The following is a 109,515-nucleotide window of genomic DNA, read 5'->3' on the forward strand; positions in this document are numbered from 1 at the left end:
GCGCGGCTCGATCGAGATCATGGTGCGTGCCGACCGGGCGATCGCCGAGGACATGGTGTTCATCCCCTTCGCCTATGTCGAGGCGGCGGCGAACATCCTGACCAACTCGGCCATCGACCCCTATGGCAAGATCCCCGAGTTCAAGTTCTCGGCCATCCGCGTGGACAAGATCGAGGACGCCATCGCGGCCGAGTAACGACTGCCACCACTCACCAAAACCCTGAAAAGGCGGGCCTGCGTGCCCGCCTTTTTCTTGGCTTGACAGATGCTTGCAGCCAGCCAACCCTTGGGCCGCGCAATCCCGGAGGAGTTCATGGCCCGCCGTTTCGTCGATCTGTCCGTCCCGCTGGAAACCGGCATCGTGTCGGACCCGCCGATCATTCTGCCTCAGATCGAATACATGAGCCACGACCAGACGGCCGAGCAGGTGATGGCCTTTTTCCCCGGTCTGAAGAAAGAGGACCTGCCCGGCGGCGAGGGCTGGGCCATCGAACGTTTGCAGATCGCCACCCACAACGGCACCCACCTGGACGCGCCGTACCATCACCACTCGACCATGAACCGGGGCGAGCGGGCGATCACCATCGACGAGGTGCCGCTGGAATGGTGCATGAACCCGGGCGTGAAACTGGATTTCCGGCATTTCGAGGATGGTTACGTCGTCACCGCCGCCGATGTCGCGGCCGAGCTGAAGCGGATCGGGCATGACCTGCGACCGCTGGATATCGTCGTGGTCAACACCTCGGCCGGCACCTGTTATGGCCAGCCGGATTACCTGATGAAAGGCTGCGGGATGGGGCGCGAGGCCACGCTGTACCTGACCGAGCGCGGCGTGCGCGTGACTGGCACCGACGCCTGGAGCTGGGACGCGCCCTTTCCGCTGACCGCGCAGGAATACGCGGAAACACATGACCCCTCGATCATCTGGGAGGGGCATCGCGCGTCGATGGAGATCGGCTATTGCCACATGGAGAAGCTGACCAATCTGGAAAGCCTGCCGCCCACGGGGTTCGAGATCTCGTGCTTTCCGTTCAAGATCAAGGGCGCCTCGGCCGGGTTCATCCGCGCGGTGGCGATCTTCGAGGAGGAAGACGACGAATGACCCGGCAAACCGAGCCTTTGGGAGGCCATGACGGCCCGTACCCCGCACCGGTCGAAATCACCGGTTTCACGGTCCGGCCCGACTGGATCGACTATAACGGTCACATGAATGTGGGGTATTATGGCGTGGTGTTCGATCTGGCCTTTGAACGGCTGCTGGTCGATCACCTGGGCCTAGGCGAACCGCAGGTCGCGGCGCTGGAGCAGGGGCCGTACATCCTGCAGTCGCACCTGCATTTCCTGCGCGAGGTTCGCGAGGGCGAGGCGCTGGTGTTCCGGTTTCGGATGCTGGACGCCGATCACAAGCGTGGTCACTATTTTGCGCAGATGGTGTCGGCCGAGGATGGCGTGGTCTGTGCCACCCAAGAGGCCCTGTTCATGAATGTCAGCCACACAACAGGCCGGTCGATACCCTATCCGGACTGGGCCGCGGCGCGGCTGGCGCGAATGGTGTCCGACCATGCCACATTGCCCCCCGATCCGCAGATCGGCAGACCAATCGGCATTCGGCGCAAATAGCCCGGGGATGGCCTTAGTTGCCAGAATTCCAGGAGCGGGCTACGCTGACCACCCGGTTCGGGCTTGGTCACGGGAGGGCAACCAAATGTGGATCTTGAGGAAATGCGCACAGGCGCCAGCCTGTATATTGGCGGCATCGCTGATCGTCTTGCCTGCGTCAGCCGCTTTGGCGGACAAGAAAAAGGAAGAAGATGCGCTGAAGGGAGCCCTGATCGGCGCCGGCGTCGGAGCGTTGATCGGAGATGGCAAAGGCGCGGCCGCAGGTGCGGTTGTCGGTGCAATCATTGGGGCAAACCGCAAGTGACGGGGGTGTCCATGATTGACCGCCTTCAGAAAGGAGCTCTGATGCGACTGCTTGATTTCAAACCTGTTCTGGCTGGCTTGATCCTTCTCCCGTCCATTGGCATGGCGGACGAGGCCGCCGACCAGATGGCGCAAGACGCACTTCCGCTGATGTACCATACCTGCGCTTCGGTCATCGAAGAGGCTGATGGGAATGATGAATACGTTTTCGACGTCGTCAGAAAGATGACGGCTCTTTCACTCTACAACCGTCAGGTTGATATCGAAGAGTTTGCATCCTCGGACGAAGAAAAGGCCAAGCTGCGTGAGGCTTTTCTTTCAGCGTTGACCGAAGGTTGCGCAGGCGATGAGGATGCCCTGTTGGGGGGTGTCGTCGACGATGCCGTTAGATCAACGCTGGGGCTGTAGGGGCTGGGCTCAATAGTGCGGTGGGCGCTCGTCGCCCAGAATGACCCCGCCGGATCCTTCCTGCGCACGTTCGGCTTCGCGCTGCATCAACATCGCCACGCGGCGGGTCAGGCGGTCGATTTCGTCCTGCTGCTTGGCGACCACCATGCTCAGGTCATCCACGGTGCGGGTCAGATGGGCAATTTTTTCTTCCAGATGCTGCATCGCTGGGGCTCCTGTGATCTGGTGCGGTCATACCGCTGTGGCGCGCGCAATGCCAGCGCTGGCTTGCCCCGACCCAGACCATGGGATAGACCGCGCGCGCAAGTGATGAAATCCCAAGGACGCCCCACATGGCCAAGCCCAAGAAACAGCCCCGCCCCAAGGCCGTCACGCCGAAAGGGTTCCGCGACTATTTCGGCCAGGAAGTCACGCAGCGCACCGAGATGCTGCGGACGATTGCGGACGTCTATCATCGCTATGGGTTTGACGCGCTGGAAAGCAGCGCCGTGGAAACGGTCGAGGCGCTGGGCAAGTTCTTGCCCGATGTCGACCGCCCCAACGAAGGCGTGTTCGCCTGGCAGGAGTTTGACGAGGGCGGCAACGGCGACTGGATGGCGCTGCGCTATGACCTGACCGCGCCGCTGGCCCGGGTCTATGCCCAGCATCGCAATGACCTGCCCACGCCCTATCGCCGCTATGCGATGGGGCCGGTCTGGCGCAACGAAAAGCCGGGGCCGGGGCGGTATCGCCAGTTCTATCAATGCGATGCGGATACTGTGGGTACGGCCAGCATGGCCGCCGATGCCGAAATCTGCGCCATGCTGTCGGATACGCTGGAGACCGTGGGCATCCCGCGCGGCGACTATCTGGTGCGGGTCAACAACCGCAAGGTTTTGAACGGCGTGCTCGAGGCCATGGGGCTGGGCGCGGACGCGGCGGCGCGCGACGACGTTCTGCGCACCATCGACAAGTTCGACAAAGTGGGCGAGCAGGGCGTGCGCGAGTTGCTGACCAAGGGCCGGCTGGACGCCTCGGGCGCGTTCATCGATGGCGTGGGTCTGTCCGACGATCAGGCCGAGCCGGTGATCGCCTTCCTGACGTCCAAGGCTGATGACACCGCCGGAACGCTGGCCAACCTGCGCGCGGCCGTGGGCGACAGCAAGATCGGCGCCGAAGGCATCTCCGAGCTGGAACAGATCGGCGAGTTGCTGGCCGCGGGCGGCTATGGCGCCGATCGCATCCAGATCGACCCCTCGGTCGTGCGAGGGCTGGGATACTACACCGGTCCGGTCTACGAGGCCGAGCTGACCTTCGAGATCTTCGACGAAAAGGGCCGCAAGCGGCAGTTCGGGTCGGTCTCGGGCGGCGGGCGCTATGATGATCTGGTGAAGCGTTTCACCGGACAGGAAGTGCCCGCGACTGGCATCTCGATCGGGGTCGACCGGTTGTTGGCCGCGCTGCGCGAAAAAGGTCGGATCAAGTCGCATGACACCGGGCCGGTCGTCGTGACCGTGATGGACCGGGACCGTATGGCCGACTATCAGGCGATGGTGGCCGAGCTGCGCAATGCCGGCATCCGCGCCGAGGTCTATCTGGGCAACCCCAAGAATTTCGGTAATCAGCTAAAATACGCGGACAAGCGCAACTCGCCCGTCGCGGTGATCGCGGGCGGGGACGAGAAGGACCGCGGCGTGGTTCAGATCAAGGACCTGATCCTGGGCGCCAAGATCGCCGAAAGCGCCACGCTCGAGGAATGGAAGGAACGCCCTAGCCAGTTTGAGGTGCCGCGCGGCGATCTGGTCGCCAAGGTGCGCGAGATTCTGGACAGTCAGGACTGAGCCATGCCCAATCGATCCCAGATCCAGGCCCGGGCCGCGATGATGCGCGTGCGCTTCGAAGCCGCCGGGGCGCAAGTCGTCGACCCGCCGCTGCTGCAATCGGCCGAAACGCTGCTGGACCTTTATGGCGAGGACATCCGCGCGCGCGCCTATGTCACCTCGGACGCGCTGCGCGGCGAACAGATGCTGCGCCCGGATTTCACCCTGCCGGTGGTGCAGATGCACATGCGCGACGGGGCCGAACCGGCGCGCTATACCTATTCGGGCGAGGTGTTCCGCCGTCAGGAACACGACCCCGACCGCCCCAATGAATACATCCAGGTGGGCTATGAGGTCTTTGACCGCGACGATCCGGCAGGGGCCGATGCCGAGGTGTTCTCGCTGTTTGCCCTGCAATTGCGGGGCCTGCCGCTGCGCGCGGCGACCGGCGACATCGGGATTCTGACCGCAGCTGTACAAGGCCTGCGCACCTCCGACCAACGCAAGGCCGCGCTGATGCGCCACCTGTGGCGTCCGCGTCGGTTTCGGGCTCTGCTCGACCGGTTCGCGGGCCGCAAGCCCGAGCCGGACCACCGCGCCGCGTTGCTCGCGGCGGCCGACCCGATGGCCTGCGACGCGCCGATGATCGGCAAGCGCCGGCCGGCTGAGATCACCGCCCGCATCGACGCCCTGCGCGCCGACCGCGACACACCGCCGATTTCCGATACGGAGATGGCCGGGCTGGATTCGTTGCTGGGCGTGCGCGAGACCATGCCCTATGCGCTGGAGCATCTGCGCGACATCGCCGTCGATCTGCCCCAGATCACCCCCGCGCTGGACCGGCTCGAGGCGCGTATCGCCGCCCTGCAGGCGCGTGGCGTTGATGTCAGCAAGCTGGATTTCGAGGCCTCGTATGGGCGCACCTCGATGGAATATTACGACGGGTTCGTTTTCGGTTTCTACGCCGAGCGCCGCCCCGACCTGCCGCCCATCGCCACCGGCGGGCGCTATGACGCGCTGACGCGGCGGCTGGGCAACGGGGCCGAGATCCCGGCGGTGGGTGGCGTGCTGCGCCCCGACCTGATGCTGGAAATCGAGGAGGCGGGCCAATGACCCTGAAGCTGGGCGTGCCGTCCAAGGGGCGGCTGATGGAGAAAACCTTTGCCTGGTTCGCCCGCCACGGGATCGAGCTGTCGCGCGCCGGATCCGACCGGGAATACGCAGGCAAGGTGGACGGGATCGAGGATGTCTCGCTGATCCTGCTGTCGGCCGGAGAGATCCCGCGCGAGCTGGCTGCCGGCCGTATTCACCTGGGCGTGACAGGCACCGATCTGGTGCACGAGAAGCTGCCGCGCTGGGAACAGCAGGTTGAAGAAATCGCACCGCTGGGCTTTGGCCAGGCCGATCTGGTGATCGCGGTTCCGGCCTGCTGGGTCGATGTCGAGACGCTGGATGACCTGGACGCCGCCGCCGCCGCCTTTCGGGCCACGCACGGGCACCGCCTGCGGATCGCCACCAAGTACCACCGTCTGGTGCGCGAGTTCCTGACCGATTCCGGGGTCGCAGACTATACGCTGGTCGACAGCCAGGGGGCAACCGAGGGCACGGTGATGAACGAAACCGCCGAGGCGATTGCCGACATCACCTCGACCGGCGAGACCCTGCGCGCCAACCACCTCAAGATTCTGTCAGATGGATTGATCCTGCAATCGCAGGCCACTTTGTGGCGCAGCCGTGTTGCGGAGTACGGCTCCGCGGAAAAGGCCGCCCTGGCAGAAGTGATGCGCCGTCTGGGCTGAGGTCAGAGCACGCCGATTTCAGCCAACGCGCGGTTCAGATCCTCGGGCAGGGCGTCGTCCTGCGCGCGGCTTTCGGGCAGGTCTGCGGGGCTGTCTTCGGGTTTCAGATAGCGCCAGCCCTGAAACGGCCGTTTCTGCGCGCCCTGGGTGCGGTGGACCTGCGGGTCCAATACGATGGCACAGCGGCGGATGCCATCCTCACCCGTCACTTCGTCCAGCCTCAAAATGCGCTGGCGGCACTGGATGACACCCTTGATGACCCAGAAGATCGACCCACCGTTCAGAATCTCGGCGTCGCGCTTGGGCCACATGCGGGTGATGTGGCGGGGCAGGCCGTCCGCGAACCGCCGGCGATAGCTGTCCTGCCAGGCGATCAGGCTGTCCACGCTCTCGGACCCGACCGAGAGTTTCACGAGGTTGATGTACTTATCCACAGCTTTCCCACAGAGTCGTCCCACGGACCATCTTTATATTGTAGCTTACCTTTGCGCGCTATCAAGCTGTTGTGGTTCGGCGCGGGTTTGGGCTAATCTGGATGCCTCTTTCAAGACAGGGAATCACCAATGAGCCGCTTTGCCGCCCCCATCGCCGAGCAGATCTGGGACATGAAATACCGCTTCAAACAGGCGGATGGCACGCCGATCGACAAGTCGGTCGAGGATACGTGGCGGCGGATCGCGCGCGATCTGGCACGGGTGGAAAAGGACCCCGCGCATTGGGAACAGAAATTCTACGAGGCGCTTGAGGACTTCAAATACCTGCCCGCCGGGCGGATCACGGCCGGAGCAGGCACCGCGCGGCAGGTGACCCTGTTCAACTGTTTCGTCATGGGCACGATCCCCGACAGCATGGGCGGCATTTTCGACATGCTGAAAGAGGCCGCGCTGACCATGCAGCAGGGCGGGGGGATCGGCTATGATTTCTCGACCATCCGGCCGCGCGGTGCGGATGTACATGGGGTGGCCGCCGATGCTTCGGGGCCGCTGTCGTTCATGGATGTGTGGGATGCCATGTGCCGCACGATCATGTCGGCGGGCTCGCGCCGCGGCGCGATGATGGCGACCATGCGTTGCGACCATCCGGATATTGAACAGTTCATCACCGCCAAATCCGACCCGGCCCGCCTGCGGATGTTCAACATGTCGGTGCTGGTGACCGATGCTTTCATGGAAGCGGTCAAAGCCGATGCTTCGTGGGATCTGGTCTTTGACGGCAAGGTCTATCACACGGTGCAGGCCCGCGATCTATGGAACAAGATCATGCAGGCCACCTATGACTATGCCGAGCCGGGCGTGATCTTCATCGACCGAATCAACCAGGCCAACAACCTGAGCTATGCCGAGACCATCGCCGCCACCAACCCCTGCGGCGAACAGCCCCTGCCACCCTATGGCGCCTGCCTGCTGGGTTCGATCAATCTGGCCCGGCTGGTGTCGGAACCGTTCGAAGACGCGGCCCATCTGGACGAGGCGGCACTGCAGGAGCTTGTCGCCACGGCCGTTCGCATGATGGACAACGTGGTGGATGCCTCGAAATTCCCGCTGCCGCAGCAGGCTGCCGAGGCGCAGGCCAAGCGCCGTATCGGTCTGGGCGTGACCGGGCTGGCGGATGCGCTGTTGATGCTGGGCCTGCGCTATGGCTCGGACGAGGCGGCGCGTCAGACCGAGCGCTGGTTGCACGCGATCGCCCGCGCCGCGTATCTGGCGTCGGTGGACTTGGCCAAGGAAAAAGGGGCGTTTCCCCTGTTCGATGCCGAGAAATACCTGGCCAGCGGCACCATGCAGCAGATGGATGACGATGTGCGCGAGGCCATTTGCGAGCATGGGATCCGCAATGCTCTGCTGACCTCGATCGCACCAACGGGGACGATCTCGCTGTATGCGGGGAACGTGTCTTCGGGGATCGAGCCGGTCTTTGCCTATGCCTACACCCGCAAGGTGCTGCAGAAGGACGGATCGCGCACCGAGGAAGAGGTGGTGGACTATGCCGTTCAGATGTGGCGGGACAAGTTCGGAGACGTCGAACTGCCCGACTATTTCGTGAACGCCCAGACCCTGACCCCGGCCGAGCATGTCAAGATGCAGGCGGCCGCCCAGAAATGGATCGACAGCTCGATCTCGAAGACGATCAACTGCCCCGAGAACATCTCGTTCGATGCTTTCAAGGACGTGTACATGCAGGCCTGGGATATGGGCTGCAAGGGCTGCACCACCTATCGCCCGAATGATGTGACAGGTTCGGTTCTGACCGTTTCGGAAAGCGACGACAAGGTGCCGGGCGAAAGCGCGGATGCCCCGCACGAGGTGGATGGCGGCGACGTCATCTACATGTCCGAGCCTTTGGACCGTCCGCAGTCGCTGGAGGGTTCGACCTACAAGCTGAAATGGCCCGATAGCGAGCACGCGATCTATCTGACGATCAACGACATCGTGATCGGTGGCCGCCGTCGCCCGTTCGAGGTGTTCATCAACTCAAAGAACATGGAGCACTACGCCTGGACGCTGGCGCTGACCCGGATGATCTCGGCCGTGTTCCGGCGCGGTGGTGACGTGTCCTTTGTTGTCGAAGAGCTGAAGGCCGTATTCGACCCGCGCGGCGGGGCCTGGGTGCAGGGCAAGTATATCCCTTCGATCCTGGCGGCGATCGGCGGCGTGATCGAGCAGCACATGATCGCGATCGGGTTTCTTGAGGGGGAAGGGATGGGGCTGAAGTCCGACCCGCAAGCGCAGGTGGTTAACATGGATGCCCCACGCGGCAAGGCCTGCCCGTCTTGCGGCCAGTATGACATGGTGATGATCGAGGGCTGCATGACCTGCCGCAGCTGCGGACATTCGAAATGCGGTTGACGAGTGCCACATAACTGTCGTTAAAGTTGTATTGTGTTTCGCCGGAGTCTCAATTTGATTTGACTCTCCGGCAACATTCTCGTGAAAGCTGCAATTCCGTCTCTTTTCCGCCGGATTCATCGTTGATACACCGCTAGTGTACGGGGTGATGAGTTTGAAAGGTCGGGCGGGCAGATGACAGCCGGGTATAACGGTCGCGTAGCAGTATTTTGGTCCCAGACGGAAATTGACGGGCTTGAAGCAGCGCCTGTGGCAGACTTGGCCATTGGAGCGTCTTGGTCGTGGCATGGGTGCATGACGCGCTTGCCGGACTGTAACGCGGAGTATTCCGTTCAGACTGGACATGATCAGGTGTTGATGGCGCTGGCCGGGCATGGCCCCGAAGCCGCAACGCTGAAGCCGATCGCCATGCTTGCAGTTATCTCATTGACGAATGGGGCGCAGACCTACGAGGCCGAGTTGACGTTGGTCGAGGGTCAGAAAGACGCGGTTTTTCTGTTCCAAAAAGGCTGCCCCGCGCGGGGCCAGGACTTCTGGGTGTGCGCCGCCGAAGAATATGCCGACGCAAGCCAGTCGGATGCAGGCAATGTTGTTTCCTTCCCCACGCATCGCAGTTCAACGGAGCAAACGTTGGTTCTTGCGCCGCATATGGCTGCGACCGCCGCTGAATAGACGGCCCATTCCTTGGGAAATTTTTTTTCGTCCACGCATCGCCGCGTGTTGACTCTGGTCTGTCCGCAGATATAAGCGCGGCGTCATTGGTGTTGGTGGCCCCCGCAAGGGGATGCCTGTCATGGGGGAAACCTCAAGAGGACAACGCCCTTCATAGTGGCCTGTCAGGGCCTCGACCTTAAGAAGGAGATCAGTCGTGACCAAACGCACGTCTGCCAAGCACAAAATCGACCGCCGGATGGGCGAAAACATCTGGGGTCGCCCGAAATCCCCGGTCAACCGTCGTGAATACGGCCCCGGCCAGCATGGTCAGCGCCGCAAAGGCAAACTTTCGGACTTCGGTCTGCAGCTTCGCGCCAAGCAGAAGCTGAAAGGCTACTACGGCGACCTGACCGAGAAGCAGTTCCGCCGCATCTATGCCGAAGCCGTACGTGTGAACGGCGATACTGGTGAAAACCTGATCGGTCTGCTGGAGCGCCGTCTGGACGCTGTTGTTTACCGCGCCAAATTCGTGCCGACAGTGTTCGCCGCACGTCAGTTCGTGAACCACGGCCACGTCAAAGTGAACGGCAAGCGGGTGAACATCCCCAGCTACCGCGTCAAGGAAGGCGACGTGATCGAGGTCCGCGACAAGTCTAAGCAACTGGCCGTCGTTCTGGAAGCCGTTGGTCTGGCCGAGCGTGATGTTCCGGATTACCTGGAAGTTGACCACTCGAAGATGACCGCGACCTTCGTGCGCACCCCGTCGCTGGGCGACGTGCCGTACCCGGTCATGATGGAACCGAACCTGGTCGTCGAATTCTACGCGAAGAACTGATCTCCGCGGACAGTTTCAGAAAACGGGCCGTACCTGCGAAGGTGCGGCCCTTTTTCATGGCAAACACTCAGATCGGCAGAGGGCGGTCTTCGGCGATCGCCTCCATCGCGAAATACGAGGTCACGCTGTCCAGTTCGACCTTCTCGATCAGGCGCTGATAGACTTTGTCATAGGTCGCCATATCCTGCGTCACGACCCGTAGCTGATAGTCGTAGTCGCCGCCGATCCGGTGGAAATCCACGACTTCCGGAATGGTCAGGACATGGCTGCGAAAGGCCTGCAGCCATTCGGCCGAGTGGTGACGCGTGCGCAGCATAACGAATACGACCAGATTCAGCCCCAGTTTTTCGCGCGCGATCCGGGCCGTCGACCCTGTCAGGACGCCTGCATCGTTCAGCGCCTTCAATCGCCGCCAGCAGGCGTTTTGCGACAGGCCGACTCGCTCGGCCAGTTCGCGCTGGGAAAGGGTAGCGTCTTTTTGCAGTTCGCGCAAAAGGCGCTTGTCAATTTGATCTATATTTTCACTCATTACAGATCATATGACCCAAAACATTAATAATTCAAGCAAAGATAGGTGAAGTTTACTCAGCTGAAGTAGATCATATTGGAAGTGCAATATGGAGCCAATGACATGACCCTGTCCCATTTTCGTGCAGAAATCCAAGCCGCCACTCACAATTCGACCCTGCGCGACGGGCTGATCGGAGAGAACGTTCTGATCCCGGGTCTGCATGGGGACGTGCCGCTTGTGTACGCGGACTACGTTGCCTCGGGCCGCGCCTTGCGGCAGGTCGAGGATTTTGTGGCCCAGCATGTGTTGCCTTTCTATGCGAACAGCCACACCGAGGCCTCCTATTGCGGTTCCTACATGACGCGACTGCGCCGCGAGGCGCGCGCGGAAATAGCCCGCATCGTTGGCGCGAGGGGAGATGACGCGGTGATCTTCACCGGGTCCGGTGCCACTGCGGGGCTCAACCGGCTGGTCAGTTTGATGGGAGTGCAAGAGGCTGACCGGCCGGTTGTCTTGATTGGTCCGTACGAGCACCATTCGAACATCCTGCCCTGGCGCGAGAGCAAGGCGCAGGTCATCGAGATCCCCGAAGGCCCCGAGGGCGGGCCGGACATGGCGGTGCTGGAACAGACGCTGATCGAGCATTCGGATTCGGATCTGGTGATCGGGTCATTCTCGGCGGCGTCGAATGTCACGGGCGTGATCACCGACCCTGATCCGGTGACGCGGCTGCTGAAACGGCACGGGGCGCGCGCGGTCTGGGATTATGCCGGGGGCGGGCCCTACCTGCCGATGGATATGGGGCCGGACGATGCGCGCAAGGATGCCATCGTCGTGTCTCTGCACAAGTTTCCGGGCGGGCCGGGGGCTTCGGGCGTTCTGATCGTGAACCGGGGCGCCGTGCGCCGCACCTGTCCTAGTTGGCCGGGCGGGGGCACGGTCAGCTTCGTTTCGCCCTGGCGCCACGACTACAGCACCGATCTGGCCACCCGCGAAGAGGCCGGAACCCCGAACGTGATCGGAGATATCCGCGCGGCGCTGGCCTTTATCGTCAAGGATGCCGTGGGTACCGACGAGATCGCCCGGCGCGAGGCGCTGTACAACCGCATGGCGCTGGATGGGTGGCGTGACAACCCGAACCTGACCCTGCTGGGGGTGGACCATCCTCACCGCCTGCCGATCTTTTCCTTCCTGGTGCGCGACAACACCGGGCAGCCGGTACACCAACAGCTGTTCACACGGATGCTCAGCGACATCTACGGCATTCAGGCGCGCGGCGGGTGTGCCTGCGCGGGCCCCTATGCGCATCGGCTGCTGGGCATCGACAAGGCGGCCTCCGAGGCGCTGCACGCGGCGTTGTCGGCCGGAGAAGAGATGAAGAAACCGGGTTGGGTGCGGCTGAACTTCTCGTACATGATGACCGAGGACACGGTTCAGTTCATCATCGACAGCGTCAACGACCTGTCGCGCCGTACGCAGGAATACGCCCCGTTCTACGCCGCCGATCCGGCAACCGCCCGCTTCAAGGCGGCGTGACGGAATTGCCGCTTTTCCCAAGGCTTTGAGACCTGTATGAGGGGCGCAACCAACGGAGCCCCTCATGAACAAGATCACCCCGCAACCCGGCATCATGGATATCGCGCTGTATCAGGGCGGCCAGTCGCATGTCGAGGGCGTGGAAAACGTCATCAAGCTGAGTTCCAACGAAAACCCTTTTGGCCCCAGCCCCAAGGCGATCGAAGCCGTGCGCGATAGCGCCACGTTGCTGCATCGCTATCCGGTGACCGATCACTACAACCTGCGCGCCGCGATCGGCGAGCGGCACGGGCTGGACCCCGACCGGATCATTTGTGGGGTGGGCAGCGACGAGGTGCTGCAATTCGTGGCCCAGGCCTATGCCGGGCCGGGGGACGAGGTGATCCATACCGAGCACGGCTTCTCGATGTACCCGATCATCGCCCGCATGGCCGGCGCGACCCCGGTCGAGGTGCCCGAGCGTGACCGCAAGGTCGATGTCGATGCGATCCTGGCCGCGGTGACCGACCGCACCCGGATCGTGTTCGTGACCAACCCGGGCAATCCGACCTCGACCATGATCTCGGACGCCGAACTGACGCGCCTGGCCGAGGGTCTGCCGCAGACCTGCCTGATGGTGCTGGATGGCGCCTATGCGGAATTCGTGCCGGGCTTTGACGGCGGCGCCGGTCTGGTGGATCGGTTCGACAACGTGATCATGACCCGGACCTTCTCGAAGATTTATGGGCTGGGCGGGATGCGGGTCGGCTGGGGTTATGCGCATCGCGAAATCATCGACGTGCTGAACCGCGTGCGCCAGCCCTTCAACCTGTCGCTGACGGCCATCGCCGCGGCCGAGGCCGCCGTGGCCGATGTGGAATATGTCGAGTTCTGCCGGGCCGAAAACGCCCGCCTGCGCGAATGGCTGTCGGCCGAGCTGGCCAGGATCGGCGTTCCGTCCGATCCGTCCTGCACCAATTTTATCCTCGCGCGGTTCGCGGATCAGGCCGAGGCCGAGGCCTGCGACGCCTATCTGCAATCGAAAGGTTTGATCGTGCGCCGGGTTGCGGGCTACAAGCTGCCCAACGCTCTGCGGATCACCGTGGGCGACGAAAAGGCCTGTCGCCGCGTGGTTGCGGCCATCACCGCGTTCAAAGGGGGCGCCGCATGAGCCAGATCTATGACCGCGTGGCGCTGATCGGGTTGGGTCTGATCGCCTCTTCGATGTACTGGGCGATCAAGCGCGCCGGCTTGGCGGGCGAGGTGACCGGCTATGCCCGGTCCGAGGCCACCCGCGACACTGCGCGGCGCATCGGTCTGTGCGACCGGGTCTGCGACACCGCGCAAGAGGCGGTCGAAGGTGCTGACCTGGTCGTGCTCTGCGTGCCGGTGGGCGCGATGGGCGCCGTCGCCAAGGACATCGCGCCGGTGCTCAAGCCCGGCGCAACCGTGTCGGATGTCGGTTCGGTCAAACGGCACGTCATTGAGGAGGTCGGCCCGCATATTCCTGAAGGCGTGCATTTCGTGCCCGCCCACCCGCTGGCCGGGACCGAGCATTCCGGCCCCGAATCCGGCTTTGCCGAGTTGTTCGACAACCGCTGGTGCCTGCTGGTTTCGGTCGAAGGCTCTGACCCCGAGGCCATCGCCCGCCTGCGCGCCTTGTGGGAGGGGATGGGGTCGAATGTCGACGAGATGGATGCCGATCACCACGATCTGGTTCTGGCCGTCACCAGCCACGCGCCGCACCTGATCGCCTATACGATGGTGGGCGTCGCCGACGACCTGCGGCGCGTCACCGACTCCGAGGTCATCAAGTACTCGGCCGCCGGTTTCCGTGATTTCACCCGGATCGCGGCCTCGGACCCGACCATGTGGCGCGACGTGTTCCTGACCAACAAGGATGCGACGCTGGAAATCCTCGGCCGTTTCACCGAAGAGCTGTTTGCCCTTCAGCGCGCGATCCGCAGGGGTGACGGCGAACAGTTGTTCGACTATTTCACCCGTACCCGCGCGATCCGACGCGGGATCATCGACGCGGGGCAGGATACAGATGCACCGGACTTCGGTCGTGTAAAGGCCAAGTCATGAAACTGATCAAACGCAAAGCCCTATCGATGGTTGCCGTGGTTTGGGCTGGCGCAGCCCTTGCTGCCGCCCCCGACACATCATTGGTTCCGGTTGCGCGGCCATCCCCGGCGGCAGAGCTGATGCAGGCCGCTTATGTCCCGGCAAGTCCGGAGACGCCGATCGCTGTGCCAGCGACGATGCGACCCGCGGTGCGGCCTGTATCCCCTCAGGTCTTGGCCGTGGCGGCACGCCCGGCCGACCTTCCGCTGCTTGGACCGGATACGTCGCTCAAACCCTATCTGCGGCCCGAGGCGTTGGAACAGCAAGTCCTGTTCAAAAAGCGAAAACTGCGCAAAGGATCGGTGTGCGGTGACATCGCCATTCAGGGCAAGGCCGTGGGCTCGGTTCCCGGCAAGATCAAAGCCTGCGGGATCAAGGATGCCGTCCAGATCACATCGGTGTCAGGCGTGGTTCTCAGCCGCCCATCGACGATGGATTGCGGCACGGCGATCGCATTGAACAAATGGGTCGACAAGGCCGTCAAACCGACGTTCAAACGGCGCGGTCCAGTTGTCGAATTGCAGGTTGCTGCGCACTACGCTTGCCGTACCCGGAACAACCGGAAAGGTGCCAGGATCTCGGAACACGGCAAGGGTCGGGCCATTGATATCTCGGGGTTCAAAATGGCCGATGGCGAGGTGGTGACGGTTCTGGACGGTTGGCGCAAGAACCCCTCGAAGAAGCAGCTGACCAAGATCTGGCGCGGGGCGTGCGGGCCCTTCGGCACGGTTCTTGGCCCGAATTCAGACCGCTATCATCAGAACCATTTTCACCTTGATACCGCCCGTTACCGCAGCGGACCCTACTGCCGCTAACGCAGGATCAGACGCGGGGCCGGGCCCAACGGCAACGGTCCCAAAGCCACGAACCCGTCGCGGAAATTCAGCTGCAGGTCCAGCGCGTTGGGGTTGCCCCCCAGACCGGCCAGCAGGTTCAACGCCCGCGTGACCGGATCAACGGCCTGATCGGGCAGGGCACCCGCAGCATTGGCCATGGCAATCATGTCGCGCCAGTTCTCGGCTTTTACCGCAATCTCGCCAACCGGAATGCCCTGTTCATCAACCTCCAGTTCGCCGGTTGCAAACAGACGCAATTCGCCCCATTGCACCTCGGCCAGATGCAGGTCGATCAACCGAGGTTGAGGGCGACGTTCTTCCAGCGCGGATCGGTCCCAGGTTTTGTCGAAGGTGACATTCATATCCAGTTCGAGTGTCTCGAAGGCTTGGGGCAGCGAAGCAGCCGTTCGCATCAGCGCGCGCAGGTCTTCACCGGGCGTGAAGGCATCCGAACTGACCCCGATCGCATAGCTCTCGGGCTGGGTGCCTTGTTCCATGACCAGGGCAAGTGACTGACCGGCAGCCATGTCGGTTCCGTCCTGAGTCACCGACCAGTTGCCCGATGTCAGGGCCATCTTCTCCAACTCCAGCGCGACGCCCGGACGCAGATTCAGTTCCGCCTGAAGGCTGTCGGCCAGGATGATTGCGGTCTGGTCGAAATAGGACAGCCGCTGCGGCGTATCCGCAAAGCGCAAGATCTGTCGTCCGGGCCAGATGGCGGGGCTTTCGAATTCGATCCAATCCGCGCTCCAGGCTGTGCCATTCACCGGATCGGCCAGCGCGACACTGTTCAAGCGGGTCACGTGGTGCAGCGGAAATCCGGCGATTTCCACGTCGGAATAGTCGGCCTGCCATCCAAGATCCTGCTGATGCGCGAACCAACCGGTGATGGCGCTGCGCAGCCCATACCCGGCTATGGCCCAATACCCGCCCCAGAGGATGGCCAGAAATATGAACACTCGTACCAATCGGCGCATCGCAAATGGCCCTTTTTCCTGCCTTGGAATTGATGTTTATAGGCCTAAACGGGCAAGGACCAGAACTATGACGATGTGGGTATTCGGATACGGGTCGCTGTTGTGGAATCCGGGCTTTCCGGTGGCCGGGCGAGAGCAGGCTACCCTTCACGGCTATGCGCGGTCATTTTGCATGCGGTCGATCCATCACCGCGGAACCGAAGAGAACCCCGGCCTTGTCCTGGCCTTGGACGAACACCCGGATGCCCATTGCAAGGGCTTGGCGCTGGCTGTCGAACCGGGCCATGAGGAACGCACCCTTGAGGAACTGCGCGAGCGCGAATTGATCTCGTCAGCCTATGTGGAGAAGATGCTGGATGTGCATCTGGACAGCGGCCAGACGGTGACGGCAGTGACATATGTGATCGATCCCGACCACGTGCAGTATTGCGGGGGCCTGCCGCTGGAGGAGCAGGCGCAAATCATCGCGCGGGCCGTGGGCGGCCGCGGCCCCAACCCCGAGTATCTTTACAATACCGCTGAACACCTGTTCGAGATCGGGTTGCGCGACCCGGATCTTGAGTGGTTGGCGCAACGGGTGCGCAGCCTGACCGCATAAACCCTTGGCCTTGCCACCAGATTTTCGATAGATTCGCCTCAGAGCAGGCAAAACCGGGAAAGACGCGCATGGCGCATGTACAGCAGGGCGCGAGACCGCATTTCTCGCAACCGATCCGTCAAATCGTGATGATGCTGATCGCCATCGGGCTGTCGGGCCTGGGCGTGTTCATGGCTCTGCCCTACGTGCTGCCGGTTTTTTATGCCAACCCCTATCTGAACGGATTCATCCTGCTGGTCTTCGTCATCGGCGTGGTGGCCTGTTTCTATCAGGTGACCCAGTTGATCGGTTCGGTTCGCTGGATCGAAGCGTTCGTGGGCGGCGTCGTGCGCGAAGATGCTCGTACACCGCAGCTGTTGGCGCCTTTGGCGTCGCTGCTTCGCGCACGCGGGGCGAAATCGCAGATCAGCTCGACATCGACCCGGTCGATCCTGGATTCGGTCGCGGAACGGGTCGAGGAAGAGCGGGAATTCACCCGTTACATCACCAACGTACTGATCTATCTGGGTCTTCTGGGCACATTCTTCGGCTTGGCAACAACGGTTCCTGCAATTGTCGACACCATTCGCAGCCTGAACCCGCAAGAGGGCGAAGAAGGCCTGGCCGTATTCAATCGTCTGATGAGTGGCCTCGAATCCCAGCTGCAAGGCATGGGCGTGGCGTTCGGGTCCTCCCTGTTGGGGCTTGCCGGATCGCTGATCGTGGGTTTGCTCGAACTATTCGCCGGCCACGGGCAGAACCGGTTCTACCGTGAGCTTGAGGAATGGCTGTCGTCGATCACGCGCGTCGGATTTGCCGCCGGAGATGAAGGCGGTGCGGAACTTGCGGTGCTGACCCCGGTCCTTGATTCCATGTCCGAGCAGATGGACGCGCTGCAGGACCTGTTCGCGGCCCAGGAGGCGGATCGCGCCGAGGTATCGGCCAAGCTGGGTGCATTGGTCGATGTCATCGCGGACATGAACCAGCGACAGGCGGAAAGCGAAGGGGTCACCGCCGCGCTTGAGCGGATCGCGTTGGGGCAGGACGCGCTGCTGGATCACATGCGTGAACATGGTGCGGGCGAGGGGATCGACGCCGAAAGCCGGATGCGGCTGCGGTCGATGGACGTGCAGCTTTTGCGCATTCTCGAAGAAATCTCGGCCGGTCGCCAGGACAGCATGAACGAACTGCGCAAGGATTTTGAGCTGCTGGTCAAGGCGCTGACGCTTCCGCGCGGGGCGGCGCGCCACACACCGGGCGGAGAATAACACATGGCCCTGTCTCGTCGAACCGGTCAGCGTTTCCAGGGCTCGGTCTGGCCCGGCTTCGTTGATGCGATCACGGGGCTGCTGATGGTCATGACCTTTGTGCTGACCATTTTCATGGTCGTGCAGTTCGTGCTGCGCGAAACCATCTCCGGGCAGGAAGATGAGCTGACGGCCCTGTCGGACGAGGTGGCCGCCCTTGCGGATGCCTTGGGCCTGGAAGAGCGCGAGAACAGCCGCCTGCAGGCCCGGTTGGGGGCACTGAACACGACGCTGTCGCAGGCCGAAGAGGATCTGAGCCAGGCGCAGGCCTTGATCTCGTCACTCACCTCGGAGCGTGACCAGCGCGCGGCCGATTTGGAAGAGGCGCAGACCCGTATTACAGGGTTCGAAGCGCAAGTTGCCGCGCTTTTGGCTGATCAGGCGCGCGCGCAGGGCGATATTGCCGAATTGGAATCCCAACGCGAGCAACTGCTGTCCGAGCAGGAGGCATTGAACCTTGCCTTGGCTCAAAGCCGGGCGGAGGTGGATGCCCAGGCCGAGGCAGCACGGCTGGCGGCTGCACGCCGCGAAGCGCTTGAGGCCTTGGTGGCCGACCTTGAGCAAGCGGACAGCGCGCGCGCGGCCCAGATCGCGGAATTGCAAAGCCAATTGTCCGAGGAGGAAGCCGCACGCGTCGCCGAGGCTGCTGCCGCTGAGGCGCTGCGCAACAGACTGCAGAATGCGGATGCCGAATTGACGGCCATGACCCTGGCACTAGAAGAGCAGCGCAAACAGGCCGAGGAAACACTGACACTGTTGGCCGCCGCTCAGACGGCCAAAGCCGAGCTTGAGCGGCAATTCGGTGAGTTGAATGACGAGGAGCTCAAGGCTCAGCTTGAAGCAGCCCTTGCGGCGCGAACCGAAGCCGAGGCCGAGGCCGAAAGCCAGCGGACGCTGGCCGAGCAACGTGACGCCTTGCTTGTCGTTGCCCGGGAAACGATCGCCACCGAAAAGGCTCTCTCTGCCAAGGCGCAACGCCAGACGGCCTTGTTGAACCAGCAGATCGCCGCATTGCGCGGCCAATTGGGGTCGTTGCAGGCGCTGCTGGATGACTACAAGGACAGGAATGCCGAGGCCGAGGTGCAAATTCAGACCCTTGGTCAAGACTTGAACGCGGCCCTTGCCCGGGCCGCTTCCGAAGAACGACGCCGCCGCCTGCTGGAAGAGGCCGAACGTGTCCGCCTGGAGGCCGAGGCCGAGAAACTGGCCGGCCAGAATCAGGAACTTACGGCACAGGCCGAAGATCTGCAGCGGTACCGCTCCGAGTTCTTTGGTCGCCTGCGCGACGTGTTGGGCAACCAGGAAGGCGTTCGGATCGAGGGCGACCGCTTCGTATTCTCGTCCGAGGTGCTGTTCCCACCCGGTTCGGCGGTTCTGTCCGAGGATGGCCGGCGCGAGGTCGCGAAAGTGGCGGGCATTCTGAGTGGGATTGCGGCGGACATTCCGCCCGAATTGAACTGGGTCATCCGGGTCGACGGTCACACGGACAATATCCCGCTGAACGGAACAGGACGGTATCGAGACAATTGGGAGCTCAGCCAAGGGCGGGCGCTGTCGGTCGTGCGCTACATGGTCGAACAGTTGGGCATTCCGCCGGAACGTCTGTCAGCAAACGGATTTGGAGAGTTTCAACCTGTCGATACGGCGGACACTCCGGAAGCGCGGGCAAAGAACCGTCGCATCGAATTGAAGCTGACCGAACGCTAAGCCAGTGTCAGCGCGGCCCGAAGCGGAAGCTGGGATCGGGTGTGCCCGCAAAACAGCGTGGAACAACCGGGTAGTCATCGGTCAGAAAATACGCGTAGGTGCCCGAAGGAAACTCGGTCGAAACGGTCATGGCGCCATTGCATTCATCGAGCGTTCCAACCCCCGCCACGAACTCGTAGTCTTCGTTGAACGTTCCATCATGTCGTCCGTCAGGAGCGGCGCCGCCCGGGCGCTGTCCGGCCTTCAGCCGGTAGGAAGAGGTCATTTGCGTGACCTTGCCGCCCACCAAACCGGTTCGGGCGTAAACCGGAAACCCGTCCGCCGCATAGCCGATCAACGGAGAGTGTTCTTTCGGTGACCAGCCCAGCATTTCGATCAGGCCGGTCGGAACCCCGTGGTAGTGATATTTTCCGTTTGGTTGGACATGTGCGAAATTGGCATCGAGTCCAAGGGCGATCGCGCCGCCCAAGGCATTGTAGGACCAGCCCGACCGGGGATCGCCGTGCCAGAATTCAGCGGCCAATGGGTCAAAGACGACCCCAGTCAGGGACACGCCAAAATTCCACCCCATGCGCAGAGGCGTCGAGGTTGCATTCGCCCTCGGAACGGCCGGCACGTTCAACTTGACCGACTGCTCGGCGATTTGATGGGGGTTGCCTTTGTTCGGAAAGCGACCGACCAGATGATTGGGGATGCCATTGCCGGTAATCGACAAGGCGCGGCCTTGTTCGGTGATCTCTGACCTGTTGACGCCTGGGTCGACGGTCGCCGGTTCTAGGTTCAACGGTTCCGCACGGGTTTCGTCATGAAAGCGAAACCGATGCTGGGCAGAGGCGATTACGCCGACGACCGAGGCCGCGAAGGCGATGCTCCAAATGACGGCGATTTTTCTGGACACTGCGCTGCTCCACTCCAAAGGCTTTGGTCTGAAACGTGGCGCGCAGCGGTTTCCGTCGCTGGGAACTTTCTTTTTGGCGAATACTGGCGGGAGAGGGGGGCGGTCTCTCAAGAAATCGCCCGGCAGAACTGACTGCCGGGCGACGAGACTTTTTTGATTGAACCGAGGTCTAGTCCGCGGTCAGCAGCGGCGGCTTGTCGCCCGAGATCCGCGGATTGTCGGGGCCGATAATCTCGAGATCCAGATCGCCTTTCTTGACCGAAACCCGCACAACACCGCCCTTGGCCAGCTTTCCGAACAGCAGTTCTTCGGCCAACGGTTTCTTGATGTGCTCCTGGATGACCCGGCCCAGAGGCCGTGCGCCCATCTTGTCGTCATAACCCTTGTCGGCCAGCCACTCGGCAGCTTTCGGGGTCAGATCGATGGTGACGCCACGATCCAGCAGTTGCGCCTCAAGCTGCAGGACGAATTTTTCGACCACCTGCAGGATGACCTCTTTGGGCAGCGGCGCGAACGAGATTACCGCGTCCAGACGGTTGCGGAATTCAGGGGTGAACATCCGTTCGATTGCGGCGGTATCTTCACCCTCACGCCGGTCGCGGGCAAAGCCGATAGCGGCCTTGGCCTGTTCCTGCGCGCCCGCGTTCGAGGTCATGATCAACACCACGTTGCGGAAGTTCACCGTCCGGCCGTTGTGATCGGTCAGCTCGCCGTGGTCCATCACCTGCAGCAGGATGTTGAACACATCCGGGTGCGCCTTCTCGATCTCGTCCAGCAGCAGCACGCAATGCGGGTGCTGGTCAACGCCGTCAGTCAGCAGTCCGCCCTGATCGAAGCCGACATAGCCCGGAGGCGCACCGATCAGACGGCTGACCGCGTGTTTCTCCATGTATTCCGACATGTCGAAGCGCAGCAGTTCCACGCCGAGTGTATCGGCCAGTTGCTTGGCGACCTCGGTTTTGCCCACACCGGTCGGGCCGGCGAACAGGTAGTTTCCGATCGGTTTTTCCGGCTCGCGCAGACCGGCCCGTGCCAGCTTGATTGCGCTGGACAGAGCCTCGATTGCCTGGTCCTGCCCGAACACCACCCGTTTCAACGAGTTCTCAAGGTCCTTCAGAACCTCGGCATCGTCCTTGGTGACATTCTTCGGCGGAATGCGCGCGATCTTGGCCACCACGGCCTCGATCTCCTTGACGCCGATGGTCTTGCGCCGCTTGCTTTCGGCCACAAGATGCTGGGCCGCACCGGCCTCGTCGATCACGTCGATCGCCTTATCAGGCAGTTTGCGGTCGTTGATGTAACGCGCAGACAGCTCGACCGCGGTCTTGATCGCGTCGGCGGTGTATTTGATGTCGTGATGCTCTTCGAAATAGGGCTTGAGACCGCGCAGGATCTTCACGCTGTCCTCGACCGAAGGCTCGTTCACGTCGATCTTCTGGAACCGACGCGACAGCGCACGGTCCTTCTCGAAGTGCTGGCGGAACTCCTTGTAGGTGGTCGAACCCATGGTGCGCAGCTTGCCGCCCTGCAACGCAGGCTTCAGCAGGTTCGAGGCATCCATGGCGCCGCCCGAAGTTGCACCCGCACCGATCACGGTGTGAATCTCATCAATGAACAGCACGGCGTCTGGGTGATCCTCAAGCTCGGTCACCACGGCCTTGAGCCGCTCTTCGAAGTCGCCGCGATAGCGCGTGCCGGCCAGCAATGCGCCCATGTCCAGCGAATAGATGGTGGTGTTGGCCAGAACGTCTGGCGCGTCGCCTTGGACGATCTTATAGGCCAAACCTTCGGCAATCGCCGTCTTGCCCACGCCCGGATCACCCACCAGCAGCGGGTTGTTCTTACGGCGGCGGCACAGAACCTGGATGCAGCGCTCGACCTCGTCGGCGCGACCGATCAGCGGATCGACGTCGCCGGCGCGGGATTTGGCGTTCAGGTCCACGCAATACTTGCCCAGCGCGCTTTCCTTCTGGTCGGCGTCACCGGAGGCGTTCTGCGCTTCCTCTTCACCCTGATCAGCGCCGGTTACCGGACGATTTTCACCAAATGCCGGGTCTTTGGCGACGCCGTGGGCGATGAAATTCACCGCGTCATACCGCGTCATGTCCTGCTCTTGCAGGAAATATGCCGCGTTGCTTTCCCGTTCGGCAAAGATGGCCACCAGAACATTTGCCCCGGTCACCTCGGTCCGGCCCGAGCTTTGCACATGGATCGCGGCGCGCTGGATAACACGCTGGAACGCAGCTGTCGGTACGGCTTCGGACCCGTCGATGTCTGTTACCAGATTGGACAGATCCTCGTCGATGAACTCGACCAGAGAGCTGCGCAATTCGTCCAGATCCACGCTGCACGCCTTCATGACGCGCACCGCATCGGGTTCTTCCAGCAGCGCCAGCAGCAGATGCTCCAGCGTTGCGAATTCATGACGCCGTTCGTTTGCAGCCGCCAGGGCCGCGTGAATGGCTTGTTCCAGTGTGCTCGAGAATGAAGGCACGCGGGTGCTCCTCTGTATTGGGCCGGAAGGGGTTCGAGTATTGGCCGGATCCCCATCCCAACCATGACCTCATACTATTAGAGTTTGGTTGATCATGGCGCGGCTTCAAGGGTTTTCTTTCACTTGACAGTCACATTTAACGTGACCGTGGCCGTGAAGAAGACCAATTAGGCATCAGAAGCGGTCTTTTCTACCCCGGATTTCGGCAAAAACGGCGACCGGGTCAGCCCCCACCATTCCAAGCTGTGCCTGAATCTTGGGATCAGTCGCGCGCAGGAACGGATTGGTCGCCTTTTCCACGCCCAGATTTGACGGCACGGTCGCGCGACCCTTTGCCCGTGCCTGATCGATCTCATGCACCCGTTGCTGCAGCGCTGTGTTGTCAGGATCGATGGTTACCGCAAATCGTGCGTTTGACTGGGTGTATTCGTGACCCGAGCAGACCGACGTCTCGTCGGGCAAAGCAGCGAGTTTCGAAAGCGAGGTCCACATTTGCGCTGCGTCTCCTTCGAACAAGCGGCCGCATCCCAGCGCCATCAGGCTGTCGGCCGTGAACACCACCGCGCTTTTGGGCATGTAATATGCCACATGTCCCACCGTATGCCCCGAGACATCCAGAACCTCGACGGGTTCGCCCCCAATCTCGAACCGGTCACCGTCAGTCACCTGTTTGTCGAGGGGAGGAAGTCGGTGAGCGTCGGCCGCCGCACCAATCACCTGTGCTGGGTGCTGCTCGAGGATGCCCGGCAAGCCGTCGACGTGATCCCAGTGGTGATGGGTCAGAAGGACATGGCTCAGGCGCCAGCCGCGTGCGGTCAATTCGGCCAGAATGGGTCCGGCCTCCGGAGCGTCGACCAGGGCTGTCTGTCCGCTTGCATGGTCATGCGCCAGAAAAGCATAGTTGTCGCTGAGACAGGGGATGGTGACGATCTCAAGAGGCATGGCCTTTTGCCCTTTCGTTGCTAGACTGCGCTTAGCTAAGCCGATCGACCGGGTATCTGCAATGCATCTTGATGTGCAGGATCTTAGGAACTTCTACTACCGCAGCACGCTGGGGCGTGCGGCGCAGGCTGCCATTCGTGGCCGGCTGATCGAGCTGTGGCCCGAGGCCAAGGGCCAGACGGTGGCCGGTTTCGGCTTTGCGGTGCCTCTGTTGCGCCCCTATCTTGCGGATGCGCGGCGTGTCATCGGCCTGATGCCCGGACCGCAAGGGGTGATGCCTTGGCCCGCTGGTATGCAGAACGTATCGGTGCTGACCGAGGAAACCCGGTGGCCGATCGAAACCGGTCATGTGGACAAGCTGGTGGTCATGCACGGGCTCGAGACCTCGGAACGACCCAGTCAATTGCTTGAAGAATGCTGGCGTGTTCTGGGGCCGGGTGGCCGGGCGGTGTTTGTCGTTCCCAATCGGGCCGGGCTTTGGTCCCGAACCGACCGAACGCCCTTCGGCTACGGACATCCGTATTCGGCAACCCAGCTTGAGAACCAGCTGCGAGCACATCATTTCGTGCCCGAGATGCACTGTTCCGCGCTTTACCTGCCGCCCTCGTTCCGGCGGTTCTGGCTGCGCTCGGGTGGGTTGATCGAAAAGACGGGGCAACGGATCCCGACCATCATGGCCGGTGGTGTTCTGATGGTCGAAGCCAGCAAGCTCGTGCGGCCACCAAGCGGCAGCGTGACCAAGGATGCCGAAAAGCGCCCCATCAAAGCGCTGGACGGATTGCTGAAGCCGGCGTGAACCGGCGCGCATCCACCAGCGCGGGATTCCCGGAAACATGAGGGAAAAAGGCCACAGGAATCGCAAAAACAGGCAACTTGGTAACATTTTTCACGCCGGCGAATGGGTTCAAACCGTCGCAGTTTCCGTAACCGATTGAAAAGAAAGATTTTGTGGATAAAGCTGAGCCCGGCATAACATATTGCTAGGTGGCTTAGGCTCTGCTACATCCCCGGTGATTTTGATCCCCGCCCTTTCAGGACGGGGTTTCCTCACGCCCCCGGTTCAGCTGCCGCACGCGAAATCGGGGCCCAAAATATCGGAAGGGTGGACGTGTCCGAACCAGCTTCGATTTCGACGGGCATAGCCAAACGCTATGCAACGGCGATCTTCGAGATCGCAAAAGAGAACAAGGACCTTGCAGGTCTGGAAACCGGCATCAATGACCTTTCGGCTGCATTGAGTGAAAGCGCGGACCTGCGCGAGGTGATCTCTTCGCCGCTGATCTCCCGGGCCGACCAGCAGGCGGCCATCACCGCCGTGGCCGACAAGATGGGCCTGCACCCGATCATGCGCAACACGCTGGCTCTGATGGCGCAGAAGCGCCGTCTGTTCGTGCTGCCGCAGCTGATCAAGGTTCTGCGCGAAATGCTGGCTGACGAGCGCGGCGAAGTGACTGCCGAAGTTGCCTCGGCCAAGGCGCTGACCAAGACCCAGCTGGAGAAACTGTCCAAGACACTGTCCGAGCGCGTAGGCAAGGACGTGACCATCAATGCGACCGTCGATGAAAGCCTCATCGGTGGTCTTGTCGTCAAAGTGGGCTCGCAGATGATCGACAGTTCGATCCGCTCCAAGCTCAACTCCCTACAGAATGCAATGAAAGAGGTCGGATAAATGGGTATCCAAGCCGCAGAGATTTCTGCAATCCTGAAAGACCAGATCAAGAATTTTGGTCAAGAAGCAGAGGTGGCCGAAATCGGCCGCGTGCTGAGCGTCGGTGACGGTATTGCCCGTGTTTACGGCCTGGACAATGTGCAGGCGGGTGAGATGGTCGAGTTCCCCGGCGGCATCATGGGCATGGCGCTGAACCTCGAAGCCGACAACGTCGGTGTCGTGATCTTCGGCTCGGACCGTGACATCAAGGAAGGTGACACTGTCAAGCGCACCAACTCGATCGTGGACGTTCCGGTTGGTGACGAACTGTTGGGCCGCGTTGTTGACGGTCTGGGCAACCCGCTGGACGGCAAGGGTCCGATCAATGCCAAGCAGCGCGGCGTCGCAGACGTCAAGGCGCCGGGCATCATCCCGCGTAAGTCGGTGCATGAGCCGATGGCGACCGGCCTGAAGTCGGTTGACGCGATGATCCCGATCGGCCGTGGCCAGCGTGAGCTGATCATCGGCGACCGTCAGACCGGCAAGACCGCTGTGGCTCTGGACACCATCCTGAACCAGAAGGTCTACAACGAAGCCGCTGGCGACGATGAATCGAAGAAGCTGTACTGCGTCTACGTGGCCATCGGCCAGAAGCGTTCGACCGTTGCTCAGCTGGTGAAGAAACTGGAAGAATCCGGCGCCATCGAATACTCGATCGTCGTGGCCGCAACCGCGTCCGACCCGGCGCCGATGCAGTTCCTGGCACCTTATGCCGCAACCGCGATGGCTGAATACTTCCGTGACAACGGCCGCCACGCTCTGATCATCTATGATGACCTGTCCAAGCAGGCCGTCGCCTATCGTCAGATGTCGCTGCTGCTGCGCCGTCCGCCGGGCCGCGAAGCCTATCCGGGTGACGTTTTCTACCTGCACTCGCGCCTGCTGGAGCGTTCGGCCAAGCTGAACGAAGACTTCGGCGCCGGTTCGCTGACCGCTCTGCCGGTCATTGAAACCCAGGGCGGCGACGTGTCGGCCTTTATTCCGACCAACGTGATCTCGATCACCGACGGCCAGATCTTCCTGGAAACCGAGCTGTTCTATCAGGGCATCCGCCCCGCCGTGAACACCGGTCTGTCGGTTTCGCGCGTGGGTTCGTCGGCTCAGACCAACGCGATGAAGTCGGTTGCTGGTCCGGTGAAACTGGAACTGGCCCAGTACCGCGAAATGGCTGCATTTGCGCAGTTCGGTTCGGACCTCGACGCCGCAACCCAGCAGTTGCTGAACCGCGGTGCGCGTCTGACCGAGCTGATGAAGCAGCCGCAGTACTCGCCGCTGACCAACGCGGAAATCGTCTGCGTGATCTTCGCCGGCACCAACGGCTATCTCGACAAGATCGACGTTTCGGACGTTGGCCGCTACGAAGCTGGTCTGCTGGCGCATCTGCGCGGCAAGCATGCCGATCTGCTGCAGTGGATCACCGACGAAGATCCCAAGATCAAGGGCGAGGCTGCCGACAAGATCAAGGCTGCGCTGGACGAATACGCCGCAACCTTCGCTTAAGGAGACGCGGCGATGCCAAGTCTAAAGGACCTTAAAAACAGGATCGAGTCGGTCAAATCGACCCGCAAGATCACCAAGGCCATGCAGATGGTCGCGGCTGCAAAACTGCGCCGCGCCCAAGAATCTGCCGAAGCCTCGCGCCCCTATGCCGAGCGGTTCAATGCCGTGATGGCGGGGCTGGCAGCATCGGTCGGGGGCAGCGACAGCGCCCCCAAGCTGCTGCGCGGCACCGGCAGCGACGATGTCCACCTTCTGGTCGTCATGACGGCCGAGCGTGGGCTCTGCGGCGGCTTCAACTCGAACATTTCCAAGCTGGCTCGCGCCAAGGCGGATGAGCTTCGCGGCAAGGGCAAAACGGTCAAGATCCTGACCGTCGGCAAGAAAGGTCGCGACGCACTCAAGCGTGAATATGGCGATCTGTTCGTCGGTCACATCGACCTGAGCGAGGTCAAGCGCATCGGCTATGCCAATGCGCAGGACATCGCAAAGGACATCCTGTCGCGTTTCGACGCGGGCGAGTTCGACGTTGCAACGATCTTCTACGCGAAGTTCCAGAACGTCGTGACCCAGATCCCGACGGCCCAGCAGATCATCCCCGCCTCGTTCGAGGAGACCGAAGGGGACGACAGCGGCGCCGTGTTCGATTACGAGCCCAGCGAAGAGGCCATTCTGGCCGAATTGCTGCCCAAAGGGGTCGCCACGGCGATCTTCTCGGCTCTGCTTGAAAACGGGGCCTCGGAACAGGGTGCACGGATGTCCGCGATGGACAACGCGACGCGCAACGCGGGCGAGATGATCGACAAGCTGACGATCCAGTTCAACCGCTCACGTCAGGCCGTGATCACCAACGAGCTGATTGAAATCATTTCCGGCGCCGAAGCGCTGTAGAGACAAACCGGAGACGAAACATGGCGAATGCAAAAGGCAAAGTCACACAGATCATCGGGGCCGTCGTCGACGTGCACTTCGAAGATCAGTTGCCTGAAATTCTGAACGCACTTGAAACTGAAAACAATGGCAAGCGCCTGGTGCTGGAAGTTGCCCAGCACTTGGGTGAAAACACCGTCCGGACCATCGCGATGGACGCGACCGAAGGTCTGGTCCGTGGCGCGGACGTTGTCGACACCGGCGCACCGATCTCGGTTCCGGTTGGCAACGCCACCCTGGGCCGCATCCTGAACGTTGTCGGCGAGCCGATCGACGAAAAGGGCCCGGTCGAAGCGACTGAAACCCGTGCCATCCACCAGCCCGCGCCCGAGTTCGACGAACAGTCGACCGAGTCGGAAATTCTGGTCACCGGCATTAAGGTGGTTGACCTGCTGGCGCCCTACGCCAAAGGCGGCAAGATCGGCCTGTTCGGCGGCGCCGGCGTGGGCAAGACCGTTCTGATCATGGAACTGATCAACAACATCGCGAAAGTGCACTCGGGCTTCTCGGTGTTCGCCGGTGTTGGTGAACGGACCCGTGAAGGCAACGACCTGTACCACGAGATGATCGAATCGAACGTCATCAAGCCCGACAACCTGTCGGAAAGCCAGGTGGCCCTGGTCTACGGTCAGATGAACGAACCTCCGGGAGCGCGTGCCCGTGTTGCTCTGACCGGTCTGACCCTGGCCGAGCAGTTCCGCGACCAGTCCGGTACCGACGTTCTGTTCTTCGTCGACAACATCTTCCGCTTCACGCAGGCGGGCTCCGAGGTGTCGGCTCTGCTGGGTCGTATTCCTTCGGCGGTGGGCTACCAGCCGACGCTGGCCACCGACATGGGCGCCCTGCAGGAACGCATCACCTCGACCAAGAAGGGCTCGATCACCTCGGTGCAGGCGATCTACGTGCCTGCGGACGACCTGACCGACCCCGCGCCGGCAACTTCGTTCGCGCACCTCGACGCAACCACCGTTCTGAACCGTGCGATCTCGGAAAAGGGTATCTACCCGGCCGTGGACCCGCTCGACTCTACCTCGCGCCTGCTTGATCCCGCCATCGTCGGCGAGCGTCACTACAAGGTTGCGACCGACGTTCAGCAGATCCTCCAGCGCTACAAGTCGCTGCAGGACATCATCGCCATCCTCGGCATGGACGAACTGTCGGAAGAGGACAAGTTGACCGTGGCCCGCGCCCGCAAGATCGAGCGCTTCCTGTCGCAGCCGTTCGACGTGGCCGAAGTCTTCACCGGTTCGCCGGGTGTGCAGGTTCCGCTGGAAGTCACCATCGACTCGTTCGAGCGTGTCGTGGCCGGCGAATTCGACCACCTGCCCGAAGCGGCCTTCCTGATGGTTGGTGGCATCGACGAAGTGATCGCCAAAGCCGAGAAGATGGCCGCAGCTGCTGCCTAAGGAGTATCCCCGATGGCAAACACGATGCAATTCGACCTCGTCAGCCCGGAGCGGAGCCTTGCTTCGCTTCAGGCCAGCGCGGTCCAGATTCCCGGTGCGGACGGGGACATGACGGCAATGCCCGATCATGCCCCCACCATCACCACGCTGCGTCCGGGCATCCTGAAGGTCGAAGCGCCCGAAGGGTCCAGCGAATACCTGGTCACCGGCGGGTTTGCCCAGATCAACGGAGATGCCCTGTCGGTATTGGCCGAAAAGGCTATCCCGGTTGACGAAGTGACCCGCACCCATCTGGACGAGCTGATTGCCGAGGCGCGTGCCTCGCACGAGGCGGCGAAGGAAAACGGCGAACAGACCATTGTCGACGAGGCAGCCAAGCTGCTGGCCGACATGGAAGCGCTGGGAACCCACATGAGCCTGTAACGGCTGATGCACTGTCAGAATTGAAAACGGCCCTGCTGCTGCGGGGCCGTTTTTTTGTCGTGATTTCGCCGAAAGGTCAGGATAACCTGCGGAAATTCATAGGAAATGATGCGCAATGAAGAAATTCTTGACCCACCCCATCGGAATTGACCGAGGTGAAGAGGTTCTGTTCTCGGAATTCGCAGATGGCGGAGACATGTGGACGGGCGAGGGGCCGCGGGAACGACGCCGGCCCGTCACCTTCAGCCAACCCTTCCGCACCCCGCCCGTCGTGCAGATTGGAGTGTCCTTGTGGGATGTCGATACCTCATCGGCCTTACGCGCCGAGCTGCTGTCCGAGAATGTTACAACCACGGGCTTTGATGCGGTGTTTCGGACCTGGTCGGACACCCGTATCGCCCGGATCCGTGTGGCATGGACCGCGATCGGGGAAGTTGCCCACGAGGACGACTGGGACATCTCCTGACCCGCCGTTCCCAGCGGCCCCCCCCGTAATGATTTAGGGTTCGATCATTGCCACGCGTTTCGCGTGCCGACCGCCTTCGAATTCGGTGCTCAGAAAGGCATCGACAATATCCAGCGCCAATCCAGTGCCAACAACACGCGCGCCGATAGACAGCATGTTGGCGTCATTGTGCTGGCGGATCATGCGGGCGGAGAACGTATCCGAACAGACGCCGCAGCGGATGCCGGGAACCTTGTTTGCAGCCATCATGATACCTTGCCCCGTGCCGCACAGGATAATGCCCAATTGGCACTCGCCCGAGACGACGGCCTCGGCGGCGGCCTTGCCGTGCTTGGGGTAATCCGTGCTTTCGGGGCTGTCAGGGCCGAGATCCAGAACGTCCCAGCCTTGTGCCGCTGCAAAAGCGGCAACTTCCTTGCGCAGGTCGATGGCAGCGTGATCGCTGGAAAGAACCAGACGTTTATTGGCGGTCATGGGAATGGCTTTCCGGTTTCTTCAGTCTGTGTGGTACAGGGATTCGTAGATCGGGATCAGGGTCTTGTCTTCGAACAGCGACGACACTGATGTGCCCTGCCAGATGTTCAGAATGGCCTGTGTGAAGATCGGGGCCGTCGGCACCGTGCGGATATTCTTGGCCTTCTTGATGTCTTCGGTCGGCATGATCGTGTCGGTCAAAACAAGCGATTTCATCACCGAGTTCGAGACGCGTTCAACGGCCGGACCGCTCATGACGCCATGAGTGATATATGAGTGAACCTCGCGTGCGCCGTTGTCTATCAGCACCTGCGCCGCCTTGCACAGCGTACCGGCCGTGTCGCAAATGTCGTCGACGATCAGGCAGATCTTGTCCTTCACGTCGCCGATCACGGTCATCTCGGCCACTTCCCCGGCTTTTTCACGCCGTTTGTCGACGATCGACAGAGGAGCGCTGATCCGCTTGGCCAGCTCGCGGGCACGAGCCACACCGCCGACGTCCGGCGAAACCACCATCAGGTCGTCCATCTGGTCGCGGAACTGGTCCTTCACGTCCAGCGCAAAGATCGGAGAGGCATACAGGTTGTCGACCGGCATGTCGAAAAACCCTTGGATCTGTGCCGCATGCAGATCCATCGTCAGGATGCGTTCGATCCCGGCGCCGGTCAGCATGTTGGCCACCAGCTTGGCGCTGATCGGGGTGCGCGCCTTGGTGCGGCGATCCTGGCGGGCATATCCGAAATAGGGGATAACCGCGGTGATCCGCGCCGCCGACGATCGGCGCAGCGCATCGGCGATGATCAGTAGCTCCATCAGGTTGTCATTGGCCGGGTTCGAGGTGGGCTGGATGATGAACATGTCCTCGCCCCGGACGTTCTCGAAAACCTCGACAAAGATCTCGCCATCGTTGAACCGTTCGACCCGCGCATCGACCAGACGCTGGTTGACGCCGCGGTGCAGGCTCATGCGGCGCGCGATGGTTTCGGCAAGCGGAAGGTTTGCGTTCCCAGCAATAAGCTTGGGTTCGTGATGTGTCGGCATCGGCTGAGGTCCCCGGGCAGCAGTGGCAATGTGACAGATTCGTGATGTTGACACCGCTTAGCATGGCCTTACGGTTCCGCAAAGGTAACTGGGTGGAGAAAGTGCACATGGCCGACATTGACTACTATTTTGCGACACTGTCGCCCTATTCCTACCTAGCCGGACTGCGGTTGGAGGAGATCGCGGCCAAGCACGGCGCCACCATCGCCTACAAGCCGGTCGACATCATTGCGCTGTTCGGGCGCACCGGCGGCGTGCCCCCCAAGGACCGCCACCCGTCGCGCATCGAATACCGGGCGCAGGAACTGGTGCGTCAGGCCAAGAAGGCGGGCCTGCCGTTCAACCTGCAACCTGCACATTGGCCGACCAACGCAGCGCCGTCTTCATACGCCATCATCGCGGCCATTCAGGATGGGTCGGGTGATGTGGGAAAACTGTGCCATTCCTTTCTGCGCGCCTGCTGGGCCGAGGACAAGGACATCGCGCAGGACGACGTGATCCGCGACTGTCTGGCCGGGGCGGGTTTTGATCCGGCGCTGGCCGACAGCGGACTGCTGGTCGGGGCCGAGACCTATGCGGCCAACCTCGAAGAGGCGGTGGACCGCGGCGTGTTCGGCGCGCCTTTCTACATCACGCAGGACGATCAGCGGTTCTGGGGGCAGGACCGGCTTGACGATCTGGAGGAGCATCTGGCGACGCTCAAAGCATGACCGTGGCCAAGGCCGTGCTGCCGCCCGTCCACGTTCGCACTCTTGGGGCGGGTGCCCGCAAGGTGCTGGCGCTGCATTGCACGATTGCGCATTCTGGTGCGTGGTCCGGTCTGGCGGCCGCTTTGGGCGACCAGGCGACACTGACTGCACCCGACATGCTGTCGCACGGACGCAGCCCGGATTGGAACGGGCAGGGAGATTTCTTCGACCTGACCACAGCCCTGTCGCGGGCGCAGTTGAGCGAACCGATGGACGTGATCGGGCATAGTTTCGGTGCGATGGTCGCCCTCCGGCTGGCCATCGAATACCCGGACCTTGTGCGCAGCGCCGTTCTGATAGAACCGGTGTTCTTTGCGGTCGCCCACCAGGACGCCCCAGCGCTTGCGGCGCGGCACGCGGCCGAATCCCAGCCCTACAAGGCTGCCCTTGCCGAAGGCGACGCGCCCCGGGCCGCCCGTCTATTCAACCGCATGTGGGGCACGACCGACCGCAGCCCGCGCTGGCCGGACCTGCCGGAGCGGACCCGAAATGCGATGATCCGGGGCGTCGGCGTGGTCGGCGCGGTCGAAGGGCCGCTGTTCCGCGACACCTCCGACCTGCTGGCCCCGACGGCCATGGCACGGGCCGAAATGCCGATCCTGCTGCTGCATGGATCGGCCTCGCACCCGATCATGGCCGTGGTCAATGCCGGGCTCTGCGCCCGCTTGCCCAATGCGCGGCAGAGCGTTGTCGAGGGGGCAGGGCACATGCTGCCCATCTCGCACCCGGGCGAGACGGCAGCGCAGATCGACGCATTCTGGAGAGCTTAAAGCAGCGTGAGGAACCGGTCGATTTCCTCGGTCGGAGTCGACCAGTCGCAGACGAACCGGCAGGCCAGCATCTCGTCCTCGTCCGGGCCGTCCAGCGGGTCGCCCCACAGGTGATAGACGGCACCGGCCGCGTGTAGGCGCCTATGCAGGCTGCGGGGAAAGCTGGCAAAGATGATGTTGGCTTGGGGTTCATGCAGGAACTGCGCACCCGCAGCCCGCAGCCCATCGGCCAGACGCGCGCAATTGGCGTTGGCCTTACGGGCCGAGCGCAGCCACAGATCATCGCGCAGATAGGCCGCCATCTGGGCCGACAGATACCGGTGCTTGGAAAACAGATGCGCCCCGCGCTTGCGGCGCAACTCGAACTCCCAGGCCTTGCTTTCGTCGAAGAAGATCACCGCCTCGACCCCCATCAGCCCATTCTTGGTGCCGCCAAAGCTGACCGCATCCACGCCCGCCTTCCACGTCATCTCGGCCGGGGAACAATTCAGCGCCACCAGCGCATTGGTGAACCGCGCGCCATCCATGTGGACGGGCAGGCCGAACTCCTTGGCGACCCCGCACAGGGCTCGCAGTTCGGTCAGCGAATAGACCGAGCCCCGCTCGGTCACCTGCGTGATCGACACCGGACCGCGTTGGGGCCCATGCACGCCGCGTGTCTCTTCGGCGGCGATGGTGCGGCGCAGTGCATCCGGCTGCATCTTGTCGCCGCCCGGAACCAGCGTCAGCTTGGCGCCGGTGTAGAATTCGGGCGCGTTGCACTCGTCCTCATGAATATGCGCGACGGGCGAGCAGAATACGGTCTCCCACGGCTGCGACAGGGTCGCCAGAGCCAGCGAGTTTGCCGCCGTTCCGGTCGCCACCAGATAGACCGCCGCCCCGGGCGCCTCGAAGATGCCCCGGATCCGGTCGCGCACTTCGTTCATCAGGTCATCGGCGCCATAGGCCATCTGATAGCCCTGATTGGCCTCGGCCAGCGCGGTCAGAACCTCGGGGTGGACGGGCCCGGAATTGTCAGAGGCGAAATGCATCAGGTTGGCTCCTCGATAATATAGTCTTCCCACTCTTCCTCGGGCGTCTCGAATTCGGACACGGTAAGCCCTTGAACCGAAACGCCGGCGGCGTGGACGCTGTCGGGCGACCCTGACAGCAACGGGTGCCAATCGTAAAGGGGCTTGCCCTCCCACAACAGGCGGTAGGCGCAGGTCTGAGGCAACCAGTAGGCGTGTTCGTGAATGTTGTCCGGGCGCATGACGATGCATTCCGGTACGAACTGGTGGCGGATGTCATACTGGGTGCAGCGGCAGGTCGCGTCATCCAGCAGCCGGCAGGCGACACGGGTCAGGGCAACCTCGCCGCTGTCCTCATCCTCAAGCTTGTTCAGACAGCATTTGCCGCAGCCGTCGCACAGGGCTTCCCATTCGCGCGGGTTCATTTTCTGCAAGGGCTTGCGTTCCCAGAAACGCGGGGTCAGCCCGGCGCGGTCGATCGGATCCTTGCTCATGTCGCGGCCAGGATCTTGCGCGCGCGATCGCAGTCTTCGGTCATCTGGGCGATCAGAGCATCGAGGCCGTCAAAGGTCATCTCGGGGCGCAGGAATTCGACCAGGCCCACCGAGAGGGTCGCACCATAGAGATCGCCGGAGAAGTCGAACAGGAAGGTTTCGATATTCGGCACCTCGCCATGGAACATCGGCCGCACCCCGACCGAGGCCGCACCGTGATAGCTGCCGGCATGTGGGCCATCCAGCACGTCGACCAGAACCGCGTAGACGCCGAATTTTGGGGGGTGGATTCCTTCGATCGACATATTGGCCGTGGGAAAGCCCAATTCGCGGCCGCGCTGTTCGCCGCCGATAACCTCGCCTTCGATCCGGTGCCAGTGGCCCAGCATGGCCGCCGCGTCCCGCGGGCGGCCGTCGCTCAGGGCTTGCCGGATCGCGGTGGACGAGACCACGTGATCGGACTGCTGCATCAATGGGGCGATGGTGACACCGAACCCCATCTGCTGGCCGAACTGCACCATGTCCTGTGCGGTGCCGCTGCGGCCTTTGCCGAAACAGAAATCGGCCCCGATCACCACATGGGCCAGACCCAAGCCTTGGCAGATCACGTTGCGGGCGAATTCCTCGGGCGTCAGCCCGGCAAGCGCGGCGTTGAACGGCAGTTCGTACAGTTTTTGCACACCCAGCTTCTCCAGCCGGTGCGCACGCGCATTGCCCCGCATCAGACGAAACGGCGGCGCGTCCGGGGCAAAATATTCGCGCGGGTGCGGCTCGAAGGTCAGAACGCCCAAGGGTGCTTCGGGGCATGCTTTTCGGGCCAGATCGATCACCGACTGGTGGCCAATATGAACGCCATCGAAATTCCCGATCGCGGCGCTGGCGCCGCGGTCCTCTGGATCGACATACTTGTAGTCCCGGATGATCTGCATGTGGCTTGCCTAGCGGGACTGCCCACCGGGTTCAAGCGGCAGTTCCCAGCCAGTGCTTGGTTGGCCGATAAAACCTGCCGTCAGTCGAACTTGCGCGAGGGGGCCAGAACCATGGCCTCGCCGACCAGAACCTTCTTGCCATCGACCGCGCAATGGCAATCCAGCTTGACCCGGCGCTTGGCAAAGTCGATGTCGATGACCTTGACCTCGGCATAAACCGTGTCGCCGGGGCGGACCGGCGCAAGGAATTTAAGCGACTGACCCATGTAGACGGTCCCATGGCCCGGAAGCTGTTCACCAATCACGGCCGAGATCAGACCGGCGGTCAGCATCCCGTGGGCGATGCGCCCTTCGAAGATCGTATCGCGGGCATAGTCGTCATCCAGATGCACCGGGTTCCGGTCGGTCGAGACCTGGGCAAACATCTCGATGTCTTCGTCCGTCACCACTTTGCGCAGGTAGCGGGTCATGCCCATTTCGATGTCTTCGATACAGATCGTTCCGCGCGGAAGATTGTCCAACATGTTACCCTCACTGTGCATCGGTCCGGCAACAAAAAATTACCAACGACCCAAGGTTGGCAACTTTATTACTTCGCAACTGCAGAAAATCAAGCGTTTTCTACCTAGCGCAGACGGCCGATCGTATAGGTTGGGTTGATGTTTTCCTTGGAAATATAATCGCTTAAAGCATCCGGATCCGGCTGGTGCGACGTTTTTGTTTCCGATGCGGCCAGACCGCCGCTGATGAACAGGGAATCAATTCCCTCTCCCATGCCGCCGGCGATGTCGGTATGCGGACCGTCGCCGATGGCGAGAATCTCGTCATCCGGAACGTCCGTTCCCAGCGCATGCAGGCGACGCCGGGCCAGATCATAAATTGGCGGGTGTGGTTTGCCGAAATACAGGCTCTCGCCGCCCATTTCGGTATAAAGCTTGGCTAGCGCACCGGCGCACCATTCCCGAACCTCGCCCCGATCGACGACGATATCGGGATTGGCGCACAGCAACTTCAGGCCTTTCTGCTTGGCATACAGGAAGTCCGGGCGGTTCACGGCCGGGTCGGCCATCGGGTCGAACGGGCCACAGCAGACGATCCCCTCGGCCTGGTCCAGCGGCACGCGCTCGATGTGGATCGGGTGTTCCAGGATTTTCAGCGGTTCGAAGAACCCAGCGTCGCGCTCCCACTCACCCATGAAATAGACTTTCTCGCCTACGGCCCCGCGGAACATGGCGGACCGGGCCGAGTCACCACTGGTCGCGATGGTGTCGTAGCAGTCCGCGGGGACGTTGAACTGTTTCAACTGCTCGGCAACCCCGGCACGCGGCTTCGGAGAGTTGGTCACCAACACCACCTTGCCGCCCCGGTCGCGATAGGCCTTCAACGCGGCAACAGCTTCGGGGTAGGCTGTGATGCCGTTGTGGACGCAGCCCCACAGATCCACGAACAGCGCCTTATAACGGTCGGAAATCTGGTCAAGCGCGGAGATGATCTGGGTCATGCGGGCCTCGGGCTGTTGAAACGGCGTTGCGCCACCTATGGCAAAGCTGGCCCCGCTTGACCAGAGGCAGCCGGGCGCAGACCGTCATTCCTCGTCGCTCAGCTTTTCGACATCCGGGGCCTGTTGCACGGTTTCGGTGCCAAGAATGACCTGCGCGCCGATGCGGGTCTGGTACCGGATGACGGCGAGATAGCCGGGGCCAAGTTCATCCTGCAGAACGTCCACCAGCGACGTTTCCCGCAGGCTCTCGGGCAACAGCCCGGCAACGGACGAGACCTTGAATTGCGCCTCGGGCGGCAGATCGACGATCACCCAGACCTCGGCCCGTTTGCGCTTGGCATTCACGTCGATGCGGATGATCTCGACCGATACCGGGTCCGCCCAGTCGCGGATCGCTTGCGCAACCTCGGCCTCGGTACGGGTTTCCAGGTAACGGTTGTAAGTCGATTTGCCTAACTGGACCACGACGAGGGCCAGGAACGCCATGGTTATCACGACACCGGCAGTAAAGTTGAGCTTGCGCCGGCCCTTGCCGAATGCAACCGACCTTGCGGCATAGACGATATAGACCGCGCAGGCCGACAAAACGATCGCACCAAGGTTGGTCGCGAACAAAAGACCCGCCTCGTAGGCGTCGGCGGATTCCCCGAAATACAGCAGGATCCCGGACGCGGACAATGGCGGAACCAGAGACACGCCGATGGCGGCGCCGGGCAGCAGGCTCAGTTCGGCCTTGTTGATCTGGACGTATGCGCCGGCCACGCCGGCCGCGAGCGCCACGATCAGGTCTTCGGTGCCAGGGTCGGTGCGGGCCAAGACCTGATCGGGGATCAGGATGCCGCGCGGGACATCGGCCAGATAGACCAGGATCCAGGCCATCAGAACGCACAGAACCGCCGCAATGCAGACCGTCAGGGTCAGAACGAAAGCGCGTTTCAGCCAGCCCATGACCATCGCAGCCGCAATGCCCAGAATTGGTGTCATCAGCGGCGCGACCAACATCGCGGCAATGACCACGGCGCCAGAGTTCCGCAGCAGCCCCATGGTAGCGATGATCACCGAAAGGGTCAGCAGCATGGCAAAGCGCCGCCAATAGGCAAGCCTGTCGCCGCCTTCGAACAGCAGAATGCTGCGTGTCGTGCTGTACTTCCGTGTGACCACCGTGTCCCGATCCACCCTGTCCCTGCGTCCAGCCTAGCAACGATTTGCCATCCGGCAAACCTTTCGACGCGCAAACAAAAAAAGGCGCCCGGTGGGGGCGCCTTTCGCTGAACTGTGAACGGGATCAGACCTTGAGGTTCGGAATGATCTGCTTCTTGCGGCTCATGATGCCCGGCAGAACAACCGTGTCGCCGGACACCGAAGCGTCAAAGCTTTTCTCGGCAACCGATTTGACCAGGTCGTTCGGCACCAACAGGGTGGCCTCTTCGTTCAGGATGTCGACGACGAACAGCAGCACCTGGTCCACACCGTCTTCCTTCGCCACCTCGACCATCGACTGGGCCAGGCTGTCCTTGCGGTCAAGCACCACGCCCGGCGCGGTGGTTTCCAGAACGGACACGCGGAACTTGGTGCCGTCGACCTCGTATTCCTTGCTGTCCATGCGGATCAGTTCGGCGTCCGAGAAAGACGATACGTCCGATTTCGCGGCGAACATGTCGGAAGCATAGGCCGAAACATCCAGACCCAGCTCGGCGGCCAGCTTCTCGGCCACTTCGCGGTCATGCGCAGTGGTGGTAGGCGAGCGGAACTCCAGCGTGTCCGACAGGATGCAGGTCAGGGCCGCGCCTTTGACGGCCTCGGGCATCTTGGCGGCGTCGTCGCCCATCAGGTCGATCATGATGGTTGCCGTGCAGGCCAGCGGACGAACGGTAATGTCGATCGGGCCTTTGGTTTCCAGCCCACCAACCAGCTTGTGGTGGTCGATGATGGCGCGGATATCGGTATTGTTGACATTGGCAGGCAGCTCGGCCGGGTTGTTGGTGTCAACGATGACGACGGGCGCATCGGTCTCGACATCCTCGATGATGCGCGGCTTGGGCAGGTCCCAGCGCTGCAGCATGAAGGCGGCTTCGGTGTTCGGCTCGCCCAGCAGGACGGCCTCGGCCTTTTCGCCTTTGACTTCGTTCAGATACCAAGCCCACAGGATCGGCGATCCGGTCGAGTCGGTGTCGGGAGATTTGTGGCCAAATACTTGGGTGGTCATGTCTGTTTCCTGCACATAAGGAGTTTGCGCGCCTTATAGGGTGGTCCATTGGCGTTGTCACCCGGCAGAAACACGGCTGCGACGGTTGGTCTGACAGAAGCGCTGACCGCTCAGAACTGTGCGCGGCTCAGTTGATATCCGGCGCGTTCCAGCTGTTGCAAGAGTCCATGGTCTCCACCCAGATGGCCGGCACCAACCGCGATCACCGCCGTCTGGTTTTCGATGGTCAGGATCGTTTCCATCCAGTTGTCGTTGCGTTGAACCAGAAGCTGGTCCTCGAATGCGGCCCATTCCTGTGCAAACACGTCAGGCGCCAGGCCCGAAGCCTCGCGCCCATATATCTTTGCGAATTGCAGGATTTCTGCGTGCTTCTCCTCGAAATATGCGCTGGCCATCGTCACCATGTGGTCATCGCCGGCGTCAAAGGCATCGACCATGCGCACCAAAGACTGCACCTGCTCTTCAAGCGTGTGGCTGTCGAAGATCGCAATCAGGTCGTCGATCTGTTCCAGAGAATATTGCGGTTTGCCCTTAGCTGCGGCCAGTTCGGTCAGGCGCGCATCCATTCCCCGGTCTGCATCTGGCACCTGGAGCATGCAGGGTGGCATACCCAGCATCATCGACAGGAACCAAGGGCGCAGTTTCGCGGTCATCCAACCGGGAATGCCGCGTGCCGAAAGCGCCTTGGAAATCACGGCCCAGTCCTCTTCGCTCATCAGATCGATCAGAGTTGGTCCCGAGTTGATCAGGACCGGGCTGAAATCCTTGGCCAGGTCTTGTTCGAAAGCGGACATGTCGGATTGGGTGATCTCGAAATAAAACGCGTCCGCCTCGCTCAACGTAGGCGCCAACCGCTCCACCACCGGGCCCATTCGCGGATCGTTGACGTGCAATGTGCCGATCAGATGCAAAACAGTGCTGTCCTTCTGCGCAATCCAGTGATTTCCTTCGGGATATGCCATCTGACTGGTCGCCGCGTTCAACTCGGCCCGGGCCTCAGGCGTCATGTCTTGCCGCAAATCGCGCCCGTCACAGGCGGCAATGGCCACAATTGGATGCAGAGCAGCAAGCAGGGCAAAAAGAAACACGCGCATCGAGACCATTCCGATTGTGGCTGAAAGAACTTGGGAACAGATAGCCACGCCCGCCTACCGCGCGCAAGCCGTGTATCCGTATGGCGTTTTTCGGAAAAAACCATAGCATGGCGTCATGAACCGCGAACAGGATCTCTATCCTCCGATCAAGGCGCTATTGCAGCGGCAAGGGTACTCCGTGAAAGGAGAGGTCGGCGCCGCCGACATCGTGGCCGTCAAGCCCGGTTGTAATCCAGTGATCGTTGAATTGAAGCTGAGATTTTCGCTGGCCTTGTTCCATCAGGCCGTGACCCGGTTGAAGGTATCGGATCAGGTCTATGTGGCCGTCTGCAAGCCCACCGGTCGGTCGGCGCGCCGGGCGTTGCGGGACAACCTGTCCCTGTGTCGTCGGTTGGGGCTGGGTTTGATCACCGTTCGTGCGGATGGGCGGGTCGAAGTCCATTGTGACCCTGGCCCCTATGCGCCGCGAAAGAACAAGGCCAAAGCTGCGCGACTGTTGCGCGAGTTCGAGCGGCTGGAAGGGGACCCGAACTCAGGTGGGGCAACCCGGCACGGAATCGTAACTGCCTATCGGCAGGATGCCCTGAAATGTGCCGCGCATCTGGCCGAACACGGGGCGACCAAAGGTGCTGAGGTCGCCAGTGCCACCGGCGTTGCGGCCGCGACGCGCCTCATGCGCGAAAACCATTATGGCTGGTTCGAAAAGGTGGCAAAGGGCGTCTATGAACTGTCGCCTTCCGGGTCCGAAGGTCTGAAGCATTGGGCTTACAGCTGGGAAGACCCGACCTGACCAGGCCGGCCTCAGGCTGCGCGCGAAAAAAATTCATCACCGATTGTTGACTCGCCGGAAATCACCCCCTAGCTATGCGTCGTTAGCACTCGACCAAGCTGAGTGCTAACGCCCCGCAAGACCGCGGGGGGAGGAAAACAACCTTTGAGCCCAAGGAGCTGCAAAGATGGCATTGAAACCGCTTCATGACCGCGTGCTGGTTCGCCGTACCGAAAGCGAAGAGAAAACCGCAGGCGGCCTGATCATTCCCGACAGCGCAAAAGAAAAGCCCAGCGAAGGCGAAGTCGTTGCAACCGGCGAAGGCGCGCGGAAAGACAGCGGCGAACTGATCGCGATGGCTGTGAAGCCCGGCGACAAGATCCTGTTCGGCAAATGGTCCGGCACCGAGGTCCACGTCGACGGCGAAGAGCTGCTGATGATGAAAGAAAGCGACATCATGGGGATCATCGAGTAACGCGCACGCGCTTGCTCTGATCTTCATTTCAAACACATTTCTCGAGGAGAAAAAGACATGTCTGCAAAGGACGTCAAGTTCGACACCGATGCCCGCAACCGCATGCTGAAGGGTGTGAACATCCTGGCGGATGCTGTGAAGGTGACCCTCGGCCCCAAAGGCCGCAACGTGGTTCTGGACAAATCCTTCGGCGCGCCGCGCATCACCAAAGACGGTGTTTCGGTCGCCAAGGAAATCGAACTGGAAGACAAGTTCGAGAACATGGGCGCGCAAATGGTGAAAGAAGTCGCCAGCCGCACCAATGACGAAGCCGGTGACGGCACCACCACCGCGACCGTTCTGGCTCAGGCCATCGTCAAGGAAGGCCTCAAGCAGGTTGCTGCCGGCCTGAACCCGATGGACCTGAAGCGCGGCATCGACATGGCAACCGCCAAAGTCGTCGAAGAAATCAAGAACGCTGCCCGCGAAGTCAAAGACAGCGACGAAGTCGCGCAGGTTGGTACCATCTCGGCTAACGGCGAAGCTGAAATCGGCCGCCAGATCGCAGACGCGATGCAGAAGGTTGGCAACGAAGGCGTCATCACCGTCGAAGAGAACAAAGGTCTGGAAACCGAGACCGACGTCGTCGAAGGTATGCAGTTCGACCGTGGCTACCTGTCGCCCTACTTCGTCACCAACGCTGACAAGATGGTCGCCGAGCTGGAAGACTGCATGATCCTGCTGCACGAGAAGAAACTCTCGTCGCTGCAGCCGATGGTTCCGCTGCTCGAGCAGGTGATCCAGTCGCAGAAGCCGCTGCTGATCATCGCCGAGGACGTTGAAGGCGAAGCGCTGGCAACTCTGGTTGTCAACAAGCTGCGCGGTGGTCTGAAGATCGCTGCCGTCAAGGCTCCGGGCTTCGGCGATCGCCGCAAGGCAATGCTGCAGGACATCGCAATCCTGACCGGCGGTCAGGTCATCAGCGAAGACCTGGGCATGAAGCTGGAAAACGTCACCATGGACATGCTTGGCACCGCCAAGAAAGTGTCGATCACCAAGGACGAAACCACCATCGTCGACGGTGCTGGCGAGAAGGCCGAGATCGAAGCACGCGTTGCCCAGATCCGTACCCAGATCGAAGAAACCACCAGCGACTACGACCGTGAGAAGCTGCAAGAGCGCGTTGCCAAACTGGCAGGCGGTGTTGCTGTTATCCGCGTCGGTGGCATGACCGAAGTTGAAGTGAAAGAGCGCAAGGACCGTGTGGACGACGCTCTGAACGCAACGCGCGCCGCCGTTCAGGAAGGTGTCGTCGTGGGTGGCGGTGTTGCCCTGGTTCAGGCTGGCAAGGCTCTGGCCGATCTGAAAGGTGTCAACGCCGATCAGGACGCCGGTATCAACATCGTTCGCAAGGCCATCGAAGCGCCGCTGCGTCAGATTGCTGAAAACGCAGGTGTCGACGGTGCCGTCGTTGCCGGCAAGGTGCGCGAGTCCTCGGACACCGCCTTCGGCTTCAACGCTCAGACCGAAGAATATGGCGACATGTTCAAGTTCGGCGTGATCGACCCGGCCAAAGTGGTGCGTACCGCTCTGGAAGACGCAGCCTCGGTTGCAGGTCTGCTGATCACCACCGAAGCCATGGTTGCCGACAAGCCCGCCAAAGAAGGTGCAGGCGCCGGTGCTGGCATGCCCGACATGGGCGGCATGGGCGGCATGATGTAAGACTGTCCGGGTTCGCGTCAGCGAATTCAGACAACCCGCAAGGGAAAGTCTTACCGAAAATTTCAGCGGGGTCGCCTTCGGGCGGCCCCGCTTTGATTTTTTCAGTGATCCGCCGTGTTTCGGCCGGCGCTGCTTGCAATTCTGGGGATCGCCGCAGCCGGTCACGCGGAAGCGCAGGAAAGCGGGTGTCCATTGCGTGCGGACACGGTATTGGTGAGGCATGCAGCTGTTTCTTCTGACCGCCCTGACCATGTGTGCCTTTGCGGCCAATTCCATCCTGAACCGGTTGGCCGTGGAGAGCGGAGCCAGCGACCCGGCGAGTTTTGCCGTTGTTCGTGTACTCTGTGGTGCGCTGGTCCTTTGCGCCTTGGTCGTGTCGCGGGGTGGCACCCTGCGGGTGTTCGACAGGCGCCGAGTGATCGGTGCAGGGTCCTTGTCGCTGTACATGGTCGGGTTCTCGGTGGCCTATCTCTCACTTGATGCGGGATTGGGCGCCTTGATCCTGTTTGCGGTGGTCCAGATCTCGATGTTTCTGGCCAGCGCCCTGACTGGGGCGATCCCGACTATTCGACAGGTGGCGGGGGCAGCAATTGCAACGGCCGGATTGGCCTGGGTGCTGTGGCCAGGCGCTGAGGCACGTGTGGACCCGACAGGAGCAGCCTTGATGGCCGCCGCAGGGGTCGGGTGGGCTGCGTATTCGATTGCCGGTCGGTCCGAGCCCGATGCGCTGGCGGGAACGGCCTCGAACTTTGTGGTGGCCCTGCCGGTAACCGCTGGCATTTTGATCGTGGGCGCTCCGGCGTGGAACTTGACCTGGGTGGGTTTGGGGCTGGCGGCCGTATCTGGCGGCGTAACCTCCGGGTTGGGGTACGCCCTGTGGTATCGCCTGCTGCCCCAGCTGGCGCCTGCGGTTGCAGCCGTAGTTCAGCTGAGCGTCCCGGTGATTGCTATCATTGCAGGTGTGGCGCTGCTCGGCGAGCAACTGAGCCTGCGGCTGATGGCAGGGGCAGGGTTGGTTTTGGGCGGTATTGCATTGGCAGTTATGCGCGTGAGGCGGCGCTAGGTCTTTCCTCTCTGAAGAATAGCGATTATCTGGCGGCCATGCGGATCCTCTTTTTCATATTGCTTTTCCTGATGCCGACCGCCGCGCAAGCAAAATGCGTTGTCCTGCTGCATGGGCTTGCCCGGACCGAAGCATCGTTTTCGGTCATGGAGCAGTTGTTCAAGGTGCACGGGTACATCGTTGTGCGGCCGGGTTATCGCTCGACGGATCTTCCGATTCCGGAACTGGCCGACCGGACCATACCCGAGGCGTTTGCGGCGTGCGGAGATGACACCGTCAACGTTGTCGCGCATTCGATGGGGGGTATCCTGTTGCGCTACTGGCTGCAGGATCACCATCCGCAGAATCTGGGCCGCGTCGTCATGCTTGGCCCGCCCAACCAGGGCAGCCAATTGGTCGATGAACTGGGCGATTGGGAAGTGTTCGGTCTGTTGAACGGCCCCGCCGGTCTGCAGCTGGGTACAGGTCCCGAAGGCATTCCGCGTCGCCTGCCGCCGGTCGACTTTGAGCTGGGGGTGATTGCAGGCGAGAACTCCTTGAATCCGGTCTTTTCGTCGCTGGTTGATGGACCGGATGACGGCAAGGTCGCTGTCGAAGAAACCAAAGTCCAGGGCATGACCGACCACATCGTGCTGCCGGTGACGCATACGTTCATGATGAACAACCCGCAGGTCATGGCGCAGGCTTTGCACTTCATCGAGTTCGGTGAGTTCGATCCCAACATAACCTGGCTGGACGGTGTGATGGACATCATTGATGAGATCTGCATCGGAGAGGACTGCGCCGAACCCGCCTCGGAACCCACGCGATGACCGCATTGGAACTGACCTTTTCCGGGGCGCAGGTTCTGCACCCTGATCGCGGACTTGTCGGTAACGATCTCTCAATCGCGGACGGCTTGATCCAGGAGGGCAGCGGTGCGCCGGTCGTTGATCTGAGCGGCTATCTGATCCTGCCGGGCATCATCGACCTGCACGGGGACGGGTTCGAGCGTCACATCGCCCCGCGCCGGGGGGCCATGAAGCAGATGGACGAGGGCATCCGCGCCGCCGAGGCCGAACTGGCAGCCAATGGCATCACCACCGCCGTGCTGGCGCAGTTCTACAGCTGGGAGGGCGGCGTACGCGGCCCAGAGTTCGCCGCCGACGTGTTCCGCGCGATCGCGGCGGTGAAGGGCAGCGTGGTCACCGACCTGATCCCGCAGTTGCGGTTCGAAACCCACCTGCTGGATGACTATGCCGACCTGCCGGGGCGCATCGCCGACTGGCAGGTGCCCTATGTCGTGTTCAACGATCATCTGCCCCATGACCGTCTGGCGCAGGGGCGTACCCCGCCGCGTTTGACCGGGCAGGCGCTCAAGGCTGGTCGCAGCCCCGAGGCGCATCTGAAGATGCTGCAGGACATGCACGCCCGCACCTCCGAGGTGCCAACTGCGCTTGATGCGCTGTGCGCGGCGTTGGCCCAACAAGGCGTGCGTCTGGGCAGCCATGATGACGCCACGGCAGAGGCCCGTTGCCACTGCCGCGCGCGCGGCGTGCATATCGCCGAATTTCCCGAAACGCTCGAAGCGGCCGAGGCCGCCAAGGCTGCGGGCGATCACGTCATTCTGGGCTCCCCCAACGTGGTGCGGGGCGGATCGCACAAGGGCAATGTCAGCGCGCTGGACCTGATCGCCATGGGGCTGTGCGATGCGCTGGCGTCGGATTACCACTATCCCAGCCCGCGCAGGGCGGCGCTGATGCTGATGAAATCGGGGCTGATGGATCTGGCGAGCGCTTGGGCGCTGGTGTCGTCGGGTCCCGCGCGGGTGCTTGGCCTCGGGGACCGCGGGTCGCTGCACCCCGGCAAACGCGCCGATCTGGTCATTCTGGACGCTGAAACGCAGCGCGTGGCGGCCACCATCGCCGGCGGCCGGGTCAGTTTCCTGTCGGGGGATGTTGCCGGGCGGTTCGTCGCCGCGGCGCGCTAGCGTTTGATCCGGTTGAAATGGCCCATCTTGCGGCCCGGCTTGACCTCGGCCTTGCCATACAGGTGCAGGGCCACGTCACGCTGTTGCGCAAGCTCGGGCACGCGGTCCATGTCGTCGCCGATCAGGTTCTCCATCACCACATCCGCGTGACGCTGCCCGTCGCCCAGCGGCCAGCCGGCAACGGCGCGGATATGCTGTTCGAACTGATCGACTGCACAGCCGTTCTGCGTCCAGTGGCCCGAGTTGTGGACGCGCGGCGCGATCTCGTTCACGATCAGGCCCTGCGGCGTCACGAACAGTTCGACCCCCATGACGCCGACATAGTCCAGCGCGTTCAGGATATTCGCGGCCAGCAGCACCGCGTCGGTCCGCAGGGCGGGGGACAGGCGCGCGGGCACCGTGGTCGTGTGCAGGATTCCGTCGCGATGCACGTTCTCGCCGAGGTCGAAACAGGCCACCTGGCCGTCCAGCCCGCGGGCGGCGATGATGGACACCTCGTGGCTGAAATTGACGAAGCCTTCCAGGATCGCGGGTGCACCTTGCATGTCGGCCAGCGCGGCCTGTGCGTCCTCGGGCGATTTCAGCCGCGCCTGCCCCTTGCCGTCATAACCGAAGCGGCGGGTCTTGAGGATGGCCGGCGTGCCGATCCGTTCGATGGCGGCCTGCAGGCTGTCCAGGTCGGTCACATCGGCAAAGGGTGCGGTGTTCAGGTCCAGGCCTTGCAGGAATGTCTTTTCGGTCAGCCGGTCTTGACTGACCCGCAGGGCCTCGCGTCCGGGGCGGATGGGACGGTGCGATTCCAGAACGTCCAGCGCCTCGGTCGGGATGTTTTCGAACTCGTAGGTGATGACATCGACCGATTGCGCAAAAGCGGCCAGCGCCTCGGCATCCTCATAAGGAGCGGTGGTCACGCGATGCGCCACCTGGTCCGCCGGCGGGTTGGCGCCCGGCTCGAAGATATGGGTCACGAAGCCCAGCCGCGCCGCGGCCATCGACAGCATCCGCCCCAGCTGGCCGCCGCCCAGAATTCCGATCACCGCGCCCGGCTGCAAGGGGTTACTCATCGCGGGGCTCCTCGGGGATCGAGTCCGACAGCGCCGCGCGCCAGGCGTCCAGCCGGTCGGCCAGAGCCGCATCTTGCAGGGCCAGAATACCAGCGGCCATCAGACCGGCATTGGCGCCGCCGGCCGAACCGATGGCCATGGTCGCAACCGGGAAACCCTTGGGCATCTGCACGATGGAATAGAGCGAGTCGACACCGGACAGCGCCCGCGTCTGCACCGGTACACCGATCACCGGTACCCGCGTCTTGGACGCCATCATCCCCGGCAGATGTGCGGCCCCGCCGGCGCCGGCGATGATCACCTGTAGACCGCGCTGCACGGCGGTCTTGCCGTACTCCCACAGACGGTCCGGCGTGCGGTGGGCCGAGACGATCTTGGTCTCGTAGGCCACGCCCAGTTCGTCCAGTATCTCTGCAGCGCCCTTCATGGTGGGCCAGTCCGACTGGCTGCCCATGATGATTCCGACCTTGATATCGCTCATCCGCCCTGTTCCCCGCCTGCTTTAGGAAGCGCGCACTATAGTGAAATCCGCTTGCGTGGCAATGCGGTTGACCGCTCCGGATCAGGCGATGATGTCAGGGGTCAGGCGATCCTCGATCAGCCGGATGATATCCTTCAGGCGCAGCTTCTGTTTCTTCAGCCGCTTCACCGTCAGCTGATCGGCAGTGCCAGTCGCCTCGAGCGCCTTGATCGCCTCATCCAGGTCGCGGTGTTGTTGGCGGAACACCTCCAGTTCGACGCGCAGAACCTCGTCGGTTTTCATCGAAATGTCGGTGGGCGCGTTCATGGGCGACTCATGTGTGGCTGGTGGTGCGTGTTACACAAGATAGTGCGTTCAAGTGAATCCGCCTAGACCTTGTGGAGACACACGTTTCATCCCATATTGTCTTGTGCGCAGCTGCCGTTACGGGGCCGCGCATCACGTCGCTTTGACAAAGAAGGACGAGAAAACGTGTCAAAACTTACACTTGGCTCATACCCGCATCTTCTGGGGTTCGAGCAGCTGGAACGCCTTCTGGAACGGTCTGCAAAGGCCGGAAACGAGGGGTATCCGCCCTACAACATCGAACAGACGTCGGATCATTCCTACCGCATTACCTTGGCCGTAGCCGGGTTTGCCGAGGACGACCTGTCGATCACCATCGAAGATAGGCAACTGGTGATCCGCGGCCGTCAGCACGACGACAGCGAGGGGCGCGTGTTCCTGCACCGCGGCATCGCGGCCCGTCAGTTCCAGCGCATGTTCGTGCTGGCCGACGGTGTCGAGGTCGGCGAAGCCATTATGGAAAATGGCCTTCTGCATATCGACCTGACCCGCGCCGTGCCCGAAACTGTTGTGCAGACGATCAACATTAGGAAGGGGTAAGCCATGAATACACCGTATGAAATCAACACCGAAGGCAATCGGATCGTCTACGTGAAGGCCGTGAACGTGGCCAACCTGCCGCACGAGGTGCGCACGCAGGTGGGTGATCTGGATCATCTATATGCCGTTCACGATTCAGATGGGCAGCAACTGGCGCTTGTCGCCGATCGAAAGCTGGCCTTCGTTCTGGCGCGGCAGCATGACCTGTCTCCGGTGGCCGTGCACTGACACGGCCATAGACCGATTCAACGTGACAAGCGGCGCGTGAGGCGTCAAACATGCCACCCGCGGGTTTGCATTCCCGGCACTTTCTGACTGCAGGCACGAGAGGGCGCATGAGCTGGTTCGATTTCGATTGGGTGGATGCTTTCAGCGACACGGCATTCGGCGGAAATGGCTGTGCAGTCGTGCATGGTGGCGCGCATTTGCCGGAAACAGTCTGCACGGCGTTTGTCCGCGAGACGTCTTTGGTCGAATGCACGTTTACCGGCCCATCGGATGTGGCGGATATCCGAGTGCGGTATTTCCTGGCCAGCCGTGAAATTCCCTTTGCCGGACACCCGACCATTGCGACCGTGGCTGCCATGCGCTCCCGAGGAATGATATCTGCTGACGCACTGACGCTGGAAACCGGAGCAGGGATCTTGTCGGTCGAGCTGCATGGCGACCAGATCGAGATGACCCAGATCGCGCCCGAATTCGGCACGCGGGTGCCGGAAGACCTTGTTGCCGCTGCGATCGGCCTACCTGCAAGCGCGATCATATCGCCGCCGCAGATGGTTTCGACCGGGCTTCCGTTCTGCATTACAGTTCTGCGGGATCACGCAGCCTTGCGCGCGGCACAACTGAATGTGGATGCGCTGCAACGGGTGGCGGAAACTGCCGGATATGCCGGGTCCGACATGGCCGAACCCTTTCTGGTGACCCTGCAGGGGGCCACGGCTCAAGGGGATACGTTCTCGCGTCTGTTGCTGGCACCGCCCAGCCCGCCCGAAGATCCGTTCACCGGCTCCGCCACCGGCGCAATGGCGGCTTACCTGTGGAAATACGGGCTGATGCCGAAAGACAGCTTTATCGCCGAACAGGGCCACGACATGGGCCGCCCCGGCCAGGCGACCGTAACGCGGGTCGGGCCAGCGGATGCGATGACGGGCATCAAGGTTGCCGGGCGCGGGTTTGTGCTGATGCGCGGACAGGCTGATCTGCCGGATGTGCTGCCATGACAGAACCCGCCATCGCGATCCTGCCCTATGGGCACCGCTTGGGGCCAAAGCTCGCCTCGGTTCCGCTGGCAGATCTGAATTGGCCGCTGGGTTGCCCCGAGCGCCTGTCAGGAAAGACCGTTGGTGACCTCGCGCCCTCCGACCACCTGATCATGTATCCCAATTCGACCGTGCATCTGCGCCTGCGACGCGGCACGCGGGCTCGGATATCGCTGATGATGGGCGAGCCATCGGCCATACATGGCAAGCACGATCGGATGCTGCGCTGGACCTGGCGCCGGTTTTTCCGGGTTTTCACCTTTCACGACGTATTGCTGAACAGCCTGCCCAACGCGGTTTTCCTGCCCTACGGCGTGACCCAAGTTCCCGAGTGGCAGGATCTGAGCGTCGTCAAGACGCGGTCATGTTCGCTGATCGCGTCGGCGAAGCGCGATTTGGAGGGGCACCAGCTGAGGCACAGGCTGATCGATTGGGCCCGCGACACAGGCGCTGACATCGACATCATGGGCCGCGGCTATCAGCCGTTCGAGAACAAGTCAGACGGGTTGGCACCTTATCGTTATTCGGTCGTCATCGAAAACGTGCGCGAGAGGAACTACTTCTCGGAGAAGCTGATCGACGCCGTTCTGTGTTCGACAGTCCCGATCTATTGGGGGTGCCCTAATATCGGCGACTTCCTCGATACTGAGGGGATGATCCTGTGCGAAACCGAGGCGGACATCCAGCAGGCCGTGCAAATGCTGTCGGGGGAAGACTATGAAAAACGCCTGCCGTATCTACGGGCGATGCAGCCGCAGGCCGCCATCTATGGAGAGTTCGAACTGAGGGCTGCCGAGGCCCTGCGGGATCAGCTTTCAGCAGGCTGACTGTGCCGAACGCGCGCTTTGGCTGTGCCGCAGTGGGTCAGTGCCGCGAGACACGTTCCAGGTAATCGATCGCGTCCTGCAATTCCTCCAGAATGTCATACCAGCCATCCACGTCGTTCAGCCGGCGGAACTCGGCTTTGACCGAGTCGTGGTGCATCATGTCCTTGGCCTCTTTGAGACTGTCGCGCGCCGAGTCTGGCTCCATGTTGCCGGCAGCGGTCTTGGCCGCATCGATGACCTCAAGTATCTGGCGAAGACGGGTCGTGCCGGGCGTCGGCGGAACCGGTGGTACTACAAGCCCCAAAGGGTGATCCTGGGGCGGCGGCTGCAGTGTATCCAGCGCCTTTTGAATCTTGGCTTTGATCTTGTCGCATTCCTTCACCCAATCCGCGTAGGTGCGGATCGATTTCAGAAGGTCCAGCAGCCAGTCTATGGGGATAAATGGTGTCAGGCCCCCTGCCATAGCCGGCGAAGCCATCAACGCCGGAAGTTGCAACCGGGAAAACTGGGCGATCTTGTAGTCGGCAATTACCGCTGCGCGGTTGTCTCCCGCAAACATGGCTCCGCCATCGTCGGTATTTTTCTGAGTTGCCATATGTTCACCCTCCCAAAGGATGCAGACAAATTATGTCTGCTCAAAATATGCGAAATAATAGCATTTTTTGGATGAAACGTCGAACGACCGCCAATCTTCGCGGATGGAAGGGGGGTGTTCAAAGCAGTGTTCTGGAAATGAAAGACCCCCGGAGATGTCTCCGGGGGTCAGTGTTGACAGCAACTAGCTGTGGCTCAGGATCCGGCAATCAATCCCATGCTTTCCAGCTTCAGCAGAACCTGATGGGCACAGTTGTCCACGTCCACATTCTCGGTCTCGACGCGCAGTTCCGGGTTTTCCGGCACGTCGTAAGGGTCCGAAATACCAGTGAACTCTTTGATCTTGCCTTCACGCGCCAGCTTGTACAGGCCCTTGCGGTCGCGGCGCTCGCATTCCTCGATGCTGGTGGCCACGTGAACTTCGCAGAACGCGCCGAACTGCTCGATCTCCTCGCGCACGGCGCGGCGGGTGGTGGCGTAGGGCGCGATCGGGGCACAGATGGCGATGCCGCCGTTCTTGGTGATCTCGGAGGCCACATATCCGATGCGGCGGATGTTCAGGTCCCGGTGTTCCTTCGAGAAGCCCAGTTCCGAGCTGAGGTTCTTGCGGACAATGTCACCGTCCAGCAACGTGACGGGACGGCCGCCCATCTCCATCAGCTTGACCATTAGAGCGTTGGCGATGGTCGATTTGCCCGAGCCCGAGAATCCGGTGAAGAAGACGGTAAAGCCCTGCTGGCTGCGTGGCGGATAGCGGCGGCGCAGCTGCTCGACCACCTCGGGGAACGAGAACCACTCGGGGATCTCCAGCCCCTCGCGGAGGCGGCGGCGCAGTTCGGTGCCCGAGATGTTCAGGATCGTGACGTTGTCTCGGTCCTCGATCTCGTCCGCGGGTTCGTACTGGGCGCGTTCCTGCACATAGACCATGTGTTTGAAATCGACCATCTCGATGCCGATCTCGTCCTGGAATTTGCGGAACAGGTCCTGGGCGTCATAGGGGCCGTAGAAATCCTCGCCCTGGCTGTTCTTGCCGGGGCCGGCATGGTCGCGGCCGACGATGAAGTGGGTGCAGCCGTGGTTTTTGCGGATCAGGCCGTGCCAGACCGCTTCGCGCGGCCCAGCCATGCGCATCGCCAGGTTCAGCAGGCTCATCGTGGTGGTCGAAGCCGGGTATTTGTCCAGCACCGCCTCATAGCAGCGCACGCGGGTGAAGTGATCGACATCACCGGGCTTGGTCATGCCCACAACCGGGTGGATCAGCAGGTTGGCCTGCGCCTCACGCGCGGCGCGGAAGGTCAGTTCCTGGTGTGCGCGGTGCAGCGGGTTGCGGGTCTGGAAAGCCACGATGCGGCGCCACCCCACCTTGCGGAAATAAGCGCGCAATTCGTTCGGGGTGTCGCGGCGCGCCTTGAAATCATAATGCACCGGCGGCTGGATGCCGGTCACGGGGCCGCCGAGGTAAACCTTGCCTGCCACGTTGTGCAGGTAGTTCACGGCCGGATGCGCGTCATCATCGGCACCGAACACCTTCTCGGCCTCACGCGATTTGTCCGGGGTCCAGCGGTCGGTAACGGTCATGGTCGCCAGGATCACGCCTTCCTGGTCGCGCAGCGCGATGTCCTGACCCAGTTCGATCTGATCGGCGAAATCTTCGTTCACATCTAGTGTGATCGGCATCGGCCAAAGGCTTCCGTCGGCCAGGCGCATGTTTTCGACGACGCTGTTATAGTCTTCCTGACTCAGAAAGCCCTTGAGCGGGTTGAACCCGCCATTCATCAGCAATTCCAGATCACAGATCTGGCGCGGGGTCAGGTCCCAGCTGGTCAGGTCGGCGGCTTCGACTTTCAGCTTTTGGGCGGATTCATAGGAAACATACAGTTCTGGGATCGGAGCCAGGTTACTCAACATCGTCATCGCAATACTCTTGAGGCAGTGTGGTCAGTCAGTGATTCAGGTGCATTTCCGGGCCATGTGCCCCGGTCGTCAGTCGAAGTCCATATACATTGATGAAACAAAGGAGGATATGCGCGGTTTTTCCCCGGAATGGAAGGTTTTTCCGGGCCCGAACCGAAAAAGCGGCGAAAATCCCACCGGATGGGGACAATATCGTTAACCGGCGGCGATCTGTTCTGGTGAGGTCAGAAGTTGGTCCAGATCCAGAGCGCGCTCGACGGGCAGGGCAGGGACGGGCTCGGTTACGCCCCGCAGCTGGAACAGACGCAGGTCAAGGCCATTGGTCTCAAACCCGGCCGCGCGCAGCACGGCTTCCGAGACCAACAGCTCGGCCCCGAGCGCCTTGGTTTCTCCTTCCAGCCGACTGGCGACGTTCACGGCGTCTCCGATGATGGTCCGCGCGGCGTGGCCGGCAGCACCGATCTCTCCCAACACAAGGTCGCCGAGGTGTAGGCCCATGCCGATGCGGATCGCGGGGCTGTTTTCCTGGGACAGCTGCTGGTTGAACTGCGCAAGCGCGTGACTGATGTCGATCGCAGCTTTCAGGGCAGAACGGGCCGAGCTGGACGTGTCGGATGTTTCGAACACGGCCAAAAGGCCATCGCCCATGTATTTATCGACGACCCCTCCGTCTGCGGTAATGGCTGGAACAATGGCGTCAAAGAACCGGTTCAGCAGAAACACGATGTCATAGGGCAGTTGCCCCGTTGTGCGCGCGGTAAACCCGCGCATGTCCAGAAAAAGCACGGCCAGTTTACGCTCTTGCCCCTGGCTGGCATGCGCCCGCTGGCGTCCACCATCCGGCCGGAAAACACGGAACACCGTCAAGGGGCTGGAAGGGCGGACCTGGCAGGCCAGGCGCGTGCGCTGTGTGGCCCCCACGGCCTTCAGGCTGCGAGCTTCGACCTCGCTGGGCGGTGGCAGTGACTCGGCGCCATCCTCGACGATGACGCGGCAGGTGGTGCAGCGCCCCCGGCCGCCGCACAGTGCAGTATGCGGAATACCGTTGGCTTGTGACATCTCAAGCAGCGTCATGCCTTTCTCTGAGGTCACTTCCGGCCCATCGACATATCTGACGCGCACCGAGTGTCGCCTGCGCCAAAGCTTGCCTCCGAAATGGAACGCAAGAGCTGCACCAAGCGCGATCCAGAAGGCCATCAAGGCGTTGTCCTTGACGCTGAACAAAACCTGGAACTCTTCGGGGCCGGGCCAGTTGTAATGCTCGATATACTGTTCGCGTAGATCCGGATCCGCAAAATCCATCCAGATGCGCCGCCCTTCGGTCAGCAAACCGGCCAGGGCAAAGCTTGGGATGAAGACGGCAACTCCGATCAGATAGGGTACGGTTTGACGCCACCACGAGGTCAGTCGCAGCCAGATATGCAGTCCGATGCACCCGTGTATCCAGACGATCAGCATCAGCAGGCTTTGCATCCAGATGGCCGAATTTGGCCACATCAGAATGATGATGTAGCCCATCTCGTCATTCACGTCGAAAACCTGATGCGCATAGCGTGTCTGTACGATGTGCGAAATCAGTTGCAGCGGAATGAGAAGGCCAAGAACGATCTGCAGGCCCGTATGAAAGGGCATTCGCAGGGTTCGGCGCTGGGCGATCGACACCAATGCCAGACCTGCATGTACGATCAGGGCAAGATACAGGACAGCGCTGCCAATGGAATGGCGCGTGACCGTTTTCCGAGAGTTCTGCATGTCATGCAGGTAGTCGGTGTGAAACAGCCCCAGCCCGATATTGATGAAGTGGAAGAAAGCAAAGGCAAACAGCACAAGACCACTGATGATCCTGAGACGGGTCGCCCAACTGCCCTGCCAAAGGGGGGTGTTCAAAAGATCACCTGAAATCTGCCGCGCTCGGGGCAAGTCTGCGTTGCCGCGCGGTGCGGGTCAAGGTGCCAGAGGAGGGCGGTACGCAGCGCCGAAACGCTGCGCGTCGCGGTCATTCCTGTTCGGCAAGGAACCGTTCGGCATCCAGCGCAGCCATGCAGCCCATTCCGGCCGAGGTCACGGCCTGCCGGTACACATGGTCGGTCAAGTCGCCGGCCGCGAACACGCCGGGGATCGAGGTCTGCGTGGTGCCGGGTTTGGTTTTGACATAGCCGCCCATATGGGTTTCCAGCACGTCCTTTACCAGTTCGTTGGCCGGCGCGTGGCCGATAGCGACGAACACGCCTTTGCAAGGGATCTCGGTGATTTCGCCCGTCTTGACGTTCTTCACCCGCACGCTTTCGACGCCCAGCGGGTTATCGGTGCCGATCACTTCCTCCAGCTGGTGGAACCACAGCGGCTCGATCTTGTCGTTCTTGAACAGGCGGTCCTGCAGGATCTTCTCGGCCCGCAGCTCGTCCCGGCGGTGGATCAGGGTGACCTTGCTGGCGAAATTGGTCAAGAACAGCGCCTCTTCCACGGCTGTGTTGCCGCCGCCGATCACCACGATCTCCTGTCCGCGATAGAAGAACCCGTCACAGGTGGCGCAGGCCGACACGCCAAAGCCCTTGAATTTCTCCTCCGATGGCAGCCCCAGCCATTTGGCGCGTGCGCCGGTTGCCAGGATGACGGCGTCCGCAGTGTAGACGGTGCCGCTGTCGCCCTTTGCGGTGAAAGGCCGTTTGCACAGGTCCAGGTCGTTGATGATGTCACCGATCACCTCGCAGCCCATGGCCTTGGCGTGATCCTGCATGCGCACCATCAGGTCGGGGCCTTGAACTTCGGTGTCGCCCGGCCAGTTCTCGACCTCGGTGGTGGTGGTCAGCTGGCCGCCCGGTTCGATGCCCTGCACCAGAATCGGGTTCAACATCGCGCGGCTGGCATAGACGCCCGCAGTGTATCCGGCAGGCCCCGATCCGATGATCAGAACCTTGGTGTGTCGTGTCTCGGCCATGGAACCCCCACTCGATTATTGCCTGAGCGCCGTCGTGGGCGCCGGGCTTCGATATAGCGACAGCATCGGTCAGCTTAAAGCCCCTTCGTCTCACGCGTCCGTCATGTTGTACTAAGGTGCCGGCTTGCCTGATCGACAGACAAAGATTATTGCGCTGTTGCGAAAGAATATTGCGCATGGCACCTGCGCTGATATAAGAACCGAAAATTTCAGGAGCACCGCATGGTCACGACACGGCTGGACGAGATCGACCGAAAGATCCTTGCAGAACTGCAGGCAGACGGGCGAATGACCAATGTCGAGCTCGCCAAACGTGTCGGAATCTCGGCCCCACCCTGCCTGCGGCGCGTACGCACGCTGGAGGAGGCCGGCTTTATCCGAGGATACCACGCCGAGGTCAACGCCCGGGAATTGGGGTTCGAAGTTCAGGTCTTTGCGATGGTTGGCCTTGAAAGCCAGGCCGAGGCGGAATTGCGGGCGTTCGAAGACCGCTGCAGAGACTGGCCGCTGGTCCGGGAATGCCACATGCTGAACGGCGAGGTCGACTTCATCCTGAAATGCGTCGCCCCCGATCTCAGCAGTTTTCAACAGTTCCTGACGGGTGAGTTGCTGACCACGCCGAACGTGGCCAGCGTCAAGACTTCGCTTGTCATCCGCGGTGCAAAAGACGAACCCGGCGTGCCGTTCGACGTATTGGAAGAGCGGATGAACCGGACGGCGTAAAGCCGGCGCGTCTGGTTTGCGATGCGCATGGCGGCAGCACCGCCACGATGGCCAGAGAAATGGCCCAACTCAGTAAAATCTGCATGTTGCCCCCCAAAATGCAGTGGTGATGGTTAAAGCTGTCACGCCGTGATGGCGTCGATCTCGCCCTCCCCGGCGCGTGCCATAAGCAACGGACCGAAATCGTGCAAGGAATGGATATGCGCGAACAGGTTCAGGTAGATCGAGCGCAGCGAGTGGCTCATCATCCGGACCGCGTTCACGCCGGGATGATAGGTTTCGAACTGCAGCCCATCGACATTGATGACCGCGTGGCGCTCCAGGCAGATGTGGAACAGCTCGACCGGAGTGGGCGGCTGCGTTTCGATAACGGACATGCCGTCCTGAAATTCGGCGACGGGTGTCAGCATCGGCTGTCCACCTCCAAGATGCCTCAGATGCGCCGGCGTCGCCAGCAAGCGGGCCGCGGGGCCGGCAATGACGCCGGACAATGGTTTTTGCATGCCGAACGTGTCTGCCATGATGCGGGTCAAAGGGCGTGTCCGCCCGCGCGAGTCTTCGCGGCCAGGTACCAGAGTGACCGAGCCTTTCCACAACACCTTTTCGGATGCGCCGGTCTGGGTCAGGACCGTGTCGCCCGGCATCAAGTCCTCGATGGCGACCGGGCCGTGTTCCGTCTCGACCAGAGACCCACGTGTAAAGGCGCAGAACGCGTCTTCGAAAACGGGCAGCGCCGGTGCGATGTGGCGTGTCTGCGAAACTTCCCCGTTTTTCAGCAGCGCACTCACCTCGTATCGACGCAGTTGCGCCTTCTGTTTGGTGCCTGGACGCGGTGCTTCGCGCAGCAATGCCGAAGTGTCGAGGGCATTCTGCGCGGCACGTGCCAGTGAATTTGGAATAGTCATATTATTCCGTTCCTTCCAATACGCCGAACAGGCGGGAAACATCCCCGTGGAGGCCCGCCTGACAGCTTGATTCTTTGTCTTGAAAAAAGTGCGCCACCTCCATGCGGGTACCGACATGGCCGCGCATGGCGAATGGATTTCGCATTCGTTTGGTCAACACAATGACCCCCCAGACAAACTCGTACACTGCGAACGTAATTGTCCGCACACAAACGCCCTGAAAAACGTCGGCTGCGAATACCAGCCTCGGTTCACGCACCGGCCCAGAGCAGCTTCCGGTGCGCGTCTTGCCCTGTTGAGGCCGGCAGCTGGCCCCAGAGGGATTTCGTATCAGCGTCGCGCGGCCAACCGGCGCACGACCCTTGCAGAGTGACTGGAAACCCGCTTCCAGGGCATTTCCGGTTGTTGGTCCCTGGTGGCCGCGACAACGGCGCGAAGAAAGCGAGATTTCAACTTCATATTCATGTCCTGCTCGAAGTTCGGGCCTAAGCCCTTTTCCCTTTGTAAAGCCAATGTGACGCGTCTTTGCGGCAGCGATGTGGCTGTTCCGGGATCAATTGAGGACAAAGATGAAGTCTTGCGGCACCCCCTGAGTTCGGATGCCAGAAATCAGACGTTCGGAGAACGGATAACCATCTGAGCACTGGCAAAAATTAACAACGATTCTGATGACAGATAGACACAATAAATGTGGCGGAAAAGTGGCGCTTTCGCCTTAATTCGGCCGATCTTTACAATCGTATGGCGGAAATCAGGCGGCCGTAATCCGCCTCGCCGGCGTGGGTCGCGCGCCGGTAGGAATAGAACTTGTCGGGATCGGAATAGGTGCAATGCCGCGTCCATTCCGCCTCCCCGACGCCGGCCTGACGCAGCTTGTGAAGGCCAAAGGCCGGCAGGTCGAAATGCATCCGGTCGCCTTGCCCATTTGCAAAGAAACGCGCGTTGTCCTGGCTTTCCAAAAGGAAGTCCTCCAGAAACTCGGGGCCAACCTCGTAGGCGCGCTGCGAGATCGTCGGGCCGATGACGGCGATGATGTTTTTGCGTTGCGCACCCAGCGCCTCCATGGCGTCCAGCGTCGCCTCGAGGACACCGTCCAGAGCACCGCGCCATCCCGCATGTGCTGCCCCGATCACTTTCGCTTGAGGATCCGCAAACAGCACCGGCTGGCAGTCTGCCGTCAGGATCGTCAGCGCGAGGCCCGGCGTTGCGGTAACGATTGCATCGGCCCTTGGCTTCTCGCCTGCAATCGGCTTGTCGACGGTGATCACGTGTGGGGAATGTACCTGATGCACGCCGACCAATGCATCCAGTTTGACGCCCATGGCCTCGGCCACTCTGCTTCGGTTCAGCGCGACCGCCTCGCTCAGGTCGGACGAGCCCGTGCCACAATTCAGCCCGCTGAAGATACCGGACGAGGCGCCGCCCTTGCGACTGAAGAACCCGTGTCGAATCGGTGACAACAAATCCGAGGTCAGAATTTCCAGAGTCATGTCCCAAGTCCCGATGGTGGCATCGCAGTTTTCGGGTAGAGGCCCAGCACCTTGAACAGGTTTCCCATTTCCTCTGGGTGCGTCAACCGCCGATGTGCCCGAACCAGCGTTTCCAGTTTTGATCCGGTCAACGCGCTGGCCAGAGACTGTGCGCGTTGGGTGATGCCCAGACGCTCAAGAAACACACCCTGAGGCGTCAGCCGCGTATGGGCGCAGCCCGTCGCGCCCGCCGCCAATGCCAGCGTTTCGAAATCCACATGTGCAGTCAGGTCGGCCTGACCCGGTGTGGCGAGCGGATCGACGTATTCGTGCCCCTTTACGGCCTGCAACGTGTCGCCCAGCGAACGCCAGTCGCCATAGTCGATAACGAGAGCCATTCCACCGTGGCTGCGGATGATGCGGGCCGTTTCGGTCACGATGGGAACGGCCGCCGCGCAAAGCTCGACCAGATCACCGTCCCGTGTATCCTCGAGGCGCGTCGCCAAAGCCGCTTGCGTCGCCCTCGGGCCAAGGCCGAATGCCAGCTGATCGCCCTGCAGACCCACAAGACGTTCGCACCAGCCGTCGCCGTCGCGCAGAAACTGGCGGATGGGCAAAGCGTCGAAAAATTCATTGGCCACAAGAAATAGCGGAAGCTCTGGGAGATCGCCCACCGAAACGATCCAGTTCGGTGCGTGTTCATCCAGGGCCTCGGCCTGAAGTCCGCGCAGAACGGGCGAGGCTTCGAGCAATACCACCTGCGCGGCGTCGTGAAACCCGGGCACGCCCCGGGTGGCCCGCAGAATATCGGCCATGAGTGTTCCGCGCCCCGGACCCAGCTCGGCGAGCGCAAACCGGCCGGGTCTGCCTTGATCAATCCAGCCCTGCGCGAGACAAAGACCAATCACTTCGCCGAACATCTGGCTGATTTCCGGAGCGGTGACAAAGTCTCCATGTGTGCCCAACGGGTCGCGGGTAGTGTAGTAGCCATGCGTTGGATGCAGAAGGCATTCGGCCATGTAGTCCGCCACGCTCATCGGCCCGTCTTGCCGGATGCGGTCGGTCAGGTGGCCAAGCAGGCTCATGCCGCCCGCCGTGCCCGTAGGGCGAACCACAAGCCGACGGCGATCATCGGTACAGATAGGATCTGGCCCATCGTCAGGCCGTACCCGCCCACTTGCCACGCAAGTCCAAGCGGGTTTCCGGCCGAAACGAATTGCGCATCGGGTTGACGAAAGAACTCGACGATGAAGCGCGAAGCGCCATAGCCCGCCAGAAATACGCCCATGATGCGGCCGGGCCAATGAAATGCGCCGCGCCTATACACCAGCCACAACAAAAGCAGGCCCAACAGCACGCCTTCCAGTGCAGCCTCGTACAACTGCGACGGGTGGCGGGCGCAAAGTCCGGCAGCGACATTTGCGCAATCCTGAGCTGCCGCGCCGGGAAAGATCACCGCCCAGGGCAGTTCGCTGGGTCGGCCCCACAGCTCGGCATTGACGAAATTGGCCAAACGGCCAAGCAACAGGCCGGGGGGGACCGTATGGGCGATCAGGTCGGCCAGCGAAAGCAAGGGGGCCGAATTGCGTCGCGCGAAGACCAGCGAAGCGATCACCACACCCAGAAGGCCGCCGTGAAAGGACATGCCACCCTGCCAGACCTTCAGGATCTCAAGCGGGTGGAACAGGTAGTATTCGGGCTGATAGAACAGGACAAAGCCCAACCGCCCGCCGATGATGACCCCCAGGATGATCCAGGTGATCAGGTCCTCCAACTGGTCCGGTCTCAGAGGAGGGGATTGATCCGGCCACAAAGCGGGACGGCGCACCGCCATAACCGCCATGCGCCACGCGATCAGGATGCCCGCGATATAGGCCAGCGCATACCACCGAAGCGCGAACTCGATCCCGAAGGCGGAAATCGAGAACAGCTCGGGCGACAGATCGGGGAAATTCAAAACAGCTTGCATGTGCGTCTCATTGCCCGGGGTTGGCTGACCAAGTCAACCTTGAGACTGGGCTCTCTATCCCCCATATAGAAGGCATTCGCGATTCCGGAGAAGACACATGCAAACCCGCAACAAGTTTCTGGACGATATGTCCCAGTTGATGACCAACGCAATGGGCGTGGCGCAGGGTGCGCGGGAAGAGGCTGAAACGGCGATGAAGTCCTTGGTCGACCGCTGGCTGGCGGATCGCGACTTTGTCACGCGAGAAGAGTTCGATGCCGTCCGCGCGATGGCCCAGAAAGCGCGCGAAGAAAACGCGGCACTGGAAGCGCGGATCGCCGCGCTTGAAGCCAAGCTGGACAAATAAGCCCAGCCGCAGATCGGCATTTCAGAATTTTTGGCAAGACCCTACACCGCTCAACCCGCGCTGGGTGTCGCAGTGTCGGGAGTCTCGCCGCATTGCAAAAATAAATCAAGGCAAAGCTGCAGGGTGCGCCAATATTTTGGTGGCCGTTGCCAGCTGTCCACAACTTATTGCTGTTATCCCCAAGAATGGGGGTTGCCAGAGTCCCAGCCACAGCGCACCATATTTAGTACAGGCCTATGGGGGAAGCCCGGCTTGTAGAGCAGGCAACTAGCGCTGGGGCGCTGCCAGCCCCGAAATGCTAGGTATTAAGTGAGGTGGCACCATGGCACTTTCCGAGCAGTATTTCGAAGAAGACATTCATCCGATTGATATTGTCGAACATCTGGCTGAACACCACGATTGGGATTTCGACCGGATCGGTGACGACCAGATCGCCATGGCGGTCGAAGGACAGTGGCGCACCTACTCGATCACGCTGGCCTGGTCCAACTATGACGAGACTCTGCGGATGGTCTGCTCGTTCGAGATGGAGCCGCCCGAGGACCGGGTTTCCGATCTCTATGAATTGCTGAACCGCATGAATGACCAGTGCTGGGCCGGCGCCTTCACCTACTGGGGCAATCAGAAGCTGATGGTCTACCGCTACGGTCTGGTGCTCAGCGGCGGGCAATCGGCCAGCCCCGAACAGATTGACACGATGATCACCGCCGCTGTCCTGAGCGCCGAGCGTTACTATCCTGCGATCCAGTTGGTAACCTGGGGCAACCGTACGCCCGAGGATGCGATGCAAGTCGCCATTGCAGAGGCTTACGGCCGCGCGTAAAGCTTTGCCCCAAACCGCAAAAGCAGGGGAGGGGCAATCATGGACATGTCACGCGTTGCGGATCAGGGGCTGGTGCTTCTGGGATGCGGAAAAATGGGGTCGGCCATGTTGGCCGGCTGGCTGGAACATGGCCTGCCACCCGCATCCGTATGGGTGATCGACCCCAACCCTTCCGAATGGCTCAGGGCGCAAGGGGTCAATATCAACACCCCACTTCCTGAAAGACCTGCCGTCGTGTTGGTTGCCGTCAAACCTCAGATGATGGGCGAGGCATTGCCGGCAATTCAGGTGTTTGGGGGCGGCGGAACCCTGTTCATCTCGGTCGCCGCCGGAACTTCCATCGCCACGTTCGAGCGTGTTCTGGGTGCTGGTACTCCGATCATTCGGGCCATGCCGAACACGCCCGCTGCGATCCGGCAGGGCATCACCGCGCTGATTGGAAATGCCAGAACGTCGGGCTCTGACATGACCCTGGCCGAAGATCTGCTTTCGGCCATCGGTGATACCGTGCGCCTGCAGGATGAGGCGCAGATGGACGCGGTCACCGGTCTCAGCGGCTCGGGCCCGGCCTATGTCTTTCATTTGATTGAGACTCTGGCTGCCGCCGGTGAGGCGCAAGGCCTTCCGCATGATCTGGCCATGCGGTTGGCCAAGGCGACGGTCGCCGGGGCAGGGGCTTTGGCGATGGCGTCCGAGGAAGATCCCTCGCAATTGCGCATCAATGTCACGTCACCCAACGGCACGACGCAGGCAGCACTGGAAGTCCTGATGCATGAACAGGATGGGTTTCCAAACCTGTTGCACCGTGCCGTAAAGGCGGCAACCGATCGATCCAAGGAGCTGTCCGGTGAGTGAAATATCCTTCGACGACTTCCTCAAGGTCGACATTCGCGTAGGAGAGGTCATCCGGGCCGAACCCTATCCCGAGGCGCGCAAGCCCGCGATCAAGATGTGGATCGACTTCGGCGACGAGATCGGCGAGCGCAAGACCTCGGCGCAGGTTACCGCGCATTACACGCCCGAATCCCTTGTCGGCAAACAAGTGCTGGCCGTGGTCAATTTCCCGCCGCGTCAGATCGGGCGATTCATGTCCGAGGTTCTTGTTCTGGGTCTGCCGGACGAATCGGGCGAGATTGTTTTGATCGGCCCTGATGGCAGAGTTCCCGTGGGCGGGCGGATGCACTGATGAAGCTGTTGATCACCCGACCGATGACCCCCGCGGTCACGGCCCGCGCGCGGGATGAGTTCGACGTCGATATCCGAGATAGCAACGCACCGCTCAGCATTGATGAGATGGCGCGCGCATTGCGGGACTACGACGTCGTCGTTCCGACTTTGGGTGATGTCTTTTCGGCCGATGTCTTTGAAATGGTCACGGTTCCGCGGTGCAAACTGCTGGCCAATTTTGGGGTGGGTTTCAATCACATTGATGTGGCGGCAGCGCAGGCTGCTGGTGTTCGCGTGACCAACACACCGGGGGCGGTCACTGATGCAACGGCGGACATTGCCATGACTCTGCTGCTGGCAACGGCCCGCCGCGCGGGCGAGGGTGAACGGCTGGTCCGGTCCGGCAATTGGCAGGGCTGGCACCCGACCCAGATGCTGGGACAGCACGTCACCGGAAAACGGGTCGGAATCATCGGAATGGGACGGATCGGGCAAGCCATTGCCCGGCGCTGTCATTTCGGGTTCGGGATGCAGGTCAGTTATCAATCCCGCACGCCCAAGGATCTGGATTTCCCTGCCGAGTTCGTTCCCGACTTGGCGGCCCTGGCTTCTGTGGCCGATTTTCTGGTTGTTGCCGTCCCCGGTGGTGTTGACACCTTCCACCTCATAGACGCTTCGGTTCTTTCAGCTGTGCGGCCGTCGGCCATTCTGGTCAACATCGCTCGCGGAGAAGTCGTGGACGAAGTTGCACTGATCCATGCATTGAAGACCGGCCAGATCGCCGGGGCCGGGCTGGATGTCTACGAGTTTGAACCCGCCGTGCCGCAGGCGCTGCGCGAGATGGAGAGTGTCACCCTGCTGCCGCATCTGGGCACCGCGACCGAGGAAGTGCGCACGGATATGGGGCACATGGCATTGGACAATGTGGCGGCTTTTGTCGCCGGGCGACCGCTGCCAAATCTGGTCTAACTGCCCACGGCCTCGCGCCAGTGTTTACGGCAGAGCGAAACATAGGTCTCGTTTCCGCCGATCTGCACCTGCGCGCCTTGGGTGATGGTTTTTCCGTTTTCGTCCTGACGGATCACCATCGTGGCCTTTCGCCCGCATCTGCAGATGGTGCGGACCTCGCGCATTTCATCGGCCAGGGCCAGCAGAGCCGCTGATCCGGGGAACAGCTTGCCTTGAAAATCCACCCGCAACCCGTAGGCCAGAACCGGTACTTTCAGGTCATCCACCGCACGGGCCAATTGCCAGACCTGTTCTTCGGTCAGGAACTGCGCCTCGTCCACAAAAACACAGGCCACTTTCCCCTGATCAAGACGATCTTGGATCATCGCGAACACATTGTCGTGGGGATTGAACGTATCGGCCAGTTCCGAGATTCCGATCCGCGATGCGATGCGTCCCTGGCCCGCGCGCCCGTCAATGGCTGCGGTCATCAGATAGGTGTCCATGCCGCGCTCGCGATAGTTGTGCGACGCCTGAAGCAGCACCGTGGACTTGCCTGCGTTCATGGTTGAGTAGTTAAAGTACAGCTTGGCCATGGGCTGGGTCTAATCGGCTCACGCAGCGCGAGCAAGTCGTCAATGTCCTGAAACAAATCGACGCCGCCATTGCAGTCGCAGAGGCCGAGCAGATGCTCTTGGGGATGGATAACCCCGCTTCCGCAACAGCGACACCGCCGGCCACGAAATGGCCGAAACAGCGCAGGGCCTGAAATACTGCCCCACAAACACTCTTTACCGGCATTAACTGCCGCCACTCACTCACAAAACCCCCGCATATCTGAGGGATAGCCAACATATGACATTTCAATTATGACTCGAGTATGGGAAATTTCCCCTCCCTTTCCCCGGTGCGGACAGCCGGGGCTAGAGGGCGCAGCGAACAAAGGTACAAAAATGGCAGATATCGGGGCCTATCTGAAAAAGCACACCGAAGCTTTGGTCAAGGACGTGGGGATCGAGGCAGCATGCGAGATCACAGGGAAATCCAAGGCCACATTGGGCCGGTATTACTCCGACAATCCCGAGCACAGCGACCGGTTCATGCCGGTGGATGCGGTCGCACGTCTGGAAAACGCGGCCAGCTACCCGCATGTGACTTCGGCCCTGGCAGACCTGAAGAACATCACCTTGTCCTATGATGAGCGCAATTCGACCGGTACGCGCACCGGGGGCGTCAATTCGGACGTGATCGCACTGAGCCAGCGGTTTGCGATGCTGATGACCGAATACCAGGCCGCAATCGAGGATGGCATCATTACCGTCAACGAAGCCAAGCGTCTGCTGAAAGAAACCTCGTTGCTGCAACAAGTTCTGATCGAGATGAAATTGCACCTCGAAGAGGAAAGCGTCAGCTGAATTTGTTTCCCGGCAAGCCGTCAAGGGGCGGTGAAAAAGGCGATGTGCGCATCGCCTTCTTCAAGCTGAACTGAAGTAGCTCTTAGCCTTTGTCAGTTTTCGTCGTTGTTGGCGTTGTTCCCGCGTCCGGGGCTTGAACCTTCGGGCCCATTTCCGCCCCCGTTGTTGCCTTTTCCGCCGCCATTGTTGCCCTTGCCGCCGTCTTTCCCGTCGCCGTTGTTGCCTTTACCGCCGCCGTGACCGCCACCCTTACCGGGCTTACCGTCACCATGGCCGGGCTTGCCGCCGCCTTTGCCGGGTTTGTCTCCACCCTTACCGGGTTTGCCGCCGCCATCGCCAGGCTTGCCTCCGCCGTTGCCGGGATCATCATTCCCGCCGCCGTTGCCCGGATCGTCGGATCCGCCATCACCGGGGTCATCGTTCCCCCCGCCATTGCCGGGGCCGCTGTTTCCGCCGCCCGACCCGGATCCGCCACCGGCGGATGGGCCGGTGCTCGATGCGGGTTGAAACCCGCTGGGGTCGTTTTCGCGGCCGTCAAAGCTGTTGGCGTTGGAAATCGATCCGGTCGGCAAATCGCTCAGCAGATTGGCCAGCCCCGGACACTGCTGCGAGGTATTGGCAAGAACCGACCCGAAATCTGCCCGTTGTTGCAGATGCGAGAGGAAACTGGGCGTAACCTGCGAACAGCCGCAAAGGGCCGCATAGTCACCATTGTTGGCCGCGACCCGTGCTGTGTTGGCGTTGCAGACCTGGGGCTCGGCCATGGCCGCGCTGGCTGCAGCAACCCCCAAAAACGGGGCGACAACCCAGGCCGCCATTCCTGACTTAGAACTCTTGAACATGGCGCACCTTTCTTAACCTAGCGTCACCTGACATGCGGAATTGCATGGCCTTCCAGATGGAGGCCGCGGGTTAAGCTGTGCTGTATCAATTCTGAAGAAGTGTTCAGGAATACAAAAACAGTCCGCCTGCGCGGGCGAAATATTCGAGGTTATCGCTTGTTGCGCCGGACGTGGACTGGCGGCGCCGGCGCGTCAGGCGTGGCGTTTGACGATGACGGACCCCACCGAATACCCTGCACCGAACGAGCAGATCAGGCCGACATCGCCATCCTGAAGATCGTCTGAATATTTGGAAAAGGCGATGATCGACCCGGCTGACGATGTATTGGCATAGTCCTGAAGAATGTTGGGCTGTTCGCCCGGCTCCGGCTCTCGGCCCAAGACCTTTTTGCCGATGAAATCATTCATCGTCTTGTTGGCCTGGTGCAGCCACAGCCGCTTGAGATCGCCGCTTTCGATCCCTTCGGAATCCATGTGGTCGCTGATGTGTTTGCTGACCATCGGCAGCACTTCCTTGAACACCTTGCGGCCGTTCTGCATGAACTGCATGTCGCGGCGGTCCTTCAATCCGTCGGGCCGGGTGCGCCGCAGAAAACCGTTGTTGTTGCGGATGTTGTTCGAAAACTCGGTTGCGCAGCGGGTCGACAAGATTTCGAAATGCGGGCCCTGTGCATCCTCGATCCGCTCGATCAGCGTGGCGGTGGCCACGTCGCCGAAGATGAAGTGGCAATCCCGGTCGCGCCACTCCAGGTGTCCCGAGCAGATCTCGGGGTTAACCACCAGCGCCGCCCGTACGGACCCCGACCGGATCATGTCGGCCGCGGCCTGAATGCCGAACGTCGCCGAAGAACAGGCCACGTTCATATCGAACCCAAAACCAGTGATGCCCAACGCGTTCTGAATTTCGACCGCAATGGCGGGATAGGCGCGTTCATGGTTCGACGCGGCACAGATCACCAGATCGACATCCGCCGCCGTCCGACCTGCCTGAGCCAGCGCCTTGTTGCAGGCGTCCAGCGCCATCTCGGTCATGATGCCCGGCTCGTCATCGCTGCGCTGGCGCAGCAGGGGATGCATCACGTCCGGGTCCAGCACGCCGGTCTTGTCCATGACGTAGCGGTTCTCGATGCCCGAGGCCTTGACGATGAACTCTTCCGAGGAGTGCTGCATCGGCTCCATCTCGCCCGCGGCGATGGCATCGGCGTTGGCAGCATTCATCTTGTCGGCATAGGCGTTGAAGGCTTTGACCAGCTCGGCATTGGTGATGACGTTTTCGGGCGTGAAAACCCCGGTACCGGTGATTGCGGGCGTGTACATGTCGGGTCCTGAATGTTTCGGATTCGCCCAAAATGCAGTCACAGCGCCCCCAGATCAAGAGATGTTGACCCAAGGGAACGGCATAGGTTTGCGCAAATTCAACTTCACATCTTGAATAGTTCAGAATCCGAAGTATATCACCGCTCGACTCGTGCGGAGAGCATCCATGACCAAAGACATCAGTGAACGGCTGGCCCGACTGACCCCTGAGATCCAGGCGATGATGGGCGTCTATGCGCTGTACTGGAAACTGGAAGAGAGTTTCGGCTGCATCGATACCGATCTCAGCCATCAGGAATGCCACATGTTGATCAAGTTGGATCAGCCCAAGCGGATGGGAGTGTTGGCGGCCGACATGCTGACCGTGCCGTCGACGATTACGGCCACCGCCGATGCGCTTGAGGCGGCCGGTTATCTGACCCGCCAACAGGACCCCGATGATCGCCGTGCGTGGTTGCTGGTGCTGACCGACAAAGGTGCCGAGGCCCGCAACATGCTGGTCACCACCGCCGGTGAGCTGTTTCACCGTGCCTCTGGGTTGGATGACGAGGAAACTGCTCAATTTGCCCGGCTTGCCCGCAAAATCCGGGACAACATTCTGAAAACGGGAATACCCGAGGGATTGACGAAATGAAGCTGCTGACTTCGCTGGGCCTTGCCCTTGCCGTACTGGCCGCACCGCTTGCGGCGCAAGACGACACCAAGCCTGTGAAACTTATAGTGGTGCATGAGACTGCTCCCGGATTTTCACGCCAGTTCTTCGGGCGCGTGGCCGCGCGGCAGACTGTCGATCTGGCGTTTCAGGTCGCCGGACAGATCGTGGAACTGCCCGTCAACGAAGGGTTCCAGGTGCCCAAGGGCAGCCTGATTGCAAAGCTGGACCAAGAGCCGTTCGAACTGGCACTGGAACGTGCGCGTCTTCAGAAGGATCAGGCTGACCGCACCGTGGCCCGCCTGTCGCGCCTGCGGGGGACGACTGCAAGTCAGGTCGCTGTCGATGACGCTGAAACCGCCGCCCAACTGGCTGCAATCGCGGTGCGTGACGCCCAGTACAACCTCGAGCACACGACTCTGACCGCACCGTTCGATGCGCTGGTATCGCGGCGTGAGGTCGAGAACTTCACGACCGTGGCCGCCGGAACGCCGATCGTCCGGATCCACGATCTGTCCGAATTGAGGATCGAGGTCGATGTGCCCGAAATCCTGTTCCAGAGGACCAGCCAGGAAGATGGCATTTCGATCACGGCAAAATTCCCCGCAAGTGACGAGGTCTTCCCGTTGGAAATCCGCGAATTCGACGCCGAGACTTCGAGCGTCGGACAGACGTTCCGGATTCAGTTCGGCCTCACGCCGCCGGAAGACTTGCGGGTGCTGCCCGGATCATCGGTAACCGTCAATGTCCAGGTCGATGACAAACGCACTGGCATCATCGTTCCTCCGACCGCGATTGTCGCCGACGCCGAGGGCAATCTGGGCGTCATGGTCTTTTCGCCGGTCGGTGCAGATGTCGGCACCGTGCGGCGTGTTCCCGTGACCATCGAACCTACCCAGACAGGTGACGTCCGGGTTCTGACCGGATTGTCGGACGGCGACGAAATCGTAGTGGCCGGTGGGTCCGTTCTGACCGATGGGCAGACCGTGCGCCGCTTTGCCGGCTTTGCGAACTGAAGGGGGCGAGGATGAATATCGCACGCGCCTCGATCGACAGGCCGATCTATACGTGGCTGGTGATCCTGATTGCACTGCTGGGTGGTATCTGGGGATTTTCGTCGCTCGGGCGGCTCGAAGATCCGGCCTTTACCATCAAGAACGCCGTAGTGCTGACCACTTATCCCGGTGCGACGGCTGAACAGGTGGCCGAGGAGGTCTCGGAACCTTTGGAATCTGCTATCCAGCAGATGGGCGAGGTCGATGTCATCACTTCGGTCAACCGTCCCGGTCAATCGCTGATCGAAGTCGAGATCAAGTCCACCTACGATGGCAGCGAATTGCCGGATATCTGGACCCGACTGCGCGCCAAGGTCCGGGATGCGGCCCGTGGATTGCCGTCCGGTGTCAGCCAACCCTATGTGAATGACGGGTTCGGTGACGTGTTCGGTCTTTTCTATGCGGTCACCGCGGAAGGGTTCAGCGACGCCGAAAAGCATGAATTGTCGACCTTCTTGCGGCGCGAGTTGCTGACCGTTGAGGGCGTGGCAGACGTTGAAGTGCAGGGCTTGCCGGACGAAGCCATTTTCATCGAGCCGGACCTGGCCATTTCGGTCAACCAGAATGTGCCGTTGCAGTCGATCAACGAAGCGATCGCCAACGCCAATTCGGTCCAGTCGTCAGGGACGCTCCGGTCAGACGACGATCGTACCACGATCCTGACGGCGGACGGATCGGACAGCGTGTCCGAGATCGCCGGGCTGTCGGTTGGCTCTCAGGGGCAAGTGATCAACCTCTTTGACATGGCCGATGTCTACCGGGCCCGCCAGACCGATCCTGATATCATGATCCGATTCAACGGCGTCGAAGCGTTCACCCTGGGTATTGCTGGCCTGTCGACGGAAAACATCGTGGAAGTCGGAAAGCGCGTCGACGCCAAGCTGGCCGAGCTGGATGTGGAAATTCCCGCAGGCGTCGATGTATTGCCGATCTACCAGCAGCACGTCGTGGTCGAGCAGGCTTCGAACGATTTTCTTGTGAACCTAGCCATGTCGGTTGCCATCGTGGTGGCGGTGCTTGGAATATTCATGGGTTGGCGCGCGGCAGTAGTTGTGGGCTCGACCCTTTTGTTGACCGTTGTCGGGACCTTGCTGTTCATGGCGCTGTTTTCCATCGAGATGGAACGCATTTCGCTGGGCGCTCTGATCATTGCGATGGGGATGCTGGTCGATAATGCCATCGTGGTGGCCGAGGGGATGCAGATCTCCATGCTCAAGGGAAAAAACTCGCGCGATGCTGCCGACGAGGCCGCGTCCAAGACACAGATCCCCCTGCTTGGGGCCACGGTCATCGGGATCATGGCCTTTGCCGGGATTGGGCTCAGCCCGGATGCGACGGGCGAATTCCTGTTCTCGTTGTTTGCGGTGATCGCGATATCCTTGCTGCTGAGCTGGGTGCTGGCCATCACAGCAACACCGTTGTTGGGGCATTATTTCTTCAAACAGGGCAAGGACGCGGATGTCGACGCCTATAGCGGCATCCTGTTCCGAACCTACGGGGCGATCCTGCGCTGGGCTTTGCGGTTCCGTTGGCTGGTGGTGGCTGGTTTGGTCGGGGTCACCGTGGTCTGCTATGCCGGCTTCGCGATGGTGAAACAGCAGTTTTTCCCGGACTCCAACACGCCGCTGTTCTTCGTCCATTACAAGCTGCCGCAGGGGACACCGATCGCGCGGACGAGTGCCGATATGCAAGTCTTTGAAGACTGGCTGGCCCAGCGGGATGATGTCGTCTCGGTCACCACCTTCGTGGGGCAGGGCGCGACGCGGTTCATGTTGACCTATTCGGCCGAGAAGCCCAACCCAAGCTATGGGCACATGATCATCCGGACCGAAACGCTCGAGGACATTCCCGTCTTGCGTGCTGATCTGGAGGCCTTTGGTGAAACCCAATTCCCTGAAGGCGAATTCCGGACCAAGCGTCTGGTCTTCGGCCCCGGCGGCGGTACCCCGATCGAGGCGCGGTTCTCGGGCAGCGATCCGGTCGTCCTGCGGCAACTGGCCGACGAGGCGGTGCGGCGCATGTCGGCGGCCTCGCCCAACGCGCTGGACGTGCATCACGACTGGCGTGAAATGGAATTGGCGGTCCAGCCGATCTATGCCACCGAGCGTGCGCAGACGGCCGGTGTAACCCGCGAAGACATCGCCGCCACCCTGCAGTTTTCGACGGACGGCATCACCGGCGGCGTGTTCCGCGAGAGGGACCGCCTGATCCCGATCATCCTGCGTCGACCGGCGGACGGGGAATACTCGATCGTGGATCAAGTGGTGTATTCGGACCAGTCACAGAAGTTCGTGCCGATCGAGCAGATGGTGGACGGGTTCCAGTACAAAGCGCTCAATACGCTGGTGCATCGACGAGATCGCGTTCTGACCGTTACGGTGGGCGCAGACATCCCGGCCGGCCTGACCGCGGCACAGGTTCATTCCGAGGTTCGCGATGCGATCGAGGACATGGAGCTGCCGCTGGGCTACAAGCTGGAATGGGGCGGTGAGTTCGAGGATTCCGGCAAAGCGCAAGCCAGCCTTGGCAAGCAGTTGCCGCTGAGCCTTTTGATCATGGTTCTGATCTCGGTGCTGCTGTTCAACGCGATCCGGCAACCGGTCATCATCTGGCTGCTGGTGCCGATGTCGGTGAACGGCGTGGTGATCGGGCTGTTGGGCACGGGCCTGCCCTTTACCTTCACCGCGCTTCTCGGGCTTCTCAGCCTGTCAGGGATGCTGATCAAGAACGGTATAGTTCTGGTCGAAGAGATCGACCTTGTCCGCGCCACGGGCAAGCCTCTGCGCGAATCGATCATCGAAGCCTCGGTCTCGCGTCTGCGCCCGGTCATGCTGGCGGCGATCACCACGATCCTGGGGATGGCGCCGCTGCTGACCGACGCGTTCTTCGTGTCGATGGCAGTGACGATCATGGGAGGGCTGGCCTTCGCGACGATCCTGACCATGGTCGCTGCGCCGGTGTTCTACATGCTGTTCTTCTCTCGGAAGGAACAGCGCAGGCTGGCGGCGCAGACTGCATGATCTAACGAAAAAAGCCCCGGCGAACGGCCGGGGCTTTTTGCTTGTCCGCTGCGGGCATCAACCCTGTAGCGATTTGACCTCCACATCCCCTTCAGCCTGCGCCTTGATGGCCAGGGCGGCGGCATGGCTGGCCGCAGCCGTGGTGTAGTAGGGGATCTTGTCATAAAGCGCGATCGAGCGGATGGCCTTGCTGTCCTCGACTGCCTGCGCGCCTTCGGTGGTGTTCATGACCAACTGGACCTGACCGTCCTTCAGCATGTCCACCACATCGGGGCGGCCCTCGTACACCTTGTTGACCACGTCACAGGGCACGCCCTTGGACTCCAGCCATGTCTGTGTTCCGCGAGTGGCCACCAGCGAGAATCCCTGCTCGACCAGAACCTGCGCAGCCTCGATCATCGCCGGACCCTTGTCGGCATCCTTGATCGAGATGAAAGCCCGTCCCTTGGACGGCAGCACCATGCCCGCGCCCATCTGCGCCTTGAGGAAGGCGCGGGGGAAGTCGCGGTCCCAGCCCATGACCTCACCGGTCGAGCGCATCTCGGGGCCGAGGATGGTATCGACACCGGGGAAGCGAGCAAAGGGCAGCACCGCCTCTTTCACCGAGAACCAGGGCATGTCCGGGTCGGCCAGGGTCATCTGGTCGGCGATCTTGGTGTCCTGACCTTCCTTGTAGGGCGGGCGTTGCGGGAAGTTCGACAGCGGCTCGCCCGCCATCACCCGCGCGGCGATCGAGGCAATGGCGCTGTCAGTCGCCTTGGCCACGAAGGGCACGGTGCGGCTGGCGCGCGGGTTGACCTCGATCAGGTAGATCTCGTCATCCTTGATCGCGAACTGCACGTTCATCAGGCCGACCACGTTCAGCGCCTTGGCCAGCTTGTAGGTCTGCTCCTTGATCTCGGCGATGATCTCTTTCGACAGCGAATATGGCGGCAGCGAACAGGCCGAGTCGCCCGAGTGCACACCGGCCTCTTCGATATGCTGCATGATGCCGGCCACATGGACATCCTTGCCGTCGCACAGCGCGTCCACGTCCAGTTCGACCGCCCCGGCCAAGTAGCTGTCCAGCAGCACGGGGCTGTCGCCCGAGACCACCACGGCCTCGTTGATGTAGCGCTTCAGCTGATCCATGTCGCGCACGATCTCCATCGCGCGGCCGCCCAGCACGTAGGACGGGCGGATCACCAGCGGGAACCCGATCTCTTCTGCAATCTCAAGCGCTTGCGCGTCGGTCGAAGCGATGCCGTTCTTGGGTTGTTTCAGGCCCAGATCGTTGACCAGTGCCTGGAACCGTTCGCGGTCTTCGGCCAGGTCGATCGCGTCGGGCGTGGTGCCCAGGATCGGAATACCTTCGGCCTCGAGCGCATTGGCCAGCTTCAGCGGGGTCTGACCACCGAACTGAACGATCACACCGTGCAGTGTGCCGTTCTGCTGCTCGGTCCGCAGGATTTCCATGACGTGTTCAAAGGTCAGCGGCTCGAAATACAGCCGGTCCGAGGTGTCGTAGTCGGTCGACACCGTCTCGGGGTTGCAGTTGACCATGATGGTTTCATAGCCCGCGTCGGTCAGCGCGAAACAGGCGTGGCAGCAGCAATAGTCGAACTCGATCCCCTGGCCGATCCGGTTGGGGCCGCCGCCCAGAATGACGACCTTCTTGCGGTCGCTTGGGCGCGCCTCGCATTCTACCTCGCCCATCGTTGGGGCCTCGTAGGTCGAGTACATGTAGGGCGTCTGCGCCTCGAACTCGGCGGCGCAGGTGTCGATCCGCTTGAAAACGGCGGTGACGCCCAGATTGTGGCGGGCGCGGCGCACGTTGGCCTCGTCGCGGCCGGCCAGATTGCCCAGACGCGCGTCGGTAAAGCCCAGCATCTTGAGCCGGCGCAGGCCGTCCTCGGTCATCGGCAGGCCGTCCTTGCGGACGGTGCGTTCCGCTTCGATGATCTCGCGGATACGGGCCAGGAACCACGGGTCGAACTTGGTGACGGCAAAAATTTCGTCGTCGGTCAGACCGTGGCGCATCGCCTGCGCGATGGTGCGCAAACGGTCGGGTGTCTGCTTACTGATGGCCTTGATGACATGTGCCTTGTCGTCGCTGCTTTCGACCGCATCCCATGGGCCGATGCTCAGGCCCGGAATTTCAACTTCGTCAAACCCGGTCAGGCCCGATTCCATCGAAGCCAGCGCCTTTTGCATCGATTCGTGGATGGTACGACCGATGGACATGGCTTCACCCACCGATTTCATCGCGGTGGTCAGGTAAGGCTCGGATCCGGGGAATTTCTCGAAAGCGAATTTCGGGATTTTGGTGACGACATAGTCGATGGTCGGTTCGAAAGACGCAGGCGTGACCTTGGTGATGTCATTGTCCAGCTCGTCCAGCGTGTAGCCCACCGCCAGCTTGGCGGCTATCTTGGCGATCGGGAAGCCTGTCGCCTTGGACGCCAGCGCTGACGAGCGCGACACACGCGGGTTCATCTCGATCACGACCATGCGGCCGTCTGCCGGGTTGATCGCCCATTGCACGTTCGATCCGCCCGTTTCGACGCCGATCTCGCGCAGAACGGCGATCGAGCCGTTGCGCATGATCTGGTATTCCTTGTCGGTCAGCGTCAGCGCAGGGGCCACGGTGATCGAGTCACCGGTATGCACGCCCATCGGATCGACGTTCTCGATCGAGCAGACGATGATCGCGTTGTCGGCAGTGTCGCGCACCACCTCCATTTCATATTCTTTCCAGCCCAGAAGGCTTTCGTCGACGAGGATCTGGTTCACCGGCGAGGCATCCATGCCCGAGCGGCAAAAGTGGATGTAATCCTCACGGTTGTAAGCCACACCGCCGCCGGTGCCGCCCAAGGTAAAGGCCGGGCGGATGATCGCGGGCAAGCCGATGTTTTCCAGCTCGTCCAGGGCCATTTGCACGCCGGCATCCAGGTCGGCAGAACCGTCGGCTTTTTTGGGGGCGGTGACGATGGTGGCCTTGGGGTTTTCAAGGCCCAGGCGGTCCATCGCTTCGCGGAACAGCTTGCGGTCCTCGGCCATTTCGATGGCCTCGCGCTTGGCCCCGATCATCTCGACGCCGAATTTTTCCAGCACGCCCATCTCCTCCAGCGCCAAGGAGGTGTTCAGGCCGGTCTGACCTCCCATCGTGGGCAGCAGGGCGTCAGGGCGTTCCTTTTCGATGATCTTGGCGACGACCTCGGGCGTGATCGGCTCGATATAGGTGGCGTCGGCCAGTTCGGGGTCGGTCATGATCGTTGCGGGGTTCGAGTTCACCAAGATGACCCGATACCCTTCCTCGCGCAGGGCCTTGCAGGCCTGGGCGCCGGAATAGTCGAATTCGCAAGCTTGCCCGATGACAATGGGCCCCGCCCCGATGATCATGATCGACTGGATGTCGGTTCTCTTCGGCATGGCCTGGCCCCTTCGATTTTGCACGAGTCGCGGGCGCCGCCCATGCGCCCAAATTGTCGTGCGTTATAGGGACCCGGGCAAAAGGTGCAAGGGGGATCGGAAACGGAAGCGAAATTGCCGCTTTCCCCCCTTTCCCTTGGCACCGTATTCTCTATATGCCGCTGCACGACAGATGAGGAAGCAATTGCGCATTCGTTTCGATCATGGACCCGCCGGTCCGGGCACCGGTTTCGACCGGCCTGCCCAGGTGATCCGCGCCGACCGGGCGGAGCAGGTGCCCCAGGCATTGGCGGCGCTGGATGACGCGCGCGCGCAGGGCGGCTGGCTGGCCGGATATGCCAGCTACGAGCTTGGCTATGCGCTTGAGCCCAAGCTGGCCGCAAGGCTGCCCGCGACCCGTCGATTGCCGCTATTGTGCTTTGGGGTGTTCGACGGCCCGAGCGTGCAGGACCTGCCGTTCGGTGCGGCCGGGCTGACTGCGTTCCAGCCGCGTTGGAGCGAGGCGCGCTATGCCGAAGCCTTCCGCACCGTGCATGATGCGATCGGGGCCGGCGACATCTATCAGGCCAACCTGACCTTTCCCATCGACCTGGAAACCGAGGGCGACAGCGCCGCGCTCTATGCCGCGCTGACCGCCGGACAGCCGGTCGGCCATGGCGCATTGGTCCAGCAGGACGGGCTGCCCGATCTGCTCAGCCGCTCGCCCGAGCTGTTCTTCCGCACCGATGCCGCCGGGATGATCGAGACCCGGCCGATGAAGGGCACTCAGCCGCGCAGCGCCGATCTGGCCGAGGATGCCTGGCGGCGCGATTTCCTGTCCTCGGACGAAAAGAACCGGGCCGAGAACCTGATGATCGTGGACCTTCTGCGCAATGACATCAGCCGTGTGGCGCTGCCGGGAACCGTTCAGGTGCCCGAGCTGTTCAAGGTCGAGACCTACGCCACCGTGCATCAGATGGTGTCGCTGGTGCAGGCGCGGCTGCAGGTAGGGGCGGGGCTGTCCGACATCCTGAGGGCGCTGTTTCCCTGTGGCTCGATTACCGGGGCGCCCAAGATCCGTGCGATGGAGATCCTGTCGGATCTGGAGCCTTGGCCGCGCGACATCTACTGCGGCACCATCGGCTGGGCCGCCCCGGACGGGCGGTCGGAGTTCAACGTCGCGATCCGGACCTTGATGGTCGAGGGCAATCGGGCCACGTTGAACGTCGGCGGAGGCGTCGTCTGGGACAGCACCGCCGCGTCGGAATATGAGGAAGCGCTATGGAAAGCCCGGTTCGCGCACCAACTGAGCCTGATTTCCGCCTGATCGAAACCTTTGCGTTTCGGCCCGGGCAGGGCTTTGTACGTGTGACCCGTCACCTGCGGCGCATGGCGCGGACTGCGGACTGGCTGGGTGTTCGGTTCGACGTGCGGCGCGTCGGCAAAGTGGTGGACGGTGTGTCCGGAGCGGACTCGCTGCGGTGTCGGCTGACGCTGGACATCACCGGCAAGCCCGAGGTCACTACGGGGCCTCTGGCAGACAACCCGCCGGGCTGGACGGTGGGTCTGGCGACAACAAGGCTGACGTCCTCGGACATCTGGCTGCGCCACAAGACCACCCGCCGCGCGATCTATGATCAGGCACGGGCGGAATTACCCGACGGCGTGGACGAGCTGTTGTTCCTGAACGAACGGGATGAACTGTGCGAGGGCACCATCACCAACCTGTTCGTCGAAACTGAAGACGGGCGCCTTCTGACACCTCCGGTTGCCGCGGGCCTGCTGCCGGGCATCCTGCGTGAGGAGTTGCTCGAAACCGGACGCGCGGCCGAGGCAGTCTTGACCCTGCATGACCTGGCAGCCGCGCACCGGGTCTGGATGGGCAATTCCTTGCGCGGTTTGATCCCGGCCGAGGTGAGGCTGCCATGAGCGACCACAGTTCTGCGCGTGGATTGCAGGTATCGAACCTGCGCCTGAAGGCTGAATTCGTGGCGTTCTATGTCGCGGTCCCCTTGCTGATCGCGGTTCTGTTTCCACCCGACTGGATGTTTCCGGCCCTGTTCTTCTTCACCGCTGTCGGGATCGCCCTGCTGCACCGCACCCCGGGCTTTTCCTGGGCCGAGCTGCGCTATGGCTGGCGCAACTGGCGCTGGGTCGAGGTGATCGGGTTCTCTCTGGCAATGGCGGCAATTTGTTCGGCCCTGGTGATGGCTACGCGCCCCGATGCGGCCTTTTATCTGCTGCTGAACCGGCCCGAATTTCTGGCCGTGATTTGGCTGGGCTATCCGTTGCTGTCGGCACTGCCGCAAGAACTGCTGTTCCGCACACTGTTCTATCGCCGCTATCACGCGATCCTGCCTAACGGCGCGGCCTTGCCGTTGCTGAACGCCGGGCTGTTTGCCTTTGCGCACCTGATGTATTGGAGCTGGATCGTCACCGTGATGACATTCGCGGGCGGGCTGCTGTTTTCATGGGCCTACCGCAAGCGCGGGTCGTTCTTCTATGCGGTGCTGCTGCACGCGGTCGCGGGCAACATCATCTTTGCCGCCGGGCTGGGCGTGTTCTTCTATTCCGGCAACGTGCAGCGCCCGTTCTAGCGGCTCTACTCGGCGGCATCGCGCATGTCCTGATCGGGCTGATACAGATAGTCCCGCGTCAACGGCACCGCGTCGCGGCGATGGCCCAGCTGCAGTTGGAACACGGTCTGGTCGCGCTCTTCGAACACTAGGATGCAGGCGGTCAGATAGAACCGCCACATGCGGATGAACCGGTCATCATACATCGCGCGCACTTGGTCCAGGTTGCTCTCGAACCGGTCGCGCCAGGCGCGCAGGGTCAGAGCATAATGCAGCCGCAGGCTTTCGACATCCAGAAACCACAGACCGGTGCGTGCCACGGGTCTGACGATTTCCTCGAGCGACGGGACATAGCCGCCCGGGAAGATGTACTTGTTCAGCCAGGGCGACTGGCCGGTGGGCGGCCCGTTGCGGCCGATGGAATGGATCAACGCCACGCCGTCGGGCTTCAACAGGGCTGCGACCCGGTCGAAATAGGTGCGCAGCTGTGGCGCGCCCACATGCTCCAGCATCCCGACCGAGACGATCCGGTCGAACTGATCCTGCATCTGCCGGTAGTCCATCAGCCGAATTTCGATGCGGTCGGTCAGCCCGGCCTGCTGCACCCGTGCAGTCGCGGTGCGGTGCTGGTTCTGTGACAGGGTCAGCCCGGTCACCTGCACGCCGTGGTCACGCGCCAGCGTCAGGGCCAGACCGCCCCAGCCGCAGCCGATGTCCAGCACGCGCATGCCGGGCTCCAGGCACAGCTTGCGCGCGATATGCGCCTTTTTGGCGGCTTGCGCCTGTTCCAAAGTCATCCAGGGCTGCTGGAAATAGGCGCAGCTGTACTGCATGTCAGGGTCCAGCATCAGCCGGTAAAAGTTGTCGGACAGGTCATAGTGATGCGCCACGTTGCGCCGCGCCGAGTGGACCGAGTTGCGCTGCAGGATTGATCGCAGCAGATACCCGGCCCAGTCCTGGATCTGCTGCAGCAAGGGCAATGACCCGCTGGCCGCGCATCGAATCGCGATCCGCATGGCACTTTCCAGGCCGCCCTCGTCGACGGTCAGGGTGCCGTTCATGTAGCCCTCGCCAAAAGCCATCTCGGGATTGCGCACCAAGCGCGCCATCAAAGCGGGGTCATGCAGGGTGATATGCGCCTCGGGCTGGGTGGCGTCGCCATAGGTGCGCGCCGTCCCGTCAGGATAGGTGATCCGCAGAGTTCCGCGGGTGATAAAACCCCGCAATACGCGATCCAAAACAGTTTGCCACATCGGCCGAAAACCTCCTTGCTCAAGGGGCCTGGCTCCCGCGTGCCGGGAAAACTATTTGAGTTCACATGTCCGAAACATAGCGATTTTTTTCGAATTTGTCTGCATTCCGGCCCGCATCGCGCCCCGACACTTGACTTCCCGACCCGATCGCGGTGTATCGGCGCGACGAATTCAGCGCCCGAAGGGATATCATCCATGCACGCCTATCGCAGCCACACCTGCGCCGATCTGACCGCCGCCAATGTCGGTGAAACCGTCCGCCTGTCGGGTTGGGTTCATCGGGTGCGAGATCACGGCGGCGTGCTGTTCATCGACTTGCGCGACCACTATGGCGTGACCCAGGTTCTGTGCGACGGCGACAGTGCTGCGTTCAGCGCGTTGGAGAAAGTGCGCTCGGAATGGTGCATCCGCATCGATGGCACGGTCAAGGCGCGCGACCCCGAATTGGTGAACCCCAAGCTGCCCACCGGCGAGATCGAGGTTTATGTCCGCGAACTGGAAGTGCTGGGCGCGGCCGAGGAGCTGCCGCTGATGGTGTTCGGTGATCAGGAATACCCCGAAGAAACCCGCCTGCGCTATCGCTACCTGGACCTGCGTCGCGAGGCGATGCAGCGCAACATGGCACTGCGCTCGGACGTGGTGGCCAGCATGCGCCGCCGCATGTGGGATCAGGGCTTCCGCGAATATCAGACGCCGATCATCACCGCGTCCAGCCCCGAGGGCGCGCGCGACTTCCTGGTGCCCTCGCGCCTGCATCCGGGCAAGTTCTATGCGTTGCCGCAGGCGCCGCAGCAGTTCAAGCAGCTGATCATGGTGTCGGGCTTCGACAAGTATTTCCAGATCGCCCCCTGCTTCCGCGACGAAGACCCGCGCGCCGACCGGTCGCCCACGGATTTCTACCAGCTCGACCTCGAGATGTCCTTCGTCACCCAGCAGGACGTGTTCGACACGATCCAGCCGGTTCTGACGGGTATCTTCGAAGAGTTCGGCGGCGGCCGGAAGGTTGATCAGGAATGGCCGCAGATTTCCTACAAAGACGCGGCGCTGTGGTATGGCACCGACAAGCCCGATCTGCGCAACCCGATCAAGATGCAGGTGGTGTCGGAACACTTCCGCGGGTCCGGTTTCGCAATCTTCGCCAAGCTGCTGGAACAGGAAGGCACCGAGATCCGCGCGATCCCCGCGCCGGGTGGCGGCAGCCGCAAGTTCTGCGACCGCATGAACGCCTTTGCCCAGAAAGAAGGTCTGCCCGGCATGGGCTATATCTTCTGGCGCGATCAGGGTGAGGGGATGGAAGCTGCAGGCCCGCTGGCCAAGAACATCGGCCCCGAACGCACAGAGGCAATTCGCCAGCAGCTGGGCCTGGGTGTTGGTGACGCGGCGTTCTTCTTGGGTGGTAAGCCCAAAGCCTTTGAAAAAGTCGCCGGCAAAGCGCGCGATGTTATCGGCGAGGAGCTGGGCCTTACCGACAAGGACCGGTTCGCCTTTGCCTGGATCGTGGATTTCCCGATCTACGAGAAGGACGAGGAAACCGGCGAGATCGATTTCGAACACAACCCGTTCTCGATGCCGCAAGGCGGCATGGAGGCACTGCAGGGCGACCCGCTTGAGGTCAAAGGCTATCAGTACGACCTGGCCTGCAACGGTTACGAGCTGGTGTCGGGCGCGATCCGGAACCACAAGCCCGAGATCATGCTCAAGGCGTTCGAACTGGCCGGCTACGGCGAGGACGAGGTCAAAAGCCGCTTTGGCGCGCTGTTCAACGCGTTCCACTATGGAGCTCCGCCGCACGGGGGCTGCGCCGCCGGTATCGACCGGATCGTCATGCTGCTTGCGGACGAGGCCAACATCCGCGAGGTCATGATGTTCCCGATGAACCAGCGCGCCGAAGATCTGATGATGCAAGCGCCTTCGGACCCGACTTCGGATCAGCTGATGGAACTGGGCCTGCGGGTCATCCCTCAGGAATGAGCCAAGGACCGTACCCAGAGTGTGAAAAACCTTTGGGTGCGGTCAAAACTACTGCGGTGGCGCGAAGCGAACTTTCCGCCAAGTACTTCAGTGCTTATCGGTGCCCGCGTTTTCCAAGTGGCTAAAACCCCTTGAACTTGAATTCAGTCCACCCAGTTCGGCTGTTTCTCGCGGTTGGCGCGAATGGTCCGTGCGGATCTGCGGGTGTGCCAATACCACCAAGCGCAGAGCATGGCCGTTGTCACGAAATAGGCCAAGGTCATTCAGATCGCCTTTCGTCTTTCAAGACGGCTTTGGACAAGGCCGGCAACCCGCGCGGCCAAGGCTGTTACCGGAGCGCCCTTGGCACGTGAGGATGCGAGGTCATGGGCGGCCTGTTCCAGAACCGTATCCTCGGCATCTCGGGCAACACCGCGCAGGAATTGGGCGGCATAGTCCAGAGTGCGTGAATCCGCTGGCCCGGTCAGAACATCTGCGATATGCGCCATGTCATCCTGATAAGCCAGCGGATCGGGGCAGATCTGTTCGTCTTTGACGGATTGGAGCGTACCCGGGCGGCGGTCTTCGGGAAGGTTTTCCAGGATGGCCCTTTGGAAGCTGATTTGCGAATTCAACGGTTTCGCCAGAAAACCATCGGCTCCGGCTTGCAAGGCAAGCGTTTCGGCGCAGTCGTCGCCGGACATACCAAGGATGACGCTGATACGTGGGGAAACCGCGTTCAGTTCCGCGATCAGGTCTGCGCCAGAGCCGTCCGGCAGGCCCATGTCAACCACGATCACCGACGGGCGATAGATCTGAAGGTGCCTGCGCGCCGACCTCAGGCAATCGGCCCGGCGAATGCGGGCGCCGCTGTGCAGGCACATCAGTCGCATCGCATCACAGGCATAACGACTGTCCTCGACAACCAGAATGGTCTGACCCAGCAAAGGCCGGGTGGCGCTGGGGGCGACGGCGGATGGGGCGAACGGCACCGAATCGTCCATGGCAGAACTCCTTTCAGCAGATGCCCCACGCTAGGAACTCCTGGCTAACACAGGGTTAACGCGCGTTTTGGCGCACTTGCCCTTTGACAGGGCAGCCCCCATAAACGCTGCAACGCAGAACAGAGGAGACTGCCATGATTGGCCGCCTGAACCATGTCGCCATCGCCGTGCCCGACCTCGAGGCCGCATCCGCCCAATACCGCAACGCGCTGGGCGCCAAGGTTGGTGAACCTCAGGATGAACCGGATCATGGCGTTACGGTTGTCTTCATCGAACTGCCCAATACCAAGATCGAGCTGCTGTACCCGCTGGGCGACGACAGCCCGATCAACGGCTTCCTGGAAAAGAACCCGGCGGGTGGCATCCACCATGTCTGTTATGAGGTCGAGGACATCATCGCCGCACGGGATCACCTGAAGGCGACCGGTGCCCGCGTTCTGGGAACCGGAGAACCCAAAATCGGCGCGCACGGCAAGCCCGTGCTGTTTTTGCACCCCAAGGACTTCAACGGGTGCCTTGTGGAGCTGGAGCAAGTCTGAGCCGGGCTGAGGAGGCGCCGAAATGACAATCACTGCTGCGCTGGTATTGTTCGCCGTGATCTGGTTCATGACCTTGTTGGTCGTGCTGCCGGTCCGCATCAAGACGCAAGGCGATCTGGGCGACATCGTGCCGGGGACCCATGCGGGCGCTCCGGAAGTTCACCACATGAAAAAAAAGATCTGGATCACCACCGGTATTTCTATCGTGTTGTGGGCGGTGATCGCAGGGATCATTGTTTCTGGCGTAATCTCAGTTCGTGATTTCGACTGGTTGAACCAGATGGAACCGCGCGAGTAATCAGCGCTCGGCCTGTCGCGACAGCCCATGAAAGATATGCGTGAACGTTGCGGCTCCGATGATCGGAATGAAAAGGTTCACCAGCGGGACCGACAGGGGGATGGCCATCAAGGTTCCGGCGACCCAGATCGTCCCGGCATGGCGTGCCCGCAACGCCCGCGCACCGTCGCGCCCGATCCGGCGCATGGCCGCCAGCGTGAAATACTCCCGACCCAGCAAAAACCCGTTCATCCCCCAAAAGATGAACGGAGCGAGGGGTGTGAACAGCGCGTAAAGGGCCAACGCCAATACGTTGGCAACAATCAACACACCCAAGAATCCCAGCGAGTCCAGCACCGCGTCCCAGATCGGGACGGACGGGACGGGGGGTAGGTTCGGGTAATGCCGGTCTTCAACGGCCTGTGCGACCTCATCCAGAAACATCGATGTGATGGCTGAGGCCACCGGCACCATCAGAAAGACCGGCAGGATCAGAACCAGAAAGATCCCTGAATAGTTCAGAACGTCGTTCAACCACGGGACGTCGCCGACAAATGGCAGCGAGATCTCCTGACCAGCAAGGGCGTTGATGCCCCAAATCGCAACCGCACAGGCAACAACAAGCAGCAGGATCGTCAGGCCGACACCGCGCAGTAGCACCGATCGGAATCGAGCATCGCCGAGCTGTCCCAAGGCCGCGAAGAACGCGTTGAGGATAATCATTCCGTCACCCACTCGGTGACTGCGGCCACGTCCGGGCGGGGCCTTTCGGGCGGCGTGGCCCCTTCGGTTGCGATGTGAATCAGTCCGGCAATGCGTTCATTGTCGGCCAGGCCCAAACCGCGTTCGCAGAATTCGCGGTCGTGCGACTGCCAACCTGAAAGCCAGTTGGCACCCCAACCCGCAGCAAGGGCTGCGTTGAGCAGTGCAAGGCAGACCGCCCCGGCCGAGTAGGTTTGTTCGATTCCAGGGATTTTCGGCGATGGTTTTTGCACTTCGATGACGGCAACAGCGAGATGCCCCATATCGAACTGACTACGGGCCTTGGCAATGTCTTCGGGGCTTTTCCCCAGCGCAACGCCTCGTTCCTCGGTCAGATCGGCCAATCGCGGCATTGCGCCTTTTTCGATGACGATGAACCGCCAAGGTTCCAACTTGCCATGATCGGGGCTGCGAGCGGCTGCGGTCAGCAACGGGATCAATTCGTCGCGGGTCGGCGCCGGGGCCATCAACGTCTTGGCGGGCCGTGACCTGCGCGACTGCAGGAACTCGAACGCAGCCGGGTTTTTCAGCGTCATATGTTAAATTCCTTTACATGGTTCTGTCGTATCTCGGGCAGACACGCGCCGGTTTCAAGGGCAAGATGCAAAACTGTTGCATATTGTGCCACCCGGCACCGTCCAAATGCGGAAGAGAACGTGATGGCAAAACCGAAACTGCGAAACCTGCCGGACCTTGCGCATCTGGCGCGACCCGGGCAATCGATTCCCGTGCGGGTGACTCCCAAAGCTGCGCAGGACCGGATTTCTTTCGGCGGGGCGACAGTGCACATCGCTGTCACCGCCGTGCCCGAGGATGGAAAGGCGAACCTGGCCGTGGTCAAGCTGCTGGCCCGGGCCATGGGTGCCTCACCGTCAGCTTTGACGCTGAAAAAAGGCCATACAGGGCGCGACAAGGTCTTTGTCTACGATCCCTAGGCTGGTGTCTCCCTGATCTGGTAGACCCCTTCGGGCAGATCCAGAGCGGCGGCAAGATCGCGCACCTGTTCGGGCGAAAGGGTGATTTTCTGCATCTGGTCCGTTCGGGGGTCCAACTGCTCGATTGTTACGCACTCGGCGAAACTGTTGATCACCACGTCTTCTTGCAAAGGCTCCGGGCCTTCGTCCACCAGGGTAATGACTGTCGAGTCGAATTCATGCTCAATCGAAAACATGTTCCCAGACTGCCCAGCCTGCGATCGCAATGCAACCCGCTGATTGGGTTTCGGGCTGTGGTCAGGGGGGCCACATCGCGCTAAGCTTTCCTGCCGGCACGAACAGAAAGGATCCGGAATGCACCGCCTCAGGTTTTTGCTGGTCTTGGTTGTGTCCGCATGCACTGCGGGCGGGTTCATTGCAGTTGATGATTGGTCACCGTCCTCGCCCGAACTGCGCGACTCGGCACTGACGTTTCAGCAGGTCAGCAGGTCGGTCGGGGCGGCGGCGCAAAAAGTCTGTCAGCGCGAGACACCAGGGCAGAACTGCGATTTCGGCATTCTGATCGACACGGATCCGTTTGCCGAGCCAAATGCGTTCCAGACGTTGGACAAGGATGGGCGCCCGTTCATTATTTTCACGCAGGAAATGGTCAAGTCGACGCAGAACGCTGACGAGATGGCGTTCGTGATGGGACACGAGGCGGCGCATCACATCCTGGGCCACATCGCCCGGCAGGTAAAAAACGCCAAGGAAGGGGCTCGAATTTTCGGAGAACTGGCTGAGGCGCAAGGCGAGGACGCGGCCGGAATTGAACGTGCTCAGAAGCTGGGTGCCGAGGTCGGAGTTCAGAGCTATACGAAAGAATTCGAGCTTGAAGCGGACCGGATGGGAACTTTGATCACCTATTCGGCTGGGTACAATCCGCTAGTCGGCATGGCCTATTTCGGCCGGATTCCCGATCCGGGTGACCGCTTTCTGGCGTCTCATCCGCCCAATGCCAAGCGCATCGAAGTTGTTCTGGAAACAGCCGCCCAGCTCGGCCTGACCCAATGACCCAGATCCAGCGGATGGGGGTCGTTCTGACGGATCGAGGCTCGAAATACGCGGTGAGCGGTGCTCCCGTCAGGTCGCGGGATGAGGTCGATGCGGTATTGCGCGACCTTAAATCGGACAAGGCATATGCCAAGGCGACCCATAACACGTGGGCCGCGATTTTGCCGACCGGCGCTCTCAAGACAGATGATGGCGAAACCGGTGCGGGGATGGTCATATTGCGCATGTTGGAACGCGCCGGTGTGCAGGATCACGTGGTCATTGTGACCCGATGGTATGGCGGCAAAAAGCTGGGCGGAGATCGTTTCAGGCGGGTCCAGGACGCCACACGGGCCTACCTTGACCACCTGGGGGTCGTCTCTTGACCTGAATCAAGGGCACCGTGGGGTTATGGCGCTAGGGTTCTCTTCAGCGAGACAGCGAAAGGAACTCGGATGTCCAGACGCGAAGAACTGCGCCGCCACGCCGCTTTGGTGGATCGTATGGCCCTGAAACTGGGCGTTGACCTACAGGAGGCCGCAATCGGCGGTTCGGTTTCCATCGACGAAATCACCGACGCGGTGCTGCGCTGTACAGGCTGTACAAACCCCGATCACTGCGACCGCACGTTGGCGCTTCAAAACAGCGACGGACGGCCTCCGGAGTATTGCCGAAACCAGGAGTTGCTGGCCAGGCTTGCACTCTAGCGCGGACGGGCAGAACCATGAACGTCCTTGGCCAGACCATGAAGCATGTACGCCTTGTTCTGCGGATGGGGCAGGCGACCGGCGTTGACCTTGTAGATGCCCATCGCACGGGTCGGCTCAGTCCCGACGAATGGGCGCGCATGGTGGGACGGTGCCGGGGCTGCGAGTGGGCTTGCGACTGTAGCGATTGGCAGACGCACCGAGGTGAAAGGGTTGAGGCTCCGGAGACATGTCCGAACAGGAACCGATTCGCCAAACTTAAGACGCTGCAGAATCAGGAAAAACAATGAAACATGTGCGACTCGGAGACATAGAAAAACACTTCTGGCTGACGCGGTCGGTTGCGCGCTGCATGGAAATCTCGCTGTCCGAAGCTATCGCCGAAGGGCGGCTGACCGCGCAGGGATATAGCGAAATGGTGACCCGTTGTCGAGCCGCTGACTGCAGCGAAAGATGTGCCGTCTGGCTTGCTTGCCAACAAAGCCGGGCAACCGCTGCCCCGGATTTTTGCGCCAATGCCAAAGCTTTGAATGCGCTGACCTGAATGGCCTAAAGCTTGGAATGGCTTCCGTCGCACAGCGGTGGATTGGCGGTTTGCTTGCATCCGCAGAAGAAGACCTTCTTGCTTGATTCTGCTACATATTTTACCGGCTCGATCCCGGTTTCCTTGTGCGAACCGTCGCAGAATGGCTGACGTTTGGAGCGTCCGCAAGCGCACCAGAAGTAGCTTTTGCCTTCAGTCACTTCGATGGGGTAGGGCGATTTCTGGGCGATTTGAGATCCTTTTGGCATATTGGCGCTCCGGCTGTTGAAAGGGACATCCGAGAGCTTAGCCCAACGCAGAGAAATGTGTAGTTCGCGCGTCCCGGTCCGGCGGTGGCACGTCGCGGTGCAAGCGTGGATTCGCCTCTGATCACACGGATGTGACCGTATCTGTTGCCAGAAAGCCGAACTGCCCGTATCCTTAACCTGGCCCCGAAAAGTTGGGCAATATCAGAAAAGTATTAAAGGATTGATGGACATGAAACTGAAATTCGCTGCCGCCGGCGCCTTTGTTTTGATCCTGACTGCTTGCTCGCAGCAGGAAGAGCCCACCCCGGTTTACGTTCAGCCAAGCTATGACAAATATGGCTCGCCCAGCTGTTCGGCAGGCTATGAACTGGCCACCACCGAGGCCGGCCAGACCGTGTGTAACCCGGTCACTCAATAAGCTTTTAGCAGACGGTCCCGATTTGGGGGCCGTCTGCCTTCTTCCGCCGGATGGCGGTTCAGCGCACCAGCTTCCCCCACAGATCGTATTCACCAGCCTCGTCGACCTGAACAAGGACGACGTCGCCGGGTTTCAGGTTTTCATGACCGTCGTCGATGAACAGGTTGCCATCGATCTCAGGCGCGTCTGACTTGGTGCGGCAGGTGGCGGCTTCGGCATCCACCTCATCCACGATCACTTGGATCCTCTGGCCCACTTTCGACGCCAGTTTCGCTTCGGAAATCGCCTGGGCCTTTTGCATGAAACGCTCCCAGCGCTCTTGCTTGATCTCATCCGGGACGTGATCCGGCAAGTCGTTCGAGCGGGCCCCTTCAACGTTTTCGTATTGGAAGCACCCGACGCGGTCCAACTGCGCCTCGTCCATCCAATCCAGCAGGGTCTGGAACTCGGCCTCGGTCTCCCCGGGGTAGCCGACAATGAAGGTCGATCGCAGCGTGATGTCGGGGCATATCGCGCGCCAGGCGGCGATCTCGTCCAGTGTCTTGGCGCCGGCAGCGGGGCGCGCCATTCGTTTCAGAACGTCCGGATGCGCGTGTTGGAACGGGATGTCCAGGTAGGGCAAAAGGTTGCTGCCTGCATCCGCCATCAGCGGGATCAACTCGCGCACATGTGGATAGGGGTAGACGTAGTGCAGTCGTATCCACGCATCCAGTTGGCCCAGTTCGCGGGCCAGATCGGTAATGTGGCTGCGCACCTCCCTGTCTTTCCAGGGATTCACATCGTATTTGCGATCCAGACCAAAGGCCGAGGTGTCCTGGCTGATCACCAGCAATTCGCGCACACCGTTGTCGACCAGTTTTTCAGCCTCGCGCAGAACGGCGTGGGCCGGTCGGCTGGCCAGTTTTCCGCGCATATCGGGGATGATGCAGAATTTGCACTTGTGATCACAGCCCTCGGAAATCTTGAGATAGCTGTAGTGGCGCGGGGTCAGCTTCACGCCCGAAGCCGGCAACAGATCCAAATACGGATTGGGATCAGGCGGAACGGCGGCGTGAACGGCATCCAGCACTTGTTCATACTGATGCGGCCCGGTCACAGCCAGGATACGGGGGTGATGTTCGCGGATGTAGTCAGGTTCCGCGCCCAGGCACCCGGTCACGATGACCTTGCCATTTTCCACCAGCGCCTCGCCGATTGCTTCGAGGCTTTCGGCCTTGGCGCTATCCAGAAATCCGCAGGTGTTCACGATCACGGCATCCGCACCTGAATAGTCGGGCGAGATTCCGTATCCTTCGGCGCGCAGGCGCGTCAGGATGCGCTCGCTGTCGACCAGTGCCTTGGGACATCCCAAGGACACCATTCCGATGGTGGGTTGGCCGCTGCGCGGTGCGTCGGTGATCCGGGCTGCGGGTGCCAGATCGGGGCGTAGGTTTGGCGGGTTGGTGCTCATTGCGCGGCATATAGTGGGGAAATCTTCCCCTTGCAAATCCTTCGCACGCGAGGAACATCGAAGCTGAGGCAAAAAGCCGGCAAGGCAGAGAGCAAATCATGAAGTGGCTGATACGCATTCTATTCATTCTGGTTGCGGTCGCGGGGCTGGTGATCGGGGCGTTGCTTTTGATGCCCGGCGACAAGCTGGGCAAAATCCTCGCCGAACAGGTCAAGGCGCAGACCGGACGTGAACTGACGTTGTCCGGTGATGTCCGCCTGTCCTTTTGGCCGGTTCTGGGAATGGAAACCGGGCCGGTTACGTTTGGGAACGCACCTTGGGCCAGCTCTGAACCGATGCTGAGCGCGCAAAGCCTGGCAGTTGGCGTGGATGCCTCAGCGCTGTTGGCGGGGGATGTGCGTATCCGGCGCGTCGTGTCCGAAGATCCGGTCTTGCGGCTGGAGCTGTCACAAGGGCGGGGCAACTGGGAAATGTCGGCGCCGCAAACCGGAGCGTCAAACACGGGCTCTGGCAATGCAGATGCGCCCGCACCCAACTCTGCGGCACCGACCGAGACCGGAACCGTGACCCTTGACCAACTGGAGCTCAGCAACGCGCGTCTGGTTTATGTGGAAAACGGTGTCCCTCAGATGGACTTTTCCGGGGTCGATCTGAAGGCCAGTTGGCCTGATGTCACTGCGCCGATGAAGATGAGCGCATCAATGCCGGTGCCCGGTGGCGCGGTTGAGGTTGATCTGGAAATCCCTGATTTACCTGCATTCTCCAGTGGCGCGGTGACGCCATTGGTTCTTGGCCTGACAGCGCCGGGCGGAGAGATCAGCTTTGACGGACGCGTCAACCTGGCCGGTGAAATGGACGGCAAAACTCATGTCCAGACCACAAACACCGACGCGATGCTGGCCGCTTTTGGTCAGGGTGGGGTGTCAGTCCCCATGGGACTTGGACGGGTCGCGGATGTGTCCGGCAAGATGACCTACACCAAGGATGGGCGCATTTCCTTGCGGGATATGCGGGCCGTTCTGGATCAGAACAGTTTTGACGGTGCCGCAGATATCGTTATCGCGAGCCCACCGAAGATTACTGCGCGGCTGAGTACTGGTGACCTTGACCTGACGCAGGCAACGGCCGGCAGCGCGCCCAACAGCGGCGGCACGGGCGGAGGAGGCAAACAGGCGCCCGAAGGCTGGTCCCAGGCGCCGATCGACGCGTCACCCCTTTCGTTGGCAAATGGAACGATCCGGTTGAAAGCCAATTCGATCTCTATTCCGGATATGACCTTTGGCCCCAGCGATCTGAGCCTCAGTCTGGATCGATCGCGTGCGGTTCTGAAAATGGAACCGGCAACGCTGTTTTCCGGAAAGCTGACCGGAGAAGTCGTTGCCAACAACAGAAACGGACTGTCGGTCGGGGGCAACCTGACCGCCACCGGTATCGACCTCAAGCAGGCTTTGACCACATTGGGCGGTGTCGAACGTCTGTCGGGTACAGCGTCCGGAACTTTGCAATTCCTGGGAGTGGGGCAAACCGAAGCTCAAATCATGCGCTCACTCAGCGGCAAGGGCAGCCTGGACGTCGGCAAGGGGGTGATCTCCGGGTTTGATCTGGATCGTTTGATGGGGCGCGGCGAAGGCAGTGGAGGAACCACCGTCTTCAACAGCCTGACTGCCACCTACACGATTCAGGACGGTAACCTGACGAACAACGATCTTCTGATGCAGCTTGACAATTTCCGTGCCGATGGCGCGGGCCGCGTCGGGCTGGGTGCGCGCGATATCGACTATGTGTTCACGCCGGTCGCACTGCGGGCGAACGGCGGCAATGGCATTGCCGTGCCCGTGCGGATCAAGGGACCGTGGAGCGATCCGTCGATCAAGCCCGACCTGAGCAAGGTGATCGAAGCTGCGACGGAAGAAAAGCTCAAGGAACTGGAGCAGGACGCGAAGGACAAGGCGCTGAAGAAGGTCGGAGAAGAATTGAATACAACCATCTCCGACAGCGAACAGGTCGAGGATGCACTGAAGCAGAAGCTTGAGGACGAGGCCAAAAAGGGCTTGCTGAAACTGCTCGGACGGGATTGAGAAAGGGGCGTCTCAGCGCCACTTTTTTGCTCAGATCGTCTGGTCGTAGTCGCCCACACCCGGCTCGGTGCGGATCACGGCATCGATATCGGCGAAAATTGCCCGCATCTCATCTTCGCTCTCGCTGCTTTCGCAGACCACCACCAGGTTGGGCGTGTTCGAAGACGCCCGGACCAGGCCCCAACTGCCATTGTCGAGGATGACGCGGGCACCATTGACGGTCACGACTTCCTTGATCGGCCGACCGGCCAATGTTTCACCCGCCTCGGCCTTGGCAACGAGCTTGTCCACCAACCGGGCGAGGATGTCATACTTTTCGGTATCGGCAGCATAGGGCGACATGGTCGGGGTCGACCACGTCTTGGGCAGGGCGCGACGCAGATCGGACATGCTCTGTCCCGGGTTTCGGTCCATCAGTTTGCAGATTTCCACCGCGACCCGCATTCCGCAGTCGTATCCACGCCCGATTGGCTCGGCCAGAAAGTAATGGCCCGACTTTTCGAACCCGGCCAAAGCGCCGATCTCCTTCACGCGCCGTTTCATGTGGCTGTGGCCGGTTTTCCAGTAATCCGCCTTGACGCCATGGGCCTGCAGTTCGGGATCGCTGGCGAACAGGCCGGTCGATTTCACGTCGGCCACGAATGTCGCGCCGGGATGCAGCTTGGCCAAATCACGCGCCATTATGACACCGACCTTGTCGGCAAAGATCTCCTCGCCCTCGTCATCGACCACACCGCAGCGATCGCCGTCCCCGTCAAACCCAAGCGCGAGGTCCGCACCGCTGGCTTTGACGGCGTCAGCCATGTCGTGCAACATCTCCATCGCTTCGGGGTTCGGGTTGTAGTTGGGGAAGGTGTAATCCAACCGGTTGTGGCTGGGCACGACCTCGACCCCGATCCGCTCAAAGATCTCGGGGGCAAAGGCAGATGCGGTGCCGTTCCCCGTCGCGCAGACCACCTTGAGGGGGCGCGACATTTTGAAATCACCGACCAGATCGTCGATATAGGCCTCTTTCACGCCGTCCACGAATTCATAGGACCCGCCGGGGCGTGCCACGCCTTCGCCGTTCAGCACGATGTCGCGCAGCTCGGCCATTTCGTCAGGGCCGTGGGTCAGAGGGCGGTCAAAGCCCATCTTCACCCCGGTCCAGCCATTGGGGTTGTGGCTGGCCGTCACCATGGCGACTGCAGGAACATCCAAGTGGAATTGGGCGAAATACGCCATCGGGCTCAGCGCCGGGCCAATATCCTTGACCTGGATGCCGGCCTGCATGAGGCCCAGAACCAACGCATTCTTGATCGCCAGAGAATAGTCGCGGTAGTCGTTGCCGACCGCGATTACCGGCTCGATCCCACGCTTGTGCATCTGAGTTCCCAAGCCAAGACCAAGAGCCGTCATCCCCGGCAGGTTGATCTCGTCAGGGTATTTCCAGCGGGCATCATATTCACGAAACCCGGTGGGTTTGATCATCGCATCGCGCAGAAAGCTCCAGGTGTTCGGGGTCACCTCGGGGATTGGTTTGGTCATGGAAAATCTCGATCGTTAAATCTGAACTGGGTTGGCCTTGGCCAGGGCATCGAAACGCATCAATGTGTCAATCAGTTGGCCCATTTGGTCCAACGGGATCATATTCGGCCCATCAGACGGCGCCGTGTCCGGATCCTGATGCGTTTCAATGAATACGGCACCGACGCCCAGGGCCACGGCCGCGCGGGCCATTACCGGTGCAAATTCCCGCTGCCCGCCGGACGAGCCGCCTCGGCCACCGGGCTGTTGAACGGAATGGGTTGCATCCATGACAACCGGATACCCGGTTTGCGCCATTTGCGGCAGGGATCGCATGTCGGCGACAAGCGTATTGTAGCCAAACGAGGTTCCGCGCTCGGTCAGCAGGATGTTGTGGTTGCCCGTGCTTTCGATCTTTTCGACGATGTTTGGCATTTCCCAGGGGGCCAGGAACTGACCCTTCTTGACGTTGACGGCCTTGCCTGTTTCTCCGGCTGCCAGCAGCATGTCTGTCTGGCGGCACAGGAAGGCCGGGATTTGCAGAATATCCACCGCCTCGGCCGCGATGGCACATTGCGCTTCAGTGTGGACATCCGTCAGGACCGGAATACCCATCGTTTTGCGAATGTCATCCAGCACCTTCAGCCCGGCCTCGATCCCCATGCCGCGTTTCCCGGACAGGGACGTACGGTTGGCTTTGTCATATGAGGCCTTGAACACATACTGTGCCCCCGCGGCTTCACAGGCTTCTTTCATCCTTCCCGCGATCATCTGTGCGTGATCCGCCGTTTCAAGCTGGCAAGGGCCCGCGATGATGGTCAGCGGAAGGTCGTTGCCAACGGTGACGTTGGCTATTTTTACATGTTTCATGAGCTCTACGAGGATACCTGTTCACGAAGGACTGACGTAGTCAGCGAAATCATCAGGTAGATACCAGCAAACAACAGGAAAGCCAAAATCGTATTTTCGAACTTTCGCGGATAGGTGGGCTCCTGACTGGCGACCGGGTTCACGGAAACGGTGAGGTATCGAACCTTGCGGTTGGCCTCGGTCCGGGCGGTTTCCATTTGCTGCATGGCCGATTGCAGCATCATGTCCCGTGCGGCCAGATCGGCCTGTGCCATCTGGATCCGAACGCTCAACCGCGCCAGCGAGTTTTCGCCGGCGGAGGCGTCCAGCATCTCGGCATTGAGCTCCTTTAGCACGGCCTCAAGCCGGTTGATGTCGGCTTGGACGCCGTCGACCTTGGCTTTGTTCGGCCGAAGGTTGTCCAGCAACGCCGCCAGTTCCAATTCCTTGTCTTGAAGCTGTATCTCGATCTCGTTGATGCGGGCGCGCAGCCCGGCAATCACGTTTTCGGGGTCCAGCACGGCACCCTGCAACTGCAGTTCGATCAGCGCTTCCTGGGCTTTGCGCCGTTCTTCCTGAGCGTCCTCGAAGGACTGCAGAGCATCTCGCATTTGATCTTCGCGCTTAAGCTCGGTGAGGCCGTTGATCTTTTCTTCGGCGTAGGAAATCAGAAGATTTGACAGGTCGACGGCGGTGTCCGGGTCGGGTGCTGCAACCTCCATCCGGATGATACCGTCGCTGGGGTCATAGCCGATTGTGACCATGCGCTTGTAAAGTTTAAACGCCTCTTCCAGCGTGGCGTCCTGAGGCAGTCTTTGAATCGGATCTATCCAGTCCTGCTTGAAAATCTCGGCAAAACCAGTGTCCCGTTCCAGACGGTTGAGCGCATCCTTGGATTCAAGGAACTCCTGAGTCGCGACCGAGTCCTGCGTGGTTGCGTATTGCGTCCCGGCCAAAAGCCCGCCGATCTCACCAGCGCCACCATCTGCCTGTAGAATGGAAAACGCGGACTCGCTGGCGTACATCGGAGTGGCTATGCGATAGAAGTAATAGCCGACAATGATCGTGGGCAGCAGAACAAAGGCGAATAGACGGGCAAACAGACCAAACAACTTTCGTCTGCGCCGACGGGCGATATCCTTCTGAATCTGGCCGATTTCGAATTCGCGCCGCTGTGCCGGGCTCCATTCGGGGCCGGGAAGGGTCTGTTGCTTTTCTTTCACCGTTTGCGGCAGCTGGATCGTGACCTTGTCTTTTGGCTGGTCTTCCGCATCCGCGGTATCGGAAGAACCCGCCGCAAAATCCAGAAGGTTGGAGCGCGGAAACGGATCGATCCCCTTTTTTCGTAGCAGACGCACGGCATCGTAGTCCGACGTCGCAGCCAGACCGTGTTTCTGCGCCATGCGTCGGGCTATGCGCAGCTGACGACCGGTCAACCCTTCTTTCTTGATGGCATCCAGTTCAGTTCCGGCCGGGGCTTCCTCGGTCGGTTGGGTTGCTTTTCGGATGCGCGAAATCGCCTCGGCACGCGCCTCGACCGTGCCTTCGGCCTGCGAGGCATGGTTCGGGTCGTATTTTTTAACCTTGGGTTTGGTAGTCATATAGCTGCGTCGCCTCTTCCAAGGAGTCAAACATATGAAGCTGCCCATCCACAAGCACAGCGGCCTGGCGGGCGAATTTTTCGAGGGTTTTGGGATTGTGTGACACAATCACCAAAGTCGTGGTTCGCAAGCGTTCCTGCAGGATTGAACCCGCTTTTTTGTTGAATTCGACATCGGTGGTGGCAGGCATACCTTCGTCGATCAGGTACATGTCGAAATCTAGGGCCAGCATCAACGAAAAGGTGAAACGGGCGCGCATGCCGGCTGAGTACGTCGCCAAGGGTTGGTTGAAATACTCGCCCAAGTCGCACATCCAGCTGCAGTAAGCCTCGACATAGTCGGGGTCCATTCCATAAATCTTGGCGATGTAACGGGCATTCTCGAGCGCGGACATCTTCTTGGAAACGCCGCCGGCAAAGCCCATGGGGAAAGACACCCGGCACTCTCGGCGGATCACGCCTTCGTCGGGCTTTTCGAGCCCGGCCATCATGTTGATAAGCGTGGTTTTTCCGGTGCCGTTCGGGGCCAGAACGCCAAGTGATTTTCCCAGCTCGACCCGGAACGAGACCCTGTCCAGGATCACCTTGCGGCGAGTCCCGGTCCAGAAGGACTTGCTGACATTCTCGAACTCAAGCATTCACGGCCTGCTCATGTTTTTGCTTTGGGTGCGGCCACCGGTGGCTGGCTTACGGCCGGATGTTCTAACGCTCCATGTTGGCCACATTATGTCGAAATATGAAACAAATGTTCAATGCGCGTTCGAAACGCCTAGCCACAATTGTGACGCACAAAGCCGACAACTGGATCGGTTTGAGGGAACGACTATGATCCATCCCAGGATTGCAACAAGCGCCAAAGGGCAGGAGATCAGGTGAAGCCACTTGCGGAAGAAATCAGATCGTGCCGGTTGTGCGCCGACCGCTTCGCTGCGACTGCGACCGCGCATCAGCCGCGCCCGGTGGTGTGGTTCCGCCCCGGTGCGCGCATCCTGATCGCAGGGCAAGCTCCCGGGGCACGGGTCCATGAGAGCGGCCGACCATTCACCGACCCCTCAGGCGACCGGCTGCGGGATTGGCTGGGGTTGGAGGAAGGGCAATTCTACGATCAGGCGCGGGTTTCGATCGTTCCGATGGCGTTTTGTTTTCCGGGGTACGATGCGCGAAAGGCGGACTTGCCGCCGCCGGCGATCTGCAAGAAGACTTGGCATCACAGGGTGATGAGTGAACTTGGCGATGTTCCGTTGACCATCCTTGTCGGTGGCCACGCGCATCATTTCCATCTGGGCGCACAAACTTCGGTGACCGATACGGTGCGCAATTGGCAACAGCATGCGCCGCGGGTATTTGCCTTGCCTCATCCGTCATGGCGCAATACGGCATGGCTGAAGAAAAATCCCTGGTTCGAAACGGACCTGCTGCCGGTGCTGCGTGCCCGGGTCAAAGAGGTGATGGATGACTGACACGACCGCGCTGGACATTGCGCATGCCCAGATGGAGGCCGACCCTCAGAACGATGCCGCGCGGCTGAGGTTTTTCGAACGGCTCGCGGACAATGAACTGTTTCTGTTGCTGACCGAAGAGGCGCGAGACGAAAACATCTCGCCCGAGCTGTTTGACGTGGCTGATGGTCGGTTTGTGCTGGCCTTTGACCGCGAAGACCGACTGGCGCAGTTTGCGGGCCGTCCTGCCCCATATGCCGCTCTGTCCGGGCGGGTTCTGGCGGGGATGCTTGCAGGGCAGGGCATTGGGTTGGGGCTGAACCTCGAGGTGGCGCCGTCGTCGATGCTCATCCCCGCCGAAGCGTTGGGCTGGCTTGCGGAAACCCTCAGCCATGCCCCGCAAGAAGTGCAATCCCGTCTGACGGAGTTCCTTCCGCCCGCGGGGTTGCCCGACATTTTGCTGACGGCGCTGGACACCAAACTGGCCACAGCTTCAGGTCTGGCCTCCGCCGCATATCTCGCCGGAACCCGCGCCGAGGGCGGTGGGCAGGGTCATCTTCTTGGTTTCGTTGACGCGGTACCCGGTGCCCAGACGGCCCTGGCCAAGGCGGTGTCCGAAGCTCTGACATTCTCGGGGATTGAGGCTGGTGCCTTGGATGTCGGGTTTTTCGCGCCCAGCGATCCTGCCGCCGCAGCATTGGCGAAAGTGGGCCTGCGATTTGATATCCCCGATCCTGTGCGCGCCTCCGGGTCCCGACCAGCGCCCGGAAGCGACCCGGACAGCCCCCCGATCTTGAAGTGAAGTCGAGGCTTCGGCGCAGGGATGGTTTGCTCCCCGCGCCAAATGAACAAAGTTATTCGGCTGCTGTTTCCAGCTTGTCCTGCGTACGGGTTTCGAAGTCGCTCGCATCATGCCGTTCGCGCAGTTGGGTGTGCAACTCTCCGAATGCGCGGTTGACCATGCGGCCTCGCTTCACGGCCGGCCGCGCGTCAATCTCTTGCGCCCATCGCATGACGTTCTTGTAGGACGCGACATCAAGGAATTCGGCCGCGTCGTACAAACGACCCAGAACCAGTTGCCCATACCACGGCCAGATCGCCATGTCGGCGATCGAGTAGTCCGAGCCAGCGATAAAAGCTTTGTCCGCAAGTTCGCGGTCCAGAACATCCAGCTGGCGTTTGGTTTCCATCGCAAAGCGGTTGATCGGGTATTCCCATTTCTCTGGCGCATAAGCGTAGAAATGCCCGAACCCACCACCCAGATAAGGCGCGCTGCCCATCTGCCAGAAAAGCCAGTTCATCACTTCGGTGCGCTCGGGACCGGATTCGGGCAGGAATGCACTGAATTTTTCGGCCAGATGTACAAGGATGGAACCGCTTTCGAACACCCGTATCGGTGTTTCACCCGAGCGGTCCATCAGAGCGGGGATTTTCGAGTTCGGGTTGATCGCGACAAAATCCGAGCCGAACTGATCGCCGTCACCAATATTGATCAGCCATGCATCATATTCCGCGCCTGCGTGACCCAAGGCCAAAAGCTCTTCCAGCATGACCGTCACTTTCACCCCGTTTGGCGTTGCAAGCGAATACAACTGCAAGGGATGTTTGCCGACGGGCAATTCCTTGTCATGGGTCGCACCGGCAATGGGGCGGTTGATGTTCGCGAAACGCCCTCCGCTTTCACTATCCCATGTCCAGACTTTCGGTGGGGTGTATGTGGTGGTGTCGCTCATCTTCTGCCTTTCGTCCCAGAGCCGAGCCGCGCCCGGCCCGACAAGAGTTAGTGTTGCAGAACAAGAACGCCAACCCCCGACGTGGCGGCTGTTCTGTAACAATTGCGGCAAGACTGCTCACGTTTGCTCGTCAATGGTCACAGCGGCGTTAACGGGTCTTCGCCGATGAAGGGAATTGCTTATTGTCTCTGCAGACAGCCACTCTGGCACTGCAACCCGTCAAAACACGAGGACATGAAACATGAACAGATTTGCTCTGACCTTCGCTGCTGCAATGGCGTTGGCCGTGCCCGCCTTTGCCGGCCCGCAATACGTCGATGGGACCGGCTTCGCCGTGTCCGGATATGATGTGGTGGCCTACCGTGGGCTTGCACAATCGCCGATTGGACAATCCCAGCCAGAAGGCGTGCGCGGACGGTCGGATATCACTGCGGATTACAATGGGGCGACCTGGGCTTTTGCGACCGAAGAAAACCGCGCGAAGTTCCTTGAAAACCCCGCGTTCTATGCGCCGCAATATGATGGGCATTGCGCCTATGGCGTGTCAAAGGGCGGCAAGGTTCCCGGCAACCCCAACCTTTGGCGGATCGTTGACGACAAGCTGTATCTGAACATCACCGATGTCGTGGTCGGTTTTTGGGAAGAAGACGTCCCGGGCAACATCAACCTGGCTGAGGGGAACTGGCCGGGGCTCGAAGGCAATGACGCCTCGACCAACGTGATCCCGAAATTCACGTCCGAAGGCCCGATCGCGAACTGACGTGACGCGCGTTGCAGGCCCGGCAGACCCGCCGGGCCTTTTTCAATTTTGGGTCTTCAACAAGCCTGCCAGAACTGTTCCCGAGTGGCCTGATTCGCCTCGAACCGGATCCTGACGCTGCGCGCGCCGGGAAACTTGCGTTCTCGAATGGTGTCGGGAACAACGACCTCGCCCGCTCCGCCATTCTTGGCCTGGAAGGACAGTATTTCGGTTTCGACGGTCCGAAAGCCGGCCAGAACGGATGTCGGCAGGGCAACGCGGTTTTCACCTTCGCAAACCGGCGTCGCAACGAAATAGGTCAGGTCGCGGCCATAGCATCCGATCGCCTCTGGTACATGGTCCGAATTGCGCGCCGATTGCGGGCAATCTTCCGTGCTGGTCTCGCCAAAGGATAGGGCGCGACTTGGATCGAGCAGCTTCAGGCAGGCGGAAATATCCTTCTCGTCCAGCTCGATGATACGCTTTCTGAGTTTCGGGCGTCGTGGTTGGGCCGGGCCGGCGCCTTTTCCTGCCAACCCGTTTTTGCGGAGATAGTCATAGGCCGACTTCGCCCGCGCAAACTGATTGCAGTCGCCGCCTGTATGGTCGGGATGTGCATGAAAGGCGATGTCGCGCCACGCATTCCGGATGTCCGATGCGGTGGCGGTCTGATCAAGGCCCAAGACGTGCAGTGCTTCTACGCGAGCCTGAATTTTCTCGACTGGCTCCATACCAAAATCACTCGATAAAACAACTGGCTCCTATTTTCCGGAGCCTTGAGTTTCTGTCAAATTATCCAGTGAATTGGTAGGCTTGGCGGGGACAGTGCGCCGTTGCATGGCGAATTGTTCGCACCTTGCAGCGGGCCGCAGGGGGGCAATCCCCCTTTGGCTTGTGCAAATGCAGGGAACAGTCAGGCGACGTTTTGCAGATCGGCTTTGGGCGTGATCCCAAGGGCAAAACACACATCGCGGGTCAGTTCGGGGCGGTTCAGCGTATAAAAATGCAGCTTGTCCACGCCTTCGTCGATCAGGTCCGAACACAGCTCGGTGCATAGCGCGGTGGCCAACAGGTCGTGCCGGTTGTCACGGATTGCTTTGTCAAAGGCCTGATCGACCCAGTCCGGCACCTGCGCGCCACAGCGTTTGGCAAATTTCTTGGCACCGGCCCAGTTCTCGATTGGCAGGATGCCCGGCACGATCGGCTTGTCGATCCCGGCCTTGGCGCAGGCATCGCGAAAGCGCAAAAAGGTTTCGGCCTCGAAGAAGAATTGCGTCAAAGCCTCGTCTGCGCCGGCGTCCAACTTGGCTTTCAACCAGTCGATGTCAGCCTGTGCATGTGGCGCTTCCGGGTGAATGTCGGGATAGGCACCGACGCGGATGGTGAAACTGCCGGTTTCCGCCAGTGCTGCGGTCAATTCGACCGAGTGGGCGAACCCATCGGGATGCGGGACGAACCGTTCCTGCCACTTGGGTGGGTCGCCGCGCAACGCAACGATGTCGGTGACGCCGGCCGCGGCAAAGCTGTCGGCAATGGCCAAGGTCTCGCTGCGTGAAGCGTCGACACATGTCAGATGGGCCGCGACTTTCAATCCCGAGGATTTGTGCAACGTCGCCACCGCATCGCGGGTCAATTCACGGGTGGTGCCCCCCGCACCATATGTGACCGAGACAAAACGGGGTGCCAGTGGCGCCAGTGTCTGGACCGTATCCCACAGGCGAAACGACGCTTCGAGCGTCTGAGGCGGAAAGAATTCGAAGGAAATCTCGGGCTGGGTCATGGCAGTCTCGCAGGTTGTGTTGCGGCTCTTGTGCCATGGAGTTCTTTGTGAGACAAACTCATATTATTCAAGAACAACATGAACGACACGAAAGATGCATATCGAATTTCGACACCTGCGCACGATCAAAGCCATCCATGAATGTGGTGGGTTGGCCCGTGCGGCGGATCAACTGAACATCACGCAGTCTGCGCTCAGCCATCAGATCAAAGGGCTGGAGGATCAGGCCGGCGTCGAGCTGTTCCTGCGCCGGTCGAAACCGATGAAGCTGTCGGCCGCTGGGCTGCGCCTGTTGCGACTGGCCGAGCAGATCCTGCCGCAGGTCGAAGCGATGCAGGAGGAGTTTTCCTCGCTGCGCGACGGGCGCACGGGGCGGATGCACATCGCGATCGAATGCCACGCCTGTTTTGAATGGCTGTTCCCGGTGCTCGAGGCCTTCCGCAAGTCTTGGCCGGATGTGGATGTCGATATCCGGCCGGGTCTGGCCTTTGACGCGCTGCCCGCGCTGCAGAAGGAAGAGGTCGATCTGGTCGTCTCCTCGGACCCCGAAGATCTGCCGGGCGTCGAGTTCATCGAGCTGTTTGATTACAATCCTGTTTTTGTCGCCGCCTCGACCCATCCGTTGGCAGAAAAACCGTATATTGAGGCCGAGGATTTTCGCGGTCAAACGCTGATCACCTATCCGGTCGAACGCACGAGGCTTGATATCTTCAGCCAGCTTCTCATCCCGGCCCGCGTTGAACCTGCTGCGATCCGGCAAGTCGAGTTGACCGCCGTGATCTTGCTGCTTGTGGCGTCAAACCGTGGAATATCCGTTCTGCCCGACTGGGTGGTGCGCGAGGTCAAGTACAACTCGGACTATGTGACCCGTCCGCTGACCAAGGATGGCATCACGCGTCGGCTGTATGCCGCAGTACGAACCGAGGACATGGAAAAACCTTTTGTGCAGGAATTGGTCAAGCTGGCAAGCCTAGAGGCGCGCAAGCTGCAGCAGCAATAAGGTTTTGGCCACGCGGGAAGCGGCATGCTGCTATGCGCATCATTCCTCTTGGCAAGGGGGCGTTGCGCCAGTATACGCGCGGTTTGACCGGACAGGAGCCTCGGAACTATGGTTGGCAGTGCAAATCTCAACATCATGATCAAGGCCGCGCGAAAAGCGGGCCGATCGCTGGTAAAAGACTTTCGCGAAGTCGAGAACCTGCAGGTGTCGATGAAGGGCGCGGGCGATTTCGTCTCGAAGGCTGACATTGCAGCCGAGAACATTCTGAAAGAAGAACTGCTGGGCGCGCGTCCCACCTACGGTTGGCTGGCTGAAGAAGGCGGCGTGATCGAGGGCGAAGACCCGACCCGGCGTTGGATCGTTGACCCTCTGGACGGGACGACCAATTTCCTGCACGGCCTGCCGCACTGGGCGGTTTCGATCGCACTTGAACACAAGGGCAAGATCGTCGCGGGCGTCATCTACGATCCCGCGAAGGACGAGATGTTCTTTGCCGAAAAGGGCGAGGGTGCCTGGATGAACGACATGCGTATCCGCGTGTCGAGCCGCAGCCGGATGATCGAATCGATCTTCTCGACCGGTTTGCCGTTTGGTGGCCGCTCGGACCTGCCGGCCACGTTGCAGGACCTGGCCCGTCTGATGCCCGCCTGCGCGGGTGTGCGTCGCTGGGGTGCAGCTGCGCTGGATATGGCCTATGTTGCCGCTGGCCGCTACGAAGGCTTCTGGGAGCGTCGCCTGAACGCCTGGGATCTGGCCGCTGGCATCATCATCGTGAAAGAGGCGGGTGGGTTCGTTCAACCGTTGAACCCGGAAGGCAGCATTCTGTCCGACGGGGAAGTCATCTGCGCCAACGAACCGATTTTCGACCAGTTCGCCAAGGTGATCCGCGGCTGATCCGTCAATACGGCGGCCGGAAACGACCAGAACCAATTTCTAAGATCGCGCGGCCGAATTGGCCGGGCGTTTTGTTTCAAAGCCGTACAGTACCCGCCAAGCCTGCCTCAGAGGCCAGCCGCGCAGCCACGGACGCCACGGCCAGGTCCTGCAACCCGACCCCGGTCCCATCGAACAAGGTGATCTGGTCAGCCTTTGTTCGGCCGGGATGATCGCCATTAATGACTGCTCCAATCGGCGTGATGGCGTCAGGATCCAGCGCGCCCGAAGCCACGGCGTGCTGCGCCTCACCGATGGTGACGGACTGGGCAACCTCGTCGGTGAAGACCTGAGCGGAAGCAACCAGTTCGGGGTCGACTTCCATCTTGCCCTTCGTGTCGGTGCCCATGCAGGCCAGATGCGTTCCGGGCTTGATCCAATCGCGCATCAACAGCGGTTCGAACGCCGATGTGATCGTGATGATAACGTCGGCCTGTGCCCCCAGTTCCCGCTGCGAGACGGATTCGAAATACAGTCCGATGTCCTGCGCGACGGCGGCCAGTTTCGGAAGCATTTCGGGATGGGGATTCCATGCCACCACCTTTTCGAATTCGCGTTGCTCGGCGGCGGCGCGCAACTGAAAGGCCGATTGATGGCCCGCGCCGACCATGCCAAGCACCTTGGCGTCCGTACGGGCCAGGTGCGCGATCGACACTGCCGAGGACGCAGCCGTGCGGATAGCCGTAAGATAGTTTCCATCGACCAACGCGGAAGGCTGTCCGGTATCGGGATCGAACAGGATGACGGTGGATTGGTGGTTGGTCAGTCCGCGATTGGTGTTTCCCGGCCAATAGCCACCAGATTTGACACCCAGAACCAAGCCTTCGGCGTCAAAGCCGGATTTGAACCCATATACGGCGCCGGCATGACCCAGCCCTTCGCGGATGACGGGGAAGTTGCGCGCTCCGCCGCGTGCCATCGCTGAGAACACGTCTTGGATTGCCTCAAACGCCAGCTCGCGGTTGACCAATTGCCGGCAGAGGTCTTCGCCAACGATCTGTATCAGATTGGTTTCAGCGTTCATCTCGTCCCTCATGATCAAAACGCTTTACCGCGAGCAGAGACCGGCCACAGGGTCTCGACCCTTCCGCTGCGCACGCCAACATACCAGTCGTGCACGTTGCAGGTCGGATCGCAGTGCCCGGGGACCAGACGCAACTTGTCGTTCACCCGCAACACGCCGTTGGGGTCGCCGATCACACCGTGTTCGTCCGAGCATTTCAGGTATTCGACATCATCGCGGCCAAAAATCACCGGCAAACCGCTGTCTATCGACTGTGCCTTGAGCCCTGCGTCACAGATCGCCTTGTCCGGTTTGGCGTGGCTCATGACGCTGGTCAGAATGAACAAGGCGTTTTCCCATTCGCCCCGATCGATCCTTTGGCCATTCCGGTCCAGAATCCGCCCATAGTCGGCATCCATGAACGCGTAGGACCCGCACTGCAATTCGTTGTAAACGCCCGAATTGCTTTCGAAGTAATAGGATCCCGTCCCACCACCCGAAACCAGTTCGCACTCAATCCCGTCCGCCTTCAGCCCGTCGACGGCGTCCTGCACCATGGCGATTGCTGCATCCAGTTTTTCCTTTCGCGCGTCATAGCTATCGAGATGTTGCATCGCGCCCTGATATGCTTGGAGGCCGGTGAACTTCAGGTGCGGTGCCGCCTCGACTGCGCGGGCAATGGCAATGACGTCAGCCGTACTGGTCACGCCACAGCGCCCCGCGCCGCAGTCGATCTCGACCAGGATCTCCAGCTGCGTTCCATGGGTCTGCGCCGCAGAGGACAGCGCGGGCACATTCTCGATGTCATCCACGCAGACCAGCGTTCGCGCGCCCAGCTTCGGCAGCCGAGCCAAGCGGTCAATTTTGGCCGGATCGCGCACCTGGTTTGACACAAGGATGTCCTTGATCCCGCCACGCGCAAAAACCTCGGCCTCCGAGACCTTTTGACAGCACACGCCAACTGCGCCGCCCAGTTTCTCCTGCAGGCGCGCGACGTCCACAGACTTGTGCATCTTGCCATGCACCCGATGGCGCATACCATGCGCTTTGGCGTAGTCGCCCATTTTGCGGATGTTCCGCTCCAGCGCGTCGAGGTCCAGTATCAGGCAAGGAGTCTGGATTTCGCTTTCATCCATGCCGATTGCTGCTGGGACGTCGAAGCCGACGTCCAATTGATCGATGTTCACGGGTTTGTTCATCCTTCTCCTCCTTGCCCGGCCAACCAGGGCAGCTTGTCCAAATCCACATTGCCGCCGGTCAAGATCACGCCGACGCGTTTGCCTCGAAAAACCTCGGGGTTGTTGAGAATGGTTGCCAACGGAACGGCCGAAGATGGCTCAATCACCAGTCGCAGGTGTTTCCAGGCCAGTTTCATGGCCGCCACGATTTCGTCTTCGGAAGCCGTGAAGATGTCGGCAACGTTCCGCGACACGAAGTGCCAGGTGTTTTCCTTCAGCGGAACCAGAAGGCCATCGGCCACCGTCTTGGGTGCGTCGTCGGCGATGATCCGACCGGCTTTGAAAGATCGGTATGCGTCATCAGCCTGCCGAGGTTCCGCGGCATAGATCGCGACATCAGGGGCCAGATTCGATACCGTCAGGCACGTGCCCGACACCATTCCGCCGCCGCCGATCGGAGCGATAACAGCATCAAGCCCACCTGTTTGTTCCAGCATCTCGGCCGAGCATGTGGCCTGTCCTGCAATGACACGCGGATCGTTGTAGGGGTGCACGAATTCGCCACCCGTTTTGGCCTGCACCTGGGCAAAGGTCGCTTCGCGCGATGATGTCGATGGCTCACATTCGGTGATCGTGCCGCCAAACCTACGGACCGCGTCCTTTTTGGCCTGAGGTGCAGTGCGTGGCATGACGACGTTGCAGGGAATACCGCGTCGACCGGCCGCATATGACAGGGACAGCGCATGATTCCCGCTGGAGTGGGTGCAGACGCCGTTGCCGGCGATCTCGTCGGGCAATCCGAATACCGCATTGCAGGCGCCGCGAACCTTGAAGGCTCCGGCCTCTTGCAGGTTCTCGCACTTGAAAAAGAGCCGTGCGCCGGTTTGTGCGTTCAGATACTCCGACGACAGGACGGGTGTACGCCGGATATGTGGTTTGATCCGTTCCTGCGCTGCGCGCATGTCGTCGATCGTCAGATCTGCAGCCGAAAGCGTGTCCAACATACCGATCTCCTCAAGCCGCAGCGCGCGAGCGGTTGGTGCCGTTTGCACGGAAGTATTCCTGCGCTGCCGCCACGCCGCTGCCCAGTTGTATCGGGTAGTTCAGATCGGCCATCGCCATCTCGATCGTGGCGAGGCCGGACAGAACCATGACGTCCGTCAGGCTGCCCAGGTGACCGATGCGAAACGCCTTGCCGTTCAATTGGCCCAGGCCGATCCCGAAGGACACTCCATAGGTGTCATAGGCATGGTTAGTCAGGACATTGCTGTCGAACCCATCGGGCACATAGGCTGCGCTGACAGTGTCCGAGTAGAGGTCCGGCGATTGAGCGACCAGGCTCAATCCCCACGCGTCGACGGCCCGACGCACGCCTTCAGCCAGACGGAAGTGACGGGCGTAGACGTTGTCCAGGCCTTCGTCAAACAGAATGGACAGGCTTTCCTGCAGTCCGCAGATCAGTTGCAGCGGCGGCGTGTAAGGAAACCCGCCCGAGGCATTGGCGTCCAACATGTCCCGAAAGTCGAAATAGGTGCGGGGCAGCCGCGCACCATCCATCGCTGCCAGCGCTTTGGGGCTGACGCACAGGATTGCCATTCCAGCGGCCAGCATGAACCCCTTTTGCGACCCCGAAACCGCAATATCGACGCCCCAGCCATCGAATTCGAACGGCATCGAGGCCAGCGAACTGACGCAATCGACCATCAGCAGGGCAGGGTGCGCCGAGGCATCCATCGCCGATCGGACCGACAGGATATCCGAGCGCACGCCGGTGGCCGTTTCATTATGCGTCACCAGAACCGCCCGGATGTCGTGGTTCCGGTCGTCGGCGAGGATCGACTGAAACCGATCGGCAGGTGCCCCGCTGCCCCATGGGCAATCGATGACTTGCACGTCCAGCCCATGCCGTTGGCAAAGGTCGATCCAGCGATGGCTGAATACGCCATGGCGGGCCACAAGAACCTTGTCGCCCGGGCTAAGTGTGTTGCTGATCGCAGCTTCCCACCCACCTGTGCCGCTGGATGGAAAGGTCACAATCTGACCCGTGGTCGACCGGAATACCTGCTTGAGGCCCTCGAGTACCGGCGCAAAGGCCTGAACGAAATCCGGCGCGCGGTGGTCAATGGTCTGGACCTGCATCGCGCGCAGGAGGCGATCCGGGATATTCGTCGGGCCGGGAATGAAGACCGGGTTCTGTTTTGACATCATCATGTCCTCCGCTTTGCCCCAAGTCTGTCTCCGCGTCGGCGGTGATGCAATTTTCTTGAAAAATATTTTCATTATTTCGAAAAAATTCGTAACCTGCCATAAAGGCAGGATATTCACTTTCTCATTTCGCTGAGTGTTTGTGATCAGCTGAGAAAGCCAGACGGCCGTTCGGCCAAAATGAGGGAGAATCACAATGTCAGCCCAGAAGCGCCCGCGCGGCCGGCCCAAGTCGTTGTTCAAAGAAAGCTCGGCCGGAACCATGCAGGCGTTGGACCGTGCGCTGGGGGTCTTGACCACGGTCGCACGGCTTGAACGCACCGCGCTCAGCGACCTCGCGCGTGAGATCGACGTGCCTACTGCAACCACGCATCGCATCCTGACGACCTTGCAAAAGCATGGGTTCGTCAGCTTCAGCGAAGAACGTCAGGAATGGATGATCGGAGTCGAAGCCTATCGCACAGGCGCTTCGTTTCTGCGGCACAACAGCGTTGTCGAGATCGGCCGGTCAGTTCTTAGACGCCTGATGCAGGACAGCGGAGAAACTGCGAACCTGGCAGTTCCCGACGGGTCGGAAGTGGTGTTTGTCGGGCAAGTCGAGACATCGAACCCGATCCGGGCGTTCTTTCCGCCGGGCGCGCGCACACCGATGTATGCCTCGGGTACGGGCAAAGCGATCCTGGCGGCCATGACCGAGGCATCCCGGGCCAAGGTGTTGGCGGACACCAAGCTTGTGCCGTATACGCCCAATACTTGCGCCACATTGGATACCTTGCGCGAGGATCTGACCGAAACGCGGCTGCGCGGATGGTCTTATGATCGAGAGGAGCGCCACTCGGGCATGTCCTGCATCGGAGCCGCGATCTTCAACGACAAGCAGGAACCTTGCGCCGGAATCTCTGTCTCGGGGCCGACCGCGCGATTCAATCCGGACCGGGCAC

At 61.2% G+C, this 109,515-nt stretch carries 117 protein-coding genes (2 of these 117 running past the window's edge); 67 read left to right on the top strand and 50 right to left on the bottom strand.

All coding sequences use genetic code 11. The features are described 5' to 3' along the window. The 5 genes from fdhF to ACR0IR_RS01090 form a co-directional block, all read left to right on the top strand. Positions 1–196 carry the end of a formate dehydrogenase subunit alpha gene (gene fdhF, locus ACR0IR_RS01070; RefSeq protein WP_170364885.1) on the top strand. 2,588 nt of this gene lie to the left of the window's left edge, so only the last 196 of its 2,784 coding nucleotides appear in the window; its start codon lies off the left edge, out of view; it ends in the stop codon at positions 194–196. 117 nt (positions 197–313) lie between these two features. Then, complete coding sequence (locus ACR0IR_RS01075; RefSeq protein ID WP_170364883.1) at positions 314–1,102, top strand: cyclase family protein; 789 nt, start codon at positions 314–316, stop codon at positions 1,100–1,102. After that, a complete protein-coding gene (locus ACR0IR_RS01080) occupies positions 1,099–1,620 on the top strand; it encodes a thioesterase family protein (RefSeq protein ID WP_170364881.1) in 522 nt (173 codons plus the stop codon). Before ACR0IR_RS01075 ends, ACR0IR_RS01080 begins: the two co-directional genes overlap by 4 nt. An 85-nt stretch (positions 1,621–1,705) precedes the next feature. Beyond that, a complete protein-coding gene (locus ACR0IR_RS01085) occupies positions 1,706–1,924 on the top strand; it encodes a YMGG-like glycine zipper-containing protein (protein WP_244952316.1) in 219 nt (72 codons plus the stop codon). A 41-nt stretch (positions 1,925–1,965) separates the two neighbouring features. Then, positions 1,966–2,331, top strand: coding sequence for a hypothetical protein (locus ACR0IR_RS01090; protein ID WP_170364879.1), 366 nt, complete (start codon positions 1,966–1,968; stop codon positions 2,329–2,331). 9 nt (positions 2,332–2,340) lie between these two features. On the opposite strand, the gene ACR0IR_RS01095 is transcribed toward ACR0IR_RS01090, so the two are convergent. Then, positions 2,341–2,535, bottom strand: coding sequence for a SlyX family protein (locus ACR0IR_RS01095; RefSeq protein ID WP_170357101.1), 195 nt, complete (start codon positions 2,533–2,535; stop codon positions 2,341–2,343). 128 nt (positions 2,536–2,663) lie between these two features. Between ACR0IR_RS01095 and hisS the strand changes: the two genes are divergently transcribed. Genes hisS through hisG form a run of 3 tightly spaced genes read left to right on the top strand, consistent with a single transcriptional unit; the run spans position 2,664 to position 5,929 of the window. Next, positions 2,664–4,151 (top strand): histidine--tRNA ligase, encoded by a 1,488-nt coding sequence (gene hisS / locus ACR0IR_RS01100; protein ID WP_170364877.1) that lies wholly within the window; start codon positions 2,664–2,666, stop codon positions 4,149–4,151. 3 nt (positions 4,152–4,154) lie between these two features. Then, positions 4,155–5,243, top strand: a complete 1,089-nt coding sequence (locus tag ACR0IR_RS01105; protein WP_170364875.1) for an ATP phosphoribosyltransferase regulatory subunit — start codon at positions 4,155–4,157, stop codon at positions 5,241–5,243. Then, a complete protein-coding gene (gene hisG / locus ACR0IR_RS01110; RefSeq protein WP_170364873.1) occupies positions 5,240–5,929 on the top strand; it encodes an ATP phosphoribosyltransferase in 690 nt (229 codons plus the stop codon). The genes ACR0IR_RS01105 and hisG overlap by 4 nt, the downstream gene beginning before the upstream one ends. Before the next feature lie 2 nt (positions 5,930–5,931). Here the strand turns inward: hisG and ACR0IR_RS01115 are convergent, their stop codons facing one another. Next, positions 5,932–6,363 (bottom strand): DUF1489 family protein, encoded by a 432-nt coding sequence (locus ACR0IR_RS01115; protein ID WP_170364871.1) that lies wholly within the window; start codon positions 6,361–6,363, stop codon positions 5,932–5,934. A 129-nt stretch (positions 6,364–6,492) separates the two neighbouring features. Between ACR0IR_RS01115 and ACR0IR_RS01120 the strand changes: the two genes are divergently transcribed. The 3 genes from ACR0IR_RS01120 to rpsD all read left to right on the top strand — a co-directional run bounded on the left by ACR0IR_RS01120 (position 6,493) and on the right by rpsD (position 10,264). Further along, complete coding sequence (locus ACR0IR_RS01120; protein ID WP_170364869.1) at positions 6,493–8,775, top strand: adenosylcobalamin-dependent ribonucleoside-diphosphate reductase; 2,283 nt, start codon at positions 6,493–6,495, stop codon at positions 8,773–8,775. Positions 8,776–9,069: 294 nt separating this feature from the next. After that, positions 9,070–9,447 (top strand): hypothetical protein, encoded by a 378-nt coding sequence (locus tag ACR0IR_RS01125; protein ID WP_170364868.1) that lies wholly within the window; start codon positions 9,070–9,072, stop codon positions 9,445–9,447. 196 nt (positions 9,448–9,643) lie between these two features. Further along, positions 9,644–10,264 (top strand): 30S ribosomal protein S4, encoded by a 621-nt coding sequence (rpsD, locus tag ACR0IR_RS01130; protein ID WP_093964621.1) that lies wholly within the window; start codon positions 9,644–9,646, stop codon positions 10,262–10,264. Between the two features lie 67 nt (positions 10,265–10,331). Here the strand turns inward: rpsD and ACR0IR_RS01135 are convergent, their stop codons facing one another. After that, positions 10,332–10,793 carry an Lrp/AsnC family transcriptional regulator gene (locus ACR0IR_RS01135; protein WP_170364866.1) on the bottom strand — a complete coding sequence of 154 codons (462 nt, stop codon included), beginning with the start codon at positions 10,791–10,793 and terminating at the stop codon, positions 10,332–10,334. A gap of 102 nt (positions 10,794–10,895) precedes the next feature. Between ACR0IR_RS01135 and ACR0IR_RS01140 the strand changes: the two genes are divergently transcribed. From ACR0IR_RS01140 to ACR0IR_RS01155, 4 genes are all read left to right on the top strand, one after another. Continuing rightward, the gene (locus ACR0IR_RS01140) at positions 10,896–12,311 is read left to right on the top strand and encodes an aminotransferase class V-fold PLP-dependent enzyme (RefSeq protein ID WP_170364864.1); all 1,416 of its coding nucleotides are present in this window, start codon (positions 10,896–10,898) and stop codon (positions 12,309–12,311) included. A gap of 64 nt (positions 12,312–12,375) precedes the next feature. Beyond that, positions 12,376–13,461, top strand: a complete 1,086-nt coding sequence (gene hisC, locus ACR0IR_RS01145; protein ID WP_170364862.1) for a histidinol-phosphate transaminase — start codon at positions 12,376–12,378, stop codon at positions 13,459–13,461. After that, a complete protein-coding gene (locus ACR0IR_RS01150; RefSeq protein ID WP_170364860.1) occupies positions 13,458–14,378 on the top strand; it encodes a prephenate/arogenate dehydrogenase family protein in 921 nt (306 codons plus the stop codon). The genes hisC and ACR0IR_RS01150 overlap by 4 nt, the downstream gene beginning before the upstream one ends. Beyond that, entirely contained in the window at positions 14,375–15,232 is an 858-nt protein-coding gene (locus ACR0IR_RS01155; RefSeq protein WP_170364858.1) for an extensin-like domain-containing protein, read from the top strand. The genes ACR0IR_RS01150 and ACR0IR_RS01155 overlap by 4 nt, the downstream gene beginning before the upstream one ends. On the opposite strand, the gene ACR0IR_RS01160 is transcribed toward ACR0IR_RS01155, so the two are convergent. Continuing rightward, a complete protein-coding gene (locus ACR0IR_RS01160; RefSeq protein ID WP_170339936.1) occupies positions 15,229–16,230 on the bottom strand; it encodes a DUF2125 domain-containing protein in 1,002 nt (333 codons plus the stop codon). The two genes, ACR0IR_RS01155 and ACR0IR_RS01160, sit on opposite strands and share 4 nt — an antisense overlap. A 67-nt stretch (positions 16,231–16,297) precedes the next feature. On the opposite strand from ACR0IR_RS01160, the gene ACR0IR_RS01165 reads away from it, so the two are divergent. The 3 genes from ACR0IR_RS01165 (at position 16,298) to ACR0IR_RS01175 (ending at position 19,821) form a co-directional block, all read left to right on the top strand. Next, complete coding sequence (locus tag ACR0IR_RS01165) at positions 16,298–16,828, top strand: gamma-glutamylcyclotransferase (RefSeq protein ID WP_170364856.1); 531 nt, start codon at positions 16,298–16,300, stop codon at positions 16,826–16,828. Between the two features lie 68 nt (positions 16,829–16,896). Beyond that, on the top strand, positions 16,897–18,075 hold the full coding sequence (locus ACR0IR_RS01170; protein WP_170364854.1) for a biopolymer transporter ExbB: 1,179 nt from the start codon (positions 16,897–16,899) through the stop codon (positions 18,073–18,075). Positions 18,076–18,078: 3 nt separating this feature from the next. Beyond that, positions 18,079–19,821 carry a peptidoglycan -binding protein gene (locus tag ACR0IR_RS01175; protein WP_170364852.1) on the top strand — a complete coding sequence of 581 codons (1,743 nt, stop codon included), beginning with the start codon at positions 18,079–18,081 and terminating at the stop codon, positions 19,819–19,821. Between the two features lie 7 nt (positions 19,822–19,828). Here the strand turns inward: ACR0IR_RS01175 and ACR0IR_RS01180 are convergent, their stop codons facing one another. The 3 genes from ACR0IR_RS01180 to gloB form a co-directional block, all read right to left on the bottom strand. Next, on the bottom strand, positions 19,829–20,719 hold the full coding sequence (locus tag ACR0IR_RS01180) for a YHYH protein (RefSeq protein ID WP_170364850.1): 891 nt from the start codon (positions 20,717–20,719) through the stop codon (positions 19,829–19,831). A 169-nt stretch (positions 20,720–20,888) separates the two neighbouring features. Next, positions 20,889–23,213: an ATP-dependent Clp protease ATP-binding subunit ClpA gene (gene clpA, locus ACR0IR_RS01185; RefSeq protein WP_170364848.1), complete on the bottom strand. Its 2,325-nt coding sequence runs from the start codon at positions 23,211–23,213 to the stop codon at positions 20,889–20,891. Between the two features lie 174 nt (positions 23,214–23,387). After that, positions 23,388–24,155 (bottom strand): hydroxyacylglutathione hydrolase, encoded by a 768-nt coding sequence (gene gloB, locus ACR0IR_RS01190; protein WP_170364846.1) that lies wholly within the window; start codon positions 24,153–24,155, stop codon positions 23,388–23,390. A gap of 61 nt (positions 24,156–24,216) precedes the next feature. Here gloB and ACR0IR_RS01195 point away from each other — a divergent pair, with 61 nt between their 5' ends. From ACR0IR_RS01195 to ACR0IR_RS01225, 7 genes are all read left to right on the top strand, one after another. Next, the gene (locus ACR0IR_RS01195; protein WP_170339950.1) at positions 24,217–24,951 is read left to right on the top strand and encodes a class I SAM-dependent methyltransferase; all 735 of its coding nucleotides are present in this window, start codon (positions 24,217–24,219) and stop codon (positions 24,949–24,951) included. 312 nt (positions 24,952–25,263) lie between these two features. After that, positions 25,264–25,824, top strand: coding sequence for a F0F1 ATP synthase subunit delta (locus ACR0IR_RS01200; protein ID WP_093965027.1), 561 nt, complete (start codon positions 25,264–25,266; stop codon positions 25,822–25,824). Further along, a complete protein-coding gene (gene atpA / locus ACR0IR_RS01205) occupies positions 25,825–27,363 on the top strand; it encodes a F0F1 ATP synthase subunit alpha (protein ID WP_170339951.1) in 1,539 nt (512 codons plus the stop codon). Positions 27,364–27,375: 12 nt separating this feature from the next. Next, positions 27,376–28,251: a F0F1 ATP synthase subunit gamma gene (locus ACR0IR_RS01210; RefSeq protein ID WP_170339953.1), complete on the top strand. Its 876-nt coding sequence runs from the start codon at positions 27,376–27,378 to the stop codon at positions 28,249–28,251. A gap of 20 nt (positions 28,252–28,271) precedes the next feature. Beyond that, positions 28,272–29,696, top strand: coding sequence for a F0F1 ATP synthase subunit beta (gene atpD / locus ACR0IR_RS01215; protein WP_093964636.1), 1,425 nt, complete (start codon positions 28,272–28,274; stop codon positions 29,694–29,696). A gap of 12 nt (positions 29,697–29,708) precedes the next feature. Further along, on the top strand, positions 29,709–30,119 hold the full coding sequence (locus tag ACR0IR_RS01220; RefSeq protein WP_149776434.1) for a F0F1 ATP synthase subunit epsilon: 411 nt from the start codon (positions 29,709–29,711) through the stop codon (positions 30,117–30,119). Between the two features lie 115 nt (positions 30,120–30,234). Next, positions 30,235–30,585: an H-type lectin domain-containing protein gene (locus ACR0IR_RS01225; RefSeq protein ID WP_093964638.1), complete on the top strand. Its 351-nt coding sequence runs from the start codon at positions 30,235–30,237 to the stop codon at positions 30,583–30,585. Positions 30,586–30,618: 33 nt separating this feature from the next. Here ACR0IR_RS01225 and rpiB read toward each other — a convergent pair whose 3' ends face one another. Further along, positions 30,619–31,059: a ribose 5-phosphate isomerase B gene (gene rpiB / locus ACR0IR_RS01230; RefSeq protein WP_170364844.1), complete on the bottom strand. Its 441-nt coding sequence runs from the start codon at positions 31,057–31,059 to the stop codon at positions 30,619–30,621. Positions 31,060–31,080: 21 nt separating this feature from the next. Further along, entirely contained in the window at positions 31,081–32,100 is a 1,020-nt protein-coding gene (locus tag ACR0IR_RS01235) for a ribose-phosphate pyrophosphokinase (protein WP_093964640.1), read from the bottom strand. A gap of 107 nt (positions 32,101–32,207) precedes the next feature. On the opposite strand from ACR0IR_RS01235, the gene ACR0IR_RS01240 reads away from it, so the two are divergent. Both ACR0IR_RS01240 and ACR0IR_RS01245 read left to right on the top strand, forming a co-directional pair. Further along, positions 32,208–32,810: a 2-hydroxychromene-2-carboxylate isomerase gene (locus ACR0IR_RS01240; protein ID WP_170364842.1), complete on the top strand. Its 603-nt coding sequence runs from the start codon at positions 32,208–32,210 to the stop codon at positions 32,808–32,810. Further along, positions 32,807–33,619: an alpha/beta fold hydrolase gene (locus ACR0IR_RS01245; protein ID WP_170364840.1), complete on the top strand. Its 813-nt coding sequence runs from the start codon at positions 32,807–32,809 to the stop codon at positions 33,617–33,619. Before ACR0IR_RS01240 ends, ACR0IR_RS01245 begins: the two co-directional genes overlap by 4 nt. Here ACR0IR_RS01245 and ACR0IR_RS01250 read toward each other — a convergent pair. From ACR0IR_RS01250 to ACR0IR_RS01285, 8 genes are all read right to left on the bottom strand, one after another. Beyond that, the gene (locus ACR0IR_RS01250; RefSeq protein WP_170364838.1) at positions 33,616–34,650 is read right to left on the bottom strand and encodes a threonine aldolase family protein; all 1,035 of its coding nucleotides are present in this window, start codon (positions 34,648–34,650) and stop codon (positions 33,616–33,618) included. The two genes, ACR0IR_RS01245 and ACR0IR_RS01250, sit on opposite strands and share 4 nt — an antisense overlap. Then, on the bottom strand, positions 34,650–35,123 hold the full coding sequence (locus ACR0IR_RS01255; RefSeq protein WP_170364836.1) for a YcgN family cysteine cluster protein: 474 nt from the start codon (positions 35,121–35,123) through the stop codon (positions 34,650–34,652). Before ACR0IR_RS01255 ends, ACR0IR_RS01250 begins: the two co-directional genes overlap by 1 nt. Then, complete coding sequence (locus ACR0IR_RS01260; RefSeq protein WP_170364834.1) at positions 35,120–36,052, bottom strand: bifunctional riboflavin kinase/FAD synthetase; 933 nt, start codon at positions 36,050–36,052, stop codon at positions 35,120–35,122. Before ACR0IR_RS01260 ends, ACR0IR_RS01255 begins: the two co-directional genes overlap by 4 nt. Positions 36,053–36,132: 80 nt before the next feature. Further along, positions 36,133–36,576 carry a MaoC family dehydratase gene (locus tag ACR0IR_RS01265; RefSeq protein ID WP_170364833.1) on the bottom strand — a complete coding sequence of 148 codons (444 nt, stop codon included), beginning with the start codon at positions 36,574–36,576 and terminating at the stop codon, positions 36,133–36,135. A gap of 101 nt (positions 36,577–36,677) precedes the next feature. Continuing rightward, positions 36,678–37,553 (bottom strand): TIGR01459 family HAD-type hydrolase, encoded by an 876-nt coding sequence (locus ACR0IR_RS01270; protein WP_170340548.1) that lies wholly within the window; start codon positions 37,551–37,553, stop codon positions 36,678–36,680. Between the two features lie 84 nt (positions 37,554–37,637). Next, entirely contained in the window at positions 37,638–38,714 is a 1,077-nt protein-coding gene (locus ACR0IR_RS01275; protein ID WP_217357129.1) for a DUF389 domain-containing protein, read from the bottom strand. 124 nt (positions 38,715–38,838) lie between these two features. Continuing rightward, on the bottom strand, positions 38,839–39,759 hold the full coding sequence (locus ACR0IR_RS01280) for a manganese-dependent inorganic pyrophosphatase (RefSeq protein WP_170364830.1): 921 nt from the start codon (positions 39,757–39,759) through the stop codon (positions 38,839–38,841). Positions 39,760–39,869: 110 nt separating this feature from the next. After that, positions 39,870–40,853 (bottom strand): TraB/GumN family protein, encoded by a 984-nt coding sequence (locus tag ACR0IR_RS01285; RefSeq protein WP_170364828.1) that lies wholly within the window; start codon positions 40,851–40,853, stop codon positions 39,870–39,872. 115 nt (positions 40,854–40,968) lie between these two features. Between ACR0IR_RS01285 and ACR0IR_RS01290 the strand changes: the two genes are divergently transcribed. The 6 genes from ACR0IR_RS01290 (at position 40,969) to ACR0IR_RS01315 (ending at position 46,830) form a co-directional block, all read left to right on the top strand. Then, positions 40,969–41,643: a DUF2161 domain-containing phosphodiesterase gene (locus ACR0IR_RS01290; protein ID WP_170364826.1), complete on the top strand. Its 675-nt coding sequence runs from the start codon at positions 40,969–40,971 to the stop codon at positions 41,641–41,643. Positions 41,644–41,809: 166 nt separating this feature from the next. Continuing rightward, on the top strand, positions 41,810–42,097 hold the full coding sequence (groES, locus tag ACR0IR_RS01295) for a co-chaperone GroES (protein WP_093964650.1): 288 nt from the start codon (positions 41,810–41,812) through the stop codon (positions 42,095–42,097). 57 nt (positions 42,098–42,154) lie between these two features. After that, positions 42,155–43,798: a chaperonin GroEL gene (groL, locus tag ACR0IR_RS01300; protein ID WP_170339978.1), complete on the top strand. Its 1,644-nt coding sequence runs from the start codon at positions 42,155–42,157 to the stop codon at positions 43,796–43,798. A gap of 220 nt (positions 43,799–44,018) precedes the next feature. Further along, positions 44,019–44,861, top strand: coding sequence for a DMT family transporter (locus ACR0IR_RS01305; protein ID WP_170364824.1), 843 nt, complete (start codon positions 44,019–44,021; stop codon positions 44,859–44,861). A gap of 38 nt (positions 44,862–44,899) precedes the next feature. Beyond that, the gene (locus ACR0IR_RS01310) at positions 44,900–45,673 is read left to right on the top strand and encodes an alpha/beta fold hydrolase (RefSeq protein ID WP_170364823.1); all 774 of its coding nucleotides are present in this window, start codon (positions 44,900–44,902) and stop codon (positions 45,671–45,673) included. Beyond that, positions 45,670–46,830 (top strand): alpha-D-ribose 1-methylphosphonate 5-triphosphate diphosphatase, encoded by a 1,161-nt coding sequence (locus tag ACR0IR_RS01315; protein ID WP_170364821.1) that lies wholly within the window; start codon positions 45,670–45,672, stop codon positions 46,828–46,830. Before ACR0IR_RS01310 ends, ACR0IR_RS01315 begins: the two co-directional genes overlap by 4 nt. Here the strand turns inward: ACR0IR_RS01315 and ACR0IR_RS01320 are convergent. From ACR0IR_RS01320 to ACR0IR_RS01330, 3 genes are all read right to left on the bottom strand, one after another. Then, the gene (locus ACR0IR_RS01320) at positions 46,827–47,894 is read right to left on the bottom strand and encodes a 5-(carboxyamino)imidazole ribonucleotide synthase (RefSeq protein WP_170364819.1); all 1,068 of its coding nucleotides are present in this window, start codon (positions 47,892–47,894) and stop codon (positions 46,827–46,829) included. The genes ACR0IR_RS01315 and ACR0IR_RS01320 overlap by 4 nt on opposite strands. Next, positions 47,887–48,375 carry a 5-(carboxyamino)imidazole ribonucleotide mutase gene (purE, locus tag ACR0IR_RS01325; RefSeq protein WP_170364817.1) on the bottom strand — a complete coding sequence of 163 codons (489 nt, stop codon included), beginning with the start codon at positions 48,373–48,375 and terminating at the stop codon, positions 47,887–47,889. Before purE ends, ACR0IR_RS01320 begins: the two co-directional genes overlap by 8 nt. 81 nt (positions 48,376–48,456) lie before the next feature. Continuing rightward, positions 48,457–48,681, bottom strand: coding sequence for a YdcH family protein (locus tag ACR0IR_RS01330; RefSeq protein ID WP_005981552.1), 225 nt, complete (start codon positions 48,679–48,681; stop codon positions 48,457–48,459). A 165-nt stretch (positions 48,682–48,846) separates the two neighbouring features. On the opposite strand from ACR0IR_RS01330, the gene ACR0IR_RS01335 reads away from it, so the two are divergent. The 4 genes from ACR0IR_RS01335 to ACR0IR_RS01350 all read left to right on the top strand — a co-directional run bounded on the left by ACR0IR_RS01335 (position 48,847) and on the right by ACR0IR_RS01350 (position 51,349). Next, positions 48,847–49,260, top strand: coding sequence for an Hsp20 family protein (locus ACR0IR_RS01335; protein WP_170364815.1), 414 nt, complete (start codon positions 48,847–48,849; stop codon positions 49,258–49,260). 3 nt (positions 49,261–49,263) lie between these two features. Beyond that, positions 49,264–49,488, top strand: coding sequence for a DUF1150 family protein (locus ACR0IR_RS01340; RefSeq protein ID WP_093964659.1), 225 nt, complete (start codon positions 49,264–49,266; stop codon positions 49,486–49,488). Between the two features lie 107 nt (positions 49,489–49,595). Continuing rightward, positions 49,596–50,483 carry a PhzF family phenazine biosynthesis protein gene (locus ACR0IR_RS01345; protein WP_170364813.1) on the top strand — a complete coding sequence of 296 codons (888 nt, stop codon included), beginning with the start codon at positions 49,596–49,598 and terminating at the stop codon, positions 50,481–50,483. Further along, on the top strand, positions 50,480–51,349 hold the full coding sequence (locus ACR0IR_RS01350; protein WP_170364811.1) for a glycosyltransferase family 10 fucosyltransferase: 870 nt from the start codon (positions 50,480–50,482) through the stop codon (positions 51,347–51,349). The genes ACR0IR_RS01345 and ACR0IR_RS01350 overlap by 4 nt, the downstream gene beginning before the upstream one ends. A gap of 37 nt (positions 51,350–51,386) precedes the next feature. Here the strand turns inward: ACR0IR_RS01350 and ACR0IR_RS01355 are convergent, their stop codons facing one another. The 4 genes from ACR0IR_RS01355 to trxB all read right to left on the bottom strand — a co-directional run bounded on the left by ACR0IR_RS01355 (position 51,387) and on the right by trxB (position 56,795). Then, complete coding sequence (locus tag ACR0IR_RS01355) at positions 51,387–51,944, bottom strand: hypothetical protein (RefSeq protein ID WP_170340578.1); 558 nt, start codon at positions 51,942–51,944, stop codon at positions 51,387–51,389. Between the two features lie 194 nt (positions 51,945–52,138). Beyond that, positions 52,139–53,857: a bifunctional sulfate adenylyltransferase/adenylylsulfate kinase gene (locus ACR0IR_RS01360; protein WP_170364810.1), complete on the bottom strand. Its 1,719-nt coding sequence runs from the start codon at positions 53,855–53,857 to the stop codon at positions 52,139–52,141. Between the two features lie 195 nt (positions 53,858–54,052). Next, complete coding sequence (locus ACR0IR_RS01365) at positions 54,053–55,744, bottom strand: adenylate/guanylate cyclase domain-containing protein (RefSeq protein ID WP_170364808.1); 1,692 nt, start codon at positions 55,742–55,744, stop codon at positions 54,053–54,055. 109 nt (positions 55,745–55,853) lie between these two features. Beyond that, positions 55,854–56,795 carry a thioredoxin-disulfide reductase gene (gene trxB / locus ACR0IR_RS01370; RefSeq protein ID WP_170364806.1) on the bottom strand — a complete coding sequence of 314 codons (942 nt, stop codon included), beginning with the start codon at positions 56,793–56,795 and terminating at the stop codon, positions 55,854–55,856. Positions 56,796–57,017: 222 nt separating this feature from the next. Here trxB and ACR0IR_RS01375 point away from each other — a divergent pair, with 222 nt between their 5' ends. Continuing rightward, a complete protein-coding gene (locus ACR0IR_RS01375) occupies positions 57,018–57,518 on the top strand; it encodes an Lrp/AsnC family transcriptional regulator (protein WP_093964666.1) in 501 nt (166 codons plus the stop codon). A 122-nt stretch (positions 57,519–57,640) separates the two neighbouring features. Here ACR0IR_RS01375 and ACR0IR_RS01380 read toward each other — a convergent pair whose 3' ends face one another. The 4 genes from ACR0IR_RS01380 to lgt all read right to left on the bottom strand — a co-directional run bounded on the left by ACR0IR_RS01380 (position 57,641) and on the right by lgt (position 61,861). After that, positions 57,641–58,423, bottom strand: a complete 783-nt coding sequence (locus ACR0IR_RS01380) for a Hint domain-containing protein (RefSeq protein ID WP_170357143.1) — start codon at positions 58,421–58,423, stop codon at positions 57,641–57,643. Between the two features lie 731 nt (positions 58,424–59,154). Beyond that, the gene (gene pgeF / locus ACR0IR_RS01385; RefSeq protein ID WP_170364804.1) at positions 59,155–59,913 is read right to left on the bottom strand and encodes a peptidoglycan editing factor PgeF; all 759 of its coding nucleotides are present in this window, start codon (positions 59,911–59,913) and stop codon (positions 59,155–59,157) included. Next, positions 59,910–60,977 (bottom strand): class I SAM-dependent methyltransferase, encoded by a 1,068-nt coding sequence (locus ACR0IR_RS01390; RefSeq protein WP_170364802.1) that lies wholly within the window; start codon positions 60,975–60,977, stop codon positions 59,910–59,912. The genes pgeF and ACR0IR_RS01390 overlap by 4 nt, the downstream gene beginning before the upstream one ends. Then, positions 60,974–61,861 carry a prolipoprotein diacylglyceryl transferase gene (gene lgt / locus ACR0IR_RS01395; RefSeq protein ID WP_170364800.1) on the bottom strand — a complete coding sequence of 296 codons (888 nt, stop codon included), beginning with the start codon at positions 61,859–61,861 and terminating at the stop codon, positions 60,974–60,976. Before lgt ends, ACR0IR_RS01390 begins: the two co-directional genes overlap by 4 nt. A 97-nt stretch (positions 61,862–61,958) precedes the next feature. On the opposite strand from lgt, the gene ACR0IR_RS01400 reads away from it, so the two are divergent. From ACR0IR_RS01400 to ACR0IR_RS01420, 5 genes are all read left to right on the top strand, one after another. Beyond that, complete coding sequence (locus ACR0IR_RS01400; RefSeq protein WP_093964673.1) at positions 61,959–62,207, top strand: accessory factor UbiK family protein; 249 nt, start codon at positions 61,959–61,961, stop codon at positions 62,205–62,207. Positions 62,208–62,529: 322 nt separating this feature from the next. Then, complete coding sequence (locus ACR0IR_RS01405) at positions 62,530–63,030, top strand: type III secretion system chaperone family protein (RefSeq protein ID WP_093964674.1); 501 nt, start codon at positions 62,530–62,532, stop codon at positions 63,028–63,030. A 39-nt stretch (positions 63,031–63,069) separates the two neighbouring features. After that, positions 63,070–63,885 carry a pyrroline-5-carboxylate reductase gene (gene proC, locus ACR0IR_RS01410; RefSeq protein WP_170364798.1) on the top strand — a complete coding sequence of 272 codons (816 nt, stop codon included), beginning with the start codon at positions 63,070–63,072 and terminating at the stop codon, positions 63,883–63,885. Further along, complete coding sequence (locus ACR0IR_RS01415; RefSeq protein ID WP_170364796.1) at positions 63,878–64,216, top strand: tRNA-binding protein; 339 nt, start codon at positions 63,878–63,880, stop codon at positions 64,214–64,216. The genes proC and ACR0IR_RS01415 overlap by 8 nt, the downstream gene beginning before the upstream one ends. Continuing rightward, entirely contained in the window at positions 64,216–65,166 is a 951-nt protein-coding gene (locus tag ACR0IR_RS01420; RefSeq protein ID WP_170364794.1) for a 2-hydroxyacid dehydrogenase, read from the top strand. Before ACR0IR_RS01415 ends, ACR0IR_RS01420 begins: the two co-directional genes overlap by 1 nt. On the opposite strand, the gene ACR0IR_RS01425 is transcribed toward ACR0IR_RS01420, so the two are convergent. Further along, entirely contained in the window at positions 65,163–65,741 is a 579-nt protein-coding gene (locus ACR0IR_RS01425; RefSeq protein ID WP_170364792.1) for a thymidine kinase, read from the bottom strand. The genes ACR0IR_RS01420 and ACR0IR_RS01425 overlap by 4 nt on opposite strands. A 357-nt stretch (positions 65,742–66,098) precedes the next feature. Here ACR0IR_RS01425 and ACR0IR_RS01430 point away from each other — a divergent pair, with 357 nt between their 5' ends. Next, positions 66,099–66,560 (top strand): hypothetical protein, encoded by a 462-nt coding sequence (locus ACR0IR_RS01430; protein ID WP_093965032.1) that lies wholly within the window; start codon positions 66,099–66,101, stop codon positions 66,558–66,560. A gap of 92 nt (positions 66,561–66,652) precedes the next feature. Here the strand turns inward: ACR0IR_RS01430 and ACR0IR_RS01435 are convergent, their stop codons facing one another. Both ACR0IR_RS01435 and ACR0IR_RS01440 read right to left on the bottom strand, forming a co-directional pair. Further along, a complete protein-coding gene (locus ACR0IR_RS01435; RefSeq protein ID WP_170364790.1) occupies positions 66,653–67,402 on the bottom strand; it encodes a hypothetical protein in 750 nt (249 codons plus the stop codon). A gap of 192 nt (positions 67,403–67,594) precedes the next feature. Further along, positions 67,595–68,719, bottom strand: a complete 1,125-nt coding sequence (locus tag ACR0IR_RS01440; protein WP_170364789.1) for a beta-ketoacyl-ACP synthase III — start codon at positions 68,717–68,719, stop codon at positions 67,595–67,597. 166 nt (positions 68,720–68,885) lie between these two features. On the opposite strand from ACR0IR_RS01440, the gene ACR0IR_RS01445 reads away from it, so the two are divergent. Genes ACR0IR_RS01445 through ACR0IR_RS01455 form a run of 3 tightly spaced genes read left to right on the top strand, consistent with a single transcriptional unit; the run spans position 68,886 to position 73,446 of the window. Further along, positions 68,886–69,353: a MarR family winged helix-turn-helix transcriptional regulator gene (locus tag ACR0IR_RS01445; RefSeq protein ID WP_093964681.1), complete on the top strand. Its 468-nt coding sequence runs from the start codon at positions 68,886–68,888 to the stop codon at positions 69,351–69,353. Further along, complete coding sequence (locus tag ACR0IR_RS01450) at positions 69,350–70,387, top strand: efflux RND transporter periplasmic adaptor subunit (RefSeq protein ID WP_170364787.1); 1,038 nt, start codon at positions 69,350–69,352, stop codon at positions 70,385–70,387. Before ACR0IR_RS01445 ends, ACR0IR_RS01450 begins: the two co-directional genes overlap by 4 nt. 11 nt (positions 70,388–70,398) lie before the next feature. After that, positions 70,399–73,446 (top strand): efflux RND transporter permease subunit, encoded by a 3,048-nt coding sequence (locus tag ACR0IR_RS01455; protein ID WP_480778956.1) that lies wholly within the window; start codon positions 70,399–70,401, stop codon positions 73,444–73,446. A 57-nt stretch (positions 73,447–73,503) separates the two neighbouring features. Here the strand turns inward: ACR0IR_RS01455 and carB are convergent, their stop codons facing one another. Further along, complete coding sequence (gene carB, locus ACR0IR_RS01460) at positions 73,504–76,857, bottom strand: carbamoyl-phosphate synthase large subunit (protein ID WP_170364784.1); 3,354 nt, start codon at positions 76,855–76,857, stop codon at positions 73,504–73,506. Between the two features lie 184 nt (positions 76,858–77,041). Here carB and ACR0IR_RS01465 point away from each other — a divergent pair, with 184 nt between their 5' ends. The 3 genes from ACR0IR_RS01465 to ACR0IR_RS01475 are packed head-to-tail and all read left to right on the top strand — an operon-like array spanning position 77,042 to position 79,433. Beyond that, a complete protein-coding gene (locus ACR0IR_RS01465) occupies positions 77,042–78,163 on the top strand; it encodes an aminodeoxychorismate synthase component I (RefSeq protein WP_480434118.1) in 1,122 nt (373 codons plus the stop codon). Next, a complete protein-coding gene (locus ACR0IR_RS01470; protein ID WP_170364780.1) occupies positions 78,118–78,765 on the top strand; it encodes an aminotransferase class IV family protein in 648 nt (215 codons plus the stop codon). Before ACR0IR_RS01465 ends, ACR0IR_RS01470 begins: the two co-directional genes overlap by 46 nt. After that, the gene (locus ACR0IR_RS01475; RefSeq protein WP_170364779.1) at positions 78,762–79,433 is read left to right on the top strand and encodes a CPBP family intramembrane glutamic endopeptidase; all 672 of its coding nucleotides are present in this window, start codon (positions 78,762–78,764) and stop codon (positions 79,431–79,433) included. The genes ACR0IR_RS01470 and ACR0IR_RS01475 overlap by 4 nt, the downstream gene beginning before the upstream one ends. 5 nt (positions 79,434–79,438) lie before the next feature. Here ACR0IR_RS01475 and ACR0IR_RS01480 read toward each other — a convergent pair whose 3' ends face one another. After that, positions 79,439–80,665, bottom strand: coding sequence for an SAM-dependent methyltransferase (locus ACR0IR_RS01480; protein WP_170364776.1), 1,227 nt, complete (start codon positions 80,663–80,665; stop codon positions 79,439–79,441). A 195-nt stretch (positions 80,666–80,860) separates the two neighbouring features. On the opposite strand from ACR0IR_RS01480, the gene aspS reads away from it, so the two are divergent. Continuing rightward, positions 80,861–82,636, top strand: coding sequence for an aspartate--tRNA ligase (gene aspS, locus ACR0IR_RS01485; protein ID WP_170364775.1), 1,776 nt, complete (start codon positions 80,861–80,863; stop codon positions 82,634–82,636). 263 nt (positions 82,637–82,899) lie between these two features. On the opposite strand, the gene ACR0IR_RS01490 is transcribed toward aspS, so the two are convergent. After that, a complete protein-coding gene (locus ACR0IR_RS01490; protein WP_170364773.1) occupies positions 82,900–83,619 on the bottom strand; it encodes a response regulator in 720 nt (239 codons plus the stop codon). A gap of 134 nt (positions 83,620–83,753) precedes the next feature. Between ACR0IR_RS01490 and mce the strand changes: the two genes are divergently transcribed. Next, complete coding sequence (mce, locus tag ACR0IR_RS01495; protein ID WP_093964690.1) at positions 83,754–84,158, top strand: methylmalonyl-CoA epimerase; 405 nt, start codon at positions 83,754–83,756, stop codon at positions 84,156–84,158. A gap of 22 nt (positions 84,159–84,180) precedes the next feature. Next, the gene (locus tag ACR0IR_RS01500; RefSeq protein ID WP_093964691.1) at positions 84,181–84,456 is read left to right on the top strand and encodes a DUF1467 family protein; all 276 of its coding nucleotides are present in this window, start codon (positions 84,181–84,183) and stop codon (positions 84,454–84,456) included. Here ACR0IR_RS01500 and ACR0IR_RS01505 read toward each other — a convergent pair whose 3' ends face one another. After that, positions 84,457–85,158, bottom strand: a complete 702-nt coding sequence (locus ACR0IR_RS01505) for an EI24 domain-containing protein (RefSeq protein WP_170364771.1) — start codon at positions 85,156–85,158, stop codon at positions 84,457–84,459. Beyond that, entirely contained in the window at positions 85,155–85,733 is a 579-nt protein-coding gene (locus ACR0IR_RS01510; RefSeq protein ID WP_170364769.1) for a nitroreductase family protein, read from the bottom strand. The genes ACR0IR_RS01505 and ACR0IR_RS01510 overlap by 4 nt, the downstream gene beginning before the upstream one ends. A gap of 123 nt (positions 85,734–85,856) precedes the next feature. Here ACR0IR_RS01510 and ACR0IR_RS01515 point away from each other — a divergent pair, with 123 nt between their 5' ends. Further along, complete coding sequence (locus tag ACR0IR_RS01515) at positions 85,857–86,132, top strand: DUF167 domain-containing protein (protein WP_170364767.1); 276 nt, start codon at positions 85,857–85,859, stop codon at positions 86,130–86,132. Here the strand turns inward: ACR0IR_RS01515 and ACR0IR_RS01520 are convergent. Beyond that, positions 86,129–86,368 (bottom strand): hypothetical protein, encoded by a 240-nt coding sequence (locus ACR0IR_RS01520; RefSeq protein ID WP_093964694.1) that lies wholly within the window; start codon positions 86,366–86,368, stop codon positions 86,129–86,131. The genes ACR0IR_RS01515 and ACR0IR_RS01520 overlap by 4 nt on opposite strands. Before the next feature lie 118 nt (positions 86,369–86,486). Here ACR0IR_RS01520 and ACR0IR_RS01525 point away from each other — a divergent pair, with 118 nt between their 5' ends. The 5 genes from ACR0IR_RS01525 (at position 86,487) to ACR0IR_RS01545 (ending at position 88,415) form a co-directional block, all read left to right on the top strand. Continuing rightward, positions 86,487–87,185 (top strand): M48 family metalloprotease, encoded by a 699-nt coding sequence (locus tag ACR0IR_RS01525; RefSeq protein ID WP_170364765.1) that lies wholly within the window; start codon positions 86,487–86,489, stop codon positions 87,183–87,185. Next, the gene (locus ACR0IR_RS01530; RefSeq protein ID WP_170364763.1) at positions 87,182–87,550 is read left to right on the top strand and encodes a YigZ family protein; all 369 of its coding nucleotides are present in this window, start codon (positions 87,182–87,184) and stop codon (positions 87,548–87,550) included. Before ACR0IR_RS01525 ends, ACR0IR_RS01530 begins: the two co-directional genes overlap by 4 nt. Positions 87,551–87,619: 69 nt before the next feature. Continuing rightward, positions 87,620–87,871, top strand: a complete 252-nt coding sequence (locus tag ACR0IR_RS01535; RefSeq protein ID WP_170364761.1) for a DUF6455 family protein — start codon at positions 87,620–87,622, stop codon at positions 87,869–87,871. A 17-nt stretch (positions 87,872–87,888) separates the two neighbouring features. Then, on the top strand, positions 87,889–88,161 hold the full coding sequence (locus ACR0IR_RS01540; protein ID WP_302477416.1) for a DUF6455 family protein: 273 nt from the start codon (positions 87,889–87,891) through the stop codon (positions 88,159–88,161). Beyond that, the gene (locus ACR0IR_RS01545) at positions 88,158–88,415 is read left to right on the top strand and encodes a DUF6455 family protein (RefSeq protein ID WP_170364760.1); all 258 of its coding nucleotides are present in this window, start codon (positions 88,158–88,160) and stop codon (positions 88,413–88,415) included. The genes ACR0IR_RS01540 and ACR0IR_RS01545 overlap by 4 nt, the downstream gene beginning before the upstream one ends. Positions 88,416–88,420: 5 nt before the next feature. Here ACR0IR_RS01545 and ACR0IR_RS01550 read toward each other — a convergent pair whose 3' ends face one another. Then, complete coding sequence (locus ACR0IR_RS01550) at positions 88,421–88,663, bottom strand: CDGSH iron-sulfur domain-containing protein (protein WP_170340652.1); 243 nt, start codon at positions 88,661–88,663, stop codon at positions 88,421–88,423. 229 nt (positions 88,664–88,892) lie between these two features. Between ACR0IR_RS01550 and ACR0IR_RS01555 the strand changes: the two genes are divergently transcribed. Further along, positions 88,893–89,081, top strand: a complete 189-nt coding sequence (locus ACR0IR_RS01555) for a hypothetical protein (protein WP_244952318.1) — start codon at positions 88,893–88,895, stop codon at positions 89,079–89,081. A gap of 58 nt (positions 89,082–89,139) precedes the next feature. Here the strand turns inward: ACR0IR_RS01555 and rimO are convergent, their stop codons facing one another. Next, positions 89,140–90,531: a 30S ribosomal protein S12 methylthiotransferase RimO gene (gene rimO / locus ACR0IR_RS01560; protein ID WP_170364758.1), complete on the bottom strand. Its 1,392-nt coding sequence runs from the start codon at positions 90,529–90,531 to the stop codon at positions 89,140–89,142. Positions 90,532–90,629: 98 nt separating this feature from the next. Between rimO and ACR0IR_RS01565 the strand changes: the two genes are divergently transcribed. Further along, positions 90,630–92,609 carry an AsmA family protein gene (locus ACR0IR_RS01565; RefSeq protein ID WP_170364755.1) on the top strand — a complete coding sequence of 660 codons (1,980 nt, stop codon included), beginning with the start codon at positions 90,630–90,632 and terminating at the stop codon, positions 92,607–92,609. A gap of 30 nt (positions 92,610–92,639) precedes the next feature. On the opposite strand, the gene ACR0IR_RS01570 is transcribed toward ACR0IR_RS01565, so the two are convergent. From ACR0IR_RS01570 to ACR0IR_RS01585, 4 genes are read right to left on the bottom strand one after another with little or no spacing between them, the layout of a single operon-like run. Further along, complete coding sequence (locus ACR0IR_RS01570; RefSeq protein ID WP_170364754.1) at positions 92,640–94,136, bottom strand: phosphomannomutase/phosphoglucomutase; 1,497 nt, start codon at positions 94,134–94,136, stop codon at positions 92,640–92,642. A gap of 15 nt (positions 94,137–94,151) precedes the next feature. Next, the gene (gene kdsA, locus ACR0IR_RS01575) at positions 94,152–94,985 is read right to left on the bottom strand and encodes a 3-deoxy-8-phosphooctulonate synthase (protein ID WP_170340066.1); all 834 of its coding nucleotides are present in this window, start codon (positions 94,983–94,985) and stop codon (positions 94,152–94,154) included. Between the two features lie 5 nt (positions 94,986–94,990). After that, on the bottom strand, positions 94,991–96,565 hold the full coding sequence (locus tag ACR0IR_RS01580; RefSeq protein ID WP_170364752.1) for a KpsE/RkpR family capsule polysaccharide export protein: 1,575 nt from the start codon (positions 96,563–96,565) through the stop codon (positions 94,991–94,993). After that, positions 96,543–97,202 carry an ABC transporter ATP-binding protein gene (locus ACR0IR_RS01585; protein ID WP_093964707.1) on the bottom strand — a complete coding sequence of 220 codons (660 nt, stop codon included), beginning with the start codon at positions 97,200–97,202 and terminating at the stop codon, positions 96,543–96,545. Before ACR0IR_RS01585 ends, ACR0IR_RS01580 begins: the two co-directional genes overlap by 23 nt. Positions 97,203–97,436: 234 nt before the next feature. On the opposite strand from ACR0IR_RS01585, the gene ACR0IR_RS01590 reads away from it, so the two are divergent. Together ACR0IR_RS01590 and ACR0IR_RS01595 are read left to right on the top strand one after the other, a co-directional pair. Next, the gene (locus ACR0IR_RS01590) at positions 97,437–98,024 is read left to right on the top strand and encodes a uracil-DNA glycosylase family protein (protein WP_170364750.1); all 588 of its coding nucleotides are present in this window, start codon (positions 97,437–97,439) and stop codon (positions 98,022–98,024) included. Then, positions 98,017–98,805: an SseB family protein gene (locus ACR0IR_RS01595; RefSeq protein ID WP_170364748.1), complete on the top strand. Its 789-nt coding sequence runs from the start codon at positions 98,017–98,019 to the stop codon at positions 98,803–98,805. The genes ACR0IR_RS01590 and ACR0IR_RS01595 overlap by 8 nt, the downstream gene beginning before the upstream one ends. A 52-nt stretch (positions 98,806–98,857) precedes the next feature. Here ACR0IR_RS01595 and yghU read toward each other — a convergent pair whose 3' ends face one another. Beyond that, positions 98,858–99,736 carry a glutathione-dependent disulfide-bond oxidoreductase gene (gene yghU, locus ACR0IR_RS01600; protein ID WP_093964710.1) on the bottom strand — a complete coding sequence of 293 codons (879 nt, stop codon included), beginning with the start codon at positions 99,734–99,736 and terminating at the stop codon, positions 98,858–98,860. 241 nt (positions 99,737–99,977) lie between these two features. On the opposite strand from yghU, the gene ACR0IR_RS01605 reads away from it, so the two are divergent. Beyond that, the gene (locus ACR0IR_RS01605) at positions 99,978–100,496 is read left to right on the top strand and encodes a YHS domain-containing (seleno)protein (protein ID WP_170364746.1); all 519 of its coding nucleotides are present in this window, start codon (positions 99,978–99,980) and stop codon (positions 100,494–100,496) included. A 56-nt stretch (positions 100,497–100,552) separates the two neighbouring features. Here ACR0IR_RS01605 and ACR0IR_RS01610 read toward each other — a convergent pair whose 3' ends face one another. Both ACR0IR_RS01610 and metF read right to left on the bottom strand, forming a co-directional pair. Next, positions 100,553–101,206 (bottom strand): J domain-containing protein, encoded by a 654-nt coding sequence (locus ACR0IR_RS01610; RefSeq protein ID WP_170364744.1) that lies wholly within the window; start codon positions 101,204–101,206, stop codon positions 100,553–100,555. 182 nt (positions 101,207–101,388) lie between these two features. Then, entirely contained in the window at positions 101,389–102,255 is an 867-nt protein-coding gene (gene metF, locus ACR0IR_RS01615; RefSeq protein WP_170364742.1) for a methylenetetrahydrofolate reductase [NAD(P)H], read from the bottom strand. Positions 102,256–102,349: 94 nt separating this feature from the next. Between metF and ACR0IR_RS01620 the strand changes: the two genes are divergently transcribed. Both ACR0IR_RS01620 and ACR0IR_RS01625 read left to right on the top strand, forming a co-directional pair. After that, the gene (locus ACR0IR_RS01620) at positions 102,350–103,255 is read left to right on the top strand and encodes a LysR family transcriptional regulator (protein WP_170364740.1); all 906 of its coding nucleotides are present in this window, start codon (positions 102,350–102,352) and stop codon (positions 103,253–103,255) included. 108 nt (positions 103,256–103,363) lie between these two features. Further along, positions 103,364–104,149 carry an inositol monophosphatase family protein gene (locus ACR0IR_RS01625; RefSeq protein ID WP_170340678.1) on the top strand — a complete coding sequence of 262 codons (786 nt, stop codon included), beginning with the start codon at positions 103,364–103,366 and terminating at the stop codon, positions 104,147–104,149. Between the two features lie 76 nt (positions 104,150–104,225). Here ACR0IR_RS01625 and bhcD read toward each other — a convergent pair whose 3' ends face one another. The 4 genes from bhcD to bhcA are packed head-to-tail and all read right to left on the bottom strand — an operon-like array spanning position 104,226 to position 108,574. After that, on the bottom strand, positions 104,226–105,212 hold the full coding sequence (gene bhcD / locus ACR0IR_RS01630) for an iminosuccinate reductase BhcD (protein WP_217357128.1): 987 nt from the start codon (positions 105,210–105,212) through the stop codon (positions 104,226–104,228). 14 nt (positions 105,213–105,226) lie between these two features. Next, a complete protein-coding gene (bhcC, locus tag ACR0IR_RS01635) occupies positions 105,227–106,390 on the bottom strand; it encodes a 3-hydroxy-D-aspartate aldolase BhcC (RefSeq protein ID WP_170364736.1) in 1,164 nt (387 codons plus the stop codon). Further along, complete coding sequence (bhcB, locus tag ACR0IR_RS01640; RefSeq protein ID WP_170364734.1) at positions 106,387–107,373, bottom strand: beta-hydroxyaspartate dehydratase BhcB; 987 nt, start codon at positions 107,371–107,373, stop codon at positions 106,387–106,389. The genes bhcC and bhcB overlap by 4 nt, the downstream gene beginning before the upstream one ends. Positions 107,374–107,383: 10 nt before the next feature. Beyond that, the gene (gene bhcA / locus ACR0IR_RS01645) at positions 107,384–108,574 is read right to left on the bottom strand and encodes an L-aspartate--glyoxylate aminotransferase BhcA (protein ID WP_170364732.1); all 1,191 of its coding nucleotides are present in this window, start codon (positions 108,572–108,574) and stop codon (positions 107,384–107,386) included. A gap of 196 nt (positions 108,575–108,770) precedes the next feature. On the opposite strand from bhcA, the gene ACR0IR_RS01650 reads away from it, so the two are divergent. Then, positions 108,771–109,515, top strand: partial view of an IclR family transcriptional regulator gene (locus ACR0IR_RS01650; RefSeq protein ID WP_170364730.1) — the 5' portion only. 95 nt of this gene lie beyond the right edge of the window; the window shows 745 of its 840 coding nt (coding positions 1–745); its start codon is at positions 108,771–108,773; its stop codon lies beyond the right edge, outside the window.

This window comes from Ruegeria sp. CF2 (assembly GCF_056537385.1).

Excerpts from the sequence above, each read along its gene's own strand:
- ACR0IR_RS01075 (WP_170364883.1), top strand. The coding sequence starts at position 314 with ATGGCCCGCCGTTTCGTCGATCTGTCCGTCCCGCTGGAAACCGGCATC.
- ACR0IR_RS01080 (WP_170364881.1), top strand. The coding sequence starts at position 1,099 with ATGACCCGGCAAACCGAGCCTTTGGGAGGCCATGACGGCCCGTACCCC.
- ACR0IR_RS01085 (WP_244952316.1), top strand. The coding sequence starts at position 1,706 with ATGTGGATCTTGAGGAAATGCGCACAGGCGCCAGCCTGTATATTGGCG.
- ACR0IR_RS01090 (WP_170364879.1), top strand. The coding sequence starts at position 1,966 with ATGCGACTGCTTGATTTCAAACCTGTTCTGGCTGGCTTGATCCTTCTC.
- ACR0IR_RS01095 (WP_170357101.1), bottom strand. The coding sequence starts at position 2,535 with ATGCAGCATCTGGAAGAAAAAATTGCCCATCTGACCCGCACCGTGGAT.
- hisS (WP_170364877.1), top strand. The coding sequence starts at position 2,664 with ATGGCCAAGCCCAAGAAACAGCCCCGCCCCAAGGCCGTCACGCCGAAA.
- ACR0IR_RS01105 (WP_170364875.1), top strand. The coding sequence starts at position 4,155 with ATGCCCAATCGATCCCAGATCCAGGCCCGGGCCGCGATGATGCGCGTG.
- hisG (WP_170364873.1), top strand. The coding sequence starts at position 5,240 with ATGACCCTGAAGCTGGGCGTGCCGTCCAAGGGGCGGCTGATGGAGAAA.
- ACR0IR_RS01120 (WP_170364869.1), top strand. The coding sequence starts at position 6,493 with ATGAGCCGCTTTGCCGCCCCCATCGCCGAGCAGATCTGGGACATGAAA.
- ACR0IR_RS01125 (WP_170364868.1), top strand. The coding sequence starts at position 9,070 with ATGACGCGCTTGCCGGACTGTAACGCGGAGTATTCCGTTCAGACTGGA.
- ACR0IR_RS01135 (WP_170364866.1), bottom strand. The coding sequence starts at position 10,793 with ATGAGTGAAAATATAGATCAAATTGACAAGCGCCTTTTGCGCGAACTG.
- ACR0IR_RS01140 (WP_170364864.1), top strand. The coding sequence starts at position 10,896 with ATGACCCTGTCCCATTTTCGTGCAGAAATCCAAGCCGCCACTCACAAT.
- hisC (WP_170364862.1), top strand. The coding sequence starts at position 12,376 with ATGAACAAGATCACCCCGCAACCCGGCATCATGGATATCGCGCTGTAT.
- ACR0IR_RS01150 (WP_170364860.1), top strand. The coding sequence starts at position 13,458 with ATGAGCCAGATCTATGACCGCGTGGCGCTGATCGGGTTGGGTCTGATC.
- ACR0IR_RS01155 (WP_170364858.1), top strand. The coding sequence starts at position 14,375 with ATGAAACTGATCAAACGCAAAGCCCTATCGATGGTTGCCGTGGTTTGG.
- ACR0IR_RS01160 (WP_170339936.1), bottom strand. The coding sequence starts at position 16,230 with ATGCGCCGATTGGTACGAGTGTTCATATTTCTGGCCATCCTCTGGGGC.
- ACR0IR_RS01165 (WP_170364856.1), top strand. The coding sequence starts at position 16,298 with ATGACGATGTGGGTATTCGGATACGGGTCGCTGTTGTGGAATCCGGGC.
- ACR0IR_RS01170 (WP_170364854.1), top strand. The coding sequence starts at position 16,897 with ATGGCGCATGTACAGCAGGGCGCGAGACCGCATTTCTCGCAACCGATC.
- ACR0IR_RS01175 (WP_170364852.1), top strand. The coding sequence starts at position 18,079 with ATGGCCCTGTCTCGTCGAACCGGTCAGCGTTTCCAGGGCTCGGTCTGG.
- gloB (WP_170364846.1), bottom strand. The coding sequence starts at position 24,155 with ATGCCTCTTGAGATCGTCACCATCCCCTGTCTCAGCGACAACTATGCT.
- ACR0IR_RS01195 (WP_170339950.1), top strand. The coding sequence starts at position 24,217 with ATGCATCTTGATGTGCAGGATCTTAGGAACTTCTACTACCGCAGCACG.
- atpA (WP_170339951.1), top strand. The coding sequence starts at position 25,825 with ATGGGTATCCAAGCCGCAGAGATTTCTGCAATCCTGAAAGACCAGATC.
- ACR0IR_RS01210 (WP_170339953.1), top strand. The coding sequence starts at position 27,376 with ATGCCAAGTCTAAAGGACCTTAAAAACAGGATCGAGTCGGTCAAATCG.
- atpD (WP_093964636.1), top strand. The coding sequence starts at position 28,272 with ATGGCGAATGCAAAAGGCAAAGTCACACAGATCATCGGGGCCGTCGTC.
- ACR0IR_RS01220 (WP_149776434.1), top strand. The coding sequence starts at position 29,709 with ATGGCAAACACGATGCAATTCGACCTCGTCAGCCCGGAGCGGAGCCTT.
- ACR0IR_RS01225 (WP_093964638.1), top strand. The coding sequence starts at position 30,235 with ATGAAGAAATTCTTGACCCACCCCATCGGAATTGACCGAGGTGAAGAG.
- rpiB (WP_170364844.1), bottom strand. The coding sequence starts at position 31,059 with ATGACCGCCAATAAACGTCTGGTTCTTTCCAGCGATCACGCTGCCATC.
- ACR0IR_RS01235 (WP_093964640.1), bottom strand. The coding sequence starts at position 32,100 with ATGCCGACACATCACGAACCCAAGCTTATTGCTGGGAACGCAAACCTT.
- ACR0IR_RS01240 (WP_170364842.1), top strand. The coding sequence starts at position 32,208 with ATGGCCGACATTGACTACTATTTTGCGACACTGTCGCCCTATTCCTAC.
- ACR0IR_RS01245 (WP_170364840.1), top strand. The coding sequence starts at position 32,807 with ATGACCGTGGCCAAGGCCGTGCTGCCGCCCGTCCACGTTCGCACTCTT.
- ACR0IR_RS01250 (WP_170364838.1), bottom strand. The coding sequence starts at position 34,650 with ATGCATTTCGCCTCTGACAATTCCGGGCCCGTCCACCCCGAGGTTCTG.
- ACR0IR_RS01255 (WP_170364836.1), bottom strand. The coding sequence starts at position 35,123 with ATGAGCAAGGATCCGATCGACCGCGCCGGGCTGACCCCGCGTTTCTGG.
- ACR0IR_RS01260 (WP_170364834.1), bottom strand. The coding sequence starts at position 36,052 with ATGCAGATCATCCGGGACTACAAGTATGTCGATCCAGAGGACCGCGGC.
- ACR0IR_RS01265 (WP_170364833.1), bottom strand. The coding sequence starts at position 36,576 with ATGTTGGACAATCTTCCGCGCGGAACGATCTGTATCGAAGACATCGAA.
- ACR0IR_RS01270 (WP_170340548.1), bottom strand. The coding sequence starts at position 37,553 with ATGACCCAGATCATCTCCGCGCTTGACCAGATTTCCGACCGTTATAAG.
- ACR0IR_RS01280 (WP_170364830.1), bottom strand. The coding sequence starts at position 39,759 with ATGACCACCCAAGTATTTGGCCACAAATCTCCCGACACCGACTCGACC.
- ACR0IR_RS01285 (WP_170364828.1), bottom strand. The coding sequence starts at position 40,853 with ATGCGCGTGTTTCTTTTTGCCCTGCTTGCTGCTCTGCATCCAATTGTG.
- ACR0IR_RS01290 (WP_170364826.1), top strand. The coding sequence starts at position 40,969 with ATGAACCGCGAACAGGATCTCTATCCTCCGATCAAGGCGCTATTGCAG.
- groES (WP_093964650.1), top strand. The coding sequence starts at position 41,810 with ATGGCATTGAAACCGCTTCATGACCGCGTGCTGGTTCGCCGTACCGAA.
- groL (WP_170339978.1), top strand. The coding sequence starts at position 42,155 with ATGTCTGCAAAGGACGTCAAGTTCGACACCGATGCCCGCAACCGCATG.
- ACR0IR_RS01305 (WP_170364824.1), top strand. The coding sequence starts at position 44,019 with ATGCAGCTGTTTCTTCTGACCGCCCTGACCATGTGTGCCTTTGCGGCC.
- ACR0IR_RS01310 (WP_170364823.1), top strand. The coding sequence starts at position 44,900 with ATGCGGATCCTCTTTTTCATATTGCTTTTCCTGATGCCGACCGCCGCG.
- ACR0IR_RS01315 (WP_170364821.1), top strand. The coding sequence starts at position 45,670 with ATGACCGCATTGGAACTGACCTTTTCCGGGGCGCAGGTTCTGCACCCT.
- ACR0IR_RS01320 (WP_170364819.1), bottom strand. The coding sequence starts at position 47,894 with ATGAGTAACCCCTTGCAGCCGGGCGCGGTGATCGGAATTCTGGGCGGC.
- purE (WP_170364817.1), bottom strand. The coding sequence starts at position 48,375 with ATGAGCGATATCAAGGTCGGAATCATCATGGGCAGCCAGTCGGACTGG.
- ACR0IR_RS01330 (WP_005981552.1), bottom strand. The coding sequence starts at position 48,681 with ATGAACGCGCCCACCGACATTTCGATGAAAACCGACGAGGTTCTGCGC.
- ACR0IR_RS01340 (WP_093964659.1), top strand. The coding sequence starts at position 49,264 with ATGAATACACCGTATGAAATCAACACCGAAGGCAATCGGATCGTCTAC.
- ACR0IR_RS01345 (WP_170364813.1), top strand. The coding sequence starts at position 49,596 with ATGAGCTGGTTCGATTTCGATTGGGTGGATGCTTTCAGCGACACGGCA.
- ACR0IR_RS01350 (WP_170364811.1), top strand. The coding sequence starts at position 50,480 with ATGACAGAACCCGCCATCGCGATCCTGCCCTATGGGCACCGCTTGGGG.
- ACR0IR_RS01355 (WP_170340578.1), bottom strand. The coding sequence starts at position 51,944 with ATGGCAACTCAGAAAAATACCGACGATGGCGGAGCCATGTTTGCGGGA.
- ACR0IR_RS01360 (WP_170364810.1), bottom strand. The coding sequence starts at position 53,857 with ATGACGATGTTGAGTAACCTGGCTCCGATCCCAGAACTGTATGTTTCC.
- trxB (WP_170364806.1), bottom strand. The coding sequence starts at position 56,795 with ATGGCCGAGACACGACACACCAAGGTTCTGATCATCGGATCGGGGCCT.
- ACR0IR_RS01375 (WP_093964666.1), top strand. The coding sequence starts at position 57,018 with ATGGTCACGACACGGCTGGACGAGATCGACCGAAAGATCCTTGCAGAA.
- ACR0IR_RS01380 (WP_170357143.1), bottom strand. The coding sequence starts at position 58,423 with ATGACTATTCCAAATTCACTGGCACGTGCCGCGCAGAATGCCCTCGAC.
- pgeF (WP_170364804.1), bottom strand. The coding sequence starts at position 59,913 with ATGACTCTGGAAATTCTGACCTCGGATTTGTTGTCACCGATTCGACAC.
- ACR0IR_RS01390 (WP_170364802.1), bottom strand. The coding sequence starts at position 60,977 with ATGAGCCTGCTTGGCCACCTGACCGACCGCATCCGGCAAGACGGGCCG.
- lgt (WP_170364800.1), bottom strand. The coding sequence starts at position 61,861 with ATGCAAGCTGTTTTGAATTTCCCCGATCTGTCGCCCGAGCTGTTCTCG.
- ACR0IR_RS01400 (WP_093964673.1), top strand. The coding sequence starts at position 61,959 with ATGCAAACCCGCAACAAGTTTCTGGACGATATGTCCCAGTTGATGACC.
- ACR0IR_RS01405 (WP_093964674.1), top strand. The coding sequence starts at position 62,530 with ATGGCACTTTCCGAGCAGTATTTCGAAGAAGACATTCATCCGATTGAT.
- proC (WP_170364798.1), top strand. The coding sequence starts at position 63,070 with ATGGACATGTCACGCGTTGCGGATCAGGGGCTGGTGCTTCTGGGATGC.
- ACR0IR_RS01420 (WP_170364794.1), top strand. The coding sequence starts at position 64,216 with ATGAAGCTGTTGATCACCCGACCGATGACCCCCGCGGTCACGGCCCGC.
- ACR0IR_RS01425 (WP_170364792.1), bottom strand. The coding sequence starts at position 65,741 with ATGGCCAAGCTGTACTTTAACTACTCAACCATGAACGCAGGCAAGTCC.
- ACR0IR_RS01430 (WP_093965032.1), top strand. The coding sequence starts at position 66,099 with ATGGCAGATATCGGGGCCTATCTGAAAAAGCACACCGAAGCTTTGGTC.
- ACR0IR_RS01435 (WP_170364790.1), bottom strand. The coding sequence starts at position 67,402 with ATGTTCAAGAGTTCTAAGTCAGGAATGGCGGCCTGGGTTGTCGCCCCG.
- ACR0IR_RS01440 (WP_170364789.1), bottom strand. The coding sequence starts at position 68,719 with ATGTACACGCCCGCAATCACCGGTACCGGGGTTTTCACGCCCGAAAAC.
- ACR0IR_RS01445 (WP_093964681.1), top strand. The coding sequence starts at position 68,886 with ATGACCAAAGACATCAGTGAACGGCTGGCCCGACTGACCCCTGAGATC.
- ACR0IR_RS01450 (WP_170364787.1), top strand. The coding sequence starts at position 69,350 with ATGAAGCTGCTGACTTCGCTGGGCCTTGCCCTTGCCGTACTGGCCGCA.
- ACR0IR_RS01455 (WP_480778956.1), top strand. The coding sequence starts at position 70,399 with ATGAATATCGCACGCGCCTCGATCGACAGGCCGATCTATACGTGGCTG.
- carB (WP_170364784.1), bottom strand. The coding sequence starts at position 76,857 with ATGCCGAAGAGAACCGACATCCAGTCGATCATGATCATCGGGGCGGGG.
- ACR0IR_RS01470 (WP_170364780.1), top strand. The coding sequence starts at position 78,118 with ATGGAAAGCCCGGTTCGCGCACCAACTGAGCCTGATTTCCGCCTGATC.
- ACR0IR_RS01475 (WP_170364779.1), top strand. The coding sequence starts at position 78,762 with ATGAGCGACCACAGTTCTGCGCGTGGATTGCAGGTATCGAACCTGCGC.
- ACR0IR_RS01480 (WP_170364776.1), bottom strand. The coding sequence starts at position 80,665 with ATGTGGCAAACTGTTTTGGATCGCGTATTGCGGGGTTTTATCACCCGC.
- aspS (WP_170364775.1), top strand. The coding sequence starts at position 80,861 with ATGCACGCCTATCGCAGCCACACCTGCGCCGATCTGACCGCCGCCAAT.
- ACR0IR_RS01490 (WP_170364773.1), bottom strand. The coding sequence starts at position 83,619 with ATGGACGATTCGGTGCCGTTCGCCCCATCCGCCGTCGCCCCCAGCGCC.
- mce (WP_093964690.1), top strand. The coding sequence starts at position 83,754 with ATGATTGGCCGCCTGAACCATGTCGCCATCGCCGTGCCCGACCTCGAG.
- ACR0IR_RS01500 (WP_093964691.1), top strand. The coding sequence starts at position 84,181 with ATGACAATCACTGCTGCGCTGGTATTGTTCGCCGTGATCTGGTTCATG.
- ACR0IR_RS01505 (WP_170364771.1), bottom strand. The coding sequence starts at position 85,158 with ATGATTATCCTCAACGCGTTCTTCGCGGCCTTGGGACAGCTCGGCGAT.
- ACR0IR_RS01510 (WP_170364769.1), bottom strand. The coding sequence starts at position 85,733 with ATGACGCTGAAAAACCCGGCTGCGTTCGAGTTCCTGCAGTCGCGCAGG.
- ACR0IR_RS01515 (WP_170364767.1), top strand. The coding sequence starts at position 85,857 with ATGGCAAAACCGAAACTGCGAAACCTGCCGGACCTTGCGCATCTGGCG.
- ACR0IR_RS01520 (WP_093964694.1), bottom strand. The coding sequence starts at position 86,368 with ATGTTTTCGATTGAGCATGAATTCGACTCGACAGTCATTACCCTGGTG.
- ACR0IR_RS01525 (WP_170364765.1), top strand. The coding sequence starts at position 86,487 with ATGCACCGCCTCAGGTTTTTGCTGGTCTTGGTTGTGTCCGCATGCACT.
- ACR0IR_RS01530 (WP_170364763.1), top strand. The coding sequence starts at position 87,182 with ATGACCCAGATCCAGCGGATGGGGGTCGTTCTGACGGATCGAGGCTCG.
- ACR0IR_RS01535 (WP_170364761.1), top strand. The coding sequence starts at position 87,620 with ATGTCCAGACGCGAAGAACTGCGCCGCCACGCCGCTTTGGTGGATCGT.
- ACR0IR_RS01540 (WP_302477416.1), top strand. The coding sequence starts at position 87,889 with ATGAACGTCCTTGGCCAGACCATGAAGCATGTACGCCTTGTTCTGCGG.
- ACR0IR_RS01545 (WP_170364760.1), top strand. The coding sequence starts at position 88,158 with ATGAAACATGTGCGACTCGGAGACATAGAAAAACACTTCTGGCTGACG.
- ACR0IR_RS01550 (WP_170340652.1), bottom strand. The coding sequence starts at position 88,663 with ATGCCAAAAGGATCTCAAATCGCCCAGAAATCGCCCTACCCCATCGAA.
- ACR0IR_RS01555 (WP_244952318.1), top strand. The coding sequence starts at position 88,893 with ATGAAACTGAAATTCGCTGCCGCCGGCGCCTTTGTTTTGATCCTGACT.
- rimO (WP_170364758.1), bottom strand. The coding sequence starts at position 90,531 with ATGAGCACCAACCCGCCAAACCTACGCCCCGATCTGGCACCCGCAGCC.
- ACR0IR_RS01565 (WP_170364755.1), top strand. The coding sequence starts at position 90,630 with ATGAAGTGGCTGATACGCATTCTATTCATTCTGGTTGCGGTCGCGGGG.
- ACR0IR_RS01570 (WP_170364754.1), bottom strand. The coding sequence starts at position 94,136 with ATGACCAAACCAATCCCCGAGGTGACCCCGAACACCTGGAGCTTTCTG.
- kdsA (WP_170340066.1), bottom strand. The coding sequence starts at position 94,985 with ATGAAACATGTAAAAATAGCCAACGTCACCGTTGGCAACGACCTTCCG.
- ACR0IR_RS01580 (WP_170364752.1), bottom strand. The coding sequence starts at position 96,565 with ATGACTACCAAACCCAAGGTTAAAAAATACGACCCGAACCATGCCTCG.
- ACR0IR_RS01585 (WP_093964707.1), bottom strand. The coding sequence starts at position 97,202 with ATGCTTGAGTTCGAGAATGTCAGCAAGTCCTTCTGGACCGGGACTCGC.
- ACR0IR_RS01595 (WP_170364748.1), top strand. The coding sequence starts at position 98,017 with ATGACTGACACGACCGCGCTGGACATTGCGCATGCCCAGATGGAGGCC.
- yghU (WP_093964710.1), bottom strand. The coding sequence starts at position 99,736 with ATGAGCGACACCACCACATACACCCCACCGAAAGTCTGGACATGGGAT.
- ACR0IR_RS01605 (WP_170364746.1), top strand. The coding sequence starts at position 99,978 with ATGAACAGATTTGCTCTGACCTTCGCTGCTGCAATGGCGTTGGCCGTG.
- ACR0IR_RS01610 (WP_170364744.1), bottom strand. The coding sequence starts at position 101,206 with ATGGAGCCAGTCGAGAAAATTCAGGCTCGCGTAGAAGCACTGCACGTC.
- metF (WP_170364742.1), bottom strand. The coding sequence starts at position 102,255 with ATGACCCAGCCCGAGATTTCCTTCGAATTCTTTCCGCCTCAGACGCTC.
- ACR0IR_RS01620 (WP_170364740.1), top strand. The coding sequence starts at position 102,350 with ATGCATATCGAATTTCGACACCTGCGCACGATCAAAGCCATCCATGAA.
- ACR0IR_RS01625 (WP_170340678.1), top strand. The coding sequence starts at position 103,364 with ATGGTTGGCAGTGCAAATCTCAACATCATGATCAAGGCCGCGCGAAAA.
- bhcD (WP_217357128.1), bottom strand. The coding sequence starts at position 105,212 with ATGAACGCTGAAACCAATCTGATACAGATCGTTGGCGAAGACCTCTGC.
- bhcC (WP_170364736.1), bottom strand. The coding sequence starts at position 106,390 with ATGAACAAACCCGTGAACATCGATCAATTGGACGTCGGCTTCGACGTC.
- bhcB (WP_170364734.1), bottom strand. The coding sequence starts at position 107,373 with ATGTTGGACACGCTTTCGGCTGCAGATCTGACGATCGACGACATGCGC.
- bhcA (WP_170364732.1), bottom strand. The coding sequence starts at position 108,574 with ATGTCAAAACAGAACCCGGTCTTCATTCCCGGCCCGACGAATATCCCG.